Source organism: Paenibacillus sp. RS8 (assembly GCF_041956825.1).
In the GTDB taxonomy this organism is placed as follows: domain Bacteria; phylum Bacillota; class Bacilli; order Paenibacillales; family Paenibacillaceae; genus Paenibacillus_AQ.
Genome location: NZ_CP168131.1, coordinates 2470479 through 2585821, shown reverse-complemented (window position 1 = coordinate 2585821; position 115343 = coordinate 2470479). Strand labels below are relative to the sequence as shown.

Below are 115343 nucleotides of genomic sequence, written 5' to 3'. Positions count from 1 at the left end.
CATTGCCAGAGTCCAGAGCGCTCATATCCACGCTTCCTTCCCCCGCCATCGAAGTAGAATCTTCTATATTAACTTTCCAGGTACCTTGAACTTTGTTATCCACGAAGTTGACTGTTTCTTTAGAAGTTGTTACCGACCAATATACTTTAGAAGCGTCTGCAACTGTCCAGTCACCGTTTAATTGTTCGGCTGTAACCGTAGCACCTGCTGATGCTCCATTGTTATTTGTGCTCTCTCCATTACCTGCTGTGGTGGCTTGCCCTGGAATCACGGACTCGATCTCAACATTATTGCCCAGTGATTTATCCAGCAATGTATAACCCGTGACTACTCCTACGATAATAACTCCGGCCGCGATCAAGGCTATTCTTTTTCTCTTCATCCTGTTCCCTCCAATATTCAAATATTCTGTATATTTTTAAGCTCGTCCCTCATTCTAACAAAGCAATAAGTCGGGAAGAAGTCAGAGCAGAACGAGCTATGATGTGTTAAAATTGTCGTAATTTTATAGACTGGAGGCCCAACCACATGATGAAATCCATTCTAATTGTTGAAGATGAGGAAGCTATCTCCAGGGTCCTCAGTGCTTATCTGAAAAAAGCAGGCTTTCATGTCACCCGTGTAGCCGATGGACGCGCTGCGCTGGAGTCTTTTGCTATATCACCTCCATCATTAGTATTACTCGACATCATGCTGCCAAACATGAACGGCTTTGAACTTCTCAAGCTCATCCGTGAAAAAAGCAGCTGCCCCGTGATCATGCTCACAGCAAGAGACGGGATCAATGACCGACTAGCCGGTCTCGACGGCGGTGCGGATGATTACATGTCTAAGCCCTTTATTCCGGAGGAAGTGGTGGCACGCGTGAACGCTGTATTACGCCGTCCCTCGCAGTGGTCTGATGGCAGCCAGAAACGGCATTATGGCAGTTTGTTTATCGACTTTACAGCGCGTGCTGTCTTTTTGAACGGGGCTGAGCTGAACCTTAGTCCACGCGATATGTCGGTCATGTTATTTTTAGCCGAAAGGCCAAATCAAATATGTACTCGTGAACAATTAATAGAGCATGTCTGGGAGATGGATTACGAAGGAAGTGACCGAGCAGTGGATTTGTCTATTAAAAGACTTCGCCAAGCGCTGTCGCACTGGCCAGTAGATGAAGGGGAGATCCGTACCTTGAGAGGCACTGGATATCAATTATGGACAACTTAAAGAAAAGCAGCCCCAAACGTACCTCCATCCTCTCCTACTGGACGGTTCGTTACTTGCTCATTATCAGTGTCGGTCTCCTGCTAACTGCGCTAACGACGTTCTGGTGGATCCAACAAGAAGCTATGAGCAACCGGATGCAGACCACCGGATTATTAGCACAGGAGATTGCCGACCGGAGCGTAAATCATGAGGGTTCAATCGAAATCAGCCAAAATCTTGGAAAGCTCATTGAAGATCGAAAACGTTTCTTCAAGCTAACTGTAGAGATGTGTGTAATTATTACGGATCAACAAGGCCAGATGTTGTTCTCTATGCCGCCTCTAACTGACGATGAAATGAGGCATAAACTTAATGATAGCTTGAACGATTCACGTAGTCCGGAATTCAAAGCCGCAGTTGCCTCAATTAGTTCAGATAACGAAACACTGGGACAGGTGATTGTCCTTCAATCCAAGAAATCGCTGCGGCATATTCCGCAGGAGGAAATCATTTTCTTCTCCGTTCTGCTGCTATTTCTAATCATATTAAGTTGGTTAACCATTTACCTCCTGTCACGTAAACTGGCAAAACCGATTCAGAAGGTTGCGGCCGCGGCGGCACAAATCAGCCATGGTCGATATGATATCATACTTGATAAGAATGCGAAGGAACGAGAAATTCATGAGTTGATGTTGTCTTTTGAAGAGATGGCGGGCAAGTTACAACAATTTGAGCATTCCCGTGCTATTATGTTAGCCGGAGTATCCCATGAATTAAAGACACCAGTAACCTCTATAAAGGGTCTAATCCATGCCGTCCGTGAAGGGGTTGTCGAAGACGATGAGGCTGTGGAATTTCTAGATATTGCCTTGCAGGAAGCTGGACGATTGCAGCGGATGGTGGCGGATCTTCTTGATTACAACGCACTGACTGCAGGAATGGTTTCTGTCCGTCACGATCGACTGGATGCCGTGCCACTGTTATCAGAAATCGTGTATCAATGGAAGCTGACACAAGAGGAAACAGTTGCTGAGCCTGTGCTCCATATGCCGAGAAATCCCTTGTTTTTGCGTGGAGACTCGCTTCGGATTCAACAAATTATCGTTAATTTGCTTAATAATAGTGTACAAGCAAAAGCTCCAGATCGAAAAGTACAGCTTACGGTAGAATTGCTTGAACAGCATAGCCATGGGTTGGCCGAAATCCGTGTCCAAGATAATGGCCTTGGCATCTCATCGAATCATAGTGAGCATATCTTCGAGGCTTTTTTCCGAGGTAGCGACAAACAGAGCACACTACGTGGTCTGGGACTCGGTCTCACCTTCAGCCGTCTGCTGGCGGAATCTATGAATGGGAGCCTTGTGCTTGAGAAGCACTCCGAGGAAGGCTGTATCTTCGTACTGTCTCTGCCGCTTGATCACTAAAAAATAGTCTGCGGGCCATCGTCATGGTATAATCATGTGCACAATCACACCGAAAACCGGAGGCTGTATATGCTTACTTTTGAACAAAAATTAGCGATTCTCGACTCTTACCCCCAACTGGAGCGTAAAAATGTATCCCTTGGGCGCGTGAACTATCACTACGAGGAAAGCCAGCATGATAAGAAAACTGTTGTTTACCACCTGCATCCAAATGGGAATGGTTATGTGTTCGCAGGATTACTGCGCGGCTATGAAACAGATGATAAGGGCTTTGTGAACATTCGCGATTACTCGGAATCCGAGCTGCGGAGTCTGCTGGATGCCTCCATCACCTCACTGTCTATTTACATTCCAGAAGCTCCTGTAGTCAGTAAAAGAAAGAAAAAGACTGCAGCTGCTGCCGATTCAATCTGGACTAATGATGAGGGACACACGCTGACACTTAAGCTTGAGGATGATTTATGGTATGTCTATGCCGATTTCAATCTGGAAATGGCCTTTGAAACGCATGAGGAAGCTAAAGAATATTTAGCCGAAGAGGGATTTACAGCGCAGGAGTAATAATAACTTCGATCTGACAAAAAATAAAAGGAGGTGCCCTAACAGCCATTTTGCGTGGCGATTCGGGCACCTCTTTTTCAATGGAAGGCGTCCTTAATAAACAGGTTGAGTATAAAAAAAGCTATAAATTCCTAAATCAAGCTCAGAAACCACTTCATAATCTAATTTAAACTCTATAGTTTTATTTATAATGCCACTAACGGAATAACTTCCCTCCACAGCTAATCTAGCTTCTCCTCCAACCGGTGCTACTAATATCAGTTGCTCGGTGCGATTTGCCGGTATTATAAAATTTTGCAGACCTCCCGATGAATCTTGAACATATCTACGAACGGACACGAGGTTACTGCCTACTACAGAGAAGCCTGAATTATTTTTCCGCCATTCTTCAAAAGCATCTTGTTGAGCTTGGTTTGAGCTGACACAAGCCTGGTTCAATGAAATCTCCGGGATATTATATATTTTCCCGCCAATATTATCGATTATTACTTTGTTGGTGGCTTCCGAACAATTTTCTAGCTTTTGAATGGGCATGGGGTCTTTTTCTTTTGTGATCGTTCTTATTAACTTTTTATCGCCGGACATTAAATTTATAGAAATCTCTTTATTGTCCATATTAGAGAACTCTATCAAGCTATACAGCTGATTATTTTTGATTCCATAATGTTTTACTATGATATCAAATCGATTTCTTTCATCCGTCAGTGTTTTTGAAACTTCTTGGGCTCCCAATGTAATTGTTCTATTCACTGACGGAACGACTTTTTCTTCAACAACTGGTGATGTAATGTAAACTGAATGCGCTCCTTCATCCCATGAGACCTTGCTGCCCAAAACTTCGCTAATAAATCTCAGGGGAACGAGTGTATTATTTTGAAGGCTGACCGCCTTCATTACTTGTGCATTCTCCTTGCCGTTAACAAATACCTTACCTTCCTTAATCATATAAAAAACGTGAATATCCCCTCTTACGGCTGAAATCGTCTTTGCGGTATTATTCCATTCAATAACTGCACCTTGAGCTTCAAAAATCGCCCGCATCGGTACATATGTAACTCCCTCTTTCACTATAGGGCGTACCTCAAAATGCAGTAGCTTACCATCTAAAAAACATTGAATATCCTTGTCTTCAGCATATGTTGGAATGGAAGCACAAAAAGTAAACGTTAGCATCACAAAGATAAGGATGATGACTTTTGAAAAATAGCTGTTATTATTCATGTTCTGTCAGCTCCCAATTTATAGGATTAAAATCTACATTTCAAACCTGAATATACCAAAAGACAATTCATAATGTAAATCTAAAAAGAAAACTACCCACCAAACCCAAATTATGGTTAGATGAAGAGGAAGCTATATCCTATAGGGAAAGAAGCGTGAACGCACATGAGTTTTGAAATCGTAGAAGCCACTATACCGGAGATCCAAGCTGCATTAGAATCCGGAGATATCACGTCAAAACAACTAGTTCTCATGTATTATGAACGCATAGCTGATCATGACAAAAACGGCCTGACGATTAACTCTGTGCTGGAGATCAACCCGGATGCATTATTTATCGCAGAATCTCTGGATGTGGAACGTGCGATTAAAGGCTCCCGCGGCCCCTTGCACGGCATACCTGTGTTATTGAAGGATAACATCAACACTGGGGATAAAATGCATACTAGCGCGGGTTCGCTGGCTTTGGCAAATTCTTTTGCCGGAGAAGATGCGTTTATAGTTACCAAACTGCGTGAAGCCGGAGCAATCATTATGGGGAAAGCCAATATGACTGAGTTCGCCAATTTTATGACGAACGGTATGCCCTCCGGTTACAGCTCCCGCGGCGGGCAAGTCCTTAACCCCTACAATATATCTACACCCACAGGCGGCTCCAGTGCTGGCTCAGCAGTAGCTGTAGCCTGTAACTTCTGTACAGTCTCTGTGGGCACAGAAACCTCAGGATCAATCCTTAACCCCGGTAACTTGGGCTCCATTATTGGGATTAAGCCAACCGTTGGACTGCTCAGTCGGTCGGGAATCCTTCCGCTCTCCAACACGCAAGACACTGCTGGCCCAATGGCCAGAACGGTTCGCGATGCCGTCCTGCTGCTAAATGCAATGCTGGGTAACGATAATCACGATGCAGCCATGGGAACAAATGTAGGTAAAATCCACGAAGATTACACTATATTCCTAGACGAGAACGGCTTGCAAGGTGCCCGTATAGGTATCCCGCGTGATTATTATTTCGAAGAGCTAACAGATGAACAACTCGCACTGTTCAACGCTTCCGTAGACAGGATGAGAGAGCTTGGAGCAACCATCATTGATCCTGCGGATATTAAGACCGCCCGCGAAATAAGTTATTCTTCAGTGGTTTTGAATGAATTCAAAACAGCACTAAACGCTTATTTATCTCGTTTGGGACCTGGGGCACCGATGCGAACCTTAAAGGATATTATTGATTTTAATCATGCACATCCTGTGGAGACCTTGAGATATGGTCAAGCTACGTTAATAGATGCGGAATACACCTCTTCCGGCACACAAACCGAACCCAAATATTTGCGACACCGCGCAACTGACCTGAAGCTATGTAAGGAAGAAGGCATCGACGCCACCATGAAGGAATATAATCTGGATGCCCTGCTGTTCCCCGCCGATTTTGGTGCCAGAATTACCTCCAGAGCAGGTTATCCGTCCATCGTTGTGCCTTCCGGATATACTTCAGCCGGTGCTCCCTTCGGAGTAACTTTCTCAGCGAAAGCTTATCAGGAGCCTACCCTCATCAAGCTCGCGTATGCCTATGAGCAGCATTACAAGGTACGAAAAGCACCTTCGCTAAAAAGCTTTATCTGAACACCGCTTATCTCTAAAAGCCCGTAAACAGTGATTGTCTCATCCACTATTTACGGGCTTTTTCATTTTCTATACTCTACGATTGCTTACTCATAGTCACGCTGATTCTCTTCATCGGCAATATTCTGAATTTCATCGGAGTGAATTAGAAACAACTCATACTCCCCTTCAGCATGCAGCTTCAGCGCCCGCTCTTTAAAAAACTTCGGACTTCCCTCCGCCGCATCCTCATCATAAAAGAGCAATATTCCGTCACTTTTGCGGAACAACAAATCATCCCTGGCCCGAAACTGCCAGCTGCCGTCATAAGGAGCATTACTGACTGCGCCAAAAAAATCCGCACCCGCAATAATACGTCGATACTCGTTCTGCTTCTCTTCCTTCCACTTCTCTTCCTGTCCGGTATGCGCTGTAATGATTCCTAATTTTAATTCAGGATATTGAGTCTTGAGTTCACTTACCACCTCACAAGCCCAAAGATCCACACCATATTGTCCGGGTGTAATCACCCATTCCACGCCTTCTTCGATCAATGGTTTTAAACGATTAGCGAGTGCCTTTTTGATATAAGGAATCCCTTGATGCTTATTGTCAAAAATACCGAGCTCGTGCGCACGATACCCCGTTACTAGTAAAGTCTTCATGTGCTGCCTCTTTCCTGAATGTTGGCTTATCCTTTAACTATATATATTGGTTCATTATATAACATTTGCATCCTTCATTTCTTTAGGCAAACTTTCAGCTAATATTAAGTAATCTTTCAGAACCATTTGTTATATTTCTTCTAATCTATCTTTAACCTACTAAGGAGGAATAAAAAATGAGAAAGTTAGTCCCTATTCTAATATCGGGAAGCCTACTCGCTTCACTATTATTGGCTGGCTGCAGCGCGAATTCCGAGACTGAAGAAACAGCTGCTGCAAATGACCAAGCAGACACGGGTTCATCAGCTCAGCAGACACAAGCTAACAGGAATCAGCAGAATGGCGGACCTAATATGTCCATGAATTTCGGCAAGATTAAGAGTGTCAGCGATACTACGCTTACCATTTATACATCTGACATGCCTACAACACCACAGGGTGCTGGGGAAGGTGGCGAGCAACACAGCCGAGGCGGCACGCCGCCGGAAAGACCTGATGGCGAGCAAAGTACAGGAAATGGCGCTGCGCCGGAGGGCGGGATGCCACAGGGGGAAATGCGGGAGGGCGGTGGACAAGGTCGTGGACAGGGAGGCAGAATGCAGCAAAGCTTCTCCGATGAAACTATAGACATTACGATTGATGCGGACACGAAAATCGTAGCGGTTACCTTCGATAATGGCACGCGTCAAGAAAATGCGATCACCTTATCAGAGCTGAAAGCTGATGATATCATCCAATATACGCTTAAATCAGATTCCACCGTGGCGGAGAGCATTACTTTAAGTAATGGTAATCCCGGAGGAACCGCTCCAGATGGCAGCACGAGCAACAGCAGCAGCTAATGAAATGCTGCACACAAAAAAAGATACCCGGGGACAAGCTGGTTCCCCGGAGATCTTTTATATACATCAAATTATTTCTTATCCGACAAAATTAATACTCCACGGGCTGGCACAACTGCAGAACCGCTAACCTTATTGCCAGTCAGAAGATCCGTACGCTCAGCAGCACCAATATCCGCACTCAAATCACCAGTGGTGTGGTTCAGCAAGAATAGGTAGGATACGCCTTCCTTCACACGTTGCACAGATTCGATACCTTCCGGTGCAGTTACTAGCGGCTGAATGTTCTTTTCGGCACACAGGTTGGCTAAGAATCCCTTTAAGAATTCAGCTTCTGGGCTGGTAGCCACGTAGTAAGCTTTACCTTCACCAAAGGTATTCACAGTCAAAGCAGGCATTCCTTTATAGAAATCAGATCCGTACTCTGCCAAAACCTCAGCACCCTCGGCATGAATCAGATCGCAAAGCAGATCACATTTGTAAGAACCACTCAAATTGCCCCATGCTTTGTCCATCACAATCTCGTTGCTCATCCCTGGCAGCAGTGCATCAATTTCCTCTGCCCAGATACCAAGTACCTTACGCAGTTCCCCAGGGTAGCCGCCTACGGTTACGAGATCGTTCTCATTAACAATACCGCTGAAATAAGTTGTAATGAATGTGCCGCCTGCTTTTACAAAGGCCTCAACCTTCTCAGCAAAACCTGGCTTAACCATATACATCACAGGTGCGATTACAATTTCATATTTGAACAGATTCTCTTCGACACCAATCATATCGGCTTCGATATTTTGCTGATAGAGTGCATCATAATATTTATGAATCTCATTTACATAATCCAAAGCAACGGATGGTCCGCTTGAAAGGTTGATCGCCCAGCGATTTTCCCAGTCATACATAATCCCTATTTTTGCTGCACTACGCGCATCCAATAGTTGATCCCCAAGCTGTCCCAGCTCTTTCCCTAGCTCAGCGCATTCACGGAATACACGCGTATGCTCATGTCCCACATGCTCAATAACAGCTCCATGATACTTCTCACATGCACCAATCGAACGACGCAGTTGGAAGAACAGAACAGTGTCTGCACCACGCGCTACAGCCTGATAGCTCCACAAGCGCATAACGCCTGGACGTTTCAACGAGTTGTATGGCTGCCAGTTCTGCTGGCTAGGTGTTTGCTCCATCAGCATGAACGGTTGTCCATTCTTAAGTCCACGCATGAGATCATGCGTCATGGCTGTAAAGCTGACCGGTGTATCCAGTGAAGGATAGTTGTCCCAAGAAATGACGTCCATATGTTTAGCCCACTCAAAATAGTCCAGTTCATCATAAAAGCCCATCAAGTTAGTGGTAACAGGTACGTTAGGACTGTGCTCCTTGATTGCATCGCTCTCAATTTTGTAGCATTCCAGCAAGCTATGTGACATAAATCTCCGGAAGTCTAATGAAATGCCTTGGAAGTTGGTACGTTTGCCGTCCCATTCTTCACTCAGCTCACTAGGCAGAACAATTTCTTCCCAATCATAGAAGGTGTGGCCCCAAAAACGTGTATTCCACGCTTTGTTTAATGCATCCAGAGAACCATAACGATCCTTCAACCAGACACGGAACGCCGCTTCAGATAAATCAGAGTAATCATAGTTACTGAACTCATTCGAAACATGCCAAGCTACCAGTGCCGGATGATCTTTATAACGTTCAGCCAGCTTTCCTGCCAGCTTCGCTGCATACTTGCGGTAAACGGGACTGTTTGGATTCGAGTTGTGACGCCCGCCGAACTTGCGTTTTCTGCCCTTCACATCAACACGAGTCACTTCAGGATAACGATGAGCCATCCAAGCTGGGTGCGCTCCTGTACCTGTTGCCAGACATACGTAAGTACCATTTTTATATAGTCTATCCATTAATTCATCTAGTGATGAGAAATCATAAGTGTCTTCGGAAGGCTGAATCAGCGCCCAGGAAAATACATTAATTGTGGCAACATCAATTCCTGCCAGCTTAAACATACGCTCATCCTCTGCCCATACAGGCGCATCCCATTGCTCTGGATTGTAATCTCCACCGTACCAAATCTTAGGTAATTTATCGTTAATCACACTTCGCACATCCTTTATAGTATAATTATATATATATTGTAATCGGTTAACCTCACGCTATAAATATAAAATAATCTTTCCAGCATATAAGAATATGGAACTAGAGGAGATGAAGTCATTGAAGGGAATCGTGCATCGTAGAATTGTGTTCCCCCATGAGGGCGGACAACATCTACCTATCACATTAGACAGCATCGGTCACAATCATCAACAGGAAAAAGTATCTCGTTTAGATGGCTACGAAACCTATCATTGGCTCCAAACGGCGTCCGGTGAAGGGGTGATTCATTTTGACAATAAAACATTTTCCCTTCCCGCAGGCAGCGGTGTATTACTTCTTCCTTATACCCCACATCGCTATGAAGCATCGGCTGCTAACTGGAGTACCTCTTATTTAACGTTTGGCGGCAGCTCCGCAGGGTCTATTTTGGAGACGCTGGGGATGAATATGAATTCTTTTTACCGCTGGGAAAAAGAGGCACCTCTCTCTAAATTGCTAAGAGAAATACTGGATCAATATGATGCCTCACAGGACATGTTTGGTCTGACCGCCTCCACTGATGCTTATCGCTTTCTACTTACTTTAAGCAAATATGGGCAATTACATAACAACACGACGATCTCCCGCAATGTGGATAAGCTGCAGCCGCTGCTGAAATGGATGGACAGCCATTTTGGTGATCCTGATCTCGGACTTGACGATTTGGCCGATCAGCTCGGAGTATCCGGGCGTTATCTCAACAATCTATTCATACAAACCTTTGGGCTATCTCCTTATGCCTATTTCGTACGGTTACGTATCCGCAAAAGCAAAGAAATGCTCGTCAGCCAGCCTGATCTCACAGTAAAAGTCATCTCACAGAGAGTCGGTTTTCGTGATGTCAGCCATTATGTAGCCACCTTTCGAAAGCAGTCTGGGACTACACCGGAGCAGTTTAGACGACTTCACTAATACTCTAAGGTGTACAGCTTAATCGCCTCCTGCGTAGTGAAATGCTACATAAGTTTGCTGATGACAGAGCATATCGCTGTGTGAATCTCATTAGTATGGGCATGTGCGTCAGAGTAACTGCATTTTGTACACTTAAATCAGCCTGTTCAGCAGAAAATATCCATATAAGTGTATTCTGTGCAGTTATATTCTTAGCATTTGGCTGTGAACCGCGATACTTCGCATTATAGCTGCACTAAATACAACTAAATCCATCTCATAGCCCGTGAGCACAAAATAAGTGTAGAAAGTACAGCTATTCTGTATCAAACCAACTCTCAATTCCTTCCAATTCAGCTATTCCGCATCGTACCAACTGACTTGTCTCGACAGGTACAATCCCCGCCAAAAAGTGTATTCTATTGCACTTCGTGCATTAGAATCTGGTGAAACCCATCAAAATGGACGTTTACCGCCAATCTGATTGCACAATCTGCAACAGATCTCAAATCCTCCCACCCAAAAAGGAATTCTATTGCACAGAGTGCAATCACAAGCACAAGCACAAGCACAAGCACAAGGATTCGATCATACGCCGAAGAAGATAAGAATGCCCTTCCCATCATCGGTTACTTAGAATCCCTACATCTCCAGAATTTCTACACCATACGGCTCAAGCTGCAGCTCTCCTGAACGAAGTGAGTGATCCAGCAGACTGCTATACTCCCGTGGCAACGGGACCGTCACCGGCTCCCGGCTCAAATTAAGCAAGAATAAGAAGCTTCCATGATCACCTGATCGCACAGAGGCCTGTACTCCATCCGGTAATCCCTCAAATCTAAACAACCCCTGCTGCTTAGATAGGCGGTCCAATAATACGGACCAGAATCTCTCTTCCATATGAGTCCCAAAATAATAAACCTGACCTTTTCCGAAGGCATTCACGGTTACAGCCGGCGTTCCACTATAGAAATCATCGCCATACCAAGCAATCGGCCATGCCACAACAGGTCTTAGGATATCGCACCACTGTGTGCATTCATATTGGTTACCCTCAGCATCAACGACCTTATGGGCTTCAGTACCAATCGGATCATACTCCAGCACCTCAACCCCTGTGCAATAGCTAAGCAGCCCCGGCAATGGCTGCATGACTGCGATGTTATTAGTATTTTTGACGCCACTTCGGTTGGTAACAAGCAAGGTTCCGCCAGTCAGTGCAAAATCCTCCAAACTACGTACGATCTCCTCATCCAGCAAATATAAATTCGGAGCAATCACTACTTTATATCCGTCCAGTGGCTGCCTAAGGTCTATCACATCGCAGCCCATGCCTAGCTTCGTCACGGCACGATGAATCTGTTTAATGTTCTCATAATAATCAAATTCCTCGGCCTGAGGCTGAATATCCAGTGCTGCTTTCTCTTCATGAGAATGAAGAATCGCCACTTCATTCTTTAGCGTCGTTCCATTCAGCTTCTCCCCAAGCGTATTAACTTCCCGGCATAACTGAGTGAACTCCGCAAATCTGCGTCCAGGGACATTGCTGTGATCAATCAGTCCGTGCCAGAATTGTTCTGCCCCTGCAACTGCACTACGCCAGCGAAAATGAACGACGGTATCCGCGCCTCTTGCAATCGTCTGCCAGGCATAAGCACGAATCATCCCAGGATACGGCGTTCTCCACATCGGCATCCAACAACCCGGTGATCCGCTCAGCTGCTCCATGATCCAGAAATTTTGACGTTTAATGCCACGGGTTACGTCTAGTGAAAGTGCCCCGCTATACGGTGTTGTCCCTTGCTTGGTTGGCGAAGTATTCGGATAATAGTCAAATGCAGCGACATCCAGATCAGCACCAACTGAATACATATCCAAACGCTGCGGATAACTATGAAAGTTATGAGTAATAAAATGCTGCGGACAAACCGTACGCAAAATATTAATCTGCATCTTCTGAAATGCTACCACTGAATCCCACTGAAACCGTTGATAATCCAGTAGAAACGATGGATTTTGATGGGGCGATCCGCCCAGTGGAACGGTAAGCTCATTCCAATCGCTGTATTCCCCACTCCACACAACCGTTCCCCATTCTGCATTCACCCGATCGAGCGTGACATATTTGGCTTTTACCCAAGTACGAAATGCTATGTTACAGGCATCACAATGACAATCTAACATACCGAATTCATTATCCGTCTGCCAGCCAATAACAGCTGGATGTTCACTATAATGCTCCGCAAGACGCTGAGTAATACGGTTTCCGTATTCACGCAAAGATGAACTATTATAGCAGCGGTGTCCGCGTACCCCCGGGTGAAAGGTCTCTCCATTCGCAAATACCGGCAGCACGTCCGGAAATTTCGTGGTTAACCATCTAGGAGGTGTAGCCGTCGGTGTACCAATCACGACCTGCAGTTCATACTTGTGAAAAAGATCCAGCGCGCGGTCCAGCCACCCCAATTGGTAATTGCCCTCCGCTATCTCTAAACGGCTCCATGCAAACTCGGCAACTCGAACTACCTTGACACCTGTTTCTTTCATTAATCTAATATCCGGTTCCCACATAGATTCATCCCAATGCTCCGGGTAATAGTCCACACCCATCTGAACAAGATCATATTGTTTCATCGGCGCCTCTCCCCTATCTTGTTATCATCCAAATAAAAGGCGCTCCCCGTCTCATAATGATGAGGTATACGGAGAACGCCTTTTTTAACCACTAGTCCATTTTAATCTTTATGAACGAGCTTTACTTATTTCTTAAGCTTGTCCCAAGCTGCTTGCATGCCAGTCATCCAGCCATTCACATCCACTTTGCCAGCAATCATCTGTTGAATAACACTAGCAAATTCTTGAGTTACACCATCAGGGAATTTAGAGGATTGCAAACCATATACTTTGTCTTCTTTTACATAGTTCCATACGTCAGATCCAAGTTTACCGATATCTTCAGGAGTTGCTTCGATGGTGGACAAAGCAGGGATGAATTTCCATTTTTTAACGATGTACTCTTTACCCATATCAGAAGTTACCAACCAGTTCAAGAATGTTTTAGCTTCTTCTTTAGATCCGGAATCTTTGTTGATAACAAGGTTAGCAGGAATACCTACTGTCATTTTGTCGTTTTTCTCAGCATCTTCATTGATTGGCATTGGGAACATACCGATGTTCATGTCAGGTGTGATGTTATCAACAAGGGTTTGTGCCCAGTTACCTTCTTGCATCATTGCAGTTTCACCTTTAGCAAACATAGCCAAGTGAGTGTTAGCATCTGTAGTCAAAGGATTTTTTTGTCCGTATTTCAAAGTCAAGTTGAGCAGGTTGCTCCAATCTTCAAACACTTTATTACCTACGATTGTACCCGTACCATCATTCAAGCTCTTAATGAAGCCATTTACATCATCTTGTTGTGCAAAGGCTACGCTGATCCCTTGGTTACCAAGGAGCCACCATTCTTGATATGCATTACCAAAAGGAGTTACACCGATCGCTTGCAATTTCTTAGCTGCTTCTTCTAGTTGTGACAATGTTTTTGGCGTTTCAGTGATGCCTGCTTTTTCAAACAAGTCTTTGTTATATACAAAACCAATTCCTTCAAGGTTCATTGGCATACCGTATACTTTACCTTCTTTAGTCATTGGCTCTGCTGCCATAGGAATTAGATCTTTCACCCAAGGTTGATCGGACAGATCTTCCATCTTATCTCCCCAAAGCTCCATTTCAGCATATCCACCATTTGAGAAAATGTCAGGTGCGTCGCCAGAAGCAAACTTAGTCTTCAGTGCTGCAGCATAATCGGCACCACCACCAACGGTTTGAATATCCAGCTTGATGTTAGGGTATTCTTTTTCAAATTCAACCTTAAGCTCATTAAGACCTTCAACGATTTCAGTTTTGAATTGAAAGATCTTAACGGTCTTTACTTCACCCTTATCTGTGCCAGCGCTTCCATTTTGTGAGTTACTAGAAGCGTTATTGCCTCCACCACATGCTGTTAATGCTAAACTCATCGCCATGACTGCCGAAAGAGCAATTGCTGAACGTTTCTTATTCATTATATTTTCCCCCTTAAGATAGTGGACTACTATTAAAATATTTGGAACGGAGGGCTCGGTGTTAACCTTTCACCGAGCCAGCCGCTATTCCCTCAACAATGTAACGCTGCATGAACAGATAGAAAATGATAATTGGAGCAATCCCGATTACGAGAGCCGGAAGCGCCATATCCCATTGTTTGGTGTATTGACCAAAGAAGGAGAAGGTCGCCAGCGGAATGGTACGAAGTTCTGGTGCCTGAAGAATCAAAGATGGCAGCAGATAGTCATTCCATATCCCAAGTGCATTAAGCACGATCGTTGTCATTACCATTGGCTTCAGCAAAGGAAGTACTATGCGGAAGAATACGGTAATTGGATTACATCCATCAACTGTTGCCGCCTCTTCAATTTCAAGAGGAACGGATTTGATAAAGCCGTGGAAAAGGAAGATTGCCATTGGAACACTGATCCCTAGATTCGTAATAATCAAACCCAGGAAGGAATTATTTACTCCAAGTACATTTACGACCTTCAAAATAGGAATCATGATCGTTTGAAACGGAACAACCATTGCGGCTACGAACAATAGCAGCAAAATCTGATTGAATTTCGTATTCGCCCGAACCATACGATAGGAAGCCATCGCACTAAACAGAGAGATTAGAATAACACTGATCACTGTGATGATTACCGAATTTCGGAAAGCTTCACCGAAACGTGCTAATTTCCAAGCATTTGTATAGTTCGACCACATGAAGGCCTGCGGCCAGCTTGCGGCATCACTCAGAATTTCACCGAAGGATTTCACTGAGTTCGCTAGCAAGAAATAAAATGGAGAGAGGAAGAGAAGGGCAAGAAGAATCATCAACACTTCTACGCCGATATTCCATCTGCTTTTTGACTTAGCGTTCATTAAGCTTCTACCTCCTTGCTCTTCGTAATACGGACCTGAATCAGGGTGATAATCGCTACGATAACGAAGAACAGCAGCGCTTTAGCAGTACCCAGACCGTAACGGTTGTTCAGGAAGGCTTCATTGTAAATATTCATTGCAACTGATTCTGTAGATTTGAATGGTCCGCCTTTCGTCAATGAAAGGTTAAGGTCGAACATTTTGAAGGACCAAGAGATAGCCAAGAACAAGCCGATAGTTACAGCAGGCATAATCAATGGAACTACAATGCTGCGTAGTACCTGCCAACGGGAGGCACCATCAATATCAGCCGCTTCCAATACCTCTTTCGATACGTTACTGAGAGAAGCGATGTAGATAACCATTAGATAACCGGAAGACTGCCAAACAAAAACCATTACAATCGCCCAGAAGCCGGTTGTTGCATCACCCAGCCAAGGAAGATTAAAGAACGACCAGCCTGTGAGTTCTCCCATGGTTGCGAACCCTTTGATGAAGATAAATTGCCAGATAAACCCGAGCAACAATCCCCCAATAACGTTCGGCATAAAGAAAATCGTCCGAAGCATGTTACGTGTCTTTAATGGTTTCGTTAACAGATAAGCAAGGAAAAATCCTACCACGTTAGTCAAAATCACACCTAACACAGTAAATCTTACTGTAAACCAAAAGGAAGACCAGAAGTCGGGGTCATTTGTAAATATAGTGGAGAAGTTTTGAAATCCGACCCAGCTTACATTACCTGATACACCGTTCCAGTCTGTGAAGGAGTAATACATCCCCATGATAAATGGGATAATCGTTATTAAGGTAAAAAACAAGACTGCAGGACCAACGAAGAATACCTGTTGACCTAACTGGGACAACTTAGTGCCGCGCATTTATTGCCCCCCCCTTTCTTTTGCTCACTTACTTGTTTATGCTTTATACACATATTATCTGTTTTTTTGAGCGCACCTCACACCTACGGAAGTGATCTTTCAGGTGTAAAAATTGATCGGATGTGACAAATTTCGATGAAATGGAACACGATTCGCACAAAAATGATCGTTTTCATCCTACTTCCAACACTAATTTGTATTATGGCCACGATGTTTATAAGCTACCACTTTAGTACTCAATCCTTAAGAACAAGAGCAGTAGATGAGAATACGAACCTTCTCTTTCAAGGTACTAGAAACATTGAAAGTCTGATTCAGGAAATCAATCGACTCTCCCTTATCGTCTATTCAGATTCAGAATTCTACAGATCTCTCGAAGCTGGATACGAGGATATGCTAGCAAATGCACGAATTTATTCTTCTCTAAATTACATTTCATCATCTATGCCTGACATATCTCAGGTCTATTTATACGGTGTCAAGGACAGCAAAGCCACTCTGCTCACCCAAAATACACCGAAACGTTGGCAGGGTGTTCCACCTTATTCTGACTCCAAGATCACTACCGATTCTGCGGTATCCTTACAGAGTACGCATTTAAGTCATAGCTACGGCCTAACGGCACCGATCCCGCAATTTATACCGGAGCCAGTGTTTACCTTACACAGAAGAATCGAAAGAGTCCCTACCACAAAAGCGCTTGGCTACCTGTCGATTGATGTCAAGCTAACGGCTCTAACCGACATCATCAGTCAGTTATATGATCAGAAGCAGGAGAAAATCTGGCTGCTGGATGGCAACGGAAACATTGTCTACGGGGACAATAGTGAAGAATACGGCAAGAAACTGAATACAGCTTGGTACGATACGAATATCAGGGACAAGCAAAGCTCACAAGGATACTTTGAAGAGGACAAAGCTATGTTTATTTACCAGAATATAGAAGGACCAGGATTAAATTGGACGCTGGTGAAGCAGATTCCCGTATCTTATCTTTTCCGAGAAGCCAATGAGGCGGCAACGATCAATATAGCACTGATGGTCCTGCTGCTGATTACAATTACAACGTTAACGATCCTAATCTCTTTTCGAATCACCGCCCCGATTAAGCAGTTGACCCGCTATATGAATCAGGTCCAGACCGGGAAGCTTGATATCGATATCCGCCCCATGGGCAAAGACGAGATCGGTGTCGTTACAGAACGGTTCCGCAGTATGATGGATACGATCAACAATCTGATCCTGAGAGAATACAAGCTGGAATTAACTAATAAAACGAATGAATTGCGGGCTTTGCAAGCGCAAATCAACCCGCATTTCCTTAACAATACCTTGCAGATCATCGGTACGCTTGCCTTGGAGCTTAAAGTACCCCAAATCTACTCTCTTCTTTCTGCACTAGCGAAAATGATGCGCTACAGCATGTACAATGAGGAGAAGATTGTCACGGTTAAGGATGAACTGGATCATGTCAAAGCTTACATCGAACTACAGAAGGAACGTTTTGAAAATAAATTCAGTTTCCGTTACGATATGGAGGAAGCTCTTTTAGAGACATTTATGCCTAAGATGATTCTGCAGCCTATTGTAGAAAACTATTTCAAACACGGTTTTAACCATTCCCGCTCAGACGGATTTGTTGAGATCACCGCTGCCAAATTGGGCGACAAGCGAATGGAAATCTGTATTCAAAACAACGGAAATGCTATTCCTTCAACGAAACTGGATCTTTTGCGGCAGAAGCTTCAACATTCCACTAGAACAGATATAGATTTATTAAGAAATACAGAGCAAGACAAGGAAGCTACTGGATCTGGTATTGGTCTGCCGAACGTTCTGGCTCGGCTCAAGCTCGTATGCGGAGATAGCGCCATCTTGACGGTGGACAACCTCAGAGCAGGTGGAGTGGTTGTAAGACTGGAAATAGACATTATAGCGGAGCGTGAGACGATATGAAGGCGTTAATTGTTGATGACGAGGCGAGAGTTAGAAAAGCTGTTAGACTTCTTGTCGACTGGGACGCACATCAAATAGATGAAATTCTGGAAGCCGGAAACGGAAATGAAGCTATTGAGATCATTCGGCAAGCGAAACCAGCCTTGGTCATTATGGACATGATGATGGAATCCGGTAATGGCGTAGAATTAATGACATGGGTTAACGAATTTGCCGGCAACATCAAATTCATTGTGGTCAGCGGACATAATGATTTCGAGTTCGTGCGCCAGACTGTTCGTCATGGTGGAATTGATTATATCCTTAAGCCCATTGAAGCGGAGGCAATCAATGTAGCAATCGCTAAGGCAGTGGCTGCTTGGCGTTCAGAGGAAGCTGACCGTAGAGAACGACAGAAGCAGAACATTCAGCTTAATGAGTTCAAGCCCATCTATGGAGAAAAGCTGCTATCCGCACTAATCGATGATCCGATCAACTCGGAAACATCTCTCCGAAGATTGCGTAGCGATGGCATTATCCCGGAAAATGTCCACTATTCACGCCTAATACTGGTGCAGACTGACACAGGAAATAGTCTCCTGCTAAAACGTTTTGGAGGAGACACCGGGCTCATGAACTACGCTATCGTAAATATTTGCAATGAATTTTTACAAGGACAGTATAAGGGTGTGGCTTTTCGTTACTGGGGAGGTCCTTCGGAGATTGCCATCATTCTATGGGATATCCAAACGTCTGTTGTCGAGCTTATAGGGAGAATTAATCAGGGGATCTACTCTACTTTGCAGGTCCGAATGCATTTCGGAATTAGCTGCATCGGCAGCCTGCCTAAGCAATTATCTTATCAGCGTGCAGAGGTGGCTGAGGCCTTACAGCGTAGAAATTTATTAATTCATGAGGATTACTGCCATTTTTCTACTTCCTCCGAAGAGTTTAAAGAGCGCAATGAAACCGCAAAGACAGAAATTCAAGGACATGCATCGCCGACGATCTTCGCACATGTGAAGGAAGATTGGAAAATGGCGGTCATCAGCGGAAGCACTGAAGTATTGTCCGCGGCAGCACAACACTGGGTGGACGAGCTTAGCCGATGCGGAATTGTTACACCGGAGATTCTAAACTCATGGAAGAATGATGCACTCTTATTTCGTTCCCAGTTGGTACGGGAAACGTTAGGTCCTGATGCCGATAGCGCACTAGCCGAGTTAGAACAGGCCGACCAGCTTCACCCAGCTCCTTATACGAATGGTTACTCGTTCTCCTTATTTGCCTGGCGTGACTGGTCATTTGACCTGATGCAGCGTATGTCAGAAGTGATTGCCGCTAAACAAGCTAAAGAAAACAATCCTATGCATGATATCGTGAAATATATCGAACTCAATTACGCCTCTGATCTCTCCTTACAGGAGATTGCCGGAAAGTTCTTTGTTAGCCGCGAATATATTTCGCGTCGGTTCAAACAGGAATACGGCATTAATTTTTCCGATTTCATCGTTAATATGCGGATAGATAAAGCTAAATTGCTGCTGCAGAACCCTCGTTTGAAGCTGTCGCAAATTTCTGAAATGGTCGGATTTCATGATGTGAAATACTTTAGCAAGGTATTCAAGAAACAGGTTGGTACTTCACCCAAGGACTACCGAAACCAGATTAAGATTTGATTCATATCACTCTACAGGAAACGGTTGTCATCCTTTATGGAAGACAACCGTTTCTCGTAGAAGTATAAGGATAATGTATAGCGTGAAACTTATTCTTACTTATATTTTTAAAAAGGCGTCCGCAACTGTCGTACCGGCTAATCCGTTCGGATGCGGGTCGTCTGTTCCGCTCATATATTCCGGTCTGATCCGGTGATCATCTGGTGCAGGTAACGACAATAGGCTTGCTATATCAAACACACGGCTCACGCCTATAGGCGGATTGGTCAATATCTCTTGATTCACCTTGCGCCAAGTCTCTTCTCTTTCACCCTGAAAATTGAACGGTGGTACTGTACTTAGAATAATACTTGCTTCTGCATTTTCAGCCTTGATCTTAGAAATAATAGTCGTCAAATCACCAAGAAGCTCATCCGCCGAACGGCAGCCAATATCAATATCATTTACTCCGAGTACGATCATTACTTCATCACTCTGTTTAGCCTTGTTAAGCCATGGACCATCCGCGGCAACATCATAAGCTCTAGCCCAGCCCGAGCCGATATTCCATACTCCAATATCTGTACCAAGACCATCAGCAATTCTCGCTACCCAATATTCGTACTCATCCTTTAATGTCCGCACACCTTGAGTAATTGAATCACCCAAGAATACTAGTCTCTTGTTAACAGATTTCTTATATCCGATAAAACTTGGCAGAACTAACAGCTTATCAGATTCTGTGAAACCTTCCGCTGATTCCTGCACAGTAAGATTTCCGGGCGCGTCATAGGCTGTTGCCAGCATCCCTTCTACATTGAAAGGAATCGATTTACCCGCTGTGAGCGTCTTAATCGTCCACGTAAACGCTAAGTAATGACCCTCCGGCAGATCAATGCTTGCCTCATCACTCCAGAAGCATTCGCCAGCCGAAACGGCTTTAGAGACATTACCTTCAAAAGTAAGCGCATGTTGTGTCTTTTCGGTAATCGTTCCGTCTGGTACGGTTCCACCGTCAGCGATATAAGCTGTCTCGATCACCCAGTCACCTCCAGGTTCACTGCCTACAGCTTCTTGCCCTTGATCCCATGTAGAATCGACCGCGTTACTATGCCAAAATTTTAGCTTCAACGAACCATTTTCCCTCAAACGAATATATGTCCTGAAGGTATGTGTAAACGGTTCTTGCCTATTCATTATAAAATTCGCTGCGGTTGAAAGAACCGTTGCTGAGGTATAATCCGTCTGGTTCAATACTCCACTTCCCTTAGTTAAATTAGCATTCATATTGTTTCCCCCGTCATTCAATAAGATTGTAACACTAAAACCTCTCTTATAAACCAGGGAACGGATCGTCCACCCAGTTTACAAGAGAGGTTATGGCTATATCAATATGCTTTGAGAAACGAGCTTATTTCAGTGTAATTGTAAACGATACGGATTTCGCACCTGCGTTTACTTTTACTGTAGTTTCATCTACTTGCTCTGCACCTTCTACAGCAGCGATCGTTCCGAGATCTTTAAGAGAAAGCGAGAATTCTTTACCGCCGCCTTCTGCAGTAACTGTTACGATACTGCCTTTACGGTCAGCCTTCACAGTCAATTCAGGAGTACCTTTAAGATCGCGAACCGTTGCAGTAGTGCTAGTGCCATCTTCAAGCGAATACAGGCCAAATTTAACGCCATTCGCATAATCGTAATCCGGTTTATTATCCACACTGCCGATTGCCAGCAAGGAATTCTGGCGAACGAATAATGGCAGACTGAAGAAATCATATTTCTCTTTACGCCATGATCCGCCTTGTACAGTTTCACCACTAAGCAGGTGCGTCCAACGACCAGCCGGCAAGTAGTATTTCACTTCTCCGTTTTCTTGGAAGATAGGAGCTACAAGCAAGGATTCACCTAGCATGTATTGACGATCCAATACTTCGCAAGTAGGATCTTCCGGGAATTCCATAACCATAGCCCGCATAGAAGCCCAGCCATGTTCATGCGCCTGTCCTGCTACATCATACAGATAAGGCATCAAGCTGCATTTGAGTTTCGTGAAGAAACGGGTAACATCACAAGCTTCTTCATCATAAGCCCAAGGCACACGGTACGAAGTACTACCATGCAGACGGCTGTGGCTGGACAATAGTCCAAACGCCAGCCAGCGTTTGAATACATGCGCAGGAGCAGTGTTCTCAAAGCCGCCGATATCATGACTCCAGAAGCCGAAACCGGACAAGCCTAGGGACAATCCACCGCGAAGGCTCTCTGCCATGGATTCATAATCTGCGTAGCAGTCACCGCCCCAGTGAACTGGGAACTGTTGGCCACCGGCAGTTGCAGAACGTGCGAACAATGCCGCTTCATTCTTACCAAGCTTCTCTTCTAACACTTCAAATACAACCTTGTTGTACAGTTGAGTGTAATAGTTGTGCATTTTCATCGGATCAGATCCGTCGAAGTACACTACATCTGTAGGAATACGTTCGCCGAAGTCTGTCTTGAAGCTGTCTACGCCCATATCTACCAAATCACGCAGATAGCCGGCATACCATTCACAAGCTGCAGGGTTAGTGAAGTCCACCAGCGCCATGCCCGCTTGCCACAAATCACATTGATAAACGTCGCCGTTAGGTTTTTTGAGCAGATAACCGTTCTTCTTACCTTCTTCAAACAAGCGGGAACGTTGGCCGATATAAGAGTTGATCCATACGCAAATTTTCAGGCCTTTATCTTTCAGGCGTTTTAGCATACCTACCGGATCAGGGAATACGCGCTCATCCCACTGGAAATCGGTCCATTGATATTCACGCATCCAGAAGCAGTCGAAGTGGAATACGCTCAGCGGCAAATCGCGCTCTGCCATACCATCTACGAAGGAGTTTACGGTTGCTTCATCGTAGTCGGTAGTGAAAGAAGTCGTCAGCCACAGGCCGAATGTCCATGCTGGCGGAAGTGCAGGCTTGCCAGTGAGTGATGTATAGTTGCTGATAACTTCCTTAATGGTAGGACCATCAATCACGAAGTATTCTAGGCTTTCTCCAGATACGCTGAATTGCGCTTTTTTCACTTTTTCCGAAGCGATTTCATAAGAAACCAGCTCAGGATGGTTAACAAATACGCCGTAGCCTTTGCTGCTTACATAGAAAGGAACATTCTTATAAGCTTGCTCGGAGCTAGTACCACCGTCTTTGTTCCAAAGATCTACGGTCTGTCCATTCTTTACAAAAGCGGTAAAGCGCTCACCCAAACCATATACGAATTCACCTACACCGAGATCCAGCTCTTCACGCATATACGTGTTGCCGTCTTGATCCGTGATATAAGCCATGGACTTGAAACCGCTGCCTGTAATTCTCTCGTCTCCACGATAGAAATCCACAGCCCATTGCTGGCCTTTGCGAATCACTACCCGAAGTCCTCCGCTGATCAGCACAGTCTCGGAATCGTTTTCTTCAATCTTAACGTGATCTCCAGTACCTTTCGTAAGTTCGAAGACTGGACCGCGTTCTTGTACGCCATCATGATGAATAATCTTAACCCCTACCACACCTGGAAGCGGGGAATGAAATTTAACAGTAAGCAGGGTTGAATTCAGCGTTGCTGAACGTCCTGTGATTGGAGTCGTTTGAGTAATTGCTGTTAATCCTTCTGGAGTCTTTTCTACAACATAATTTTGAACTGCGCCGTTAATCGTGATACCATCACGCACCAGCCAGAGACCATCAGTAAATTTCATTGTGTACTTGCCACCTTTCAATTTGGTGTTTATAGTTGCATTATACCGATAAAAAATACACAAAACTAATACTATATAGCTCATTTATAACACTATTTTGATGTTTTATCCGAAAGGAGTGACATTTATGGACCGTACAACCCAGAGTTTGCTAAAAGAAGACAGAGTGCATGGCGATAGCATGTTTCCGCTTGCAGCTTATTGGATCGAATTACCTGCAGGAACACATGTACTCGATACCCATTGGCATGAAGAAGCGGAGTTTTTTATGCTGCTAGAAGGAGAGATTCTGTTTCAGGTAGACACCGAATATTTCCCTCTTAAGGCCGGCGAGGCTGTATTTATCGAGTCCGGTGATATTCATGCCGCCTATGTTCTGAATGAAGATACTCCCTGCAGATTCTGCGCACTTGTGTTTCTCCCTGATCTGTTGGCTAGCGCTCAATATGATGCGATCCAGCAAAATGCCATTTTACCCCTTCAGGAGAAAAGACAGAGCTTTCCTCGCCACCTTACACCAGCTGTGCAATGGCAACAAGAACTTCTGCAACACTTAGAACGTATGATGGACGCCTACGCTACAAAATCCCCCGGTTTTGAAGCTTTTATTAAAGGCACACTTCTCATCATGCTCTCCCAGATTGCTCCAGAAGATCGTTTTGTTAACCGCAGCCAGCTGGATGACGCTGATACTACTAAGATCAATCGTCTTAAGAAGATTATTCTCTATATTCAGGATAACTATCAGGAGCCGATTCGAACTCGAGACCTCTCTGAGCTGATTCCCATGAGTGAAGGACAGTTCTGCCGTTTTTTCAAAGAGATGACCCGAAAGACTCCAGTGGATTACATTAACTCTTATCGCATTCGCCAAGCCGCCGATCTCCTGCAACAAAGCGACAGAAAAATATCCGACATTGCATTCGAAGTCGGATTTGATAATGTAAGCTATTTTATTAAAGTGTTTCGCAGAGCGATGAAATGCTCGCCTTCGGAGTTTAGGAAGGGGTCCCGTTGACATCTTGTTGTTCGACTTAGCTAATGGCTCTCTTTATTAATTCTTCCTGTTCATCTACCGATATATTATAGATAGATCTTATCGTCGTAGGAGGAGAATGAGCCATGCATATAACGAATATGACCTCTGCTATGGGAACGAGACTTAATGTAGCTGTTAGTCACCAAACTAACGATAAAACCATAAATTCAAACAGCAAGACAAGTGGTAGCGGAGACCACTTATCGATAAGCAAATCTGCAAAAGCAGCTTTTCAAAATCAATCTAAAATGAGCGGAATGGTTGATTCTCTACTTAAACAAAAACAGAGTATCATCGATAGCAAGAACAGCTTGATTGAAAGAACTACCCAAAGCTCTCACAGTCTGGATTCAATTCAAGATCAACTTAAGGACTTCGACAAGCAGCTCCAAACGATTGACCAACAAATTGCGAAGTACACCTTTGAAGAGCAACAAAAGAACTTAGAAAAAGCTCAAAAAGAAGATCTATCGGATGAACCTAAAACCGAGCAAGAGACACAAAACGAAAGATTGAATACGATTGTTGCTATAAGCCAAAATGTTTCACAAATGGAGGTAGTTTCTTCCACCCATTCTAAGATGCATGGCGAGGCAAGAGTTCTGACCAAGGAAATCGAATCGGATGAAGCTCGTTCTACTCATTCTGCAACAGCCAAACGTGAGCAGTTATCCAAAATCGAAGATAGAATATCGGAAATGAATGAAACGTTAGGCGATACCATAAAAGACACCGGAGATAAAATTAAAGATCAGGAACGGACTGAGAAATTAGCCACCTACCAAGGAATTCAGCGTTTAGCCGAAGATTCTGATAAGTCGCAGCTAGAAATACTAATCTAACAAAGACAAAATTCTCTATATAGAAAAAGCAATCGGACCTCTACTACATCAAAGGGTCTACCGATTGCTTTTTTAAATGCAGATGATGTTATTGTTCAACTATTCCTTCCGAATCACGATAAAGCAGGTGCTGTCTGGCAAGGCCACTTCCTGTCCGCTCTCATCCATGAATCTTACTCTGTCGCACAGTGCTTCGGTATACCCTTCTTGCAAGTAATGCCGGAAGACTTCAATCTTCGCCTGCTTTCCTAAATTCTGCTCAATAAATGAGGCGAACTCCGTAGGGGTAAAGTATCCAAACTGTTCTTGGACCTCATGAATGTAAGCTTCTTCGCCCCAAGTATACGTATATAAAAATTCCATGGCATCATTAACGGGCATAAGAACTTCTTGCGCCTCTAATCTTTGATACTGAATCTGACGTCCGGCAAAATCCTTCGCATATCGCTCCAGCCACACCAGACCGTCCTCTTCCAGAAAGCGAACTCTCCTCAGCAATGATGGGGGTTCGGTCATAATCCCATCACGAATAATGATAACCCCACCTGCTGACAATACATCAAAGGCACTTCGCAGGGCTGCGGAGACGGTGTCATGATTGAACTTTTTACCATTAAACGGCACATAAGAATATAGCTCATGCAAGATGGAAGAGAAGATTACCGTGTCCACTGTTCCAGCCACCACGAAATCTTTAAGGTTCAGCGCATCTCCCTGCAGGACCTCCCACTGACGACCTTCCCGCTGCTTACGCTGCCGCAGAGCTTCCACTACATTGCTCGATATATCAATGCCGATAGGGGTGACATCTGGCATACGCTCTTCCAACAAATCCAGCAGCACACCGCCGCCCGGACCGATATCGAGCACTTTTTGACCAGTAACATGCTCCAGAATTACGGCTTTATAATCTGCTGTATTATTCATCTGACTTAAGTAGGTATCTTCATTATGAAAACGGTCGAATGCGTCCCTCCGCAGCTCGAACAGGTCGAACAACAGCAATACTGCACGTTCATACAAAGGCGACTTTTCAGCTTCCATACAAAATTCAATCAGCTTCTCTGCTGCTGCCGAGAATTGGAACTGGAAAAACACCGTGTCTGGCAGATGCTCCTTAGCATATTGACGAAGCATTAGATGCGGGTTCTCAGCAGGCAAAGTCCCTTGTTCGATTTCCTCCCATGTAAGCTCCGATAAATATTTTTCGATAATCCGCTTCTTATAAACGTTGATCTTCTTAACACCCTTGTAGTCGTAGTAAATGCTGTTCATGACATGTTCGAAGCTGATATGATTTAGGGATTCATTCTGGGCCCTATGAGCAGCAAGTATCATCAACTTCAGAAATTGCTCCAGCGAAAAGGTCTGCAGTGCAGATTCCACATACCAGAAGATAATCTTACTTAAGGCGTCCAATCGTTCCGCATGGAAGCCTTCGTGCATAAGCTTTGCCCATTCCGTAGTGAAATCCTCCCCCCTGGAGATCGGACCCAGCCGCATTCTGCGCAGTCTTTCTTTCATCGGCATTGGACTAGCAAGTTCACCGGATGAAATCAGAGCGATAAGCTGTTTCACTTCATGCTCTACACTCAGCCAGAGCTCGGGGGACACAGCGCCGATAACGCACTGATTAAGTACAGTCAGCAACCGTTCCAGTTCCTCCGCCGTCAGCAGCTGCGCTTCCACAATCTCATGCAGCGGCTTATTCACTTCTGGTGGGACCTCCCCACGAATTTGCTGTCCTATTAGCCCATGGGTTTCAATAAGTCGATAAACCATTGCGCCTTTCTCGGAGACTGTCCTGCCCAAATGCCTTTCATATAACTGAGCGGAACCAATATTATGTACAAAACAGTTAATGCCTTCCTCCTGCCAAAGTAAGCGCTCCTTCAATGTGCCGCCTTTAGCCGATTCTGACCAAATTAATGTTTCTTCTACAAGCTCCTTTACCCAAATCGAACAGGGAAGTTGATTCAGAATCCTCAGACTGCGTTCCACATAGTCCAGCACAGAATTCCTGTGGTCCAGCTCCTCCAAAGATGCCACACGTTCCAGATTTACAATTTGCTCCTCCGCTTGAACAATAAGCTTCAGCCAGAGATGATCTTCTAAATGTTCTTGCACGCCTTCACGGTATAAGGTGATAGCTTCCAACGATTTCAGCATATACTCCTCCTTCGCTCCAAAGCGGAGATGATAATAAAAAACAGAACCAGGACTCATGAAATACCCATGTCCCGATTCTGTTTGCATTCACACATTTAAGTTCCGAACCGTTGCCGATATCCGCACTTGCGGCACAGCTCTTCTACCGCCTCTCTACGAGAGAACCCGTAAAATAGATTGTTCGCTCGTTCACCCTCTACGATTTCTGAGAACGGAGTCTCATGAATGTTTCCGAGGTTAATGACGCCTTCACCATCCAGACAGCACGGTACAACGGTACCATCCACAAGGATTGCCGCTTGGCTGCGCAGCGCATGACAAAACCCTTTTCCGTCATCTTCCGGCTCGTTCAGTGCAGGCCAACGGAACTCATGGTCCTGATTGAGATATACCCGTGGGGCAACCTTGACGCCGCTGCCAGGTATAACCTTTTCTTCGATCTTGAAATCAAGGTTAAAGGCCTCCTCCAGCACAGCAAGGGTCTCACGGTTCCGATTTTTCTCCAGATTGGTCAGATTATCCTCCGTCAAATTCCACAATCGGAAGGATATAATCACCCCTTGCGCGGAGGCTTCCCGTACAAAAGAAATAATCTCCGACAAATACCCTTCGCGGTTCTCAGATCCTTCATGCCCATCAAAGCTATGCAGAGAGAAGTTCATCTGTCGTAGTGCAGGTTTGCCTAGTATCTTAGGGCCAGCCTTATGAATTAACGTACCATTGGTAGTAATATTGACCTTGAACCCTTTGGCATGTGCCGCATCCAGCAGCTCACCAATCTTGGGATGCAGCAGTGGCTCACCTTTTACGTGAAGGTAAATATGATTACTATGTGGCTTAATTTCATCTAATATCGTATTAAAAGTATCGAGCTTCATAAAGTTCTTCGTTCGGGCGGTTGGTGGACAAAAGCTGCAGGCCAGGTTGCAGACGCTTGTTATCTCAATGTATACCTTTTTAAAAGTCTTCAAGTGCTGCTCCCCATTCTATTTATAGATCTGCGGCATAGCGGAGGCCGATTTGTGCTCTGGCTTCCTCCATAACCTCTGCTACCGCCAAGGAATTTGCATGCGTGTTAATTCTGCTTTCCCGGTCACCGTTCTTAATTAAGTTAATAAATTCCTCAACCTCATAATACATAGACTCGAACACCTGAGGCTGCGTAAGCTCCTCGACGGTTCCATCACGATACTGGATCTTCACTTGGTAAGGCTGGTTGATCTTATCGATCACCATGGTACCACTTTCCCCTTGAATCTCGGCTGGTAAATAGGAATCAGCGATCTTGGAATGCATCACAACTGCGTCCATATCATCGTATTGCATAACAATACTTCCTTCACCATCCACACCAGAAGATAGCATAAGACCCACAGCCTTTACAGAATTCGGTTTCCCGAACAACACTACCATAGGATACAAGCAGTAAACGCCAAGATCCATAAGCGAGCCGTTAGAGAAGGCCGGATTAAAAGCATTTAACACCGTTCCCTGCCGATAGGCATCATATCTCGATGAGTATTGACAATAACTCGCGAAATAACGGCGAACTTGGCCGATTTTATACAAATTGTCTCTGATCACTCCGAAATTCGGCATGAATGTCGATTTCATTGCTTCTACCAACAACACATCATTGTTCTTCGCAGCTTCAATCATTGCTTTTAGCTCCGCACTGTTTGAGGCAGCTGGTTTCTCACAGAGCACGTGCTTGCCATGATTTAAGCACATAATCGCCTGCTCAGCATGCATGGAGTTCGGGCTTGCAATGTATATAGCATCGACATCTTTACTGGAAACCATATCTTCCAAATTCGTATAAATTGTAGCTCCAGCATATTTTGCAGCAAAGGCCTGACCTTTCTCCATTGTGCGGGAGTACACGGCTGTCAGGATAAACTCCTCATTCTCCAAGCCGGCTTGCACGAAGCGGTCTGTAATAAAGTTTGTTCCAATGACCCCGAAACGAATTGTCATGATAATCCCGTCCTTTTTAGTTCTTACTAAATCTCTATATGCTATTTTCTCACTCTCTGGGTAGTAATGTCTACTTTTCAGGACAAATTTCCGACAAATTCTGATAGATCCACCTTGTGAAAAAAAGCACCACTCCTTCATCTTTTGTCGATAAGAAACTATTCCTGGTAGACTGCGACATGATTTGTCGAAGGATGCAGTAAAAAGGCTCCCATTCTTAACTTAAGAACAGGAGCCTGCTGAGCCATATGGACTTACAACTTATTTATAAAAAGCCTGCAATTGACGCACAATTTCATCCTTGTCATGATCCACTACGGTTTGATGCTGTGGCATCTCGAACAACGCTTTAATTTGTGCCGGGAATTCCTGCTTAATATCGATCAGGGTTATCGCCTCATCAAATTTAGCTGGATGTGCCGTCGCAAAGGTAATTCCAATCTCGTCCGAACCATTAAAAGCCTCGTAAGCCGCGATTCCACATGCAGTATGCGGATCAAGCAGATAGTTATATTCTTTTTGATACTTAGCGATTGTATTCAAGCATTGGTCATTCTTCACACCCAGCGCTGCAAAATCCTTCTGCACCTGCTGAAGCGCATCGCCTTCAACCGTAATCTTACCTTCAGTTTGGAGCTTGGACATATACGCGGATAGTTTCTCGGAATCCTCGCCTACCAAATAATATAGATAACGCTCAAAATTGCTCGCCACTTGGATATCCATTGAAGGACTGTATGTGCTTGTGAAGCTGCCCGGTTTGTATTCCCCGGTGTTCACGAAACGCTCCAAGATGTTATTTTCATTCGTGGCAATAATCAGTTTGTTAATCGGCAATCCCATTTGCTTCGCCAAATATCCGGAGAAAATATTACCGAAGTTGCCGGAAGGCACGCTAATGTTAATCTTCTTCTCACTGCTGCCATCGACATGTAGATACGCATAGAAATAGTAGACGGTCTGCGCCAGAATACGCACAAAGTTAATGGAGTTGATTGCACGCAGATGATAGCGACCCTTAAAGTCGAGATCCGCGAACAGATCTTTAATTACCTTCTGGCAATCATCAAAGTTACCGTGCACAGACAGGTTCAGTACATTGCTATCATCTACCGTAGTCATCTGCAGCTCCTGCACTTTACTTACCTTCTCATGCGGATGCAGAATACAGATCTTGATGCCTTCTTTACCGCGAACGCCCTGAATGGCAGCCGCCCCGGTATCCCCTGAGGTTGCTCCGAGGATGTGGATGATCTTGTTCTGCTTTTTGGAAATATAAGAATACAGCTCACCCATAAACTGCAACGCTACATCCTTGAAGGCAAAAGTAGGGCCATGAAACAATTCCAAGACATATAAGGAATCATTCACTTGGTGAATAGGCGTTACTTCCGGCGTGCGGAAATTGCCATAACTAGTGTTGACCATGTCCTGTAAATCCTCGTAAGGAATCTCATCATTAGTGTAATAAGCGAAGATCTTCAGGAACAGCTCCTGGTAGCTAAGACTTCTCCACTCTTCCAAAGTAGCTGCTGAAACGACAGGAATCTCGGCTGGGACCATTAATCCGCCATCATCCGCAAGTCCCATCAACACCGTATCGATAAAGCCTTTAGGTTCCACATTGCCTCTTGTGCTTATATACTTCATGCTCATCCTCCTGAACCCCTCTATAAATATATATAAATTATAAGTTTCACTTTATAGCTGCTTGTTTTCCCTATATACTACCACGTTTACGCGCTAAAGTCCGTTAATTCTTTGTCTTATTTTGTAGCTCTTTCCAGACAGTTTTGTTGCTGTATTGCCGTTCTGTACTGACATCCTTACCGAACCATTCCGGTGCCTTGAAGCTCTCCGCTTCCTCTAAAGATTCAAATTCAACCTCCAGAACGGACAATTTCAGCTGAGAATACACGTCGATCTCAACCGTTGTGCCCTTCCACACTGCAGTAATCCGCTCTTTGACCAAGGCTACCGCATTTACTGCCTCAATCATCTGATTATATAAACCCTCTGAGATAAAATATTCGATTTCTTCACGTTTGATCCCTTTGCCGTCCTTAAACGTATGCGTGTAGGTTACTTCGCCTGAGTCCAGATCCGTAATTTTACGCACACGCAGCTCTTGGCCCCCATCTATCGCCAAATACGTCTGATCGATATTATGCCGGGTAATAATCTTCAATTCGCCTTCTTGAATAAGCCGCTCCGGAAATTCCGGCAGCAGAAACTTGCGTTCGATCTCCAAAGCCATGATGTTTCGCTCCTCTTCGTGCCATTTATTTTATATTACTAATCATCATAGGGGTGAGACAAACCCAAGTCAATGTAGATTACAGAGAAATAGGTTATGCTTTTATCAAAAAATGAAACTGTTACGATCAACCTGTGACTGTCCAGGTTCAGGATCTACGATTGGCGGGGGTACGCATTGTCTAACTATCCGGACCCAGAAGGCAGCGCGGATAATAATAGAAACAGCGACGGTCATGGACGTGGAAAAGCAAGCCCTAGACTGTCGCTGCTAATTATGGACATTTTAAATATTTCCTAACAAAGAGGACATATTTTTTTGATTTTCTGCGAGCCAAATCATTTCCTTCGCAAAGCGAGCTGGCGGTATACTATGTTGATCCTTGTTAGCATTAATCCACCATGTACTTTCCATATACCACAACAACTGTAATGAATGCGTTAAATAGCCCTCTATCACTTCACGTTCCTCACTGTACCCTTCCATAAACGCCGAAGCCAGAGAGACATCTAAATCATCATCTAAAGCACAAGACATAACAGCACGAGCTACATCAAGCTGCGGATAGTCATATTTTAGTCGATCAAAATCTAGAATTGCAGATAGTCCATTATCATTAAATAAAAGATTATCTACCCAAAGGTCACGATGTGCCCATCCTGTTTGAAGTAGTTCGAGTAGTTCTATATTCATTTCTTCTGTAGCTTTTATTTGAGCTTCTATATCAGCAAGTAGCAGAGGTTTACCAATTCCCTTACACTCATGCCAAACTACATTCCAATGTGCTAAACGCGCCTCCCGGCTTGGGGGATTAAATTGCGGACTGTTATTCATACCAAGTGTCCCGTCATTTAACAATCGATGCATTTTTCCTGTTGCTCGACCTAAATCGTATATTTGATGGATATTAGTTTTACCTGGTGACATTATTTTTCCTTGGCAATATGCCATCACTATGAAACGTTCTCCATTACCAGATTCAAGAAAAATATTTTCGTTCTGTGTTAACACTTTGGGGCATGCTAGACCTTGATCATATAATCTAATCTGTTGAGAGAGTGCTAACAATAGCTCCTCTGGGTTATATAATTTATATCTTTCTTTGTTATATTGTTTAAATAAAAATTCCCCTGCATCCGTCGTAACTTTCCACTTTAAATTTAACCAGCCTCGTTTTATTGAAGTAGTCTCTATTACATTCAGACCGAAACTTTGATGAAATGTTTTTATTAGGTCTTCCAGGATCATTTCCTCTGTGAATATAGTCTCCATTGGGTCAACTCCTATATTTAGAGTGTATAAGTTTTTATTCCTTATGGAGACCTATATAACCTCTTGAATAAATCTGTGTTTTGTAAATAGAACTTCTGAAGCATATCCTCTTCCCCAAAATGCTCTAGCAATATCATATCCAATCTCTGCTTTTTCATTTTCAAAATCTAAGAAATTATACCCACAAGAACCTATGATTTCATTGGATTCCTTTTCAATTACGGAGAAACGAATAGCTTTGTTATCTCGAGAAAATTCATCAAGCAGTAGTATCATCTCTTTTACCTGACTTTCATCAGTAAAGCAATCAACATTCATGAACTTGGTAACCTCTGGATCAGACCACACTTTAAACAAACTTGGCGAATCCGAAACCTTCATTTTTCTTAAATGTAATCGTTCTGTGTGTAACTCTGTAGTTAACATTATTTTTACCTCCATTAAATTTTAATAGTTGGTTTAAAAATAATGATCTCTGCGCATAGTTCAGTCCCTTCATTTATCATTCCCTATTAGAGTATCACATCATCTCTAAAACGAATAATATACCTCTTTCCCCTTAAGAAAATCCTGACATAAGGTGCTGCATATTTTGGAGGCGTGCTCTTTGATCCAGCCGTTCCTCTCAGAATCATGAATAAAAAATACGTAACTAATAAAAATATCCATAAATATTTGTCCTTCAATGTACCGAATCTCATTAAGCGAAAAGCTAGATTTAGAAGCATAACCCTCCAAAAGCGTTTTTCGGAGCTCACTTTTCAGCATAGAAGATGCAGAGCCCAAATCAAACAAGTAATATCCATAACCAAATAAGCAATAATCTATTAAGATCGGGTTTTGTTCTGACACAACGACATTCCCCAGCTGAAAATCAGCATGAATGAATCCCCATGAGTTCTCCCTAGCGTCTAGTTCTGCTAACTGCTCTTTTACTACGAGTAGAACGCTACGAATAACATCGTAATCCTCCTGATTAAGGGCTCCATTGTCTGCTCCCTTTCCAAGTTCTATTAAAGTTTCATCAATCTTTTTGACGTTATATACAGGTCTATGTAACTCCAAGGGCATTAGCGTTCGTGAGAATTCATGTAAACTGGCAAGATTTCTACCTAATCTATAAACAATCTTTTCAATGTTGTCTTCATCTTGGGTAAGCGTAAAGCCTTCAATCCATTCTAAAAGCGTTGCCAAGCTGGTACCGAATCGCTCCGAACTATATTCAGTAACCATCTGCCCCTTCTGATTTACAACCGGTCTTTGAACTTTCAGTATGTTCTTCTGATCGATTTCCCGCAGAAAAAACATTTCGGACTGCAATCCATCTCGAGTATGTTGTAAGCCTGAGAACCCTTCCGATATTGGTTTATGTATACGTAATAAGTACTTCTTGTTATCCAGCTGGTTGGTCACTTTAAATGTAATATTCTCATTATGTCTAATGAATTCAATGATTGGATCAATAAACGAATACTGCAACAATACTTTCTCAGCTTCAATAATCACAAGACTTCCCTCCTTTGAATCTAGAATATCCTTTATATTGTACCTGTTGTTCGTTGTATTTTGTTGGAATAAATAACTATATTTAAACTCTCTCTTTGATGACTCTTATAAAAAAATAGAGGTACATATTAGTTTCCTAATACGTAACTCTATTTATTACATTAGCTTTTATTCATTGCATTAGCTTTTATTCATTGCATTAATGCAAAATCAATACACCAAACCCTTCCAAAGTAACCTCACCCGATAATGTTGTTCCGCTCAGTAAATCCGTTTTGGTCTCATGTAGATGTATGGAGGCAGGCGTCTCACTATAGTTAAGTAAAAAAGTATAACTGGAATTAGCCGCGCTACGAATTTGCAGCTCTACTTCTGCTGGAAGCTCGATCCACTCTGCTGGCGACTGCAGACCGATTTGATCAATGATTATAGACGCTGCTTGTTCATTAAAGACTGCTCCGTGATACCAAACTTCGCCTTTGCCGCGATGATTTCTCGTAACCGCCGGTTTTCCCGCGTAATAGTCCGAGGCATAAACCGCCATGACTTCGGCCGAATCATCCTCAATTCGGAGAATATCATTAAAATCATCTGCCCCAGTGACCACTTCGGTCACACCTGACCAGCTAATCGTTGTTGGTTGACGACTGCCTTTAACCATTGTGAATTCTTCGACTGTGATCCCGCATAGATCCCTGGCAGCACCTGGGAACGGACGCATATAACATTGACCGCGTTCATCCTTATAACCGGTTCTACATCCGAAGATCAGTTTTCCACCTTGCTGAACATATTCATCCAGTAGTGACGCTGTCTCATCTGTCATGATCGCAGGGTGAGGATAGATAAGCACATCATATCGTGCGAGTTCTTCCAGCGTTGTCTTTTTGCGTAAATAGAATACGTCATTCGGGATATGCTTCCGCTGGAGCGCCTTGTACCACTCCTTGTTGCTCTTCCACATAAACGGACCATGCCACACATCGTATTCTCCATCCCACTCATTATCATAATCACGAACGATAGCAACGTTAGCCTGATTACGAGTGCCTATAAGTGCTTGACCTGCCGACGCCAACTCTTGTCCGATCTGTCCCGCTTCCCGTACTCTTCGGTTCGGCTGATTATGATAGTCGTTAATGCCATGCCAATAGATTTCATTACCCATCGTAGCTGTCCGCCAGCGGAAATACAGCACCATATCGGCGCCATGAGCGATCGATTGATAAGTCCATAACCGCATCTGTCCCGGCTTCGGAGAAGGCATATCCATCCGGTTCACCCAGCCACCCGGCCCCGATTGCTGCTCCATAATACAGAAATTCGGAGAAATCGAACGGACAACAGATAACGACAGCCCCCAGCCTCTATCATTCAGCGGATTCCGCTCATTCGGGTCATTAGAAATAGTAGAGAACTGCGGATAAGAATCATAGCTGAAAAAATCCAGCAGCTCATCCGTCATTTCATGGCTATCGAGATGCCCGAACAGACCATTCGTGGTTACCCATTGTTTTGGAGCATGTTTACGAATGATATCCGCTTGGTTTTTGGCAAAAGAGATCGTATTGTCCGATATAAACCGTTTTTCATCCAAAGCCTGATGGGGATTAGGCTGCTTAGATACTGGAGTAGGCCGTGGAAGATAGACCTGAGACCAGTCACTGTAGCTTTGATTCCAAAAAACAGCTCCCCAAGCCTCGTTCAAATGCTCAAGCGTAACATATTTCTGCTGCAGCCATTCCCGAAAAGCCTTATGGTCACTCTCGGAGTAAAATTCACTAATTTCGCAGTTGAGCTCATTATCAATTTGCCAGCCGACTACACCTGGATGATTGCCGTAATGTTTAACCATCTGTTCCGTAATCCTTGCACACAGCTCCCGATATATGGGGCTACTGTAATTATAATGACGGCGCATGCCATGCTGAAGGGTAACACCTTCATACGTCACGTTCAATACTTCTGGATACTTATGGGTCAGCCAAGCTGGAGGGGTAGCCGTCGGAGTTCCGAGAACAACCTGCAGACCATTTTCATGAGCTAAATCAATCGCCCGATCAAAGAGTCCGAACTGGAATTCACCCTCAGCAGGTTCAAAAATTGACCAAGCAAATTCCCCCATCCGAATGATCGTGAAGCCCAGTTCCCGCATCCGTCGATAATCGTCCTCCCACAGGCTTTCTGACCAGTGTTCCGGATAATAGCAGACGCCAAGCTCGAATTTTTCTGTTGCGACAGGTTTCTTCATGATTACCTCCAAAGTATTAAAAATATGCTTTCAGTATTTTATAATTCTATTGTAGTATCAGTGATAAGAAGGCTTATATAACAAAATTTTGCGATCGTATAACAATCTTGCGTTAATTACCTTAATCCAACTAGCGCTCTGCAGCGCGATAGAAATGGGTGCTGTCAATCATGAAGAAACAATGGTATTTGCCGACACCGGCTTTTTCAAAATATGTCTGCTATCCTGAATTTTTGGGGCACTACACTCACTTTCCACAGCATACTGAGAGAAGAAGTGAAGGGTTTCTGGGAAGCTATAACCTGCATTTAATCTTTGGTGGGGAAGGTTATGTATTCCATGAGGGTGAACGTATTCCGATGAGCAGAGGACGAGGTTTTCTTTACCCTAAAGGTGCTTATCAGCAGTATGGGTCTGATCCCGGAGAGCCTTGGGATGTTCGTTGGGTTCATTTTAGTACTGAAATTGTACTCCCCTTATTAGAAGAAGTGGACCAGTCACGTGCATACCTGTTCACTTTTGATTTAGAGGCCAAGCTGGACGAGCTGTTCGAGGAAATGTACTTGCTGAGCGCTTCCTATGTAACACGTAGTGAGCCAAGACTATCCGCGCTACTCTATGAGCTTCTAGTGAAATTGCTGCAGAACTCGGAACCGCTTCACGGCTCCGTCCCCCACGAGGTCAGGCAGTCTATCCGCAGTGCCGCAGATATCATACACGTCGAATGTGCCCGCCCTTGGTCACTGGAGTCAATGGCAAGACTAACCGGGTATAGCAGTTATCATTTTCTGCGGCTGTTCCGAATGGTTATGGGTAAAACCCCAAACCGTTATTTAACGGATTGCCGACTGGCTAGAGCCAAACTTCTACTGGTTTCTACCGGACTCTCCATTGCTCAGGTTGCGATACAATCCGGCTTTTCCCAGTCCAGCTATTTTATTAAAGTGTTCAGAACGTTTGAGGGAATGTCTCCCGTAAAGTACCGTCAGGCTTTTGGATCATAATGCTTAAACGATGAACAAGAAAAAACCGAACGACAATCAGAGATAATCCTGAAGTACGTTCGGCTCAACGGTATATTTATTTAATCTCTTTCATAAATGATCTGAAGTTTTCTACGATCTCTTTTGCTTTCGTACGATATAAATAATGTCCTTCTTCAAAGGTTATCACTTTTCCATCTACAGAGTCTTTCACTTGATTTACATGCTCTGGTAACCATCTATCCGTTACTGGATGATTCGCTTGTACAAATAAGATTAGAGGAAGATTTTTGGGAAACGATAAATTTTCAGCTCCTTTAAAATTAGTATACATACTTCCGGCTTCATTTAATTGGGTAGGATTATATATGTTTTGGCGATTAATCAATCTCATTTGTTCTTTTGTTGTATCATCAAATGGCAGTTCAGCAATGGGGTCAGCACTTAGTTTCATTTGCAATCTGATGAGACCTGATTTTTTGAGTAGATTTAAAGCTCTCAATGCCGAGGCTTCAATCTTCCGCTCACTTAGCGATGGAACGCTGCTATCGAGCCCGACAAATGCACTCACTTCATTTTCATATTTGTTAACATAATCTATTCCGTAAAGGCCAGAAATGGAGTGACCCATTAGAATATAACGGTCAATATGAAGACCCTGTAGAGCTTCATGAATTTCACTTACAATATTCTCTGTGCTGCGCTCCTTTTTGGTCAGATCACTTAATCCATATCCAAAAGGCTCAATCACGACAACTTTGTAAAAGGGGGATAGCTCATCTATTAATGCTTTAAAATCAAGAGCTGGTGCTGCTGTGCCATAGCCCGGTAGAAGCACGACTGTTTCTTCGCCATCCCCTTGAATCAAAACATTCATGTTCTTCCCATCTACAGGTACTAGCTGACCATAAGGTTCTATTCTTCTTTGTTCCGATTTGTTGCTGATCAGATTAACGGTATACACAATGGCGAGAAACAGCACGATGGCAATGATTATTGCTCCTAATATTTTAACTAGAATATTTAGTATCTTGCTTGTTCTCGTGCTTACCTTCGTTGTTATCGCTTCTCTTATTTTCACTCGTATCTTCTCCTGTCATCCTCTGTGTATTGGACTGCCCTAAACCACTGTTAAGCTAAGGCTAACCAATGAAGATGTACTCCCCATGACGTCATCATGAACGGAATATGAACAGACAAAAATAAATACTTATATACCCATACAAAAAGCAAGCCAAGAGCCGGGCTCATGGCTTGCTACCTTTTGAAATAAACGGTCTATTCCTGCACCTTCAATTTAAAGCATCCGCTGACAAAATCCTGCTGGATATCCGGCAGAGCCAGTCCGACCTGCATTAGCCGGTCGCCGCCGTAGACCTCACCGCTTGCCTCCAGAGTATAATTCAGCTCCGGATTCAAGCCATTCAGCTTCAAGCTGCGGCGTGGCGGATGCGGCACAGCCATTACCCGGAAGTAATAAATGAGTGCCTCATGTTGATCGTCTGAGACGAACATCCATGCCGTCTCGTTACCCTCGAACGGGCTTTGCAGACGATACAGATTGCCCTGCTGAACAAGACTGCGGATCTGTTTATAGTTCGCAACCTGTTCCTTCACAAGCTCCTTCTCTTCGTCTGTAAACTTCGTAAGATCCAGCTCGTAACCAAAATTACCGGACATAGCTACATCTCCACGAAAGGAAAGCGGGGTGATCCGTCCTACCTGATGATTCGGTACGGCAGACACATGCGCGCCTATCGAACTAACCGGATATACCAGACTTGTTCCATATTGAATCTTTAGCCGTTCCACAGCATCGGTATCATCACTGGTCCAGGTCTGCGGCATGTAATGCAGCGTACCCGGGTCGAAGCGTCCACCACCACTACAGCAGCTCTCGAACAGGATATGTGGAAACTCTGAAGTGATTCGCTCCAATAGCTCATACAGACCAAGGACATAACGATGTGCAGTCTCCCCTTGGCGTTCAGGGGGTAACTCTGCAGAGCCAATCTCCGTTAAACAACGGTTCATATCCCATTTCACATAGCTAATGGGCACCGTCGAGAAAATTCGGGATAATGACTCATAAATGTACTGGCGCACATCTTCCCGTGTATAGTCCAGCACCAGTTGCCAGCGTGCTTCGCTGCGGCGGCGTCCCGGCACATGCAGACACCAGTCGGGATGCTTACGATAGAGGTCGCTGTCTGGCGAGATCATTTCCGGCTCGAACCAGAGGCCAAACTGCAAACCTAGATGGTTCACACGCTGGGCAACATCAGACAATCCGCCTGGAAGCTTGCGTAGATCCTCCACCCAGTCTCCGAGAGAGGAATTGTCAGCGTCTCTTTTGCCAAACCAGCCATCATCCAGCACGAATAGCTCGATCCCAAGCTTCGCGCCTTCGGCCGCAATGGACTCCAGTTTGTCCGCATTGAAGTTAAAATAGGTAGCTTCCCAATTGTTGACCAGAATAGGCCGTTCCTTATCTCTAAATACCCCTCTGCATAAACGGGTCCGGTACAAACGGTGATAGGTTCTCGACATTTCCCCGATCCCCTCAGATGAATACACCATAACTACTTCTGGGGTCTGGAATTGTTCTCCCGGCTCCAGTAGCCATGAGAAATCAAAAGCGTTAAGCCCCATCGTAAACCTTGTCATCCCGAAGGAATCGACCTCTGCCTCAGCTTCAAAGCCTCCGCTATACACAAGACTGAAGCCGTAGGCCTCTCCATGATTTTCATCCGTTTCAGGTTTCACCAGCGCTGCAAATGGATTAAACTGATGACTGCTCATCCCTCTGCGGCTCCCAATGGTCGTCCCCCCTTGCACCAGACGTCTGCGAGTCAGATTACCTTCTCTTGACCAGGCCCCTGCCAAATAGATCATATCCATTTCGCCAGACGAGAAATCGACACTGGCACTCAGTGCACGTTGTAATTGGAGCTGGGCATCTCCACCATTTGTGAACTCCACAGAGCGGGTAATCACGTTAGAATCCTCATATATGGTATATCGTAAAATAACAGTTAGCTTGGCATAATCATCCTTGAGCGTAAGCTCCAGCGTCTGTGCTTCTTGGTCGGACTCCACATATACTGAAGGCAGCCCAGCAAGTGCTGGTTTCCCCTTCATGACCCGGTATCCACTGTATTTCAATTCCGTGATACGAGTGCCATCTTCAAGCCGAACTTGATAAGCAGGTGTTCTGAAATCTCCCGTGCCATATTGTGGGTATTCCTGCGGGAGTCGGTCAAGCCCCGTATTTCCTCCCAGATTCAACAGCCCTTCCAAATTACTGTCACTCCGTAGCTTCTTGCCCCAATACACATGTGCCGGATAATCATTGATAAGCTGAAGAATATAACTCATTCCTGCACTTTGTAAATGGAAAAGCCCCTGATCTTCCTGAATTAAAATCCCCATGCGCTAGTCCTTCTCTCCTTAAGATTTACAATAAATCTTCGCTAACAAAATCAACCATCGATTGAACCTTTAGTCCCTTAGGAACGGCCGGAGTCCAGTCTCTTCCGTCCTTGCCGCGCTGAGAGAATACTATCGTCTTGGACTGTCCTGGGAGAAGATCAAAGAAGTTGTCGGAGAATATACCTTCATCCTCTGAGATCAGGTATACGCCCCTAGCCAATACATCACTTGTCACAGTGAAGCTTAAACCACCGCTATCCGGAGTTTCCTTTATCGTAATCACTGAATGCCGCAACGGAATTTCTGTTTCCGGGACAAAATAATGTACCTTGCGATCTATCACCTGTCCATCAGCCTGCAAGCTAATCTCTAACACTACCTCGTCTGATCCATGACCTTCTAGCAATTCCACCACAGGAGACGAGAATACAATAGCCGTAGAATCGGCTCCGAGCTCAACCGGATGTGTCCACTCTCGTAGCACCGAACCGTCAAACTTATACAGCCTAAGCATCAGCTCAGCAGTTATTGCTCTTCTTAAGTCAGAAACGACATGAACGTCAATCCGCTCACGGTCCGTACCATCAATAGACAACAAGACATCCTTGAAGCTTGAGCGTACAGTATATTGCAAAGCTTTCCAGCGCCCGTTGTAATCCATACCCGCCCAAGAAGCAACCGGCCAGCAATCATTCATCTGCCAATATAAAGTGCCCATACAATAAGGTTTATTTCTTCTATGACTTTCAATCGCAATTCGGATCGCTTCAGCTTGCAGAATTTGACTCATATATAGAAATGCTTTGAAATCCTTCGGCTGCGGCAGATACATATCCATATATTCTTTGATCAGCAGATTACCGCGGCCATTCTTCTGATGAGCCAGCATCACCTTTGAAGTAAGCTCCAAATCCTGCTCTTCGGCATAACTCATTACGGTTTTCAGTTCCGGGAACGACTGGAAGCCATACTCACTCATAAAGCGGCCAACCTTTGTATTATAATTCTCAAAAGGCTCAATTCCGTGCCACACGCCCCAGTAATGAACATCCCCATCCCCCGCCATCCGCGTCGCATGCTGATCCATATTGCCCGTCAGATCCCGCAGCGGCGAAGACGGCCAATAGTCTACTCCTGGATGGAAAGCGGTAACAGCCTCCGGCAGAATATGGTGGAATATTTTCTCATAATCAGCCCACATGCTCGCTCTATGTTCAGCATCGATTTTTTCTTTCCAGCCCCAGCCCATATTTTCCTCGAACTGTGACCAGGCCGAATCAATCTCGTTATTGCCACACCATAAGGCGATGCAGGGATGATTGCGCAATCTTTTGACGTTATACTCCGCTTCTTTCTTCACATTTGCAAGGAACGCCTCGTCCCCCGGATACATGCTGCAAGCAAACATAAAATCCTGCCAGACCAGCAGACCATATTCATCACAAAGCTTATAAAAAATCTCCTCTTCATAAAAACCGCCGCCCCATACGCGCAGCATATTCATGTTTGATTCTACCGCCGTGACAATTTCATGCCGATACCGCTCCTCGGTAACTTCTGTGATGAAGCTGTCATTTGGAATATGGTTAGCACCTTTAGCAAAGACCGGCACACCATTCAGCGCGAAAGAAAATGAAGTTCCCTTGGCACCGCGTTCCCGAATCAATTGAATACTGCGCAGTCCGGTTCTTACACTTTTGCTAATTATAGCTTCCTTACCCTGCAACAAATCGGCTTGGAAAGTATATAAATGAGGCTCGCCTAGCCCTCTACACCACCAGAGCTGCGGCTGATCTATCACGATATCCATCTCTACTTGCTGTTTGCCACCCTCTAATGTAACTGTTCGCATCCATTCTAAGCCATCGGCGCTTATGCGCAGCATTCCCTGCCAAGCAGTAGGAGCATCCACTTCAATAATTGCGGTCAGTCGAGCTTCTTCCTTGGTGATCACATTTTGACGGATATAGAGATCTGTGATTTGAACTTCGTCACGTCCCTCAAGGGAGGCTTCACGCCATATGCCACTGGTCAAGAAACGCGGGCCCCAGTCCCAGCCGTAATGATAAGGAGCTTTGCGGGCAAAAACACTAATCCGCTGTTCATCCAGCCCCCCAAGCTCGGATTGATCATTCGGTGCAGGCAACGTATACCCCAGCTTTGCTAGTTTAGGCAAATCCTCTTTGACTACAGAGCGGAACCTCACTCTAATATTGTTCTCACCAATCTTCAGCTGATCTTTGACATCCACTCTCCACGCCAAAAACATATTATCTGCAGCGAGTACATGTACATTATTCACATAAACATCAGCATAGGTATCAAGACCTTCAAAGATCAGCTCCGTGCAAGAAAGCCCCGACCACTCTTCACCAAGCTGCAAAGTCGTTTGATATTCCCAATCCTTCTTATCAATCCACTGTAGATTATGTTCATTCATTCCATAGAAGGGATCCTCAATTTTTCCGTTCTTCAGTAAATCCGTATGGACCGTGCCTGGCACAGTAGCTGGAAGCCACTCCTCATCTCCGCAACCTCTAAATTCCCACTTTGCAAGCTTCATCTCTAGCTGTTTCATTTTATCCTCCTAAAAGTTTTGTATAGCATACACTTCTTTGAACGACTTCGTACAAAACTCACTTCGAAAGCATTTGCTAAAAGTTTTGTATAGCATACACTTCTTTGAACGACTTCGTACAAAACTCGCTTCGAAAGCAGCAGCTTAAGTTTTGTAAGCCTATTCATCTTTCAAAATAGCATACCTCTTCTAGCATTTCATTGAAGTCAATTGATATTCTTTGTATTTTGTTATCCATTCGTTAGGTATGCACTAATTATAATCGCTCAAACAAAACAAATAAAGACAATAAATAATAATACAATACATTTCTAAACGCTTTATTTAAAGCTATAATGTTCATGTAAACGCTAACAAAATAATGAAAAGGGGATTAAGTTATGAGAAATAAGTTATTTTCGTTATCTTTTGTTATGATCATGGTTTTATCATCAACGCTTGCTGGCTGCGGCTCGAACAACGGCAACAGTACAAATAACGGGGCTTCCGCAACAGATAAGCCCGCAGCAACGAATACAGAAAATACAAGTGGTGATTCAACAAACACCGCAACAGCTGAGCCTGCAGCGGGAGCTGATATTAGCGGAAAAATCACCTTCCTGACCAACAGAACAGACATGATTGGCAAAGAATACGACGAATATTTAAAGCGCTTTAATGAGAAATACCCGAATATTAAAGTCGAATTCGAAGCTTCTCAAACCGACTATAATCAACAAGCTAAAGTCAGAATGGCCAGCGGCGAGCTTCCAGACGTTATGTTCGTGCCTACCATCCCTAACTCCGACCTGCCGAAATACTTCGCTTCACTGGATGATCTTGGCCTGAACGATCAAATCACCTTTAAAGACTTTAAATCCTTTGATGGCAAGCTGTACGGAATTACCACAGGGAACTCTACATCCGGGATTGTTTATAACAAAAAAGCATTTGCCGATGCCGGTATCACAGAAACACCAAAGACTTGGGATGAATTTTTGGCTGCCTGCGAGAAGCTGAAAGAAAAAGGTGTCATTCCACTGGCTTCTAACTTCAAAGATAAATGGCCGCTTGGTACATGGGCTTATGATACGCCACGCCTGATTGCAGGTAATCCTGACTTCCCTAACGAGAAATTGAACACAGAAACACCATTCACGATGGATAACGGCTATGGGAAAGCGTTTAGTCTGCTGAGAGAGCTCAATGAAAAAGGCTATCTGGAAAAAGACATCAACTCTACTAACTGGGAGCAATCGAAAAAAGACATCGCTTCCGGCAAGTTCGCCATGTACTATCTCGGAAACTGGGTTATTAACCAAGTTATTGGAGTCGGAGCTCCTTCAGACAATGTTGGCTTCTTCCCGTTGCCTTATGATAATTCGGGCAAACCATCTGCTACCCTCAGCCCTGACTTCTTCTATGCTGTCGCCAAAAACAGTAAAAACTTAGAGGCAGCAAAAGCTTTTGTAAAATGGATGATTGAGGATTCGGGATATGAGGATTTCGCGGGCTTTATCTCTCCATTAAAAGGAAAAGAGTCTAATCTGGCTCAGCTAAAAGAATTCCAAGCTACTGGAGTAGAGCTTATAGAAGGAACTGTCGATGATGCGAAGGTTACAGAGATCGGCAATAAGGCACAGCTGGATCTTCCAGCTGTAGTTCAAGAATTCGTGCTTGCTAAGGACCCACAATCTGTAATAGACAAGTGGAACAAGGCTTGGGCAAAAGCCAAGAAAGACCTCGGCTATTAATTAAGGCATCTTTTCACTCATGAAATAGAAGTACACTACGGCGCAAAATGGATTATCGCCCTTACGGATAATCCATTTTGCCTTTCCATATCAAGCTTTTATGAAAGAAGGGCTAGCGATGTTCGGAACACTTTCCTATAACAAACAGAAAATGATAATCATCGTATCATTCCTCACGATCCCATTGTTGCTCCTTGCGACGTTTACGTATTATCCAGCGCTTAAGCTGATCTATTACAGCTTTACCAACTGGGATGGCTATAGCCCTGAGAAACCTTGGGTTGGTCTTGCTAATTACCGCGAGGTCTTCTCTAATCCTGATATTTTCAAAGTATTTACACATAACTTTGCTTATTTCGCTATGGGAATTATTCAGAACATTGTCGCCATTTATTTTGCAGTTGTTTTGAATAGTAAACTCAAAGGTAAAAATGCATTCCGAATCTTACTTTTCCTTCCTTACATCATGAACGGGGTTGCCGTTGCTTTTATGTTTGGTTATGTCTTTGACACTACTAACGGCTCATTGAACATGTTCCTGAATAGCATCGGTCTAACCGGACTAGGACAGACCAGCTGGCTCGGAACAGAAGGTCTGGTCAACTACTCTCTGGCGTCCACAGGATTTTGGCGTTTCATGGGCTATAACATGGTCATCTACATCGCCTCTTTGCAGGCCATACCAAACGATATCTATGAAGCCTCAAAGATCGATGGTGCCGGACCTTTTCAGACGCTTTGGAGAATCACTTTACCCAATATGAAGCCAGTCATCCAGCTTAACTTATTTCTCACCGTCACCGGGGCACTGGAAGTATTCGATCTCCCCTTCGTACTGACCAAGGGCGGCCCTGCAGGTGCCAGCGAAACTTACGTTCAGAAAGTTGTAGATACTGCATTTGCTTACAACAACTATGGTCTCGCTTCTGCCATGAGTATTATCCTGCTCTTCTTTGTCGTTATCGTACTGTTAATTCAACAACTAGTTCTTAGCCGGGGAGGAGACAAATAGACATGACACACTCCAAGTTTCGCTTCACAGACTTCATTAAATACTTCTCGCTAATAATCGGCGTATTTGTCGTACTCTTTCCTCCTTATGTTGTTATCGTAAACGCCTTCAAATCAACTGATGAATTCAACAGCAGTAGCTCCATGGCGTTGCCGACAAGCTTTTTAAACTTTGATAATTTCATTGCAGTCTTCCAGCGTGGGGGTCTACTTAACGGCTTTGGTAACGTGTTAATTATTATTGCTATTACTTTAATTCTGAACATTCTATTTGGAACTATGGTAGCATTTGTACTGGGACGCTTCTCTTTTAAATTAAAACCTGTTGTCTTCGGTGCTTATTTAATAGCCACTATTATTCCAAGCATCACGACACAAGTAGCGACTTTTGGTATCATCAAAAGCATGGGGCTTTATAACACGCTCGGCGCACCTATCGTGCTCTACATCGGAGCAGATGTGATTCAAATTATTCTTTATTTGCAATTTATCCGTAATATTCCCGTAGATCTCGATGAGAATGCGATGGTTGAAGGCGCATCTCTTTTCAAAATCTATCGCTCGATTATTTTCCCATTATTGACGCCGGCTACAGCTACTTTGATTATCTTGAAGACGATTAGTATTTATAATGACATGTACATCCCTTATCTATATATGCCAAAACAAAGCCTGGGCGTAGTTACGACGATACTGATGCGTTTTCAGGGGGTCAATTCAGGAGAGTGGAATTTGATCTGTGCGGCCATTCTACTTATCTTACTTCCAACAATAATTCTATATTTCTTCCTACAACGTTATATCTTTGAAGGCGTAACCAGCGGTGCAGTTAAATAAGGCAGCTCACTTTAAGAAAGGACAACGCAAATGGTATCATTCATCCGGCTAGTCTTACGTAAAATGTGGTTGTTCCTTGCCAATCTTCCGATGGAGCGGAAACTGATCGTCGTATTTATCTTTTTGATCTCGCTTCCAATCACTTATGTTAGTTATTTGTCCTCCCGCTCCATGTTCAATTCTGTTCTTGTGAATGCAACGGAAAGCGCGAACCAAATGACATCGAACGCCTCTGATACCATTGACCGTTATGTCGCCGATCTAAAAAGATATACTGCGCTGCCGCTGTATAATACCGATGTACAATTCTACCTTACTCAGCAAAATACCGACTGGGATAAAAATACTGGCATGGCGATGTTCCTGAGCTACTTGAAGCATACGAAGGAAGAGATCATCGCCGTGTACATGGTGGATCAATACGGTTCTGTTTTTTATGATAGAGTCCCAGGAATCCACGAGCTATATCCTGAGGAACGATTAGCTGAGTGGAGGACCTTAAGTGAAGAAGCTGGGGCCGCTCCTGTCATTCAAGGCAAACATACGATTCGTGTAAACTCCAATCTCCATAGAGAGGTTATCAGTGTACTTCGTACCATTAATTCTGTAAGCACGCTAGATAATATAGGAATTCTCGTATTTGATGTAGACATCAACTTGTTTAAGGGGATCATCGATCCCGTAAATGCGGTAACGCAAGGCAATACACTAATTGTAGATAATAACGGAGAACTGATCTATGCAGGTGAAGAGTCCGCAGACTCGATGCAAGCTGGCGAGGAGCAAAGTCTGAACACGCAGCTTTTGCTGCAGCATGTGAATCAGCAACAGGATCATTTTCAAATAGAAATCAATGGCCAGTCTTATCTTGCAGTGTATACCGTTTCGAAACAGACAGGTTGGACGACAATGGTTACGATTCCTTTGGCCCGTATCCTGTCACCTGTACAAAAGAATCGCAATGCTCTTATATTGACTACACTGATCATTATTGCTTTTGCACTTTGTGTTGCGACGATTATCTCACATGCGCTGACCAAACCTCTTAAATCTTTAGTCCGTCTAATGAAACGGGTACAGCACGGTAATCTGGATGTCTGGCAGCACTCCAAATACAATGATGAGATCGGTATGCTCGGCAGTCATTTTAATCGAATGATCATAAGGGTCAAGGATCTGCTGCAGGAAGTATCCCTCACCGAGAAGCGTAAGCAGAAGGCTGATATGAGAGCACTTCAGAACCAGATCAATCCACATTTTATTTATAATACGCTGGAGTCTATCCGTATGCTGGCAGAGAGTAATGATGACCCACGTGTAGCGAAGCTTACCTATTTGCTTGGACTTCAGATGCGTTACAGTATTGTCCGAAGCGAAGAAGACGTTACGATCAGACAAGAGCTGGATCATGTACGAAATTATTATCATCTGCTGCAAATCCGGTTCCCAGATAAGTTTAGTCTAGACATTGATGTGCCCGAGAAATTTTTACATCTTCCTGTAATCAAGCTTGTCTTTCAGCCGATTGTGGAGAACGCGGTCTTTCATGGCTTGGATCAAAAAGTAGGGCTCGGCACCTTGCGCATCACCGCATGGAGTGAGCATGGAAAAGTCGTATTCTGTGTAGAAGATGATGGGATCGGGATGGATGAAGCTACCCTTCGATCCTTAAATAATAGTCTGCAAAATGGGACTGAAAGTGAAATGTTCGGAATTGGTCTACGAAATGTGAATGAGAGAATCCGCCTGCATTACGGCAGCTCATTCGGGCTCCTTGTAGAGAGTACGCTCGGAGTGGGTACTCGTGTTACGCTACGCATTGAGGACATTACCTTCACTACGCATAGTGAAGATGACATGAATTACGGAGAGGAGATGCTCTGATTGCTGCGAATTGCAATTGTTGACGATGAAATCCTGATCCGCGAAGGTCTAGCCCGAATGATCAGCAAAGAAAACACTGAATTCCTGGTCATCGGCACCTACTCCGATGGGAAACACTTGCTTGACGAGTTACCTTCACTTCAACTTGATGTTGTGATTACTGATATTCGTATGCCGCAAATCAACGGCTTGGAATTAATTAAACAGTTAAAAACCAGTCACCCTCAAATCCGCTCCATTCTGATGAGTGGATTTGTTGAATTTAATTATGCCAGAGAAGCCATACGCAGCTCTGCAGTAGACTACTTATTAAAGCCGATCGATAAGGAGCAACTATTCGAGCTGCTTTATCAATTGGAGGAAGAGCAACAGTTCTCTCGTGACAAGGAGGTACGTCACCGTTCTGGTCTCTTGCTGACCCTACTTCAAGTCGATGAGCCCCCTTCCCCCTTGCTGTTGTCGAGTCTTATCTTGCCCCAGCCTTATTTCTCGGTCTTTGTGTTCAAAGGAAGACCCCGAGAGACCGTCTGTTTCTGTGTAGACAGTCTGAGGCAAGAGAGGACATTTAGCATCGACAGCTTAGAGATTCAGAATGGTCTGCACGTCTGTATCCTGTATTCTACGAAGCCACTCTCAAACAGCGATTGGAATGACATGGGTGACAGGATCCGTATCTCTGCCAATGGTATGATATTGCATATAGGTGCTAGCCGTTCATATAATGATACCACCAAGCTTAGACAAGCATATCTAGATGCTAAGTTAGCCTGCAGTGTCGGTATTTATAATCCAGATCGACTGCATTATGTGAATATTCAGGACATTCGACAGCCTGAGATAAATATTCTAGAGCCTTTTAATGCGATCAAGGAACCCTTAATCCATGATCTGCAGATTCTAAATATGGAGGGTGCCTTAGAACGTGTGCATAGCTTATTCTCAGTACTGAGATCACAACAAGCTGCGCCCGATCAAATTCTCCGTGTCTGTGGATGGGTTATTGAATCTGCGCAGAAAGAACTGCAAGAATTCGAGACCCTCTACAAAGATGCTCGCACTTTCGGGCTGGATGAAAGCATCGCGTCCAGTATGAGCTTCAGTGAAATTGAGCGTGGTTTCACCGACCAATTCTCTAGCATTCTGTTTGAGATCAGAGCCCATCGCCTAGAGATGTCCGGTACAGCTGTAGAAACCATAAAGCGCTGGATATCAGCCAACTATAATCAACATGCCGATCTAAATACCTTGGCGAATATGGTTTTTTTGACACCAAGCTATCTAAGTAAGCTGTTCAAACAAGAGACTGGACTTACTTTAACGGACTACATCACGGAAATTCGGCTACGTAAAGCCAAGCATCTGCTTAAGAATGCCCCTGATCTAAAGATTCACGAGATTGGTGCAGAAGTTGGATATGGCGATCCAGCCTACTTCAATAAGCTTTTTAAACGTGTAGTCGGTGTTACACCCAATGAATATAAACGAATTTCTATCGTATAAGGAGATTGATCACTTGCAGTCACAGCTTCACACGAGTAGCGATAATCATGAAACAATCACCGTCTATGACACAACAGAACTATATGGTGAAAAAGGTATGTTCCGCGTCATGCAGTTTTCCAATCAGGCCATTCAAGGTGCAATGGATCTCAATCACCCGGAACGAGTTGTGTTTGAATATCCGCGAGCCATTATTCACTTGATGGAAATTAACGCTCCCTTTTTCGAGGATGCCTTTCTTATTGGTCATGGGATTGGAACGATTGCTGGGTATTTTCTAGACAAAAGATTCAAAGTAGCTGAGGTGGACAGTGAAGTAGTCGAATTAAGCCGCCGCTATTTCGGATACACACAAGATAACGTAGTGATCGGTGACGGACGTCAGATCCTTGAAGGTGAGGAACACCAGAAATATGATTACATTATCTTGGACGCTTTCACCGCCGCAGGTACACCGAGACATTTAATCTCCAGTGAATTTTTCAGCATCGCGTATTCAAAACTGAATGCCGAAGGGTATCTCCTTATGAATCTTATGGGAAAAGGAGAAAATGACCCTCACATTAACGCGATTCATACCACGCTTGCGGAAGAATTCACCTATATCAAATCCTTTGCGCTGGCTTCAGAAGGGGCTGCGGATATCAAAAACATCATTATTATAGGTGGATTTAAGCCGATTCGCTTTCAAGCTCGCCACATGGCAGGCTTTAATGAAATCCAGATTGGGCAAGGATATCTTATTCGGGATTAAAGTATATATTAAAAATGACCTCATCCTCCACTTCATTGTGGATGTTGAGGTCATTTTTGGGCTGTTACTATCTGATATCCTTTACACCGGATTAGGGACAAAACTGCCACCTCGGCAATACTTCAGATAATTTAGCGCATGCACTTGTCCAGTCATTTCTAACTCACCTTGATAGACAGGATCATGCCAGCCTTCAATATCAATAGTTCCCTTATAGCCGGCTTGGCGCAGAATCGTGATGATATCCACCCAATTCGTATCTCCAAAGCCAGGTGTCCGATCCCACACATAAGACTTAGGTCCGTGAATCCCATATTCCTTGACGATATCCCAAGCAATGGTGGCATCCTTGCCATGTACGTGGAATACCTTATCCACCCATTTTCGTAGCTGCGGAATCGGATCAATGAGACCGATCAGCTGGTGGCACGGTTCCCATTCCAAACCCAAATTATCTGCTGGAACCGCATTGAACATCTTCTCCCAGGCTGAAGGATTATGAGCAATGTTCCACTCTCCGGCCTGCCAATTTCCACCCATAGAGCAATTTTCAAAAGCAATTCTTAAGCCACGATCGGCTGCTCTTTTGGACAATTCACTAAACACCTCTGCAAATCTCGGAATCGACTCGTCAATCGAAGAACCTGGAAGACGTCCGGTGAATCCGCCGATAATATCTGTGCCGAATAAATGCGCATGATCAATCAGCCGCTCCCAGCTGGCGAGTGTGTCAGCGTTGTCGCCTGTTCCTGAAAGTGGATTGCCATAAATCCCAACAGAAGAGATGACAAAATCATGTTCAGCAGCCAGTTCCCTGAGTCGTGCAGCTGTTTCTACAAGATTAGTTTCACCGGTGGTCTGCCAAAAGTTCAAGTTAAAGGACTCAAACCCATGCTGAACAATTTGCGGAATAACGGCGACGGCCTCCCCGCCACGAACTAGAGTACCTATTCTTAATGTGTCTTGCATTTGGGTTACCACTCCAATGATAGCGTTTATAGTCAGTATTATACCTTAAGTGTTTTGAGCATCTTGCAAGAGCCTCGTTTGAGCAATACCGCATCGTAGACAATATGCTGATGGCCTGATCGTCCAGAAATAAGATCAAACAGGACGCCCACGCTAGATAAGGCCATTTCTGTACCCGGTTGGCTGATCGTATCGAGTGAAGGATGAAAATATTCAGCCATCTCAATTCCGTCAAAGCCAATGATTGAAATATCATCCGGGATAGACAACCCCGCGGTAAGTACAGCTTTGGCAGCACCGATAGCAATCGTGTCAGAAGCCGCAAATATTGCGGTTACTCCCTTATTCCTTTTAAGCAGTCTTCGTGCTGCATCAAATCCCGAGCTAGGACTGTATTCACAATCCTCTACCAGCTGTGGATCATAAGGCAGATTATGTTCTTCCAGTGCTTTCTTGTAGCCCAAATATCGCCGGTTCCCTGTAGTTTCATCCAGCAGTGGGGACTTGGCTAGAAAACCAATATTCTCATGCCCAAGTGAGATCAAATAATTGGTGGCTTTATATGCTTCTTTCAATTCATTAATGGTGACACTAGAAAAGATATCCGGGTCTACCTCTTGCGTGGAGGTGATCGTCGTCAGTACAAACGGAACCGTCAGCTGCTTGAATTTCTCTTCGGAATGATTGTAGGTTCCCCCCATGAAGATGATCCCGCATAGATTTTTTTCTTTGATCAGCTGAATCGCCGCATTGATTTCATCCGTACCGTCCTCTACCTGATGAATAAGGAAAGGATAACCTCGCAGATTAGCCTGGCGCTCGATTTCTTTGATCATATTGGAGAAGAACGGATTCGTAATCCCCTTGACCATAAGTGCAATGTTCTTAGACTCCGTAGTTTTTAAATTTCTTGCATTCGAATTGGGAATGTAATTATATTCCTTTACAACATTTAGAACCTTTTCCCGTGTAGCCTTGCTCACCAGCCCCTTGTTGTTGATGACCCTGGAAACCGTCGAGATGCCCACACCGGAAATCCGCGCGATATCCTTGATATTTACGTCCACTATACTCCCCCACTTATGAATAAGGGAGCTATATGAAACTATAGCTCCCTCACACCTTTTAACGTTCTTTAGTTCACCGGAACAAACTCAGCCAATTGCTTTTCTACTTCGGCAATAACCTTGTCAATTCCTGCTTTTTTCAGTTGCTCACGGTAATCCGCTACAGCAGCTTTAGGATCTTTGCTTGTTTTACCAAGCATCAATTGAATACCAAGCTGGGAATTCACGTTGGAGATGGAAGCAATTTCTGTAGTTACATTCGCTGGATCGAAAGTAAAGCCGTTGTATGGATCATTGATAGCCACTTTATCCCACTCTGCGAACAGAGAGTTACGGATTGGGTTCTCTGTGTCCGTAGGAACTACGAATTTGTCATTACGAAGTGACCAAGCAGCGAAACCTCCGCCGTCTGTTTTTTCGTTGAAGCCTGCAGGCTGCTTTTTAACTCCATTTTCCATGACATATTGCTTACCTTCAATACCGTTTTGGATGAGGTTGTAGTAGCTTTCGTCAGTCATGAACTTCTCGATTACCATCAAAGAACGCTCTGGATTCTCAGAGTTGACACTAATTACGGTAGAGTTATCAACACCCATTTTACGTTTAATCTTCTTGTTAGCTTCTGCAAAAGTATAGAAATCAGTTTCTACCCCTGGTAGTGCAGTCTTATCCCCGCCATATTGACCGAGCCAGTCCTGAGTATGCGTCAAGTAACCCGCGGAGTTTGCTGCTCTGAAGTTATCCTTGCTTCCAAGTGATGAGGACAGTACATCTTTGCCCCAGTATCCCTTGTCTGCCCATTCACGCATCTTCACAGCCCAATCTTCGAATTCTTGGGTGTAGGCTGGAGAGAACACTGTTTTGTAGTCCTCTGCGCTCTTAGTCACTAAATTGATTTCATTTGTTGAGATCCCTGGTGCATTAAGCCACTGACCAGTAGTATCTACGAGCATTCTGAACATATTTTGTGCATCTTCAGCTTTACCATTAATAGGTGGGAATGATTCATTGGCAACTACATTGTCCATGTATTTAACCATATCGTCGATAGATGCAATTTTTTCCATGCCGTATTTTTTCAGCAAGTCTACACGATAAGCATAACCGCTTGGTGTATATTCGCTATAAAGACTCGGAACACCATAGATTTTACCTTTGACCTTCGTATTTTCCCACACACTTGCTGGAATTTCTGCCTTCAGCTTAGGAGCAACTTTGTCGAGCATGTCAGTAATGTCTACCAACGCACCTTCACTTGCTAATGTATAGTAGTTTACCGGTGCTCCAGGAGAAGCATGTGACAAATCAAATGTTTCACCAGAAGCAAATAGCAATGGATATTTCGTTGCAATATCTGGCCAGTCGATATATTTAATTTCTAAAGTTGTATTGATATCTGCCTTGAGTTTTTTGTTAATCTCAGCTAGAATCGCCTTATTTTGAACACCTTCACTGCCCCACAAGTAGTACGTCAGCTTAGCTTCTTTGGAAGTATCGACTCCTCCTGTATTGTTAGCAGATGTTTCTGGTGATTTAGTAGCTGCTGCATCATTGCTAGAAGCATTGTCTTTGGATGATGAGCAAGCTGTAAGTGCCCCCGTAAGCATTAGGACAGCTAGTAAAGAAGACGCCGTTTTTTTACCTTTCATTAGGTAAACCTCCCTTTTTTTCTGTTAATAATGATTGCTTGATTTATAATAAACGCCCTATGAAAAGGAAACGTCCATTAACCCTTTACTGCCCCGATTGTGAGGCCTGTTACGAAGTAACGCTGCACAAATGGATATAGAAGAATAATAGGTCCAGTAGCTAGCACAGCTGTAGCCATTTTAATGGATTGCGTCGGAAGATCAGCAGTATTGATTACCGCCCCCGAATTGACTAGCGCTCCGAGATTCGCCTGATTGACCATTCGCTGCAAGAAGTATTGAAGCGGATACTTCGTCGGATCGTCGATATACAACATTCCGTTATACCATTCATTCCAAAAGCCCAGTGCCGAGAACAATCCAATTGTTGCTAAGGATGGAACTGCTAGTGGAATGAATATCCGCCAATAGATGCGGAAGTCACCGGCGCCGTCAATTGTAGCGGATTCATATAGAGAATCCGGAATAGCTTTCATAAAGTTACGCATTAGGAAGATGGACCAAGCGCCCACTACACCCGGAAGGATCATGGCGAATAAGCTGTCCTTCATATGAAGATGTTTGACCATCAGGATATACGTTGGAATCAAACCACCGCTGAAAAGCGTTGTAAAGTAAATCATAAAGGAGAAGAAATTACGATATTTGAAATCTTTTCGGTTAAGTACGAACCCAGCCATTGACATCATGAATAGTCCAAGTACCGTACCTACTACGGTGATAAAAATCGTAACCTGATAAGCACTTACTAGTTTGCCAGAGTTATTCAACAGCAATTCATAAGCCTTTAATGAGAATTCCTTTGGCCAGAGCTTATAGCCTTCACGGACAATTTCCTGTTCATTCATGAACGAGGAAGAGATCATTAATGCAAAAGGAAATACACAAAATAGTGCAAAGATTGTAATGCAGAGATAGCTGACCGCTTTAATGAGAATACTGCCAGAATCCTGCTTGATTTTTGATTGTTCCACTGATATCACCCCTATTTCGTTTCTGAATTTAGAATAATGCGCTGTCTGGTTCGACCTTACGAACAATAAAGTTTATCACCAGTACCAGAATCAGACCGAATAAGGATTGATAGAAGCCGACTGCCGCACCCATGGAGAAGTTGAATTGCCCCACTAATGAACGGAAGACATAGGTATCAATGATATCCGTCTGCGGATACAGCACGGAGTTAGTACCAATCAGGTTGTAGAATAGGTCGAAGGAGCCTTTAAGAATGCCACCCAATCCGAACAACAGCAATAGAATAAAAGTAGGCTTCAGAATTGGAAGAGTCATGTAGCGAATCCGCTGCCAGGTCGTAGCCCCATCCATATAGGCCGCCTCATACAAATCATGATTAATTCCTGTGATGGTTGCCAAATAGACAATCATACCGTATCCAGTTCCAGCCCAAATCTTAAAGGCAACAATGATATACTTCCAAATCCCAGGGTCAGAGTAAAATTCATAACGATCTAACCCCAAGCTTACAAACATCGTATTAATAAAACCTGAGTTGAAGTTGAACAAGTTGTAGGCAAATACACCGACGATAACCATTGAGATAAAGTTTGGAAGAAGAATGACGGACTGCGTTATCTTCTTGAACCACTTACCTGCTATTTCAGATAACATAATGGCGAAAACGATTTGAATAATATTCCCCAAGGCAAGAAATACAACATTGTAGAGTAGTGTATTTTTGGTAATATTCCAGAGATCACCGTTTTGAAACAGGAACTCAAAGTTCTTAAGGCCAATGAAATTACTACCGAAAATACCCTTATTGAGCTTGTAATCTACGAATGCGACGTAAGCGCCAGGCATTACCGCATAGTGAAAAATAATAAAGTATAGAATTACAGGCAGCAACATTAGAAAAAGCACTTTGTTCTTAATGACTTCCCGGACAATATTTCCACCCGCAAGCTTAATTCTTGCCAATGAGCCCACCTCCAATTTGAAAAATGCATTTCGTCAGATGCATAACTTAGCTTCCTTTCCTGTCCCGCAACCAGCTTAAAACTGATTGCTCATCCTTTATGATAAGGCGTATCGGATGATATAGAAACGTTTCCATAATTTCTTTGAAACTCCCTGTACGAAAATCATACTCCCTAGATGTATGCGCTGTCAATTCATTTTATTTTTGTTTTTCTAGTAATAAAAATCACATTTTACAACCTAAATATAATGAATCGGCCGATTTCACGAAGATAATTGACTTTTTATGGCCTTCGGACTAAGATCGATATGTATCGTTTATGGAAACGTTTCTATCTGTTCTTTCATAACATGTCAGCCTCTATCTATGACGTCTGACGTTGAACTCCCCGTACCGATCTATTACATGTCTCATCCAATAATATTAATCTGCGTATGCACACGGAACAGGGTATTGAAAGCTATCCTTTACTCGGAATCCTCTCCGGCTTAAAGCAGCGGCGAACAGAAATCGCAAGCGCTTTCTTATTGGTATAGCACATCTAATTGTCACAATAACTATCAATGCGCTCACGAGGAAGGTGTTAACCATGACTAAATCTTTTATCCAAGATCTTGTGAACGATATGACTCTGGAAGAAAAACTGGCCCAATTAACCCAGCTAGGCCCTCACTATTGGGGTTTGGATGATACCGTGGATTTAACCGGCCCATTTAAAGAACTGAACATTCAGCCACAGGTGATGGAGAACATAGGAAGTGTTCTGAATGGTATTGGAGCTAGAAATGTGATTGATCTGCAGACCCGGCATTTGCAAGCCAGTCGTCAGAAGATTCCTCTGCTCTTCATGGCGGATGTCATTCATGGCTACAGAACAATTCTTCCGATCCCGCTTGCGATAGGTTGTAGCTTTGATATGGAAGCTTGCGAGCGATTTGCTGAAGTTGCAGCCAAAGAGAGCGCAGCTGCCGGCATCCATCTCACTTTCTCACCTATGACAGATCTCGTACGCGATCCGCGCTGGGGACGGGTGATGGAGACGTCCGGTGAGGATCCTTATCTGAATGCCCGTGTAACTGAGAGCATGGTACGGGGCTATCAGGGCAAAGACCTAAAAGAAAAAGGTCGTATCGCTGCCTGTGTGAAGCACTTCGCCGGTTATGGCGCTCCCGAAGGCGGTCGAGAATATAATACGGTCGATATGTCCCTCGGCGTATTACGTGAGTTCTATCTACCAGCCTATAAAGCTGCTGTAGATGCTGGTGTAGCCATGGTGATGGCCGCATTCAATACGATTGACCGTATACCAGCAAGCGGTAATTCCAAACTTCTCCGGGGAATTTTGCGTGAGGAATGGGGCTTCAACGGCGTTACCATTGCCGATTTCAATTCCGTCAATGAGCTAATCCCTCATGGTGCAGCTGAGGATGGCCGTGAAGCAGCGGAGAAAAGTATAGCTGCAGGACTTGATATTGAAATGATGTCCACCCATTATCTAAACCACGGTGCCGGTCTGGTCGAGGAAGGCAAGCTGGATGTCTCTTTGATCGATGAAGCCGTTATCCGAGTGCTAGAACTTAAGGATGCCCTCGGCTTGTTTGACAATCCATTCAAGGATGCAGACCCGTTAGTAGATGAGGCGCCCACGCCGAGCACGGAGAATTTACAAGCAGCGAGAGAGCTGGGTGCCAGCTCAGTGGTACTGCTGAAAAATGACAATGACGCTCTGCCCCTTAAACGCGGTATGAAGATTGGATTGGCTGGTCCCTTCGCTACCTCTATTCATGTGCTGGGCGGCTGGTCTGGAACGGAAAAAGACCCGGCCGTATCACTCTACAACGGCATTTCTCAAAAAACATCTGCCGCAGATATTATTACGGCCATGACGGGTGAGCTGGGAAGCATGCTGGAGGGTGTTTTTGATGTAGAGGATGAAATCGAAGAAGCCTTCCAGCGCCTGAAGGATTGCGATGTAATTCTCGCTGCTGTAGGTGAGAATCAGCAGGATACCGGGGAAGGCGGAAGCAAAACCAATCTGCGCTTGTCGACCAATCAGGAGAAGCTGATCTGGCGTTTGAAAGATACTGGCAAAAAGATTGTTACCATTGTATTTAGCGGCCGACCACTGGAACTAAAACCTGTTCTTGAGGCCAGCGACGCTTTGCTGCAAGCCTGGTTTCTAGGTACAGAATCCGGAAACTCACTAGCTGATGTGCTGTTCGGAGATTATAATCCATCCGGTCGTTTATCTATGAGCTTCCCTTACTCGGTTGGACAAATTCCTATCTATTACAATGCCTATCAGACGGGGCGTCCCTATGATCCCCTATATCCCAATGTACGATATGTAACTCGATATCTGGATTGCCCTAATGACCCTCTCTTCTGCTTTGGCTATGGTCTGAGCTATTCCAGTTTTGATTACAGCAACTTCAATGTTGATGCTGCCGATCGGATTGTTGCCTCCATTGAGGTGGAGAATACTTCAGACATCGCCGGTAAGGAAACCGTTCAACTCTATATCCACGACGTCAGCGCAAGTGTCGTTCGCCCGGTCAAAGAACTGAAGGGCTTCCGGCAAATTACACTCGCAGCGCATGAAAAACAAGTGGTTTCTTTCGAGATCACTAGAGATATGCTGATGTTCTACGGAAAAGACGATCAATTGGTCTACGAGCCCGGAGAATTTGATATTATGATTGGTAGAAACTCAGGAGATCATTTCACACAGCGGATCTGGATCGGCTAACAATATTACACAGTAAGGGAGATACCCCCAATGAGACACAGCTTATCATTTCAGCAAGATGGAACCTTGAAAATTGTACAGTTCACTGATCTTCACTGGATGGATGGAAGAGCCGAAGATCAGCGTACTCGGGAACTAATGGAACGCGTTCTGGAAGCGGAACAACCTGATCTTGTGGTCTTCACGGGAGATCTGATTTACACTGCCCCTGTCTCACCTGGTGAACAGGCGTGTGAAGACCCTGCCCAAGCATTTCGGGATGCTGTCGCTGCTGTTGAGAAAACAGGTACCCCTTGGGCCTTCGTATTTGGCAATCATGATACAGAAACTCTGATTTCCCGCAGTGAACTGATGCAGATTGCATTGGAACATCCCCACTGTCTGGCCGAAGCCGGTCCAGAGGATCTTGAAGGCTCAGGCAATTACACACTTGAAATAAAAGATCACGATGGCCAAGCAGCCGCTGTCCTTTATTTTGTTGACTCCGGCAGCTACTCCGAGATGGAGCATATCCCTGGCTACAATTGGGTTAGTCGGAATCAGATTAACTGGCTAACTGCTGAATCCGCTCGGTTGAATCCTAAAACTGCTGAGAACAGGCTGCCTGCATTAGCTTTCTTCCATATCCCGATTCCCGAATATCGTGAGGTCTGGTCTACACAAGTCTGTCATGGGTATAAGTATGAGCGTGTATGCTCACCTGAGGTTAACTCGGGATTATTCTCGGCTTTGCTTGAAATGGGTGATGTGCTGGGCACCTTCTGCGGACATGACCATATCAATGATTTTACGGGCAGCCTGTATGGCATACGTCTTTCCTATGGCCGTGCTACCGGCTACAATACTTATGGAAAAGAAGGCTTTATGCGGGGCGCACGCGTCATCAGACTGACCCAAGGCACCCAAGACTTCGATACCTGGCTTCGTCTTGAAGATGGATCTGTCCTGCTGGAACAGCCAATTCATCAGCCTGAACCTGCTTCCGTTCCAGAGCATTAATCGTCTTACTTTATTGTCTGCAATCATCTTTGCTCATTTATAGTTATAAAAAGAACCCGCATAGTGCAGGTTCTTTTTTATGTTCCAATATTAGCTTGTTCCCATACTCCCCATTACATCGCTTTTTTTGTTAAAATAGAGTAGTCGACGTATTAAGCACTACAGCGTCAGTCATGGAACGGAGGCAAGTACCTGTGGATTATATTATTCTGGACATCGAATTCAACGGCCGTAAGTTTGCCAGCGAGCACCCTATGGAGGTCATTGAGATTGGAGCTGTCCGGTTAGACTCTTCATTGCAGTATAAGGATGAATTCTCTTCCTTGATCAAACCCATATATTTCTCTACCCTTAATTCTTTTATTAAGAAAAAAACCGGGATTCCCCAAGAGGAAATCGATATTGCACCCCGCTTCCCGAAAGTCATCACTGCTTTTAGAGAGTGGCTTGATCTAAGTACAGACGGAGTTCTGCTACTAACTTGGGGCGGCGAGGACATGAAGCGTATCATTCAGGATGTGCGCATGCATAAAATGGACGATTCCTACTGGATGTCCGCAACGTATTTTGATTTACTGAAGGGTGTGCTGCGGGCTCGCGGCCTTAGTAATGATATTAGTGTTGAAGGTGCAATGGCTTTGTTTGAGCTAGAGCCCTCTGGATCTGCTCACCGAGCACTGGATGATGCAAAGATGACTTCGGAGATCTTCCGCGCTGTGTTTAAAGAGCTGGATTTCGAGCGCTCACAGCATTACGTAGATACCTTCTCTAATGCCAAAGAACGCAAGACGGTCAAAATCGCCATTAAAGCGATGAACTCACAAAAAATAGTGCCAACCTGGGACCTTGTTCTTGAACACTACTTCTCAGACAAAACCACCCTAACCGATCCTCGGAAATTAGAGGAATTACAAAATTATTTTGCGGCGCAGATGGGTCAAAAATAACTTCAAACATCAGCAAACTATAACAGCGGCAGTCTTCCCAATGATCTTCAGCGGGTAACTGCCGCTGTTTTGGGTACGCTAAAAAAACATTTGACCTTCACGCTACGTAAAGGTGTACATTGAGTTTGTAGGAGGTGATACTACGGAATACACAGTACAGAAGCTCGCAGAGCTAGCTGGAATCAGCACGCGAACCCTGCGCTACTACGATGAGTTTGGCATTCTTAAGCCGGCGAGAATCAACTCCTCGGGGTATCGTATCTATGGCCGTGCCGAAGTAGATCTACTACAGCAAATTTTATTTTATCGAGAGCTTGGCTTAAGCCTGGAACGAATCAAAGCTATAATGACCGAACCGTCCTTCGACGGGGCCAAGGCGCTACGGGAGCATCATGACAAGCTGCTTGAAAAGAGACATCAATTAGATCTATTAATTGCTAACGTCGAACAGACGCTGGCTCACCAAGAAGGGAGAATGACCATGAGTGACGCTGAAAAATTCGAAGGCTTTAAGCAAAAGCTGGTAGACGATAACGAGAAGAAATACGGTCAAGAAATTCGGGAGAAATACGGGGACAGCACCGTGGATCAATCCAACAAGAAGCTTAAAGGCATGTCAGAGGAGCAATATGCGGCTATACAGCAGCTTGAGGAGGAGATGTTCGAGACGCTAGTGCAGGCAATGGAGCATGGAGATCCTGCCAGTGTATTGGCGCAAAAAAGTGCTGACCTGCACCGCCAGTGGCTCTCCTTCTACTGGGATTCCTATTCCAAAGAGGCGCATGCTGGTGTTGCGCAAATGTATGTTGATGATGAGCGTTTTACCAAGTATTATGACAAGCGGAGTCCTGGACTTGCTGCTTTCTTAAGGGATGCTGTTCACGTATACACGGGAACAAAATAATGAAATAGAAATAGAGCGGCATCGGAAATCCGGTTGCCGCTCTATTTCTATTATTCGTAACCTTGCAATAACTCCTATAGACTGCGATGCAGCAGCGACAGTACATTGCGCAGCTCAACCACAGCAATCTGACCTGGTGCAGAAGGTTTATGCGCCGCTCCGAAGGTTAGCGCTGAACCGAAAACTTCACCGGCTAAACGGCTGATTACCCCAGCTCCCGCCATGGACATCGTTATAATCGGGCGGTCCGCATATTGTTCTTTCATCTTATGGGTAGCTTCTAGTAAAGTCAGCACATCCCCCGCATCCTGAGGCATCACCGCGATTTTGGGCAAATCTCCGCCAAGCTCCTGTGCCTTGCATAGCCGCGAGATGATCTCCTCTTGAGAAGGTGTTCCGTGAAAATCATGATTCGATATAATAACAGCCACGTTATGAGTATGAGCAGTCTCGACTAGTAACTTTACATCCTGTTCCTCATTGAATAATTCAACATCTATTATATCTGCTAATCCGCTTTCGGCAGCAGCTATATTCAACGCTATGTAATATTCCGTGCTGACCTGCTTTTCGCCGCCTTCTTTGGCACTCCGAAAAGTAAAAATCAGTGGTAACTCCGGAATTACAGAATGAATTTGTTTTAACGCTGACTTAACCGCCTCTACGTCTTCAACTTCATCAAAAAAATCCGTCCGCCACTCCACCAAATCGGGACTCAGTTCTTTCAACGCTTCGGCTTCCTGTTTCAATTCAGACAAGGTAGCTCCAATCAACGGAACACATATTTTAGGAATTCCTTCGCCGATGATCACATTTTTAACAGTTACTGTCCTGCTCATAATTTCAGCCCCTTATCCAGTCGTCTACTATAGATTCTGTACTTGTTTATTCTACTACCGATACATGTTTAGAAACTGTTCAACCTCTGATAACTGTGGTAGCGATGGGATTGCTCCTTCTTTCCCTACAGCCAGTGCTCCAACAGCGTTAGCGAAGCTCACAGTTTCTTCCAACGTTTTGCCTAAAACCAATTGCTGGGCTAATGCCCCATTGAATGAATCTCCCGCAGCAACCGTATCTATCGCCTTGACCGGGAATCCCGGAACTGACTTAGCACCCTCAGCATTAACGATTAATGCACCTTTAGATCCCAAGGTAACGATAACGTTCTTAACACCCTTTTGCAGCAAAATACGGGCCGCCTGCTCAGCAGTCTCTAAACTATCTACCGTCATTCCAGTCAAAATCCCCGCCTCAGTCTCATTAGGAGTCAGATACGATACTTGACCCAGCATCTCATCTTTAAGCACTCTTGCTGGTGCTGGATTCAGAATGACCGGAATTCCATGACGATGTGCAATGGCAATAGCATGCTCACTCATCGCCAGTTCCATTTCAAGCTGCATCACAATCATCTCAGCCTGGCTAATCACAGACTCTAACGCCTGTATATCGTCCACAGATAGATCAATATTCGCTCCGGGTACAACGATAATCCGATTCTCTCCATCTTCTTCAATAACGATTGAAGCTACACCCGTTGCCTCAGTTTCACTCACCGAGATATGCTCTATATGAATACCCTCTTGCTTAATAATCTCCAGCATTTCGCTTCCAAAGGTATCTTTTCCGACGCTGCCGATCATACTAACCTCAGCACCTAGACGGGCTGCGGCAACGGCTTGATTCGCTCCCTTTCCACCGGGAGATAGAGCAAATGCTTGTCCCATAAGTGTTTCTCCTGCATTCGGTGCCCGGTTCGTACGTACTACCATATCCATATTTAAGCTTCCAATCACAACTATACCCAACTTAGACACCACCATTAATTATTTCTTCAATCTCTTTATCTTAGGGTCTTCCCTTCACTTTATCAATCACTTCCGTCGATTTTGCCCCTAATTGGCTATTTTCACCAAATCGACGTTATGCTTTTACAGATAAAGTGTGCTAGAATAATGTTGTGCAATCGCTTCCACAACGATTGTCGACCGTTTTTTGAGCAAACGTTTGCATCGTAGATAATGCCAGCAGCTTTACTGCAATTCAATCTAATCCGCGATTAGGAGGCTTATCAAGTGAACGAACAAAAATTACCATCAGTAGCTTATTTCAGTATGGAGTACGGGTTACATTCCGATTTCAAAATGTATGCCGGAGGGCTTGGAATTCTTGCCGGTGACTACATTAAGGGAGCCAAAGATATCAACGCTCCTATCATCCCTATTGGGCTGAAGTGGAAACAAGGTTATACGGACCAAAAGATTGATGCGAACGGAAATCCTTACGACTCCTATCACAATTATGTTTATGATTTTCTAGAAGATACAGGGGTTAAGGTAACCGTTAAAGTCAGAAAGACCGATGTGGTGTGCAAAGTATGGAAGACTGATTATTTTGGCAACAGCACGTTGTATTTACTGGATACGGATATCCCCGAGAATAATGATGCCTGGATTACCGGACAATTGTACGGCTGGTTTGGCGAGGAACGAATCGCACAAGAGATCGTACTGGGTATCGGTGGAGTCAAAGCTATGCGTGCGCTAGGAATTCCGATTGATGTCTATCATTTCAACGAAGGTCATGCAGCCTTAGCAGCCATCGAGCTAATCCGTGAGAAAATGTCAGGAGGCAACACCTTTGAGGAAGCTTGGAAAGCTACTCGGGAAGAGGTTGTGTTCACTACACATACGCCGATAAAAGAAGGCAACGAAACCCATCCACTAGATCGCCTAGAGTACATGAGTGCATTCAATGGTTTAACCCGCGAGCAGATGGAGCGAATCGGTGGTGATCCGTTCAACATGACGGTTGCCGGTCTGCGACTCTCCCGCATATCTAATGCAGTAGCGCAGCTTCATGCGGATACAGCTAATAAAATGTGGAAAGAGGTTGCTGGAAGATCGGACATCATTGGTATTACTAATGCTATTCATACCCCTACTTGGGTAGATGAAAGAATCACGCAAGCCTATGAAGAAAATGGCGATCTATGGGCAGTACATCAAGAAATTAAGAGTGAACTGATTGATTTTATCAAAGAACGGTCCGGCATTAGTCTAAATGCTGACAATCTACTCATTGGCTTCTCACGCAGAGCTGCTCCTTATAAACGTAGTGACCTGATTTTCTCGCAGCCGGAAATTATTGAGCCTTATCTGGAGTCTGGAAAAATACAAATCGTCTTCTCTGGCAAAGCCCATCCGCTCGATGATAACGGCAAAAAAATTGTCAGCAATCTAGTGGCGATGATGAAAAAATATCCAAAAAGTGTTGTCTTCTTGGAGAACTACGATATGACTATCGGAGCACAGCTGACTCGCGGTTCTGATATTTGGCTGAACAATCCGCGTAGACCACTGGAAGCAAGCGGAACCTCCGGGATGAAGGCAGCTATGAACGGCGTATTGAACTGTTCCATACTAGATGGCTGGTGGCCGGAAGCCTGTATAGATGGCGAGAATGGCTGGCAGATTGGAGACGGCTTTGAGACAACCGACTTCGAGGTTCTGGATAAGCATGATAGTGATGCGTTATACGACACCTTATTAAATCGTGTACTCCCTACCTATTACGAGAATCAGGACAAGTGGGTACAAATGATGAAGAAGAGTATTGAAACGACTCGTACCGAATTTGCCACCAAACGAATGCTAGATGAATATTACAACAGAATGTATATTAAATAATAAGTGTAGAAAACGGATATCTTTCTTTCAAAAAAGTACAGCGTACCCCTCCAGCGATGGTAGAGGTACGCTGTTTCTTTTTTAATTCTGGTTAGCAATTAATCACTAGATCTATCATATACTTCTGAATGTGACGGCGATTACCACATACTGTAATGTGCCAATTATTCAAAAAGTATTGCATTTTCTCCAAAAAACATTAATATAGAACTTATACTAAATCTAAAATCAAATCTTACGAGGTGATTCTATTAATGAGCTCCAATAATAATCTTACAACCAGCTGGGGTGCTCCAGTAGGCGACAATCAAAACTCAATGACAGCCGGTGATCGCGGTCCTACTTTGCTGCAAGATGTTCATCTGCTTGAGAAATTAGCCCACTTTAACAGAGAACGTGTTCCTGAACGCGTCGTTCATGCTAAAGGCGCTGGCGCTCATGGGTACTTTGAGGTCACTCAAGATTTGACCCAATATACAAAAGCAAATTTCTTGTCTGAGGTAGGCAAGCGTACACCTCTGTTCATCCGTTTCTCAACGGTAGCTGGTGAGCTAGGTTCTGCTGATACTGTACGGGACCCTCGTGGTTTTGCTGTGAAATTCTATACCGAAGAAGGAAACTATGATCTCGTAGGTAACAATACACCTGTATTCTTCGTTCGTGATGCAATCAAGTTCCCTGATTTTATTCATACACAGAAGCGTGATCCACAGACACACCTAAAGAACCCTAATGCGGTTTGGGACTTCTGGTCTTTATCACCGGAATCTCTACATCAGGTTACGATTTTGATGTCAGATCGCGGAATTCCAGCTACGCTGAGACATATGCACGGGTTCGGAAGCCACACCTTCAAGTGGGTAAATGCCGAAGGCAATGCCGTCTGGGTGAAATATCACTTCAAAACAGAACAAGGGATTAAGAATCTTGATCCAGAACTTGCTACCAAAATCGCTGGGGAGAACCCAGATTATCATACAGAGGACTTGTTCAATGCTATTGATAAAGGAGATTTCCCTGCGTGGAAGCTCTACGTACAGATTATGCCGATCGAAGATGCAAAGACTTACCGCTTTGATCCATTTGATGTTACCAAAGTATGGTCACAAAAGGATTATCCATTAATTGAGGTTGGCCGCATGGTATTGGATCGCAATCCAGAGAACTACTTCGCGGAAGTAGAGCAAGTTACATTCTCTCCTGGCTCTTTCGTCCCTGGTATTGAAGCTTCTCCTGATAAATTGCTGCAGGGTCGACTTTTTGCTTACGGCGATGCTCACCGTCACCGTGTAGGACCTAACCATAACAGCCTGCCTATCAACCGTCCAAAGGTAGAAGTGAAGAACTATCAACGTGACGGCGGTATGGCACTCGGCAACAATGGCGGATCCGGTGCTTATTACGAGCCTAACAGCTTAGGTGGACCTAAAGAGGCACCACAGTACAAAACATCACCGTTCGAAGTATCTGGAAATGCCGACAGTGTCTCTTATAATAGTGATGATCATTACACACAACCTGGTGACTTGTATCGCCTGATGAGTGAAGAAGAACGTACCCGTCTTGTTCAAAATATCGTAGGCGCTATGACACCCGTTGAAAGTAACGATATTAAACTTCGTCAAATTGTACATTTTTATAAAGCTGATCCAGAATTGGGGCAGCGTGTCGCATCCGGTTTAGGATTATCTGTCCCAGACGGAGTGTAAGACTGTAAATGCACTTATACAAACAAAGAGGACCTTTACCCGTAATGGGAAAGGTCCTCTTTGTTTGTAAGAAAAGTTATCGATTTAAGTATTCCAATTTAGGGGCTAATTAGCTAAACATATAATACATAAGAACGATCACGATGCACAGCGTGGAGACAACCGATAAGCATGAAAAAAACGTATTCCAATTATTGCCTTTCATTTGTCTTATACACGACCAGTATTGTGCTTCTTTGATGCTCTGCCCCATCACGTGAAGATTTAACTATCGAACCGTAACAAATATTCACAATCTGTTCCTCCCGCAGCCCTGCCAAGAACTCATTTGCCTTATTCTCAGCATACGAATTATCCGCATCTACAAACTCTTTTACTTGAATCATCCTGATCTCTCCTTTGATAAATTTATTAGTTAATTTTTATGTCTAGATTCTATAGGTAAACTCAACGAAATGTACATGGCGCGTATCACTCCCCTGGTAACATTAATGTAAAAACATCATCGAAATATAGTATAGGCATTCCGCAGTTTTCTACGAAATGCCTATAACATCAGCCTATCATAGCACCCAAATATGTAATAGTCAAACGTTTTAAATACAATATTTAGTAAGAATTAATTGCCTTTACAAAATGGATTGGATTTACATATAGAAGCTGTTATACTGATCAGAAGGTTCCCTCTAGGGGACCTCTATTTGTATAGGAGGGATTTTAATATGGCAACGCGTCATAACAAATTTGCAAAGAATGTGCTACTTAGAGGGGGTGAAATCTACTATGAACCATAGTCTAATTTATGAAGGCTCAAGGACACAATTGGTCCAGCAGCTTATATATTTTGATGAGGAAAAAATCGCATTTCTAAATCAATATTTCCCGGAACGAAGTAAACAAAGAAGCCATGCTGAAACGTTGCTGTCCCGTTATTGCTCCGAGCTGGAACAATTACTATCCCGTTTTAATGGAGAAGAATTGAACTCACTCGTATTGATTGGAAGTCAGCTTCAGCTTCGTTACTTAGACGACAATACTACAGATACCTACACCATCGTATTTCCAAACCAGGCTGAACCCAATGATAACAAGATTTCAATGTTCTCGCCTATTGGCATGCAGCTACTGTTAGCTCAGATCGGTAGCACATGCCAGTTAGCCATACCTTCAGGTGAACTGTCGGTAATGATCGAAAGTATTAAGTTTGTGAATTGTGGTGAGGTAGCCGTTCTTATTTAAGCCAACCCACGCATATCCACCAACGTAAACAGCGTCCTCTTCCTTATGACGGGAAAGGGACGCTGTTCTTATGTTCATACCTTGCATCGATTATTCGTATTTTTATTTTAGCCTCAATCCATCTGCGAGCTTGCTAACTGATTTCTCGATACGAGATGCTCTGGTTTCAGGTCTTTTCGCCGCTTCGATCCAAGATACATATTCCTTCTGATAAGAATAAGCCAGACCGTTGTAATAAGCTTCTGCCTGCTCATGGCTACTCAGCGCATCAAGGAAATCCTCTGGAGCTTCTACCTCTCGTAATTGATGATCCTGCTCCATCGTCACACGCACAATATCACCAGGTTGAGCTTTGGCTAGATCCCGTAGTTCTTTCTTTACCACCATAAAATACTTTCCGTTTCCATGGGGCATAAGCGTTCCTCTATAGGGGATTCCATTTACAGTTCCTTTTACCTGTACCCTGGACTTTGTTTCAAATATTTGTTCGGCATCAAAAGGGACGTTAAGATAAGTCCAGCTCCCACTTGCATCAGGTCGCACTAATTTAGCTTCGAATTCAAACATAGCTACCTCCTCAACTAAAAGCCCTAAGTTCTATTGTATCCATATGAATGTAACTATACAAAAAAACACCTGCCTATAATAGACAGGTGTTTCTTAATTATAAGCGGGTGATGGGAATCGAACCCACGCTATCAGCTTGGAAGGCTGAAGTTCTACCATTGAACTACACCCGCAAAGGTATAAAATCGGGATGACACGATTTGAACATGCGACCCCCTGGTCCCAAACCAGGTGCTCTACCAAGCTGAGCTACATCCCGTCAAAACATGTAATGACTTATTAATAAAAATGGCGCGCCCTGAGAGATTCGAACTCCCGGCCTTTTGATTCGTAGTCAAACGCTCTATCCAGCTGAGCTAAGGGCGCAAAAATTATGGAGCGGAAGACGGGAATCGAACCCGCGACCCTCGCCTTGGCAAGGCGATGCTCTACCGCTGAGCCACTTCCGCAAAATATGGTGCGCGTGAAGGGACTTGAACCCCCACGTCGTGAAACGCCAGATCCTAAGTCTGGTGCGTCTGCCATTCCGCCACACGCGCACACTTTAAAAATAATGGTGAGCCATGAAGGACTCGAACCTTCGACACCCTGATTAAAAGTCAGGTGCTCTACCAACTGAGCTAATGGCTCTCATAAATGGCTGGGGATATAGGATTTGAACCTATGCATGACGGAGTCAAAGTCCGTTGCCTTACCGCTTGGCTAATCCCCAACAATAATTAACTAAATGGCGGAACCGACGAGATTCGAACTCGCGATCTCCTGCGTGACAGGCAGGCATGTTAGGCCAACTACACCACGGTTCCACAGACATAATGCATAAATGTAAATTGGTTGCGGGGGCAGGATTTGAACCTGCGGCCTTCGGGTTATGAGCCCGACGAGCTACCGGGCTGCTCCACCCCGCGTCGTTCTTAAATGAATATGGTGGAGGCTGAGGGGATCGAACCCCCGACCCTCTGCTTGTAAGGCAGATGCTCTCCCAGCTGAGCTAAGCCTCCATGTTATGACCCGTATGGGATTCGAACCCATGTTACCTCCGTGAAAGGGAGGTGTCTTAACCCCTTGACCAACGGGCCATGCTAATAAACTTTATGGCGGAGAGAGAGGGATACTCTCACTACTATCGAGATTGCGAAGCATTCCTAACGAAGCTTATGCTTCAACGAACCACCAAGGCTTCTCATCCCTAACAGGGAAGTAAATTCATGGCGGAGAGAGAGGGATTCGAACCCTCGAGACGCTTGTGGCGCCTACACGATTTCCAATCGTGCTCCTTCGGCCAAACTCGGACACCTCTCCATAAATGGCTCCCCGAACAGGACTCGAACCTGTGACAACTCGATTAACAGTCGAGTGCTCTACCAACTGAGCTATCAGGGAATATGGTGGGCCTTAGTGGACTCGAACCACCGACCTCACCCTTATCAGGGGTGCGCTCTAACCAGCTGAGCTAAAGGCCCTTTTAAGACATACGAATATTAAGGGCAAAAAAAATACCACGGGTAATGTGGTTGTCCGCTTGGCGGCGTCCTACTCTCCCAGGACCCTTCGGTCCAAGTACCATCGGCGCTGGAGGGCTTAACGGTCGTGTTCGGGATGGGTACGCGTGGAACCCCTCCGCTATCGCCACCAAACGGGCATTACAGCGTAATGCTCAGGCTTAATCGCCTGAAAACTGAATCCGAATTGAATTTGCATTTTAAGTATAGGATAAGCCCTCGACCGATTAGTATTGGTCAGCTCCATGCATTACTGCACTTCCACCTCCAACCTATCTACCTCGTCGTCTTCAAGGGGTCTTACTAATTGGGAAATCTCATCTTGAGGGGGGCTTCACGCTTAGATGCTTTCAGCGCTTATCCCGTCCGTACGTAGCTACCCAGCCATGCTCCTGGCGGAACAACTGGTGCACCAGCGGTACGTCCATCCCGGTCCTCTCGTACTAAGGACAGCTCCTCTCAAATTTCCTGCGCCCACGACAGATAGGGACCGAACTGTCTCACGACGTTCTGAACCCAGCTCGCGTACCGCTTTAATGGGCGAACAGCCCAACCCTTGGGACCTACTTCAGCCCCAGGATGCGATGAGCCGACATCGAGGTGCCAAACCTCCCCGTCGATGTGGACTCTTGGGGGAGATAAGCCTGTTATCCCCAGGGTAGCTTTTATCCGTTGAGCGATGGCCCTTCCATGCGGTACCACCGGATCACTAAGTCCGACTTTCGTCCCTGCTCGACTTGTAGGTCTCGCAGTCAAGCTCCCTTATGCCTTTGCACTCTTCGAATGATTTCCAACCATTCTGAGGGAACCTTGGAACGCCTCCGTTACTCTTTAGGAGGCGACCGCCCCAGTCAAACTGCCCGCCTGACACGGTCCCCGTACCCGATTAGGGCACTAGGTTAGAACCTAGATACGATCAGGGTGGTATCCCAACGGCGCCTCCACCGAAGCTTGCGCTCCGATTTCTACGGCTCCCACCTATCCTGTACAGATCGTACCCAAATTCAATATCAAGCTGCAGTAAAGCTCCATGGGGTCTTTCCGTCTTGTCGCGGGTAACCTGCATCTTCACAGGTATTAAAATTTCACCGGATCTCTCGTTGAGACAGCGCCCAAGTCGTTACGCCATTCGTGCGGGTCAGAATTTACCTGACAAGGAATTTCGCTACCTTAGGACCGTTATAGTTACGGCCGCCGTTTACTGGGGCTTCGGTTCATAGCTTCGGGTTACCCCTAACCACTCCCCTTAACCTTCCAGCACCGGGCAGGCGTCAGCCCGTATACTTCGCCTTGCGGCTTCGCACAGACCTGTGTTTTTGCTAAACAGTCGCTTGGGCCTTTTCACTGCGGCCCCCTCGTGCTATTCACACTACCGGGGCACCCCTTCTCCCGAAGTTACGGGGTCATTTTGCCGAGTTCCTTAACGAGAGTTCTTCCGCGCGCCTTAGAATTCTCTTCTCGCCTACCTGTGTCGGTTTGCGGTACGGGCACCTTCTCCTGGCTAGAGGCTTTTCTTGGCAGTGTGAGATCATGACCTTCGCTACTACAATTTTCGCTCCCCATCACAGCCCAGCCTTAATGATGTGCGGATTTTCCTACACATCAGCCTCACTGCTTAGACGGACATATCCATCAGTCCGCGTCACTACCCTCCTGCGTCACCCCATCGCTCATAGCGGATTACGGTGGTACAGTAATTTCAAACTGTTGTCCTTCGACTACGCCTTTCGGCCTCGCCTTAGGTCCCGACTTACCCTGAGCGGACGAGCCTTCCTCAGGAAACCTTGGGCTTTCGGCGGATCAGATTCTCACTGATCTTTTCGTTACTCATACCGGCATTCTCACTTGTATGCTGTCCAGCGCTCCTTACGGTACACCTTCAACCCACATACAACGCTCCCCTACCCCAGATACATACGTATCTAGCCATAGCTTCGGTGGTGTGTTTAGCCCCGTTACATTTTCGGCGCAGAGTCACTCGACCAGTGAGCTATTACGCACTCTTTCAATGGTGGCTGCTTCTAAGCCAACATCCTGGTTGTCTGTGCAACTCCACATCCTTTCCCACTTAACACACACTTGGGGACCTTAGCTGATGGTCTGGGCTGTTTCCCTTTTGACAATGGATCTTAGCACTCACTGTCTGACTCCCGGCAATAAGTATATGGCATTCGGAGTTTGACTGAGCTTGGTAATCCTTGCGGACCCCGCACCCAATCAGTGCTCTACCTCCACTACTCTTATACCGAGGCTAGCCCTAAAGCTATTTCGGGGAGAACCAGCTATCTCCGAGTTCGATTGGAATTTCTCCGCTACCCCCACCTCATCCCCGCACTTTTCAACGTGCGTGGGTTCGGGCCTCCAGTGCGTGTTACCGCACCTTCACCCTGGACAGGGGTAGATCACACGGTTTCGGGTCTACGTCCACATACTGAGTCGCCCTATTCAGACTCGCTTTCGCTGCGGCTCCGTCTTCTCGACTTAACCTTGCATGTTAAACGTAACTCGCCGGTTCATTCTACAAAAGGCACGCCATCACCCATAGATAGGGCTCTGACTTTTTGTAAGCACACGGTTTCAGGTTCTATTTCACTCCCCTTCCGGGGTGCTTTTCACCTTTCCCTCACGGTACTGTTTCACTATCGGTCGCCAGGTAGTATTTAGCCTTAGCAGATGGTCCTGCTGGATTCATACGGGGTTTCACGTGCCCCGCACTACTCGGGATCCGTCTCGGAGAGAACACAGTTTAGGTTACAGGGCTTTTACCTCTATCGCGGGCCTTTCCAGACCTCTTCACCTACCATATTCCTTTGTAACTCCATGTGAGACGTCCCACAACCCCTAAGAGCAAGCTCTTAGGTTTAGGCTGTTCCGCGTTCGCTCGCCGCTACTGACGGAATCACTATTGTTTTCTCTTCCTCAGGGTACTTAGATGTTTCAGTTCCCCTGGTCTGCCTCTACACACCCTATGTATTCAGATGTGAGTAACTGCGAATTACCACAGCTGGGTTTCCCCATTCGGACACCCCCGGATCAAAGCTTGCTTACAGCTCCCCGAGGCAGTTTCGTTGTTCGCCACGTCCTTCGTCGGCTCCTGGCGCCTAGGCATCCTCCGTGTGCTCTTATTAGCTTAACCTTGATTTTTCCGCAGGAAAATATCATACGATATCTCTTTTGGAATCATCTCACTAATAACATTTACTTGTTTGCACAAGTTGCTAAAAGATGTTCTAAAACGCAAATTCGTTTCGGTATCCAGTTTTCAAGGATCAAGTCTTACTGAGAGCTTAAACTCTCAAAACTGAGCAACGAGTGAGTAACAGGCCTAAACCTGAGATTGTGGAAGTTTAACTCCCGATTTGAATGTCTTCATTGCAGAAGACGATTCTCCATAGAAAGGAGGTGATCCAGCCGCACCTTCCGATACGGCTACCTTGTTACGACTTCACCCCAATCATCTACCCCACCTTCGGCGGCTGGCTCCCTTGCGGGTTACCCCACCGACTTCGGGTGTTGTAAACTCTCGTGGTGTGACGGGCGGTGTGTACAAGACCCGGGAACGTATTCACCGCGGCATGCTGATCCGCGATTACTAGCAATTCCGACTTCATGCAGGCGAGTTGCAGCCTGCAATCCGAACTGAGACCGGCTTTGATGGGATTGGCTCCACCTCGCGGCTTCGCTTCCCGTTGTACCGGCCATTGTAGTACGTGTGTAGCCCAGGTCATAAGGGGCATGATGATTTGACGTCATCCCCACCTTCCTCCGGTTTGTCACCGGCAGTCACTCTAGAGTGCCCAACATTACTTGCTGGCAACTAAAGTTAAGGGTTGCGCTCGTTGCGGGACTTAACCCAACATCTCACGACACGAGCTGACGACAACCATGCACCACCTGTCTCCTCTGTCCCGAAGGCCGCTGCTATCTCTAGCAGATTCAGAGGGATGTCAAGACCTGGTAAGGTTCTTCGCGTTGCTTCGAATTAAACCACATACTCCACTGCTTGTGCGGGTCCCCGTCAATTCCTTTGAGTTTCAGTCTTGCGACCGTACTCCCCAGGCGGAGTGCTTACTGTGTTAACTTCGGCACCAAGGGTATCGAAACCCCTAACACCTAGCACTCATCGTTTACGGCGTGGACTACCAGGGTATCTAATCCTGTTTGCTCCCCACGCTTTCGCGCCTCAGCGTCAGTTACAGCCCAGAAAGTCGCCTTCGCCACTGGTGTTCCTCCACATATCTACGCATTTCACCGCTACACGTGGAATTCCACTTTCCTCTTCTGTACTCAAGTCACCCAGTTTCCAGTGCGACCTCAGGTTGAGCCCAAGGTTTAAACACCAGACTTAAATGACCGCCTGCGCGCGCTTTACGCCCAATAATTCCGGACAACGCTTGCCCCCTACGTATTACCGCGGCTGCTGGCACGTAGTTAGCCGGGGCTTTCTTCTCAGGTACCGTCACTCCGATAGCAGTTACTCTACCGGACGTTCTTCCCTGGCAACAGAGCTTTACGATCCGAAAACCTTCATCACTCACGCGGCGTTGCTCCGTCAGACTTTCGTCCATTGCGGAAGATTCCCTACTGCTGCCTCCCGTAGGAGTCTGGGCCGTGTCTCAGTCCCAGTGTGGCCGTTCACCCTCTCAGGTCGGCTACGCATCGTCGCCTTGGTGGGCCGTTACCCCACCAACTAGCTAATGCGCCGCAGGCCCATCCCTCAGTGACAGATTGCTCCGTCTTTCATTCTTTCTTCAGGAGAAAAAAGAAATTATCCGGTATTAGCTACCGTTTCCGGTAGTTATCCCAGTCTAAGGGGCAGGTTGCCTACGTGTTACTCACCCGTCCGCCGCTAAGTCATTTTGAAAGCAAGCTTTCAAAATGACTCCGCTCGACTTGCATGTATTAGGCACGCCGCCAGCGTTCGTCCTGAGCCAGGATCAAACTCTCCAATTAGTATTGAAAAGAGCGATATGCTCATTTTGAAACATCTGACGAGAAAATTAATTCTCACGATGAAATTTCAAAAGCGTGAAATACGCTGTGAAACTCATCAGTTTTGGATTTCACTTTCGTGATTTCCTACTCACTCGTTGTTCAGTTTTCAAAGATCAAGTTCTCGTTGACGCCATTTAATGTCTCAGCAGCAACTCTTATACTATATCATGTTCGGCTATTTAATGTCAAGCTCTTTTTTAACTTCTTTTTCGAGCTCGGCATGTGTATTTCTTGGCCGGACTTAGAATATATCATGTATAGAGATTGATTGCAACACTTTTTTATAAATTAATATTACTTCGCATTTCCGCTAATTCATCATCTTCCGCCTCCGCTTACTTTAGTAAGGGTTTGAACAGTGTAATAGTTCTTCTAAAAACCGCAATAAACACAAAGGAGGCCCAGCAGATAAGCTGAGCCCCTTTGTTTGATACTTACTAAGCTTGAGTTCATTTCACACTGATACTAGTTTATTTCTGCCCTTTTTCTAACAAGGAAAGGATTATAGTAACTGCCTCTGCTCTTGTTGCCTTCTGGTTAGGTGCAAATTTATTCTGCCCTACACCATTCACAAGGCCTGATTTCGCTGCTGCTGCAATATACGGCACAGCCCATGCTGGTACATCCTTAGCATCATTGAAGGTTAATGTCGCTTTAGGATCTACTGTAATGCCAAGAGCACGAACAACCATAACTGCTAATTCTGTACGCGTCAGCTCCTGTGTAGGACGGAATGTCCCATCATCATAGCCACTGATAATTTGCAAAGATACAGCCTGTGCTACAAAAGACTTTGCCCATGCTGGAATCTTCGCAGAATCCTTAAAGCCTGATGTATCACCATTGTCCGGCAATTGCAAAGCACGCGCCAGCATTGTGATAAATTCAACCCGATTTACTTTCTGATTCGGACGGAAAGTATCATCCGGATAACCACTAACAAAACCAGCTGCTACTGCTTTCTCGATAACAGCAGCTGCCCAGTGATTGCTAGTATCCGTTAAAGATGGCTTACTAACTGGCGTTGCAGTTGGGGAAGGCGCCGTTGTTGGTGCTGGTGTTGTTGTTGGCGCTACTGTTGGCGTTGGTGTTGCTGTCGGTTTTGTTGTTGGTGCTGTTGTTGGTGCTGTTGTTGGCGCTGTTGTTGGCGCTGTTGTTGGTGCTGTTGTTGGTGCTGTTGTCGGCTCTGTTGTTGGCGTCGGTGTTGGTGTTGGTGTAACTCCACCATTCTCATCACCTTTAACAATGCCGAACTCTTCAAGAACATATGGTTTAGCATCATTAACATTCTGATCAATCTCATAAGATACAGCTGTCAGCTTCCCTGCATCTACAGTGATACCAACAAAGGTCTGAACTTGACCGCGCATTGGACGCGTAGCATCACTTGGGTCCGCTCCGTATTTAGCAGCTGTATTCTCGTTGGCTACTTCAAAGAGGTTATAATACGCATCTCCCAACTCAGGTTTCATGTTCTTGTAGTAAACCTTCGCTCCTGCTGTAGCTGGAATCAGATAGATCGTTCCATCTGGGTTTACTGTGTACTCCACAGTTTGACCATTGAAGCTTTCCTTGATCTTCACTGTGTCTGCTGCAGTTCCGTCAGCCTTGATTGGCTTCGTCCGTGCATAAATATGATCGTGGCCTTGAAGAACCAAGTCAATGCCCAGTTCAGCCATCATTGGAGCGACTTTCGCTCTTTCTCCATTTGCACCCATAATATCTTTGTCAGTAGCGTGGTTAGAGGTTGTGTATGGTCCTTTATGCATAGCGACGATAATCCACTTCGCTCCAGCAGCCTTCGCTGCTTTTACATCGGCCTTCATCCAATCCAACTGTGCTTTGCTGAAGTTAGCATATTCGTCCGAATTTTCATTCGTGTTCAAGACTACAAAGTGCGCATTGCTGTAATCATAAGAATAGTATGCTCCTGTTTCTGTCGGTGAGCCTGCTGCTTCCTTAATATTGTAGTGCTCATAGAAGGCATTCGCTTTATCCTCATGATTCCCCGCAACTGGAACAATAGTCGTATTGAGCAAGGTTTCCTGCGAGTGGCCAAGCAACCAATTCCACTGTGATTCATTGGTTCCAGTATCTACGATATCTCCGTTAATCGCCACAAACTCTGCATTCGGGAATGTCGTAAGTGCTTTTGCCATCGTTTCACCGGAAAGAATCGCTTCATCTTCCGTCTTAGCCTGTGTGTCTGCCAGATCAATGAAAGTAAATGCACCTGTCTTAGCAGCAGTTTCGAAAGTTCCCACTGCACTCCACAATCCTAGTGCTTTATCACCTACACGGAAGTAGTATTTCGTATCAGCCTTAAGGTCAGAAGCTTCAGCTTTATGAACTAATTCATCCTTTGAATTTCTGGAAACAGCTGAACGTCCTGTAAACTCAGCAGCTTTTGTAAAGTCTGGAGTAACGCCCGTATTCTCTACAACCTGCAGGTCGCTTCCTGCAGATTTCAACGCTGTGTACCAAGTGAATCCTTTAGCACTAACTGGGTCACCGTTAAAGGTAACGGTAACTTTTTTGATAGCGTCGGTAGAAGCAACTTTAGCTTCTGAATTTGTTCTGTCACTTACAGCTTTGATAACAAATTGATAGGTTTGGTTTGGATTAGTATTTTCTACAGTGTAACTATACGAAGTTTGACCTTCCGTATTAGGAACACTGACCGTCCAATTTGCAGATACCAGATCATTTTGCTCATAAATGCGATATCCGGATACTGGTGCACCGGATGCAGGCGCATCCCAAGTTAACGTGATTTTACCGTCATCTGCTACAGTAGCTTTTGCATTCTGCACAGGTTTAACAGCTACGTCAGACTTATGAATGCTGTACTTATCATACAAGTCTGTAGTTCCACCAGTTGTCGTGGTGTAAGCTTCGTACGAGAATTCATCGTTAGTTACAGTCATTCCTGTGAACATTTCCTTACCAGGCTGTTCGTATTTAGCTGCAAAAGGAAACGGACCTGCGCCAACATTATATTTTTTATTGCCCGCAGCATTCGTAATCAGGTACAGCGTACCCTTAGGATCAGTTACCACTCCGTTTTTGTCCGGCTTAATATCCGTCAACGGCTGATTGTTGTACATTTGATAGCTTCTAGTATAGGTGTGGTCATGTCCACCTATAACCATGTCAATACCAAGCTCATCAAATACCTTTGTCAAATTAGCTCTGTAATAGAGTACATCTGTATCATTTGTGTGACTGGCAACAGAATAAGGTGATTTATGCAAGAGCACAACTTTCCACTTCTGATCGCTTTTCGCGGCTTCACTGCGCAGCCACTCTACTTGTTTATTGTAAATTTCATTATTCTCAAGATTCGAGCTAGCACCATAATATTCTGTATTAATAACCATAAAGTGTGCTGAACCGTAGTCAAAAGAATAGACAGAGCCATCTGGTTTCGCGCCCGTATTTGAGACATTAGGTAAATTAAAATGAGTTGTGTAATTGCTATAACTCTTACTTTCGTGATTACCTACCAGTGGAACCAATGGAATATTTGCTAGAATATCCTTTGGTTTATTGAAGAACCATCCCCATTGCTCCTCAATATCACCGTTGTCTACCAAATCACCGGAATTCAGAATGAATTCACTTTTCGGGAATTTAGCCAATCCCTCTTGAAGGGTATGATTCCAAATATCAAAATCACCTTCAGTTGTTCCTTGAGAGTCCGTTGTATATAAGAACTTAAAGGCCTGATTACTGGAGCTTTCTGTTGTAAACGTTCCGATGTCACTCCAATTGTCAGCTTGTCCATCCCCAGCTCGGTAAGCATACTCCGTTCCCGGCTGCAATTTGTCGGCAATGACCTTATGGCTAGTCAGTACCACTGGTTTCTTGGCTGACTTATCCGCTTTTGTCATATACACGCTTGTTGTAACAGATGTTCCCTCGTAAGTTTGAGCATCTACTGGAAACTGACCATTCACTACTTTAGAAGCTTCTACTACTTCAAGCTTGGTGCCTGTCACTTTCTCAGGTGCATACCAATTGAACCCCATACTAGTCTGAGGGTTTCCGTTAAAGGTAAGCGCAATTGACTCAGGCTTCCCAACTCCAGGTTCTACCGTCTCTACTACCGGATAAGCAATCAGGTTCATATCCCAGTACAAGTCAGAGCTACCATCACTCGACTGATGAACCTCAGCTGAAAGCTCATTACTTCCATCCTTCAAGTTAGCCTTTACGACTTCAGTAAGGTCTACCTTGGTATATTCGTTTGGATCACTTAAGTTAGTTGAGCTTTTGGTTTGGAAAGTGATTTCACCCGCTGGCATAGCCTCACGGTAGATTTCTTTACCGTTCAAATATAGTACAGCTCCGTCATCAAATGCGAAGTTGCCTAAGATTTTATCGGATTTCGTAATCTCTTCCTTATTCACCGTTAAGTTTGTACGGAAGTAAGAAGTACGATATTTCATACTCTTATTAGAACCGTAGCTTATATTTGTGTTCAGAGCACCAAATTGCTTGCTGCTGACTCCGGTTCCATTATCTTTATAACCAAGCGGTGCTTGACCAGACGCCCATGTTGAATCGTCGTACACGGACCGCCATACCGTCCCTTGATCTGTTCCGTGATCTAGATACTTCCACGTAGAATTCCCTGCCAATAATGTAACAGGCTCTAGCGATTGTAATTGCAGTAATCCAGCATCCCCATTGCTGTCTTCAGCATAAGCTGGCATTCCTGTGAATGTAATTCCCAGTACCATAACGAAAGCTAAGGTCATGGATACAGCTTGTTTAAATAACCTGTTCATAATCAGTCTCCCTTACTGTTCTATGAAATGCTTGCATCCATTTATAGTAACTATCAAATATTTTCGCAATGTCTTTATAAACATAGAAGTTTGTAAAGTACATCATGCATGTATTCTTACAAAAGTGGTTACAGTAACGGCAAGGTTGCCAATCAAGGAGGATAAACATGGACGATACTCATGCTTTTGTAGAAAAAGTACACGACACCCAAAAGAAAGCTGAAAAGAATAAAGAACATCATGGTAAAAGTACACCAAGTCAAAAGCTGCCAAATAAACAGCACAGTAAGTAAAAGCTTTAAATGATCAGCTCTCAAACACAAAAAAAGCAGCAAGTCTCTCCAACTATGGGAGACTTGCTGCTTTACTTTTTAAAGCACAAAGAGAAGTGTTAAAGAAAACCTTATTTACTCCATTTCACTACATTTACTGCTACTTTTTCTAATTGCGTCTTACTCAGTGTTTTATTTGGGGAACTAATCGTAACAAAACGATCATCCAGTTTATAGGTCAAGAACAACGAATCGCTGGATGGGCTGTACCATTTAGCTTCGGTTCCATTAGAGAGCTTTACAGTTTCACCTTTGTAATCGTAAGCATAATCACGAGGAGAAATGTTCACCTTCATCTGTTTAAACAGAAAGTTCACACCATCATCAGAGCCCACTACTTTTTGAAATGCGTCTCCACTCACCATTTGAGTAGGTGCATAGGCTGTTTCGAAACCTTGGAAATTGGCGAAGGCTTTAACAATCCCTTCTTTCTGAGTGCTGCTGTATTGTACAGGAGTCAGAGAAATAGTGTCAGTCACCGAGCCTCCTGTGCCAAGAATAACCTGATTGTTCACTGCATCAAAGGTCACAGGCACCTTCATCACATCAGCAATCGCACGTACAGGAAGATAGGTTGTATTGTTATAAGTAATTGGCGCCAACGCGTTCCCTTTATTATCAACCGGCGTATACGCCGTACCGTTCACCTTAAAACCAATGCTGTGATTGAGGTATGCAGTGATTTTTTGAAGTTTAGTTCCCGCATATACACCGGCTGATCCTGTAACTACCATCCCAAACACCATTGTTGCTATGATTATTTTTTTATTTTTCATAAGTAAGCCCTCCTTGGAAGTTCAATCTTTGTTCTTACTTTAGCTCAAACAAAATAAGATTATGTCTCTAAGTTGTTTCTTACTTGTACCCATTTTGTAATTAAAAAAATCAAAATATCATTCATTTAACCAAAAATAAAAACAGCAACCCGCTTGTCCTAAAAAGGATCGTACGGGTTGCTGAAGAGATTAACTTTGATACGGTGTTGTAACCTTATACACTTCTGTATATAAAATTTCTCGATATAAATTGAACTCTTCTTCATCGACAGGGTTAGGATAGGTCATGATTTGAAGCGGTAAATCAGCATTTTCCTCACGCAGAGGGGGCTGCACATACTCATAAGGATTCAAATGAAAGCCCAGCCGCTCATAGAAACCGATTCTCCGTTGTTCCATTTCACCCAATGGCGGTTCAACTTCCAAAAGCACAGGTTTGCCTGACTTACGGATATACTCCTCCATCAGCTTTTTACCTATGCCTCCACCTCTTATACTTGGGTCCACTGCGATATGTTCTACAAATCGAAATCCTGGAAACTCCCAGCAAGCTATAAAAGCAATGATTTTCCCCTCAGCATTCACTTCGGTAATCAATCGGTAATGTGGAACATCCAATAACGCCTGTTGTCCCTCATAGGTTCTGATCTCGGAAGTGGGAAAAGAGGCTTCCATAATAGCGAATATTTCATCAAAAGTTGTGTGATTCATAACATAGTTCTCACTTTCTGGATTTATATTTACACAAGTTATCTTAACCTTCTGAACCCTATGATATCAAATTTAAGCATCAAGGTACTAGTACCTGGTACTAGGATAACGTGCTATACTAAGTGTAACAGCTATACACATCTTGTTTGATATAGGAGAGGTTCATATTGGATAATCAGCAGTGGATCGCACCTGAGTACTACAATCTCACTTCGGAAATAGAACGTCATGCACCGGAAAAGATTGCACTTAAGTGGTTGAATGAACTAGGAGACTACGAGGAAATCACTTACGGAGAACTTCGCAAACAAGCTAACCGACTTGCCGGGGGACTTGCAGCACTTGGTCTCGAGCAAGGGGATCGTGTTCTTGTTATGGTTCCACGTCGAATCATCGCTTATGTCATCTATTTAGCATGTCTGAAGCTAGGACTTGCGATTATCCCTTCATCAGAAATGCTTCGCGCCAAGGATTTATCCTATCGTCTGCGGCATGCCGAAGCCAGAGCCGTTATTGCCTGGTCAGAGGTTACTGAGGAAGTAAATAAAATCTCGGAGGATCTGCCTGCTCTGGATTACCGTCTTTCCGTATCTGGCAGCTCTGACGAGCTCGGTAACGGATGGTTAGATCTAGAAGAACTAATGGTTGATCAACCGGATGCGTTCACTACAGTCGAAAGCCACCGTGACGATATGGCGATCTTGGCATATACCTCTGGAACAACCGGCAACCCTAAAGCAGTCGTTCATAGTCATGGTTGGGGTTATGCTCACTTGCGGATCACTTCACCTCAATGGCTTGATATTAAAGAAACAGACACCGTCTGGGCAACAGCGGCACCGGGCTGGCAGAAGTGGATCTGGAGTCCCTTTTTATCCGTCCTTGGTAACGGGGCGACCGGCTTTGTATATAGTGGATCTTTTCATCCTAAGAAATATTTGCAGCTGCTGCAGGATCACAACATTGAGGTGTTATGCTGTACACCAACCGAATATCGCTTAATGGCTAAATTGGAAGACCTCAGTCATTATGACTTGTCCCACCTTCGCTGCGCAGTTTCCGCTGGAGAGCCTTTGAATCAAGAGGTCATCAACACTTTTCAACGTGAATTCAATATCACGATTCGTGATGGCTACGGACAGACCGAAAGTACGCTTATCATCGGAACACTTAAAGATACGCCAATTCGAATAGGGTCAATGGGTAAGTCTATTGCTCCCGGTCTAGTTGAAGTGGTAGACGAAGACGGGATTCCGTCACCTGCTGGAGTCGTTGGAGATATCGCAGTGCACTTAAGCATGCCAGCGTTATTCCATACCTATTACAAAGACCCCGGCAGAAAAGAAAGCTGCACTCACGGTGAGTTCTTCGTAACCGGCGACCGGGCGCGGAAGGATGAAGACGGTTATTTCTGGTTCGAGGGCCGTGGAGATGACATTATCATTAGCTCGGGTTACACCATTGGTCCTTTTGAGGTAGAGGAAGCCCTGATGAAGCATGCCTCAGTTAAAGAATGCGCGGTCGTTGCTAGTCCGGATGAAATTCGCGGACACATCGTTAAGGCTTTTATTGTACTAAGGGATGAGACTAAGGCTTCTCCTGAGCTTGTGAAGGAGCTGCAATCCCATGTTAAAGAGTGGACTGCTCCTTATAAATATCCTCGAAAAATCGAGTTCATTCAGGATCTTCCGAAAACTGCCTCCGGTAAAATACGGAGAATAGAGCTGCGGGAGCAGGAGAAACGTGCTGCGCAAGATTAAGATCGATATGAATCAGGAGGCTTCAGCTTACTGAGGCTTAAAAACAACAAGAGCAGCTAGTCCATAATTGGACTGCTGCTCTTGTTAATTATTCAGACCAGTATTTTGCATCCGGGTTCAAGGCTGCGCCTACTTCGCCCTCTTTTACTAAATCGCAATCGAGGTAACCCTCTTCATCCAGGAAATAAACCTCTTGCTTGTAGAACTCACATAAAGTCTCCAGAAACTTTTCAGGTGATTCATACATTACAATCAGATCCCCAAAATCATGCAGCAGGTCACATACACGTTCCACACCATCCGCGGATTTATGGTAACAAATGAAGTTGCTACCGTAATTCGTTAAGATCGGCAAGATAACGCCATCCGCTTGATGGCCTTTTTCCTCCAATATTCCAGCTAATATCTTCATCTCTGCTTCATATTCATTAATATGAATTAGACGATACCCTGGGATAAATTCGATCAGACTTGGTTCTTCTTCCTCACTGCTTGTACCTGAAACTGTGCTATAAATAGCTTTCAACAGTTCAGGGGCTTCCGGAAAAATCGCCGTAATCTTCGCTTCATTATCACCCTTACCTAAGCTGGCAATATAGTCAGGACGTAGGTCAGCAGACAGTTTAAGGTATTCTTGAAATTGTTCTGTTAATTTGTTAGTTTGCATGTTGTCATCCTTTACTTGTTCGCGGAAGTCCACATCTTCATCAGCCACGCGTCGAAGTCATCGCCTTTTTCGCCTTCATAAGTGTCGTAGACGTCGATTCTCATCTTCTTCAGCTTCTCTTTGAAATCCTCGTACGAATGATCTCTAGGCAGGCTCTTCTTAATTCTCAGGAGTATTTTGGAAACGCCTTTCACTAGCTCCGGTTTATTCTTGGATGGTGCTTTAACATCTTCGCCGAATGCCTTCAGTTTAAGGTAAGCCGCTTCTTGAACTGTATATACAGGATCGCTCTCCATTAAACGCGTCAGGATATCGATAATTTGTTTGTGGTTAGTCTGTCCCAGTTCTTCAACTGCTTCTAGACGGGCTCTCCAATCCGCAGAGCGGTTCGCAGCTTTCTTTAATTCCTCGTAATTCTCCGGTAATCCATTATTGTTTAGTTCTTCGATCATTCCGTTCAATCCCCTTCTATTCAAAACTATCTATCTTACAGTAACAGTATAACCAACCATTGCGCAAGCTAAGAGAGGAAGATCTTTGCATGACCTTTTCATTCAAACATATTTCCACAAAATTGGGGTAAAGTATTCGAAAGAAAGTGTCGCGCAACATTCTATAGACTCTATACGTTAGTTAACTAGAGAATTGTAGATCAAACACACCAAGGAGAGTGACCTAATTGAAAAAGCATACCTTCATTCTAGCGTTAACTATTGTATTAAGTGTGGTGCTTAGCGCCTGTGCCAGCAGTAACAATGAAGCCGCAGTAGAAACCAATCTGACGGCGAAAGAGATGGTCGACGAAATGCTTGCAAAAGTGGAACAGCCTTCATTAATGGAAGTTGAAGAAGATATGGTGAGTCAGCTGTACCATCTAGCTCCATCATTACTTGAAGATTATAGCATTAGAATGCCAATGATGAATGTGAAAAGTAATGAAATTGCTATTTTAAAAGTTAAAGATGCCAAAGATATCTCTACTGTCGAAACCGCAGTCAAAGAGCGTGCGGCAGATATTCAAAAGCAGTTCGAACAATACCTTCCGGATCAATATGAGAACGCCCAAAATTATAAGCTGGTCAAAAAAGGCAATTACATCTTATTCGTGATTTCCGAGAGTGCAGATCAGCTGGTGACTGAATTCGATACCTTGTTTACTAAAAAATAATTAGCGATGGTATTCAGCAGCCTACTCTTCCTATTCCTGTTTCTGCCGGCTGTCCTTGCACTCTACTACGTTTCGCCTTGGCGGATTAAAAACCTCATTTTATTTTTGAGCAGTCTGGTGTTTTATGCATGGGGCGAACCCGTCTACATTGTAATTATGTTGCTGTCTACCGTTACGGATTACGGCTTTGGTCTACTTCTTAGTAGACCGAAGCTAACTACGGTGCAGCGCAAGTGGATTGTGGTTAGCTCCGTCATTATTAACCTGGGCTTATTGTCGTATTTTAAATACGCAGATTTTCTCATCCAGAATGTAAACGAACTCCTCGGCACTCATATCCCTTTAACTGATTTACCATTACCTATTGGGATATCGTTCTATACCTTTCAATCCATGTCCTACATCATTGATGTCTACAGAGGAACTACCAAAGCACAGCGGAATTGGATTGATTTCGGGACGTTTGTAGCTCTGTTTCCGCAATTAGTAGCCGGTCCTATCGTTCAATATAACACTATAGCAGAGCAACTACGTGAGCGTTCGGTGGATATCCCCATGTTCGCGGAGGGTGTAAGAAGATTTATTATCGGACTAGCCAAAAAAGTGCTGCTCGCCAACAACATCGGCCTGCTCTGGCACACCATATCCAGCTCCAATCTGGAGTCCATGCCTGCTTTAACCGCTTGGCTTGGCATTATTGCGTTTGCCTTTCAGATCTATTTTGATTTCAGTGGGTATTCGGATATGGCGATTGGCCTCGGCCTTATGTTCGGCTTCCGATTTAACGAAAACTTCAACAAGCCTTATATTTCACAGAGTATAACTGACTTCTGGCGGAGATGGCATATTTCCTTAAGCAGTTGGTTTCGTGATTACGTATATATCCCGCTTGGAGGCAACCGCCGGGGGTTAGGTATTCAAGTTCGCAATATCCTTATTGTGTGGCTGCTCACAGGAATCTGGCACGGGGCGAGCTGGAACTTTCTGTTCTGGGGATTATACTTCGGGGTCATTCTTATCTTTGAAAAATGGTGGGGACTACAACTGCTGAGCCGTCTACCGCGCTGGACTAGGCATCTCTATGCCGTTGTGCTTATTCTCATTGGATGGGTCTTGTTCGCCTTTGAAGAACTTCCGTTGGTACTTAGTTACTTGCAAGCGATGCTCGGCTTTAATGGCCAGCCATTGTGGAATACCACTACTTTATACTTCACTTACACAAACGCGATTCTACTCGTGGTATTAACTTTAGCCTCCACACCTTTGAAACTCTCCAAGCGTATGGATGCTAGATCGATTCCTGCTCTGGTCTGGTATGGCGTCTTATTCTTCCTATCTGTCGCTTACTTAGTGGATGCTACCTTTAACCCATTCTTATATTTCCGATTCTAGGGGGTGATTGTTTATGAAGCAGAGAACGGATCGAATACTAGTGGTGGGATTTGTCGCGACGCTTTTTCTGGTGGGTATAACCTTTTTCTTATTGCCAGTTCAACGTTTCTCTGAGCTAGAAAACCGATATTTGCAGAGCGCTCCCCATTTGACATGGGACAATTTATTATCCCACACCTACGCGGAAGAGGCGGAAAGCTTCGTAACCGATCATTTCCCTTTTCGAGCCAAATGGGTATGGGTGAAATCGGCGGTGGAGCAAATGAGGCTGCAGCAAGAAAATAACGGGATTTATAAGGGGAAAGACGGTTACTTATTCGAAAAATTCGATGCCCCTGATTACATTAAGGTTCAGCAATATGCAGCGGCTGTGAAACGTTTTGCTGCTAAAAATCCTGAAGCCAAAACGACCTTTCTGCTTGCGCCTACATCGGTAGGCTTGTACAACGAACGTTTGCCCTGGTTAGCACCTGTATACTCACAAGCTGAGGTGAATCAAAAGATCGCTGATGAAGTAAGTGATAGCCTAACTTTTATAAATGGATTTGATGTGCTTACTCCGCATGCTGCAGAGGACATTTATTATCGGACCGATCATCACTGGACAACCTACGGCGCTTACTTGGCTTACGTAGCGTATGCTGAAAGTATGGGATGGCAGCCTCTGTCCCAGAGCGAATTCGAAATTGAGACAGTAAGCGATTCGTTCCTTGGAAGCTACCATACGCGGAGTCAATTTATCGGAGTGGTGCCAGATTCCATTCAAGAGTATAAGCCAATTAATGATGTATCCACCAAGATGCATATTGTAGATACCGGTGAGACTTTAACAAGTATGTACGATCCAAGCTATCTATCGAAAAAAGATAAATACTCTTATTTTCTAGGCGGCGTTCATGCTCTTATGAAAATCACAAGCGAGCTTGATCCTAAAGAAGTCAAACAGGAGAAGCTGCTCGTCATCAAGGACTCCTATGCGCATAGTGTCATCCCTTTTTTGACTCAGCATGTACCGGAAATCCATGTGATCGACATTCGTTATTATAACGGGAGTATCAGTGAGTACATGGCTCAGAATGATATTAAGGATGTATTGATGCTGTTTAATACGGCTACTTTTGTTGATAATTCGGCGCTTTTGAAGCTTAACTGATGATATAGTGATGGATTAGGTGATGGCTATGGAGATAATACGATGAATATGATGACGGGGCGTAACTGCAGGAAGTTTGGACTTTCGGTCGCTGTTGTCTCCAGATGTTTTTGATTTTACCGCTATCAGCGGATAACATCCGGAGACAGCATATGCTTCCGATGCGAGCTTTCCTTCGGAAAGCTTTCAGGCGAACGCTCCGCTCCTACAGTTCCAAAATTCCCTCCGTTACTTTTTACCATATTTATGGGTTAAATCTAAAAACCATTCACGATTATGTGTAGAATCGTGTCTCTGCCGATAGCTTTAAAGCGAATGAATCCTCCTTGAAGGAGTGCTTCATTTATTATGAGCTGCAATTCAATTCCATAGCGTTGCATTAAACTCCACATCACACCACTTTGCGGATTAGGGAAATCCTCCCTAAAATTAGTAAATTATCGGCTCAATTTGTGACTTTTAAGGAAATCCTCCCTAATAAATACGAGAATACCCTCTTTATGAATGAAACACCCTGATAATTGGGGAGATTTTCCCTAATTATCGCTTGGAGCACGATAAATCTCACATAATTAGGGAGGTTTTCCCTAATCTAAACATTTAATCATTGATAGTGCCTGATACATATTCATTATGAGGTTGATTAAGAGTGAAAGAGTTGCAACAATAACTGAAGATTTCTTAAGGGACATTTTCCTCCCACTAGCAATTATTTTCTGTAACCTCTACATCAAACCAAACACTAAAACTAATATACGAATCCTCTAATATGGCTTCGTATTTCAGATCATTTTTAGCTAGAATCTCCGCGACGATAGACAGGCCAAGTCCAGTTCCGGAGATTTCTTTATTCCGAGAATCGTCGATGACATAGAACGGGTCCCAGATATAGGCTAAGTGCTTCTCTTTCAGGCGCGTGGTTTTATTAGTAATAGTGAACTTCAGAGTGTCGTGAGTATCATTTACTAATGAGATTCCAAAGACATTTTCTTCCCCATATTTAATGGCATTACTAATTAAGTTGTTGAATACAATCTCAATCTGGCTGATATCCTCTTCAACGATGGATCGTTCAACCGAATGGAAGTCGGTCTGTAAGGTCAGGTTTTTATTTTTAAGCGTAATGTTATATTGTGAGATCACTTTGAGCAAAAGCTCTTTAAGATCGAATTTCTCTTTATGCACTTCGGTCTTTTGAATCTTGGACAGCTTAATCAAGTAATCCACCATATCTGAAGTGTATTTCACCTGCTCCAAAATGATATCCGTATAGGTACCATCATCCAGACCGTCTTGGATACCAATCGTATAGGCTTGGATTAAAGATAACGGTGTCTTCACTTCATGTGAAATGCTTGAGATCAGTGTGTTTAAGCTTTGATTTTTCTTCTCCAGTTCTGCATGGGCGCTTTTTAGGCGTTGACTCATCTGATTAATGCTTTTAGATAACTCTTCAATTTCATCCCCCGATTTAATCGTCACTTGTTTAAAATCAAGATTGGAAATATCCTTCGCCACATCCTGTAACTGCTCTAATGGGGTAATGATCTTTTTCGAATAATAAGCCACTAACAGCAAGCTGATAATAATCCCCAAAAGAACGGAGTAGAAGCTGAGTTGATTTACGATGTTTAAAGCATCTGTATTGTGCACAACCACAGTGCCGATGAGGATTAAACTGCCATCCTGCTCATATATTTTCGTTAACAGGCTGGACTTTAATTTCCCCTGATTAAATAACAGATTCACCGTATTTCCTTCGTTTACCTTTTGTAAGACTTCTTCCGTAATCCAGAACTTATTGAGTGATACCTTATCTTTAAAGAGAGCAAATTGTATGTTGTCGTTAATTTCTGTTGTACTTCCTCTATTTTCAACCCTAACAATCGTTATATTGTTATTGTTCTCGATCGCTGTTTCCTTGTCCATAAGCTGATCCAGACTGAGATCCTTTACTTCGTCATAAATAGCGTTAATCTTGGTTTTCATTTTGTAAAGGTAATAATCGGACGAGAAAAAATTGTGCAATAAATAGGATGTCCCAAACACAATCAGCAGAATGATGCTTACCATAATCAATAACTTCGTGCTTATTTTATTGATTTTTATCATGGAAGCTGTACCCCATTCCCCTGTGTGTGATCACGTGATCAGCTCCAATCTTATCGCGCAATCGCTTAATATGTGTATCCACGGTTCGTTCTTCGCCGAGGTAGTCCATTCCCCAAACGGAAGATAACAAAGAATCTCTGGACAAAATCCGGCCTTTATTCTCATATAGGAAGGTGAGCAACTCGAACTCTTTTTTATAAAGGGACAGCTCCTCCCCATTCTTGTACACTTTCTTCCGTTCAAAATCAATTTCTAAGTCCCGTATAGCAGCTACTTTTTCGGTACCCAGCATTTTTTTAATTCTCAGCATTAAAATCCGTGGATCGAATGGTTTTCTAATATATTCATCTGCACCGATATCTAAAGCGCTAAATTCATCGTCATGGGAAGATCGGGCGGTCAGCATCACCACTTTAGCTAAACTAACCTGCTTGATTTCATTGCACACCTCAATCCCGCTTCGTTTAGGCATCATCCAATCCAAGACCACAAGATCGATCTTATTCGAAAAAAAGAGCTCCAGCGCCTCCTCCCCATCCGCAGCTACCCAAACGTTATAGCCCTCTTTTTCAAAATAAGTCTTCAATATGGTGGTCATATGTTTCTCATCATCGGCAATTAGAATGTTCAAGTAGCATCATTTACTCCTTTCTTTCCAGTCCTTTCTTCAAAACTGTCCATATTGGGTTATCCACTGCTGTCCGAGGAGGCTGTTCACCTTTCTCTATCGCTTGCCAATACGCCCAGGTTGGAGGCTCAGTGCCAAGCTCATAATCCATACCGTCCCAAGTATCCTCTCGGAAAGCATAGAACGCCCAGTGCCAGCCGAAATCATCAAAAATCGAAATTAAATCCGCCATATATTGATCTGCGCCTTTTACTAATCGATTCGTTCCAAACTCTTCTGCAATAATCCGATTTGCGGGAATGTTATGTTCCTTTGCCCACTGTGCAACTGGTTCTAGAAATTCCTTTAGGGCTTCCTTGTTAAAGGCTTTTTCTGTTTTATTGTCCCCGACCTTTATCGTCCCAGGATATTCATAGGTGAACCCTTTTTTCTTATTCTGACTGGTTAGCTCGTACGGCTCATACATATGAAAAGCATACAAGACATTCTCATCTTCGAGGGGTTTCAAATATTTAAAGGCCCAAGGTGTAGCATACAGGCCAGAATTTACGATGATTGGTGTCTTGGAATCTACGGTACGAATAGCGGTCACTATCGTTTCATATAAAAGATTCAAATCCGCAGGGGTGTTCTCCACTGAGCTATACCATACGCTGTAGTCCTGTGTCCAGAAGTCATGAAATCCCGTTGCAGTCTCAGGATGTGGTTCATTAATCAAGTTATAACCGATTACCGCTGGATGATCTTTCAACCGGCTTGCTAGATCTCTCCAAAATACTGCCGCTTGTTCATGATAACTGAAATCCTTCCATATCCGATCATCATTCTCGTAATTATTAAACTGCCTCCAGCGATCTCCGGGGAGACTTAGGACGGTCAGTACTACTTTTGAGCCCCGAGCCTCGGCTGCATCTAAGTCCGCTTTTAACTCGGCAAAATCCTCTTCAACAATCCCTTCATACTTATCTGCATTCCCTATTAGGAAATCTTTATCCGGGTTCGTATCCGGTTTGTCATTAAATAAATAGTCACTGTCTTTTGCCCATTTATCTGGTGCCAACCGAATGAATTCAATATTCTGCTCTTTGGCAGCTTCATAGTTATCCGGTAACGATTTTGAATTCATAAAATTGGTTCCTTTTCTCTGGACCTCCCAGAAGGCTAGCTTCTCATTCCTTTCTGTCTTCTCTTCCTTCTTCTCTTCTTTCTTCAGTTCTTGATTGGCTTGAGGTGTTACTGAACTACACCCTACAACCAACAATAAGATTAACACTATAAAAGCTTTAGATTTTTTCATTCTCTCACCTCGTAAGCTATCGTAGCGAATCTCTGTTACAAGAGTGTCACAAGGGGTGGACATACAACCATTCAAGTAGGTAACTGATGAATTTTATATGAATCCAAGAGTTGAACCTTCTTCTCTCATATTCTATTTCTAGGAGGTGAGTATAATATGACAATCCAGTTTGTAGATTTACGACTTTCCAACCAAGCTGCTTCAGATAACACACCCGTGGTTATCCCATTAGCAGCAACTCCCCTTGTTTTTGGGGATATCGGTATTCAGACTGTAGGGGTCACGCCTGACAATCAAGGCAATGTCCGCGTACTTTTGTCGGGTTTTTTGAAAGTAGAGAATAATCCTCTTTTCAACACCAATACCATTAATGTTCGCAGAAACGGAACGATTATTTTCACCACAACATTTGGTGTAGCAATCAGCAGAGAAAATGAAGCTTTTGGTTTCTCAGCAGTAGATGTCCCACCAGCGCTGGCTGTCGCAGCAGGTCAGATTCAGTACACAGCAGAAATCTTCACAAATGCACTGGCAACAGATCAATTTAATAACGTCCAAGCCAGAAACTTTAGTGGCGTTGCAGCAGCGGGTAACTCCTAGCATAAACAAGTAGTGAGTTGAGGTGCATACTGCACTATTTTAAAAACAGAAGCTCAACCAAAAGTACTGGTTGAGCTTCTGTTTATTCGCCAAACAATAGATCCAGAATTCGTTCGTCCGCTTTGCGATTCTTCCCTTTATAGGGGTAACAGTGAATATGAATCGCTGGATTAAAATTGATCTCAATAATGCTATAATTGGTACCTGCCGCATCTTCCTTAATATCATCAATCATCATATCTACCCCACAAATCGTGGCCCCCGCAGCTTTAGCCGATTGAATGGCTAGATCTTTATAGCTGTCTGGGATCTCATCTGTAAAGTCTAAGCTGTCTCCACCGGTACTAATATTTGAGTTCTCCCGTAGAAAGATCACCTCATTAAATGGAGGAACATCGCTCCAAGTCTGAGCGTGGTTCTTCAAGAACATCTCTTCGGCTTCGCCGATCTGAATTTTCTCAAGCGGAGTTTTGTAGCCACGACCTCTTAGCGGATCCTTATTTTTTTCGTGGACCAGCTCTTCTATTGTATGTACACCATCACCGACCACATTCGCCGGAACCCGGTGCAATACTCCGACTACTTCATCGCCCATCACTAGAAAACGATATTCTTTCCCCGTCATAAATTCCTCAAGCAGTACTGTTCGATCATGCTCAAAGGCAATTGCGAAGGCTTTTTGATAATCTTCTTTGGAGAATTCATCTGTAAAAATAGTAATACCGAGTCCAAAGTTCGTTGATTTGGGCTTGATCACAATAGCCTTATCACGATAAGTATCATATGCATTCATTGCTGCTTCCAGATCTCCAAATGCTTCACCTGCGGGAACACGAATGCCCTGTTGTTTGAGGACTTCCTTCGTAACAATTTTATTCTCCATAATTAGTACCGTGCTGTAAGAATCCAAGGATGTCTTCGTAGCTTGCTTAACGTATTCTTTATGATCGCCTTTTGTAAGTAGAACGAAATTCTCATCTCGATCGAGCAATTGAAATTTAATCCCACGTTTAACTGCTGCTTTTAGTAGAAGCTGTGTAGATAGCTCCAGATCCTCATATCCCACAAATCGGTATCCGTTCGCAAGACTTTCCTCAGCATACTGTTTAGCTTTATTCAGATGATATTGTACGAAAGAGGATTGTTGAACTTCTGACTTCACAATCGCGGCAAAACTTTGATCTGGATTCAGAATCTTATCCTTGGCTTCGTTCAGAATGTTCGTGAATTCTTTATCTTCTGGGTTCAACAACTGAATCATATCCTGCATCTCTTGAATACAAGTTAAAGCCTTCTGCTCCATCGTCCCGCAAGAATCTCCGTAATCATGCAAGCAGCCTTTGATCCCCTCCATGATCAATTGATCATGATTAAGGTTCGCCATCTTCTGATCCTCTACCCCGAACGGTTCGTCCTCTTTCAATAGCATGTACAGGATAAACAAATGAATGAAAGTCATTGTTTCTTTGCTAATTCCTATTTTATAGAGTGGATTCAGATCAATAAAACGAAGCTCTATATAAGCAATCCCATCCTGCAGCAGCTCCTCTAACGGATGTTTGCCTCTTGCCGTCTTCACTCTAACCGGGCTATAGAACTCTTTTACACTTAATAATTCCTCTGAGTCGATCAACGTTTGTAAATCATGTACATAGTCCGTAAGTGAATCAAAGGAAACATAAAGAGGTTTTTCATTTCGATATCCGCATTCGCTATTCCGAAGTGAATTCATATTTTGAACATAATAGCTATTCTGATCATCCGACTCGCCTCGTGCGACACATTGCTCCATATAAGTCTTATCAAAAACAGGACTAGCACCTGTTAAATAGATTAGAAGCCAGCGGTATCGCAATAGGTTGCGGGCTATTTTTAAATAAGTAGCATCTTTGAAATCTTTATAGCTCATCTGCGGATCTACAATGTCATGAAGCTGTTTAAGAAATGGTTCGTCAAAAGAGAAATTATAATGAATTCCGCTCAGCAATTGTCTTTTGCGTCCATACTTATCCGCTAACTGATGTCTATACTCGTCCTCTACCGGATTACCCATCTTGGCAATGGGAATGTCCTTATCGTTCGGCAGCATGGGAGGATTACTACTCGGCCATAGATATTCTTCCTTAAGCTCTAGCGACACAATATCCTGCAGCGCCTCCAGAAAGTTATAAGTCTCTTCAATAGAATCAAAAGAGGGTGTCACCATTTCAATCTGACTCTCTGAGAAATCCGTTTGAATATAGGGGTTCTCCATTTTGTTGCCAAAGGCTTTTGGATGTGGTGTCAGCGCAAGGTTCCCTTCTGGATCCACTCTGACATTTTCTTTTTCCAAACCAAATTCACCGTGAAAAAGCTCCTTATTCAAATGGTTATCTCTTAAGAGCTGTATGAGTCTACGATTTAATAAAGCCATTTCTACGCTCATCCTTTGCTTAGTAGTCTACCTGCTGTTTGTTCATTCTGAACAAAGATCTTCTAAACCAGAACACAAGAATAACACCCTTGAACACACTGCTTAGCGCAATCGACATCCACACTCCATTCAAGCCAAAAGGTTCGGATAATAGCAGGGCTAGCGGAATTCGGAGTGCAGTAAATGTAATACTAAAGATCGGTGGAATGTGAGTTTGACCAATGCCGTTAAAAGCACCGACTGTCATCAATTCCATACACATGAACAATTGTGAGTATCCGATGATCCGCATATAATCTGCGCCTAATGCCAGACTCGTCTGGTCTGATAAAAATAATGAAAATAGCTGCTGCGGAAACGCAATAAATATAAGCGACACGATCACACCAAAGATGGAGGTTAAGATTAGCGCCTGACGATAACCTTGCCTAATTCGATCGAATCGGCGTGCTCCATAATTTTGACCAAAAAAAGCAGCAATAGCTCCCTGTAGTCCTCCAATGGTCATATAAGAAATAGATTCAATTTGAATCCCAACTTTTTGAACCGCAATGGCATCCGCCCCAAAACGCACAATGATCTTGGCAATGATGATCGATATGATCGTAAAAGTAACCCGTTGGATCGTAATGGGAAGCCCCATGCGGATGACTTCTTTCATTTGACGACTGTCCCACGTTGATGTGTTTGAAATGATTTCTGACTTTCTTGTCTTCATGATAAAGAGAGCCGTAACCAAGATGTTCGCCGTTAATGTTGCAATAGCTGCTCCAGCGACTCCCCATCCTTCAAAACTGCCCCAGCCAAAAATTAAAAATGGATCGAGGACAATATTAACCATAAGACCAATAGAGAAGATCTGAAACGGTTGTTTACTATTTCCCATAGCGTTTAAAAGGGTTGCAAACAATGTATTAACAATAGAAAATACCGTCCCAAAGATCGAAATCATTAGAAATTGTCTAGCCATCCGTTCAACGTCATCACTTCCAAGATCAAAAAAACCAATCAACTGATTCTTGGTTAATAGCACTAAACACATATAGAGAAGTCCTAGTAAAGTAGACATCATAAATCCGTTCTTTATATAAGATTTAGCCTTCTCTATCTGACCAGATCCCATACAATGCGCTACCTTAATCCCTGTGCCGATAGTAACCATTGTCGATAAAGCAATCGCTAGATTAATGAAAAAACTCGCCGTACCAATCGCGGCAACCGGACCACTTCCTAATCTTCCAACCCAAATCATATCGACTAGACCATAAGTAGTAGAGATGAAATTCGTTGCAATAATGGGAAGCGTTAATTTCATTAAGGTAGGCATAATAGGACCCTGAGTCAAATCGTTTGCGTCCTTCAAGTCCAATAACACCTTCTTTATTTCATTTTCAGATTCATTATATAACCACACGCTTATATAATCAATTGATTATATTTCATTGATTCGTTGGACTAACTCTTCATTTGGTTTATTATCGGTTTCCTCACCTGGCTTACTTCTTAACCTAGTCTCTTCATTATGAACCTGTAGATAGAATGTGAACTCCTTAAAAGCAAATAAATTGTGTATACATTAATAAGCAGTTCCTAGTGCACAAAACGTGCCCAGTGGAACTGTTTTTTTCATAATAAAAAATTCTCTTATTTTTCAGTCTAATGGCTATTGAAAAGAATGATTAGTTCGTTTACAATGAAACCAATTAATAGTTCTATATTTATAGAACTAATTCTGATTCAGTAACTCACTGAAGGAATGGAGCAAGTCATGGAATATAAAGTAGAAGTCGATTTTGCACCCATGTATGAATGTGTTAGTAGTATGACCGCTTTTCTAAGCAAGCAAAACCATACTGCTATGGATTCCGGCAAGCTCTGGGTACGCGATGTTCAAGCAAGATTCGCGCCAATGCTGCTTCGTAAAATGCAAGAGGTCGTTAAGAAACTTGATGATTTCAGTTTGGCTCCCTATATTTGGTCTTGTCCGGGGGAGCGTTCGGTAGAAGGCTTTTTGGTTTGGTTCGACGGCTTATCTTCGGGCGAACTGTATGAAATCTCCGGACGTTTCGGTCAATCGGTTCCCTCTAACCTTGCGGAACTCAGAGACACTGCCTCTGACATCTTGCGCGAATGGAATGCGGGATACTTCAGTGGAATTGACCCTAATATCATCAAGGGACTTGAACAGGAAGCCGAATCAAGAAGAGCGACGTTGAACGGTAACAATGACATGGACGTCTTTGAAGCAGCAACCGAAGGAATGCGCCTCTATCCAACTGAGCATCTGAAGCAGGTCATTATTATTCCGCAATATCATGCTCGTCCATTGGTTACTACCTCTATGTATGATGAATTCGTATTCACTAGCTACTCTTGTGATGTTCTCCCTCCGGAAGCTGGACGGCCTGCTCCAGCACTACTCCGCCTTACCCGAGCGCTGTCGGATGAGACGCGGCTGTATATCCTTCGTTTACTCACAGGCAAACAACTGAATTTCACGGAAATCGTGCGTGAGGTGGGACTTTCCAAAAGTACAATCCACTACCATCTTATTGCGCTGCGCGCAGCCGGACTGGTCATTGTCCATACCAATGTTAAAAGCACTTCGTACAGCCTGCGTTTAGAAGCCTTAAATGGGCTGCCCCAGCAAATCGGGACGTATCTGGAGAGTTAAGCATAAAAAAAGGAGCTACCTAGCTATGATAAAACGCAGCTATTATGGTCTACTCTCGACCATTACTTTAAGCGCTTTTGGAGATGCTTTCGGCTTACTGGCTATGGAATGGCTCGTCTATGAGCTGACGGGATCTAAGCTAGCGATGGGAGTCCTCGCGCTCAGCTCCGGCATACCTGAACTGCTGCTACGCCTGCTCGGCTCACCGCTGTCCGACCGATTGCACCGGGTCCGTTTTATGGCCTGCTTGGCAGCCATTCGATTGCTAGCCATAGCACTGCCACTCGGCATGGGCTTGACTGGCCAACTGCAGCTATGGCATCTCTTTGTTGCCGCGAGCCTCAGCGGCGCCTGTGCTGCACTGTTCATGCCAACAGCGATGGCTGTTATTCCTGGCGTTGCCGACAGCCGGAAGCTGGTGCGGGCTTTTGCTATCATTGATGGGAGCAAAAGCGCAGCAGCCCTGCTGGGACCTGCCTTAGCCGGTGCGTTAACCGCTGCCAGTGGAGCGCTGCCAGCTCTTGGCATCAACATGTTATGTTACTTAGCCGCCATCACTACCCTACTCAGCTTGCAAAAGCTGCCGAAAGCCTCTCCAACCCAAGGCCGTTTCTCCCTCTCCGTTTACGTTCGTGAAATAGCCGAGGGCTTTACCTTCTATAAACAATTCCCTGCAATGCTAATGATTATGGTCATGGCCTCCATCAGTAATTTAAGCTCAATTGCCGTCTGGACGATGATGGTCCCTTTTGTACGCGAAGTGCTCCACCGCGATGCGGCGACGATGGGTACTCTAAGTACAGTTTTCGCTCTTGGAACATTGGTCGGGCTAAGTGTGATTTCCATGATAGGGGAAATTAAAAAAAGGCGGCTTGTCATGCTCGGCAGTCTGGGGACCATAGGTTTAGTGACTTCGCTATGGGGGTTAGTTCCTAGTTTTCCTTTTGCTCTCGCTGCCGTCTTTGCAACCGGAACCTTAAGCCCCTTCTTCGGCTCCTTAAGTTCTTCATTACACGGACGCCTAGTTCCAAGTAATCTGCAAGGAAGAGTCAATTCTATTCGCTTTTTGATCGGTGGCAGCTTACAGCCTTTTGGCGCTTTTGCAGGCGGCGCAATTGCTGAGCACTACGGTGTGCCTGTATTGTTCCTAATCGCTGGACTGCTTCCAATGTTATGTGCTAGCGCAGCCTTGTTACTCCCCGGACTCAAAGCGCTGGATGGCGACCTCTCCGCCCTTGAGGTCACCCATCGGCGAAATAATGTGGGGAATGCCACGCACAGCGTTACCGCTAATCGATAAACGGGAAAGTGTAGAAGAGCAGACTGACACTAATAGTAACAGCGATAGCTAAGGACAATGAAATCACGTCCTTGACTACCGCTGTTTACTTTGATTTATGAATAGTTTCAGATAGCCCATTTTAGGCGTTTATCGGAAAATCTGAATCCCATCTTTCTTTAAATCCTTCCATTCCTAGATCTTTCATTTTCGTTAACTCTCTATGTATTATTCTCAGTAACCTAATTGTCTTTATTTCCTTCTGATGAAAATAGTCTTGTTAACGTTCCATTCACACTACTCTGATAATGTTTATAAGCGTTAGGTGGATGATCATCCAATCCCGATAAATGATAATACGGAGGATAATAATGTTAACATCTATGAAAAAAAGACTAATCGCTGGTCTCACCCTATTGGTTGTAATTAGCGCCGGATTAGGTACGAACCTAGTGTTTTTCGGGAAACAAGCATCGGCCGAGACCCGGACGGATCAAACCGCGCTACCCATAACTCAGACTGAAGCACCTGCCAATCTCGATGATACCGCAGGTCTAACTGCCTTCGTAGATGGGATCATGGAAGAAGATATGAATCGGCTACAAATTCCGGGAGCGGTCATCTCCATCGTAAAGGACGACAGAATTATTTTGGCCAAAGGTTATGGCAGTTCCAATCTGGAAAAAGCTGAATCAGTTGACCCGACAACCAGCATGTTTCGAATTGCTTCAACGACTAAGTTATTCACCTGGACAGCAGTGATGCAGTTGGTCGAACAAGGTAAGATTGATCTGGACACGGATATTAATACCTACCTGAAATCAGTAAAGATCCCTGCTACTTATCCTGAACCGATCACGATGCGCCATTTGATGACACATACAGCAGGGTTCGAAGAGGGTGGCGTTGGTTATCAAATCACTACAGACCCTGCAAAATTGCCGGGGTCAATCTCGGAAACTCTCAATAAGCATATGTTGGCACGGGTAAGACCACCCGGACAGATAAGTTCTTATTCAAACTACGGTGCTACACTCGCAGGTCTAATTGTAGAGGAAGTTAGCGGTGTTCCTTACAATGATTATATAAAGAAATATATTTTCGATCCGCTCGACATGAAATATTCGACTGTTGTAGAGCCTTTACCGGATTCCTTCATCCCCTACAAAGTTGTAGGGTATAACAGCGAAAACGGCAGCTTTGTACCTGGCACACCTACATTTGAGGGTGGTTTTCGTCCTGCCGGCTCTGGTACCGTATCTGCAGTAGATATGGCGCACTTCATGATTGCACATCTACAGCATGGGAAATATGGTAGCCAACAGATTCTGAGACCCGAGACGGCAGAACTAATGCATTCAACGGCGTTTCAATTCGATAAACGTCTGCCGGGAGTGGATCTTGGGTTCGCAGAGAAACGAATCAATGATCTCACACTGATCACTCATGGTGGTTCCGACCCCATGTTCAATACAGAATTGTATCTTGTGCCTGCCAAGGATGTAGGCATCTTTGTATCCTACAACGGCGGTGAGGGAAGTGATTCGGCAGCAGGTCTCATCCAAGCCTTTTTCAACCGCTACTACCCTTCTCCTGATGCAACGCAGCCTGAATTCATTGCTTCTGATGAATCTATTCAGAAATATGCAGGAGCCTATCAATTCACACGCCGAAACATCAGTGATATTGATAAGTTTTTCAACTTTCTTGCCCAGCTGAACGTCTCGGTTGAGGATAATAAGCTATCCTTGGGAAGTGGCAGTGAGCAACAATTGTATAGTGAAGTCGGCCCGAATCTGTTCCAACTCGAGGGAGGCACCGAACAAATTGCCTTCCGCACGAATGAGTCCGGTAAAGTTACACATATGATCTTAGGGATGATCCCGGATATGCCGCTGGAGCGTACGCCACTGTTGGATCAGAATAAATTTTGGCTTATCGTACTAGGGTTCTCGGGGTTGATTCTCATCACTTCATTGCTCGGACTATTCTTCTCCAGACGCAAGATTAAGGCGATGACGCCTCCGGAAAAATGGGCCATCCGACTGTCTGCGGGAACTGCTGGTTGGGCGCTGCTATCTTTCGTCACGTTATTTATGGTGGTTATGTCCATGGACATAATGCAGAAGTTCAGCGGAATCAGGCTTTCGCTTTCTCTCAGTTTAGTTATGCCAATCATTTTGGTTGGTCTGACTTTAGCTTTGCTAATCTCGGCTATATTGGTTTGGAAGAATAAATACTGGACAGCTTTCAAGCGTGTGCATTATACGTTAGTGGCGCTTTCGGCTGTGGCGATGACTCTGTTCTTCTACTATTGGAACCTGTTGGGTTGGCAGTTCGGATAACGCCATTACTCCCAAGAACAAATCAGATATAATGAAAGCTTAATAGAGGAGGAAAATCGTGGCTACTATACTTATCGCTGATGATGATGATAACATCCGAAAGCTAATGTCTTTATTTTTGCGAAAAGAAGGTTTTGAACTTAAAGAAGCCAGGGATGGTACAAAAGCCTTGTCCATAATAGAGAACTCGCGAGTTGATCTCGTCATTCTAGATATTATGATGCCAGGATTGGATGGTTGGGATCTCTGCAGAGAAATCAGGCGGTCTGATGCCAACATCCCCCTCCTCATGGTGACGGCTAAAGCGGAATCTGCACACAAAGTGAAAGGCTTTCAACTGGGTACAGATGACTATCTAACCAAACCGTTCGATCCGCTTGAACTCGTGATGCGAGTAAAAGCTTTGCTTAAACGCTCGCTGGTCGTTTCTTCACAGTCTGTGCAATTAGGTAATGTGCTGCTCAACCGCCGTACTTTCCAGGTCACGCGCGGTGAAGAACCGGTCACGATTCCTTTGAAGGAATTTGAGCTTCTGTTTCTGTTGGCCAGTCACCCCGGGCAAATCTTTACAAGAGAACAGTTGATTCTTCAAATCTGGGGATTGAATTATGAAGGAGACGGACGGACTGTAGATGTGCATATAAGTCGGTTGAGGGAGAAATTCAGCGGCAACGACGAGCAATTTCAAATCGAAACGGCCCGCGGCCTGGGATACAGGCTGATTCCTACGCCATGATCAAGACTCTGTATGTACGTGTCATTCTCACGTTTCTAGGCATCATTATCTTTAGTCTAATCTGTTCCTTTTTCATTGGATTGTATGTCTTTCAGAAACAAATAAGTTACGAGGGGCAGAATGAAATGATCGTAGTGGGAAAAGAAATCATTCACCGCTATGATGACGCCAAACCTATGGATACGGATGAGTTCCTGAATAGTATGGTTAAGGTATCCGCACACCCTATCCACCTGTACAATCTTGCCGGAGAACATACCTTTTATGGGCTCAAGGGTAGTCCGGCTGTCACTGTCCCCCCCGAAGCTGTCAAACAAGTGCTGCAAGGAAAGCTCTACCGCTCTTCTGCGAAAGATAAGGATATCTTTATCGGTATACCCTTTATGTTGGACGGAGAGTGGCGTGCGATGTTCTTGCAGTATTCTGCCGAGAACGAAAATATCGTCAATCGGATGGTGCTCTTTGTGCTATTACTCGTGCTCTTACTGGGTAGTGTGTGCATTCTTATTGCCGCTAGATATTTGGTAGAGCCGATCAAAGCACTTACGAATGCGACAAAAAGGCTGGCCAAGGGTGATTTCGAGGTGGAGCTTAAAGTGAACCGAATAGACGAAATCGGGGAATTAACACAAAGTTATGTGGAGATGACAGGGGAACTTAAACAGTTGGAACAGATGCGGCAGGATTTCGTATCCAACGTTTCTCATGAAATCCAGACACCGCTTACGTCTATTTCTGGTTTTGCCAAAGCGTTGCAAAACCATGATTTGATCGTGGAAGAGGAACGCAGTGAATATCTTGATATCATCATTGCGGAGAGTGAACGACTGTCGAGGCTAAGTGATAATCTACTGAAGCTCGCATCTCTGGATTCTGAACATCATCCCTTCAACGCAAGTCCCTTCAATCTTGATGAGCAGATTAGAACAATCATTGTAACCTGTGAGCCGCAATGGTCAGCCAAAGGCATTGTTATTGATTTAGAACTACCGGAAGCTGTCAAAATTATGGGCGATGAAGATCAACTGAAGCAAGTATGGATGAATTTACTCAGCAACAGCATCAAGTTCACACCGGAAGGCGGGAAAATCCGCATCAGTATAGATCGTAATGCAGCAGAAGTATCCGTCACTATCAGCGATAATGGAATCGGGATCTCCCCGGAAGAGTTCAACGCCGTATTCCAAAGGTTTTATAAAATAGACAAGTCGCGGCACGGAAACAACAACGGCAATGGTCTCGGACTTGCGATCGTTAAAAAAATTGTCTCTCTGCATCAGGGAAGCATAGCGTTGGACGGTGCGGTTGGAGAGGGAACGACAATTATCGTTAGGCTACCCTTGTCTTAGAACAAAACTAATTTCCCTAAAAAAGATAAAAAACCTCCAACCCCGCATATGCGGATTCGGAAGTTATTCATTAACTCTATGTTGTTACTCTAGGTACAGAATCCCAAAATCACTGCTGCTATGAAATTCTGGTTTGTTCGAATGAACTCTGCTCCATGTTCCAAAGTGCGGATAGGTCGTATCGTCGCCGCACTTGTAAAAGTTTCCTCTTATCTTTTTTCCCGGCACTGCCCGAAAATCCGGAAAATAAGATTGTACCCAAGCCCATGGGATCGAAAAGCTTAATTCCCAATACGCTTCCCCTTTAGCATTAATTTGATCTGTGGTGGATAGGATGCGGAAAAGCGCCGGATTGATAGTGATTGGGAAGCGATCATACCGATCCGCTCCTATCTGCAAGAGAATTGTGCCATTCGCATTAAATTCGAAATTCATATAGCGCTGGTCCGAATCCGGATTAGGCTGAAAAAAGAACTCGATGCAGCTATCCTTATACACGGGATCATTCATGTTTCTATATGTTCGTATTGGATTCTTTTCGTAAACCTTAAACTGAAGCTTTAGATCCTCCTGACTGTAATTTAATCTCGCTGTAACGACAGGACTATACTCTTTAAGCCATTGATACTGCTTGATGATCTGGACTTCTTCTGTATGTGAAACATCCGTCTGATTTGTCAGGTGAGAAATTACTAAGGTTTCCAATTTTCTTTCCATGGTTCATTCCCTTCCGTTCGGAGTCCTACTGGGGCTAATGCAGCAAAACAACCCCATTAATTAACTTGTTTATTAAGACCCGCGTTTATCCGGTTTTTCAATACGCAGTCTCGATCCCCGAGATTTCGCACAGCCTTCTGCGTTACCTGTAATGCGGATGAAGGAGACCACCCGCTCTATATCCCTCTCGGGCGGGCGCCTCCTCCCTTCCACCCTTATTTCGCGCAAGGTAACGTAATTCCTTCATGGATTGCCTGGTCGGCCAGGAGAGCGATCTCCATTGCCCGGTAGGCATCCTCCATTGCCGGTATAGCGGGCAAGTTGTTCTCCAGCATAGATAGGAAATAGTCCAGTTGGGCACCCGTAGGCTTCACGGAGAAGTCCATATTGATCTTCTGGACCGTTCCTTTCCGGTTGTCTTCGACCTCGACCAGATTTCCCAGATGCTGCTCCTCTCGCGGTCGATCATTCTTGTAGATGATACGGATCCGGCCAGCCGGTCCGATGAATTCCTTCCGGTTGTCAGTCGGCATCCCCTTGCCCCACCCTGTCTCGAAGTAGCCGATGGAGCCATCCGATAGACGGAGGGTCATGAGTCCGTAATTGTAAGTGTACGGCGGGACTTCTTCATAGAGACGCTGCCCGATCCCATTGACGCTTACCACGTCCGCCCCTGTGGCCCAACGCATCACATCGATATAATGGACGCCGCAATCCACAATCGGTGAGACGTCCCGGAGCAGGGACAGATGGGAATCCCAATTCTTGGAGGGCTTCAATTGGGTTAACCGAATAACCAGGGGGAAGCCGATAGCACCCTCCCGGATCATCTTCATAACTGCCTGGTAAGTGGTGTTGTGACGAAGGATGTGACCGATCAGCACCTTGGTCTTGGCTCCACGGGCCAGCTTCATGAATTCCTGCGTTTCCCGTGCATTGCCCGCCATCGGCTTTTCGCATAGGATATGCTTTCCTGCCGCGAGGCATGCTTTTGCAATCTCCAGATGGGAGGACGGGTACGTGGCGATAATGACCATATCCACATCCTCTCGCTCTATCAAGGCCCGGTAATCTGTACTCCAACACTCGGCTCCGTATTGGCTTGCCACTTGGGAGGCCCTGCCCTGGTTCCAATCTACGACACCAATCAACCGGACCCTCTCCTGCTTTGATATGGCATCCAAGTGAAGTGAGCCCATATAACCACAGCCTATCACGACTGCCCCATACCTTTTCACGATGCATCCATCCTATTCTTCTCACTCATAGAGGTTATTTTATGTTGATCCAAGCTTCCTTGTTAGGCTGCGGATTCCGCCTCGGCTTGGACTTACGGACAATGTATCCGCCAGCTAAGGGATAAATTCAAGGGTGCCATTAGGCGGGATAAACAGATGTTAATCCCTTTCTTCATGAATATCCTTTTCTTTCATTTGTACTATTCCGGATTACAATAGAACAACTTTTGTCTTATTATTACCTTTATTATATAAGAATGATGGAGATTTTTATTTAGCTATGAAAGTTACTTTTTGCACGATTCCGTTATTTTATCTAATTCTATATAGGTGCTGTCCCACCATGCCCCCGCTCCAACATCCGGTCCGCAAGCGATTCCCCTTCCATGAGTGGACTCCCTCCATTCATTACGCGCAGTTCCAGATGGTCGCGCTCCGCTTGTTCCCGGGAAGGAAGCTGTATGATTTCGAGCTGTTTTATGTGTGCCACGGCCAATTGTCCGTTGCGATGGAGGAGGGAGTAATGGTAGGGAAGAATGTCTTTCTTCATCAGGGAAGCATAGCGCTAGACGATTCCGTTGAAGTGGGGACGTCAATTATCGTTAGGCTACATTTGTCTAAGAAGCAAAAAACAGGCGATACTCCGGTTACTGGAGCATCGCCTGTTTTTGTTAGGTTAGATCTAGGAGCATCGCCACTGGGTATATTCTCTTCCCATTATGTTTCTCAGTTGCTAGTATCACAGCCACTAGTCACTACCTCCCCACCTTCGGCTAAAAACCGAAGGTGGGTTCATTAAGCCCTTTAGGTTGTTTGTGTTTTGGGTTTCGCGCTGATGGCAGCGGAGAGAACGGACTGATTGTGGAAAAGCGGAGCGTCCGCCAGCGCAATGCGCACAACACCCCGCACAAACACCCTAAGGCTCAATCAACCCATACTTCGTTTTTATCCGATCCAACTTTTCAATCATAGGGTTAGCAATAAAAAACAAAAACACCACCGTCGAGATGGCATGCACCATATCAAACCAAAAGGCGGAAATATAAGTCGTCATCAAAGCCGACCATGAGAACTCTGAAGTGAACATCATCAGCGAGCCTATATTGATAATGCCTCCATATACCAAGAACGTCGCTAGCCCTCCGAATATACAGAGAGACAGCTTAGTCTTTTTAAGCAGACCTTTCTTGAAGAAAATGCCCGCCAGGAAGCCAATGATGCCAAAACAAAACATTTGCCAAGGCGTCCAAGGTCCCTGCCCAAAAAAGAAATTGGAGACGAAGCCCGCAACAGCGCCCACCAGAAATCCTGCTTCAGCCCCTAAACTCACACCTGCAATGATCACAATAGCAACCACCGGCTTAAACTGTGGCAACATGAAAAAGGCTGCGCGTCCAGCAACGGCAATGGCTGCTAACACTGCTATGACGATCAATTCCCTCGCCTGCGGTTTCCGATTCTCGAACACCATCGCAAACGGAATCATTGTATAGAGGACGATCAATAGACTAATAAAGTAATATTTGCGATCATCTAGGACGAAAATGCCTAACAAAATTGTAGCTGGAATAACTACAAAGATTAGCAGTCCCGCTAATAAAGTTCGACGACTCAAACGACGACTCATCACCTGCTTCGTTGACATAAATCAATCACACCCTCTATCGTTACTCCCTCGCTCCATACATGACGCGCCATACGGTTAGCGGCAGTCGTATAGAAGCTGTTTCCCGCAAAAAACTTCTGCGCTTCATTCGTAGTAATGATACTTCCATCAAAAAACATGGCGCAAACTTCCGCATATTTGGCACAAAATTCAACGTCATGCGAAACCATTACGATGGTAACACCTTCAGCATTAAGCTTCTGTAAGAATAAAGCTAATTTCTCTTTAAAAGGCCCATCCAGTCCCTTCGTCGGTTCATCCAGCAGCAGAATCTTTGGTTCTAACAAAAGCACCTTCGCTAATGCCGCACGCTGCTGTTCTCCACCACTAAGGTCATACGGATGCATCGAAAGAAGATGTTCCAGTTCTGCGAACTTAACCACAGCCTCGACTTTAGCCACCTTTTCTTCATTCGTTAAAGGAAGCTGGGATAACATTTCGAATAGATCTAGCTCGACTGTTTTTTTCACAAATAAGGTTTGTGGATTTTGCGGGAGAATACCCAGATTGTTAGTAAACAGTTCCTTGGCGTTCATCTTCGCTGGATTCTTCCCACCGATTAGAACCTTCCCTCTGTACGGCTGAAGAATGCCACTCATCAGCGACAGCGTCGACGTCTTCCCCGTTCCATTTCCACCAACAATAGAGTAGAATTGCCCCTGCTTCACTTCAAAAGACAAATCTTTTATGATATCGGGTCCGTGTTTATCATATTTAAACCATACATCTTTGAACTTTATGACAACAGGGCCGTCCGCTTTCATGCTTGGCTGAGATTCTGTCATCAGTGCAGGTGTCTTATCCTTCAGAAAAGCATCCAGCCATTGGCGACCTTCCTTCACAGTAACAGGCCATGCTAAGCCATTTTCTACGCCTGCGTATATCTGCATCGGTGAGGGCATGGACAGGAACATCGGATGATTCAGCTTACTTAAGGCCTCGCCCACCCTTTGCGGGGTATCATCAGCAATTACAACGCCCTCATTCAGCACAATCAGCCGATCTGTGAGCGGAAGAACATCCTCCAGACGATGCTCGGTCATGATAACGGTTGTGCCAAGCTCGCGATTTATCTTCTTGACCGTCTCCAAAAAATCGGAAGCCGCGATAGGATCTAGCTGAGAGGTAGGCTCATCAAGGATTAGAACCGAGGGATGCATAGCCATAATCGCCGCTAAATTGAGTAACTGCTTCTGGCCACCTGATAGCTCAGTCACACTTTTATGGAACCAGGTCTGAATTCCGAAAAAGCTCGCCATCTCAGCCACGCGTAAACGAATCGTAGAATTGTCATAACCTAAGCTTTCAAGACCAAAAGCCAGCTCATGCCACACCTTATCCGTCACAATTTGATTGTCCGGACTTTGGAGTACATAACCGATTTCTGCTGCCTGTGTCCGATGATCGATCTCCTCTACAGGTTGACCCTTATAATAAATCGCCCCTTGGCGTTTGCCATGTGGGGTTAGGATTGTTTTCAGTTGTCTTAGTAAGGTACTTTTGCCGCAGCCTGACTTTCCACACACAGTAATAAAGTCTCCGCTTGCAATCGTAAGATTGATATTCGAAAGAGCCATCTGCTCTTGTTCAGGAAAAGCAAAGCTTAGTTCTTCGATTCGATAGATTTCCATTTCATTGCCTCCACCATATTGATGAGCACAGGGATCATACATAGCGCAAAATAAGCGATATATACAAGGATACTAAAAGGTGTAATTGCGCTCGCTTTAATCGACGGATAATATCTCATCGTGTTCTCACCCATCGCTGCGCCGATGGCTACCATCGCAATTAAGCCTGTCATGATCAAGAGGGCTACTTTGTCCCGGGCATCTAGACGGAAGATCGAAAAGCTTGTACGTCCAGGCAATCCATATCCTCTTGACTTCATAGAATCCGCCGTCTCAATCGCATTTTCCAGAGCCCAGGTGGTCATTATCGATAGGATCGTAATCCCATTGCGTGCTCGAGCGAGGAGATTTCCCTGTGTGACATCCCGGCCTATGCATTTTTGGGCATTCGAAATCACCTTGATTTGCGCTAAATATCTAGGAACAAAACGAAGCACCATCGAAAAAATCAACGACAGTGCCGGCAGTATTTTTCCGAATATATAAATAAACTTATCCGAGGTCATCACGACGTTATAACAGGAGAACCAGATGATTACCGTCACAAACATGCACGCCGCTGCTACACCATAAAGAATGGATTCCTTCGTAATGGGATTTCCATTGTTCAAATAGAACAGGATCGTTACCCCTTGATGATTAAAAACAGGGTTCATAATCGCCATAAATAGTAGAAAAGGAACCATGTACAGCAGATTAAATCGAACGGCTTTCTTTCCTTTTAACATAAAGGAGTAGACCACTGCACTGATAAGGGCAATCACCTGAAATATGGGATGCATGAACACCATGCTAAACAGCAATACCACAACAAAATATAGAAAATTCACAAACGGATGAAAGGTAGAAAAGCTATCCTTCATTATTTCTGTGCTCCTCCTGTGGCTACATAACCACCTACATCTCGACCTAAATCACAAGTGTATACCCATTCAACGACATCGCCATCACTAAGAACATAACGACTGCTGCCGTAGTTAGGGAACCAGCCATTAACTTTGTACATCCATCCACTAAGCTCTCCAGCATCAAATTCATACAGGTTATTTATACCTTCAATATAATTACTGTTATAGATCGGCGTCATGCTGAATTCCATATGGATTTTATTCTTCTTCATCTCTCTTAACAAAACATCAAACACAGACTCACCTTCATAAAAGGTTACCTTCTGCGCTTTATAAATGATACCATCTGCCGGCAATACTTCAAGCTTATCCTTATTAAAAATATCCATATTATCTAAAATCGTTGCCGCCGAGACGGACAATGTAGCCGTTAATTGCTTCTTCTTATCCACTGTTGCATCTTGCCATTCCACGGGCTTAGGTTTCCCGCTCGGCACTGGATCGGTAAGGAATTTATCCTTTTTCGGTTCCTGCTTGGTTTCTGTTGTCGCTACTTTTGAATCTGGTTTGGTTACTGGTTTTGCCGTCGCTTTCGTTTCCGGCACGGACGTTTTAGCCGCTTTCGGTGTTGCGGTAGGTTGTGCCTGTATATCCGATTTAGGTGTTGCGGTCGGCTTTTCAACATCTGTTACCGCAGTTTCGGTCGGCGTTACCTCTTCAGTTGGTTTTACCGTTTCAACGGGCTTAGCTGTTTCGCCAGGCGTAGCTGTAGGTGCTATCTCCGTTGTCTCGGCATCACTTGAGGCTGAAGGCTCTACATCAACATTCTGATTCGAAGCCGTGTTGTCTGATTCTACAACCTGAGACTCTGCAATGTTACTCGCAACCTTGTTCGGGCTCTTCTGATAATTCCCGCCCCAAAAGAAGGCAATCGCCAACACACCATTAATTAGTATCGCTGTTAGCCATTTTTTCTTGTTCATTTCTTAAGTTCCCCACCTTAAATAATAAGCAAGGGTATACACGCTACCCTTGCTTATCTCTTCTAAATATAGTTCTATTTAACGTCTGTCATGTCATAAAGACTCGTCTGACCCTTAACGAACCGATCATAAGCAACCAGTGCATACATCGCTTGATCCGTAGCCATAAGATCTACTTCTCCTGGTTTCGCGCCTCCGTTGCCTACTCCACCCTGCTTCACGTGATAAAAACCACCTTCAGCTGCAGCAAAGCCAAGCAACGCATCTACCGCTGAATGTCCATTTTTAATGAATCTGGAATCCTTATGCGGATCTATACCAAGTCCAGTTAAAGCTACAATCACCTGAGCAATGCTCTCGGAGTTCGTAGACTCCCAGCTTGCAAAGCCGCCGTCTGCTGTTTGTGTTTTGGATAACCAAGTTATTCCACGATCTACAGCAGCCGTTACTTTGGCATTCGTTTTGTAATAAGGGGTTAAGCCTTGAATAACCATCCCAGTGATATCCGGATCAGCCTCAGTAGCATTACTGCCTAATGCCCATCCCCCGCCGCTGATCTCTCTGCCTAAAATGTAATCAATGAGCAGCTCTCTTGTTGTTTGCGTCTTTACATCTTTAACTACTGGAATGTCGTAATGATTACTATCCAGTGCGATCAGCGCAAACACAGGTCCATTAATACCTTGCTTGATTACAGTATCAAAATCCGCGAGCGGTTCCAGTAGGTTATAACCCGCCACTTTATCAATATTTTTGCCGATTGAAGTTAATGCCAAAATAACTCTATCATATTCCGTATATTTTACGCTATGCAGCTTCCCAGCTTTTTCTTTAAGGGTTGCTTCTACATTCGCATAGTACTTAGCGTAATAACTATCTGGAACCTTCACACCAGAACGTGCCAGCCCGAACACTGTCCAATCCCCGCCAACCGAGGCGATGACCGGGTTTGTTACTGTTTTTTGCAAAAAGGCTGCTGTGTTCTGAATATATGGACTAACCGCTTTGTCGCCACTCTTATAATCATGGGTTCTAGTAGCAACAACAGCTGCCATTTCTCTCGTTACAAGCTCTTTAGGCTTAAACTGATTATTATCACCTAACATAAGTCCGGTGGCAACAATGGTTTCCACATCTGCTTTAGCCCATGCGGACGCGGTATTGATATCTTTAATAGCTGTACCTGGCTTCGTAGCCGGGATTGATAATGCTCTGACAATAATGGCTGCCATTTGCTCGCGAGTAATCTTGTCATTTGGCTTAAATTCATTATTAAAGCCTGTAATTAACCCTGCTTTATGCGCAGCATTCACATAAGGATAGAACCAATCACCCAGAGCGACATCCTTATAGGTAATGCCTTTGTCACTCTTAATATCAAGTTCTAATGCAGAAACTAGGATCTTAGTAAACTCTGCTCTTGTAATATGATCTTTCGGATTCACTTGACCATTATTACCTTGGATGTACCCTTTTACTGTAGCTGTTTCAATCGCTGAGAACGCCCATGATGAGATCTTATCAGCGTCTTTATACAGTTGCTCAATGCCATTAGGAGTCGCTGTTGGAGATGGACTCACATTCGGAACACTTGGATTAGTTACATCACCAGGAGCAGGAGTACCGCTAGGTTTAGGCGTTGGTTTTGGTGTCGCAGATGGGGTTGGCATCGGTGCATTTAGATCCGCACCCAAATTCGTAGTATAACGCCACTGAATTCTATCCCCAGCGCTTAGGTTATATGAAGATGCACCATAATTAGGATAATTTCCATTCACATTATACATCCATCCACTACCGCTACCATGGTCAAATTCTCCATCGCCAGCTATGGATTCAACATACACACTTCCAAATGTACTGTTCCAAGAATATCTATAGTCGATATCGCGGCTATCTAGCACTCTCTCTAGTACAGACCATACTGTGTCACCAGATTGTAGCTCTACCTGTACAGATGGAACAACATATCCCTTCTTAATCGTAAGCTTATCCACGGATAGGGTTACGTATGTCTTCGATGGAGTGGTTCCTCCACCGTCATTGCCACCATTACCGTCACCACCAGGCGTTTGTACTGCACTGGAGGAATACGCAATGTAATCAGTGAAATGATTAGTTTTTACGATTAAATCATTTCCACTATCATAGGCATACTCAGACTTACCGCTTGCAAAGCCTAAGTCATCGCTTGCAAATTTTTGAATCGCATGAGGTGTACCATTTTGAATATAAGCTGCATCTTTTCCTTTAAGGTCCTTAAAGGTTAACGTAATAAATTGACTGAATTCTACTCTTGCACTGCCACCCATGGAAAAAGCATGAATAATGCTCTCCAGCTTCTTATCCTGGGAAATAATCTGATTCAGACTATCTTTTAGTGCAGCTTCTGTGCCTGTTAAAGGTGACATCAGTTCAATCGCAGAGGCATCTCCGCTTGTAACTTTTGCACCCTTAGGAATGACTACGGATACGTCACCTTTGGCAGCCTCAATCTGAGGAAGGTCGCTGTTAATAGGTAAACTAACACTAACCTTCGATTGTTGGTCTTTAGGAATAACTACCGTTATTTCCTTGTTGCTGTCTCCGGCGCTGATCGGAACGATATAATCATGAGCATCATCATTGATTTTAACTTCCGGCTTATCACCAGAAGGTAACGGGAATTCTTTTGGACCCTCTGGTTGTACAGGTGGTTGTTCAATTACCACATCAGTCATATCAAAAAGACGGTTACTATGATTGATCAGACGGTCATAAGACACAAGTGCATACGTACCTTGGTCCGTAGCCATACCATCTACTCTACCAGTGAGAATATGCTTAAATCCACCATCCGGATCAGCAAAGGTAAGCAGTGCATCTATAAGCGAATTTCCTTTTTTAACAAACCTTGGGTCACTGTGCGGATCTACGCCTACACCAGTTAAAGCAACAATGACCTGTGCGATGCTCTCACTGCTTGTGCTTCCCCAGCTTGTAAATCCACCTTGATCATTTTGCGTACTCGATAACCATGCAACCGCCCGATCCACAGCAGCTTTTACATTAGGATCCTTTGCATAGTAAGGTGCAAGTGCTTGCATCGTCATTCCGGTGATATCGGTGTCGGCTTTAGTACCAAATAACGCCCATCCACCAGTTGGTGCTTCTTTTTCTAAAATATACTGAACCAGTTTCTCTCTTGTGGTTTGATCTGTAACGCCTTCTACTACAGGAATATCATAGTTATGACTATCTAAGGCAATCAGTGCAAATATAGGACCATTAAGCCCCTGCTTCTGAACATATTGAAAATCTGCAAGTGCATTTCTTAGATCATAGCCTGCAACATTCGTGATATCTTTTCCGATCGAGGTAAGTCCTAGAATCGCTCTGGAATGCTCAGTACTTTTCGATGCGTCGAGTTTTCCATCCTTCA

At 44.4% G+C, this 115343-nt stretch carries 86 protein-coding genes, 14 tRNA genes, 3 rRNA genes and 1 pseudogene (2 of these 104 cut by a window edge); 36 read left to right on the top strand and 68 right to left on the bottom strand.

The features are described 5' to 3' along the window. Positions 1-382 carry the 5' portion of a YceI family protein gene (locus ACDZ28_RS12880; protein ID WP_375104864.1) on the bottom strand. The gene continues 332 nt to the left of window position 1, outside the view, so only the first 382 of its 714 coding nucleotides appear in the window; it begins with the start codon at positions 380-382; its stop codon lies beyond the left edge, outside the window. Positions 383-531: 149 nt separating this feature from the next. Here ACDZ28_RS12880 and ACDZ28_RS12875 point away from each other — a divergent pair, with 149 nt between their 5' ends. The 3 genes from ACDZ28_RS12875 to ACDZ28_RS12865 all read left to right on the top strand — a co-directional run bounded on the left by ACDZ28_RS12875 (position 532) and on the right by ACDZ28_RS12865 (position 3176). Next, the gene (locus ACDZ28_RS12875) at positions 532-1212 is read left to right on the top strand and encodes a response regulator transcription factor (RefSeq protein ID WP_076119897.1); all 681 of its coding nucleotides are present in this window, start codon (positions 532-534) and stop codon (positions 1210-1212) included. Continuing rightward, positions 1200-2615 carry an ATP-binding protein gene (locus tag ACDZ28_RS12870; protein ID WP_375104863.1) on the top strand — a complete coding sequence of 472 codons (1416 nt, stop codon included), beginning with the start codon at positions 1200-1202 and terminating at the stop codon, positions 2613-2615. Before ACDZ28_RS12875 ends, ACDZ28_RS12870 begins: the two co-directional genes overlap by 13 nt. A 69-nt stretch (positions 2616-2684) precedes the next feature. Further along, on the top strand, positions 2685-3176 hold the full coding sequence (locus ACDZ28_RS12865) for a hypothetical protein (protein ID WP_375104862.1): 492 nt from the start codon (positions 2685-2687) through the stop codon (positions 3174-3176). A 93-nt stretch (positions 3177-3269) separates the two neighbouring features. Here ACDZ28_RS12865 and ACDZ28_RS12860 read toward each other — a convergent pair whose 3' ends face one another. After that, positions 3270-4397 carry a copper amine oxidase N-terminal domain-containing protein gene (locus ACDZ28_RS12860; protein ID WP_375104861.1) on the bottom strand — a complete coding sequence of 376 codons (1128 nt, stop codon included), beginning with the start codon at positions 4395-4397 and terminating at the stop codon, positions 3270-3272. 165 nt (positions 4398-4562) lie between these two features. Between ACDZ28_RS12860 and ACDZ28_RS12855 the strand changes: the two genes are divergently transcribed. Next, entirely contained in the window at positions 4563-6020 is a 1458-nt protein-coding gene (locus ACDZ28_RS12855) for an amidase family protein (protein ID WP_042124335.1), read from the top strand. A gap of 86 nt (positions 6021-6106) precedes the next feature. Here ACDZ28_RS12855 and ACDZ28_RS12850 read toward each other — a convergent pair whose 3' ends face one another. Beyond that, a complete protein-coding gene (locus ACDZ28_RS12850) occupies positions 6107-6664 on the bottom strand; it encodes a DUF1273 domain-containing protein (protein WP_042124333.1) in 558 nt (185 codons plus the stop codon). 176 nt (positions 6665-6840) lie between these two features. Between ACDZ28_RS12850 and ACDZ28_RS12845 the strand changes: the two genes are divergently transcribed. Beyond that, the gene (locus tag ACDZ28_RS12845) at positions 6841-7506 is read left to right on the top strand and encodes a hypothetical protein (RefSeq protein ID WP_375104860.1); all 666 of its coding nucleotides are present in this window, start codon (positions 6841-6843) and stop codon (positions 7504-7506) included. A 71-nt stretch (positions 7507-7577) separates the two neighbouring features. Here the strand turns inward: ACDZ28_RS12845 and ACDZ28_RS12840 are convergent, their stop codons facing one another. Next, entirely contained in the window at positions 7578-9608 is a 2031-nt protein-coding gene (locus tag ACDZ28_RS12840; RefSeq protein ID WP_375104859.1) for a beta-galactosidase, read from the bottom strand. 118 nt (positions 9609-9726) lie between these two features. Between ACDZ28_RS12840 and ACDZ28_RS12835 the strand changes: the two genes are divergently transcribed. After that, positions 9727-10560, top strand: a complete 834-nt coding sequence (locus ACDZ28_RS12835) for an AraC family transcriptional regulator (protein WP_375104858.1) — start codon at positions 9727-9729, stop codon at positions 10558-10560. 398 nt (positions 10561-10958) lie between these two features. Here ACDZ28_RS12835 and ACDZ28_RS12830 read toward each other — a convergent pair whose 3' ends face one another. The 5 genes from ACDZ28_RS12830 to ACDZ28_RS12810 all read right to left on the bottom strand — a co-directional run bounded on the left by ACDZ28_RS12830 (position 10959) and on the right by ACDZ28_RS12810 (position 16376). Then, on the bottom strand, positions 10959-11165 hold the full coding sequence (locus tag ACDZ28_RS12830; protein ID WP_375104857.1) for a hypothetical protein: 207 nt from the start codon (positions 11163-11165) through the stop codon (positions 10959-10961). Between the two features lie 16 nt (positions 11166-11181). Continuing rightward, positions 11182-13173 carry a beta-galactosidase gene (locus tag ACDZ28_RS12825; protein ID WP_375104856.1) on the bottom strand — a complete coding sequence of 664 codons (1992 nt, stop codon included), beginning with the start codon at positions 13171-13173 and terminating at the stop codon, positions 11182-11184. Positions 13174-13298: 125 nt separating this feature from the next. Beyond that, positions 13299-14600 (bottom strand): ABC transporter substrate-binding protein, encoded by a 1302-nt coding sequence (locus tag ACDZ28_RS12820; RefSeq protein WP_375104855.1) that lies wholly within the window; start codon positions 14598-14600, stop codon positions 13299-13301. A 61-nt stretch (positions 14601-14661) separates the two neighbouring features. Beyond that, entirely contained in the window at positions 14662-15495 is an 834-nt protein-coding gene (locus ACDZ28_RS12815; protein ID WP_042124320.1) for a carbohydrate ABC transporter permease, read from the bottom strand. After that, positions 15495-16376 (bottom strand): carbohydrate ABC transporter permease, encoded by an 882-nt coding sequence (locus ACDZ28_RS12810; RefSeq protein ID WP_042124318.1) that lies wholly within the window; start codon positions 16374-16376, stop codon positions 15495-15497. Before ACDZ28_RS12810 ends, ACDZ28_RS12815 begins: the two co-directional genes overlap by 1 nt. A 135-nt stretch (positions 16377-16511) precedes the next feature. On the opposite strand from ACDZ28_RS12810, the gene ACDZ28_RS12805 reads away from it, so the two are divergent. Both ACDZ28_RS12805 and ACDZ28_RS12800 read left to right on the top strand, forming a co-directional pair. Then, positions 16512-18332, top strand: a complete 1821-nt coding sequence (locus ACDZ28_RS12805) for a sensor histidine kinase (protein ID WP_375104854.1) — start codon at positions 16512-16514, stop codon at positions 18330-18332. Next, positions 18329-19990, top strand: a complete 1662-nt coding sequence (locus ACDZ28_RS12800; protein ID WP_375104853.1) for a helix-turn-helix domain-containing protein — start codon at positions 18329-18331, stop codon at positions 19988-19990. The genes ACDZ28_RS12805 and ACDZ28_RS12800 overlap by 4 nt, the downstream gene beginning before the upstream one ends. Positions 19991-20089: 99 nt before the next feature. On the opposite strand, the gene ACDZ28_RS12795 is transcribed toward ACDZ28_RS12800, so the two are convergent. After that, positions 20090-21256, bottom strand: a complete 1167-nt coding sequence (locus tag ACDZ28_RS12795; protein ID WP_042124312.1) for a GDSL-type esterase/lipase family protein — start codon at positions 21254-21256, stop codon at positions 20090-20092. Positions 21257-21380: 124 nt separating this feature from the next. Continuing rightward, positions 21381-23702 (bottom strand): alpha-xylosidase, encoded by a 2322-nt coding sequence (yicI, locus tag ACDZ28_RS12790; protein WP_375104852.1) that lies wholly within the window; start codon positions 23700-23702, stop codon positions 21381-21383. Between the two features lie 127 nt (positions 23703-23829). On the opposite strand from yicI, the gene ACDZ28_RS12785 reads away from it, so the two are divergent. Next, a complete protein-coding gene (locus ACDZ28_RS12785; protein WP_076119816.1) occupies positions 23830-24720 on the top strand; it encodes an AraC family transcriptional regulator in 891 nt (296 codons plus the stop codon). 104 nt (positions 24721-24824) lie between these two features. Further along, entirely contained in the window at positions 24825-25583 is a 759-nt protein-coding gene (locus ACDZ28_RS12780; RefSeq protein ID WP_375104851.1) for a hypothetical protein, read from the top strand. 99 nt (positions 25584-25682) lie between these two features. Here the strand turns inward: ACDZ28_RS12780 and ACDZ28_RS12775 are convergent, their stop codons facing one another. From ACDZ28_RS12775 to ACDZ28_RS12735, 9 genes and pseudogenes are all read right to left on the bottom strand, one after another. Next, the gene (locus ACDZ28_RS12775) at positions 25683-27752 is read right to left on the bottom strand and encodes a class I SAM-dependent methyltransferase (protein ID WP_375104850.1); all 2070 of its coding nucleotides are present in this window, start codon (positions 27750-27752) and stop codon (positions 25683-25685) included. Between the two features lie 95 nt (positions 27753-27847). Further along, positions 27848-28723: a radical SAM/SPASM domain-containing protein gene (locus ACDZ28_RS12770; RefSeq protein ID WP_339289316.1), complete on the bottom strand. Its 876-nt coding sequence runs from the start codon at positions 28721-28723 to the stop codon at positions 27848-27850. Between the two features lie 19 nt (positions 28724-28742). Then, entirely contained in the window at positions 28743-29729 is a 987-nt protein-coding gene (locus tag ACDZ28_RS12765; RefSeq protein WP_375104849.1) for a Gfo/Idh/MocA family protein, read from the bottom strand. 261 nt (positions 29730-29990) lie between these two features. Then, a complete protein-coding gene (gene thrC, locus ACDZ28_RS12760; RefSeq protein ID WP_375104848.1) occupies positions 29991-31379 on the bottom strand; it encodes a threonine synthase in 1389 nt (462 codons plus the stop codon). 103 nt (positions 31380-31482) lie between these two features. Beyond that, entirely contained in the window at positions 31483-31986 is a 504-nt protein-coding gene (locus tag ACDZ28_RS12755; protein WP_042124295.1) for a CYTH domain-containing protein, read from the bottom strand. 285 nt (positions 31987-32271) lie between these two features. Further along, a complete protein-coding gene (locus ACDZ28_RS12750; RefSeq protein ID WP_375104847.1) occupies positions 32272-33258 on the bottom strand; it encodes a phosphotransferase in 987 nt (328 codons plus the stop codon). 81 nt (positions 33259-33339) lie between these two features. Further along, positions 33340-33699 (bottom strand): annotated as a pseudogene (locus ACDZ28_RS12745) (GNAT family N-acetyltransferase); the annotation flags it as partial. A 90-nt stretch (positions 33700-33789) separates the two neighbouring features. Continuing rightward, a complete protein-coding gene (locus tag ACDZ28_RS12740) occupies positions 33790-34764 on the bottom strand; it encodes a phosphotransferase enzyme family protein (protein WP_076119810.1) in 975 nt (324 codons plus the stop codon). Between the two features lie 199 nt (positions 34765-34963). After that, positions 34964-37015 (bottom strand): beta-galactosidase, encoded by a 2052-nt coding sequence (locus tag ACDZ28_RS12735; protein WP_375104846.1) that lies wholly within the window; start codon positions 37013-37015, stop codon positions 34964-34966. Positions 37016-37185: 170 nt separating this feature from the next. Here ACDZ28_RS12735 and ACDZ28_RS12730 point away from each other — a divergent pair, with 170 nt between their 5' ends. Next, entirely contained in the window at positions 37186-38019 is an 834-nt protein-coding gene (locus ACDZ28_RS12730; protein WP_052414455.1) for an AraC family transcriptional regulator, read from the top strand. Positions 38020-38095: 76 nt separating this feature from the next. Here the strand turns inward: ACDZ28_RS12730 and ACDZ28_RS12725 are convergent, their stop codons facing one another. From ACDZ28_RS12725 to ACDZ28_RS12715, 3 genes are all read right to left on the bottom strand, one after another. Then, on the bottom strand, positions 38096-39079 hold the full coding sequence (locus ACDZ28_RS12725) for an alpha/beta fold hydrolase (RefSeq protein ID WP_375104845.1): 984 nt from the start codon (positions 39077-39079) through the stop codon (positions 38096-38098). A 197-nt stretch (positions 39080-39276) separates the two neighbouring features. Beyond that, entirely contained in the window at positions 39277-41430 is a 2154-nt protein-coding gene (locus tag ACDZ28_RS12720) for an alpha-galactosidase (RefSeq protein WP_375104844.1), read from the bottom strand. Between the two features lie 25 nt (positions 41431-41455). Next, positions 41456-44008, bottom strand: coding sequence for a glycoside hydrolase family 2 protein (locus ACDZ28_RS12715; RefSeq protein WP_375104843.1), 2553 nt, complete (start codon positions 44006-44008; stop codon positions 41456-41458). 380 nt (positions 44009-44388) lie between these two features. Here ACDZ28_RS12715 and ACDZ28_RS12710 point away from each other — a divergent pair, with 380 nt between their 5' ends. From ACDZ28_RS12710 to ACDZ28_RS12685, 6 genes are all read left to right on the top strand, one after another. Then, positions 44389-45741 carry an ABC transporter substrate-binding protein gene (locus ACDZ28_RS12710; RefSeq protein ID WP_042124283.1) on the top strand — a complete coding sequence of 451 codons (1353 nt, stop codon included), beginning with the start codon at positions 44389-44391 and terminating at the stop codon, positions 45739-45741. Positions 45742-45859: 118 nt separating this feature from the next. Then, complete coding sequence (locus ACDZ28_RS12705) at positions 45860-46753, top strand: carbohydrate ABC transporter permease (protein WP_042124281.1); 894 nt, start codon at positions 45860-45862, stop codon at positions 46751-46753. A 2-nt stretch (positions 46754-46755) separates the two neighbouring features. Beyond that, positions 46756-47589: a carbohydrate ABC transporter permease gene (locus ACDZ28_RS12700; protein ID WP_042124279.1), complete on the top strand. Its 834-nt coding sequence runs from the start codon at positions 46756-46758 to the stop codon at positions 47587-47589. A gap of 30 nt (positions 47590-47619) precedes the next feature. Then, positions 47620-49473: a sensor histidine kinase gene (locus ACDZ28_RS12695; protein WP_339289301.1), complete on the top strand. Its 1854-nt coding sequence runs from the start codon at positions 47620-47622 to the stop codon at positions 49471-49473. Further along, complete coding sequence (locus ACDZ28_RS12690) at positions 49474-50973, top strand: response regulator (protein WP_339289300.1); 1500 nt, start codon at positions 49474-49476, stop codon at positions 50971-50973. It begins immediately after the preceding gene. Beyond that, positions 50945-51727 carry a spermidine synthase gene (locus ACDZ28_RS12685; RefSeq protein ID WP_375104842.1) on the top strand — a complete coding sequence of 261 codons (783 nt, stop codon included), beginning with the start codon at positions 50945-50947 and terminating at the stop codon, positions 51725-51727. Before ACDZ28_RS12690 ends, ACDZ28_RS12685 begins: the two co-directional genes overlap by 29 nt. Positions 51728-51808: 81 nt before the next feature. On the opposite strand, the gene ACDZ28_RS12680 is transcribed toward ACDZ28_RS12685, so the two are convergent. From ACDZ28_RS12680 to ACDZ28_RS12660, 5 genes are all read right to left on the bottom strand, one after another. Then, positions 51809-52696 (bottom strand): sugar phosphate isomerase/epimerase, encoded by an 888-nt coding sequence (locus ACDZ28_RS12680; RefSeq protein WP_076121418.1) that lies wholly within the window; start codon positions 52694-52696, stop codon positions 51809-51811. 38 nt (positions 52697-52734) lie between these two features. Continuing rightward, positions 52735-53763: a LacI family DNA-binding transcriptional regulator gene (locus tag ACDZ28_RS12675; RefSeq protein ID WP_197069744.1), complete on the bottom strand. Its 1029-nt coding sequence runs from the start codon at positions 53761-53763 to the stop codon at positions 52735-52737. Between the two features lie 68 nt (positions 53764-53831). Continuing rightward, complete coding sequence (locus ACDZ28_RS12670) at positions 53832-55412, bottom strand: DUF3502 domain-containing protein (RefSeq protein WP_339268871.1); 1581 nt, start codon at positions 55410-55412, stop codon at positions 53832-53834. A gap of 77 nt (positions 55413-55489) precedes the next feature. After that, positions 55490-56386: a carbohydrate ABC transporter permease gene (locus ACDZ28_RS12665; RefSeq protein ID WP_339289297.1), complete on the bottom strand. Its 897-nt coding sequence runs from the start codon at positions 56384-56386 to the stop codon at positions 55490-55492. Positions 56387-56414: 28 nt separating this feature from the next. After that, positions 56415-57350, bottom strand: coding sequence for a sugar ABC transporter permease (locus ACDZ28_RS12660; RefSeq protein ID WP_231574041.1), 936 nt, complete (start codon positions 57348-57350; stop codon positions 56415-56417). A 590-nt stretch (positions 57351-57940) separates the two neighbouring features. On the opposite strand from ACDZ28_RS12660, the gene bglX reads away from it, so the two are divergent. The 4 genes from bglX to ACDZ28_RS12640 all read left to right on the top strand — a co-directional run bounded on the left by bglX (position 57941) and on the right by ACDZ28_RS12640 (position 62950). Beyond that, entirely contained in the window at positions 57941-60100 is a 2160-nt protein-coding gene (gene bglX, locus ACDZ28_RS12655; RefSeq protein WP_375104841.1) for a beta-glucosidase BglX, read from the top strand. Between the two features lie 30 nt (positions 60101-60130). Next, positions 60131-61099: a metallophosphoesterase family protein gene (locus ACDZ28_RS12650; RefSeq protein ID WP_375104840.1), complete on the top strand. Its 969-nt coding sequence runs from the start codon at positions 60131-60133 to the stop codon at positions 61097-61099. A gap of 194 nt (positions 61100-61293) precedes the next feature. Beyond that, on the top strand, positions 61294-62046 hold the full coding sequence (locus tag ACDZ28_RS12645; RefSeq protein WP_375104839.1) for an exonuclease domain-containing protein: 753 nt from the start codon (positions 61294-61296) through the stop codon (positions 62044-62046). A 112-nt stretch (positions 62047-62158) separates the two neighbouring features. Further along, entirely contained in the window at positions 62159-62950 is a 792-nt protein-coding gene (locus ACDZ28_RS12640) for a MerR family transcriptional regulator (protein WP_375104838.1), read from the top strand. Positions 62951-63024: 74 nt separating this feature from the next. Here ACDZ28_RS12640 and aroD read toward each other — a convergent pair whose 3' ends face one another. Then, positions 63025-63789, bottom strand: a complete 765-nt coding sequence (gene aroD / locus ACDZ28_RS12635; protein WP_375104837.1) for a type I 3-dehydroquinate dehydratase — start codon at positions 63787-63789, stop codon at positions 63025-63027. Positions 63790-63843: 54 nt separating this feature from the next. Further along, the gene (gene rbsK, locus ACDZ28_RS12630; RefSeq protein ID WP_375104836.1) at positions 63844-64776 is read right to left on the bottom strand and encodes a ribokinase; all 933 of its coding nucleotides are present in this window, start codon (positions 64774-64776) and stop codon (positions 63844-63846) included. Between the two features lie 252 nt (positions 64777-65028). On the opposite strand from rbsK, the gene glgP reads away from it, so the two are divergent. Together glgP and katA are read left to right on the top strand one after the other, a co-directional pair. Further along, positions 65029-66642: an alpha-glucan family phosphorylase gene (glgP, locus tag ACDZ28_RS12625; protein ID WP_375104835.1), complete on the top strand. Its 1614-nt coding sequence runs from the start codon at positions 65029-65031 to the stop codon at positions 66640-66642. 254 nt (positions 66643-66896) lie between these two features. Beyond that, entirely contained in the window at positions 66897-68351 is a 1455-nt protein-coding gene (gene katA / locus ACDZ28_RS12620) for a catalase KatA (RefSeq protein WP_375104834.1), read from the top strand. Positions 68352-68542: 191 nt separating this feature from the next. On the opposite strand, the gene ACDZ28_RS12615 is transcribed toward katA, so the two are convergent. Continuing rightward, complete coding sequence (locus tag ACDZ28_RS12615; protein ID WP_042124253.1) at positions 68543-68737, bottom strand: sporulation protein Cse60; 195 nt, start codon at positions 68735-68737, stop codon at positions 68543-68545. 397 nt (positions 68738-69134) lie between these two features. Here ACDZ28_RS12615 and ACDZ28_RS12610 point away from each other — a divergent pair, with 397 nt between their 5' ends. Next, on the top strand, positions 69135-69590 hold the full coding sequence (locus ACDZ28_RS12610; RefSeq protein ID WP_042124251.1) for a GreA/GreB family elongation factor: 456 nt from the start codon (positions 69135-69137) through the stop codon (positions 69588-69590). Between the two features lie 102 nt (positions 69591-69692). Here ACDZ28_RS12610 and ACDZ28_RS12605 read toward each other — a convergent pair whose 3' ends face one another. The 19 genes from ACDZ28_RS12605 to ACDZ28_RS12515 form a co-directional block, all read right to left on the bottom strand. Further along, positions 69693-70157, bottom strand: a complete 465-nt coding sequence (locus tag ACDZ28_RS12605; RefSeq protein WP_339289282.1) for a YdeI/OmpD-associated family protein — start codon at positions 70155-70157, stop codon at positions 69693-69695. Between the two features lie 102 nt (positions 70158-70259). Continuing rightward, positions 70260-70330 (bottom strand) — tRNA-Gly (locus ACDZ28_RS12600). 12 nt (positions 70331-70342) lie between these two features. Further along, a tRNA-Pro gene (locus ACDZ28_RS12595) sits at positions 70343-70416 on the bottom strand. Between the two features lie 30 nt (positions 70417-70446). Beyond that, positions 70447-70523, bottom strand: a tRNA-Arg gene (locus ACDZ28_RS12590). 8 nt (positions 70524-70531) lie between these two features. Next, positions 70532-70606: transfer RNA gene (locus tag ACDZ28_RS12585), tRNA-Gly, on the bottom strand. A gap of 6 nt (positions 70607-70612) precedes the next feature. Beyond that, a tRNA-Leu gene (locus tag ACDZ28_RS12580) sits at positions 70613-70696 on the bottom strand. Positions 70697-70711: 15 nt separating this feature from the next. Continuing rightward, positions 70712-70787, bottom strand: a tRNA-Lys gene (locus ACDZ28_RS12575). A 7-nt stretch (positions 70788-70794) separates the two neighbouring features. After that, positions 70795-70869, bottom strand: a tRNA-Gln gene (locus tag ACDZ28_RS12570). A gap of 16 nt (positions 70870-70885) precedes the next feature. After that, positions 70886-70963: transfer RNA gene (locus tag ACDZ28_RS12565), tRNA-Asp, on the bottom strand. A 25-nt stretch (positions 70964-70988) separates the two neighbouring features. Then, positions 70989-71065 (bottom strand) — tRNA-Met (locus ACDZ28_RS12560). 17 nt (positions 71066-71082) lie between these two features. Beyond that, positions 71083-71158 (bottom strand) — tRNA-Val (locus ACDZ28_RS12555). Positions 71159-71164: 6 nt separating this feature from the next. Further along, positions 71165-71236: transfer RNA gene (locus tag ACDZ28_RS12550), tRNA-Glu, on the bottom strand. A gap of 130 nt (positions 71237-71366) precedes the next feature. Then, positions 71367-71459, bottom strand: a tRNA-Ser gene (locus ACDZ28_RS12545). A 5-nt stretch (positions 71460-71464) separates the two neighbouring features. Then, positions 71465-71540, bottom strand: a tRNA-Asn gene (locus ACDZ28_RS12540). Positions 71541-71543: 3 nt separating this feature from the next. After that, positions 71544-71620: transfer RNA gene (locus ACDZ28_RS12535), tRNA-Ile, on the bottom strand. A 57-nt stretch (positions 71621-71677) separates the two neighbouring features. Next, positions 71678-71794 (bottom strand): 5S ribosomal RNA (gene rrf, locus ACDZ28_RS12530). Between the two features lie 72 nt (positions 71795-71866). After that, positions 71867-74795: ribosomal RNA gene (locus ACDZ28_RS12525) — 23S ribosomal RNA — on the bottom strand. Between the two features lie 259 nt (positions 74796-75054). Beyond that, positions 75055-76612, bottom strand: a 16S ribosomal RNA gene (locus ACDZ28_RS12520). Together the 16S, 23S and 5S rRNA genes with 14 tRNA genes alongside form the textbook arrangement of a ribosomal RNA operon. A 512-nt stretch (positions 76613-77124) precedes the next feature. Then, complete coding sequence (locus ACDZ28_RS12515; RefSeq protein ID WP_375104833.1) at positions 77125-81447, bottom strand: S-layer homology domain-containing protein; 4323 nt, start codon at positions 81445-81447, stop codon at positions 77125-77127. 167 nt (positions 81448-81614) lie between these two features. Between ACDZ28_RS12515 and ACDZ28_RS12510 the strand changes: the two genes are divergently transcribed. Then, positions 81615-81740: a DUF4023 domain-containing protein gene (locus ACDZ28_RS12510; RefSeq protein ID WP_052414454.1), complete on the top strand. Its 126-nt coding sequence runs from the start codon at positions 81615-81617 to the stop codon at positions 81738-81740. 110 nt (positions 81741-81850) lie between these two features. Here the strand turns inward: ACDZ28_RS12510 and ACDZ28_RS12505 are convergent, their stop codons facing one another. Together ACDZ28_RS12505 and ACDZ28_RS12500 are read right to left on the bottom strand one after the other, a co-directional pair. Next, the gene (locus ACDZ28_RS12505) at positions 81851-82555 is read right to left on the bottom strand and encodes a hypothetical protein (RefSeq protein ID WP_375104832.1); all 705 of its coding nucleotides are present in this window, start codon (positions 82553-82555) and stop codon (positions 81851-81853) included. Between the two features lie 189 nt (positions 82556-82744). Next, positions 82745-83266, bottom strand: a complete 522-nt coding sequence (locus ACDZ28_RS12500) for a GNAT family N-acetyltransferase (RefSeq protein WP_076120079.1) — start codon at positions 83264-83266, stop codon at positions 82745-82747. Positions 83267-83430: 164 nt separating this feature from the next. Here ACDZ28_RS12500 and mbcS point away from each other — a divergent pair, with 164 nt between their 5' ends. Continuing rightward, complete coding sequence (mbcS, locus tag ACDZ28_RS12495) at positions 83431-85026, top strand: acyl-CoA synthetase MbcS (RefSeq protein WP_375105344.1); 1596 nt, start codon at positions 83431-83433, stop codon at positions 85024-85026. 88 nt (positions 85027-85114) lie between these two features. Here mbcS and ACDZ28_RS12490 read toward each other — a convergent pair whose 3' ends face one another. After that, positions 85115-85693 (bottom strand): hypothetical protein, encoded by a 579-nt coding sequence (locus tag ACDZ28_RS12490; protein WP_375104831.1) that lies wholly within the window; start codon positions 85691-85693, stop codon positions 85115-85117. Between the two features lie 11 nt (positions 85694-85704). Next, positions 85705-86145, bottom strand: coding sequence for a HEAT repeat domain-containing protein (locus tag ACDZ28_RS12485; RefSeq protein WP_076120081.1), 441 nt, complete (start codon positions 86143-86145; stop codon positions 85705-85707). 227 nt (positions 86146-86372) lie between these two features. On the opposite strand from ACDZ28_RS12485, the gene ACDZ28_RS12480 reads away from it, so the two are divergent. From ACDZ28_RS12480 to ACDZ28_RS12470, 3 genes are read left to right on the top strand one after another with little or no spacing between them, the layout of a single operon-like run. Beyond that, positions 86373-86861, top strand: coding sequence for a DUF4358 domain-containing protein (locus tag ACDZ28_RS12480; protein WP_042124234.1), 489 nt, complete (start codon positions 86373-86375; stop codon positions 86859-86861). A gap of 6 nt (positions 86862-86867) precedes the next feature. Continuing rightward, positions 86868-88253 (top strand): MBOAT family O-acyltransferase, encoded by a 1386-nt coding sequence (locus ACDZ28_RS12475; protein ID WP_375104830.1) that lies wholly within the window; start codon positions 86868-86870, stop codon positions 88251-88253. Positions 88254-88266: 13 nt separating this feature from the next. After that, on the top strand, positions 88267-89406 hold the full coding sequence (locus tag ACDZ28_RS12470) for a DHHW family protein (RefSeq protein WP_375104829.1): 1140 nt from the start codon (positions 88267-88269) through the stop codon (positions 89404-89406). A 257-nt stretch (positions 89407-89663) separates the two neighbouring features. Here the strand turns inward: ACDZ28_RS12470 and ACDZ28_RS12465 are convergent, their stop codons facing one another. The 4 genes from ACDZ28_RS12465 to ACDZ28_RS12450 form a co-directional block, all read right to left on the bottom strand. Then, positions 89664-89801: a hypothetical protein gene (locus ACDZ28_RS12465; protein ID WP_375104828.1), complete on the bottom strand. Its 138-nt coding sequence runs from the start codon at positions 89799-89801 to the stop codon at positions 89664-89666. Positions 89802-90108: 307 nt separating this feature from the next. Continuing rightward, complete coding sequence (locus tag ACDZ28_RS12460) at positions 90109-91518, bottom strand: ATP-binding protein (RefSeq protein ID WP_375104827.1); 1410 nt, start codon at positions 91516-91518, stop codon at positions 90109-90111. Next, positions 91502-92149, bottom strand: a complete 648-nt coding sequence (locus tag ACDZ28_RS12455) for a response regulator transcription factor (RefSeq protein ID WP_042124226.1) — start codon at positions 92147-92149, stop codon at positions 91502-91504. The genes ACDZ28_RS12460 and ACDZ28_RS12455 overlap by 17 nt, the downstream gene beginning before the upstream one ends. A 10-nt stretch (positions 92150-92159) precedes the next feature. Then, positions 92160-93443 carry a glycoside hydrolase family 5 protein gene (locus tag ACDZ28_RS12450; RefSeq protein WP_375104826.1) on the bottom strand — a complete coding sequence of 428 codons (1284 nt, stop codon included), beginning with the start codon at positions 93441-93443 and terminating at the stop codon, positions 92160-92162. Between the two features lie 156 nt (positions 93444-93599). Here ACDZ28_RS12450 and ACDZ28_RS12445 point away from each other — a divergent pair, with 156 nt between their 5' ends. Further along, positions 93600-94043 carry a hypothetical protein gene (locus tag ACDZ28_RS12445; RefSeq protein WP_042124224.1) on the top strand — a complete coding sequence of 148 codons (444 nt, stop codon included), beginning with the start codon at positions 93600-93602 and terminating at the stop codon, positions 94041-94043. An 82-nt stretch (positions 94044-94125) separates the two neighbouring features. Here the strand turns inward: ACDZ28_RS12445 and gshAB are convergent, their stop codons facing one another. Both gshAB and ACDZ28_RS12435 read right to left on the bottom strand, forming a co-directional pair. Further along, entirely contained in the window at positions 94126-96456 is a 2331-nt protein-coding gene (gene gshAB / locus ACDZ28_RS12440; RefSeq protein ID WP_375104825.1) for a bifunctional glutamate--cysteine ligase GshA/glutathione synthetase GshB, read from the bottom strand. Positions 96457-96475: 19 nt separating this feature from the next. Next, positions 96476-97819: an MATE family efflux transporter gene (locus ACDZ28_RS12435; protein ID WP_375104824.1), complete on the bottom strand. Its 1344-nt coding sequence runs from the start codon at positions 97817-97819 to the stop codon at positions 96476-96478. A gap of 405 nt (positions 97820-98224) precedes the next feature. Between ACDZ28_RS12435 and ACDZ28_RS12430 the strand changes: the two genes are divergently transcribed. The 5 genes from ACDZ28_RS12430 to ACDZ28_RS12410 all read left to right on the top strand — a co-directional run bounded on the left by ACDZ28_RS12430 (position 98225) and on the right by ACDZ28_RS12410 (position 104839). After that, positions 98225-99130 carry an ArsR/SmtB family transcription factor gene (locus ACDZ28_RS12430; RefSeq protein ID WP_375104823.1) on the top strand — a complete coding sequence of 302 codons (906 nt, stop codon included), beginning with the start codon at positions 98225-98227 and terminating at the stop codon, positions 99128-99130. 25 nt (positions 99131-99155) lie between these two features. Beyond that, positions 99156-100430, top strand: coding sequence for an MFS transporter (locus ACDZ28_RS12425; RefSeq protein WP_375104822.1), 1275 nt, complete (start codon positions 99156-99158; stop codon positions 100428-100430). 362 nt (positions 100431-100792) lie between these two features. Next, a complete protein-coding gene (locus ACDZ28_RS12420) occupies positions 100793-102754 on the top strand; it encodes a serine hydrolase domain-containing protein (protein ID WP_375104821.1) in 1962 nt (653 codons plus the stop codon). Positions 102755-102812: 58 nt separating this feature from the next. Further along, positions 102813-103490 carry a response regulator transcription factor gene (locus tag ACDZ28_RS12415; RefSeq protein WP_076120088.1) on the top strand — a complete coding sequence of 226 codons (678 nt, stop codon included), beginning with the start codon at positions 102813-102815 and terminating at the stop codon, positions 103488-103490. Beyond that, entirely contained in the window at positions 103487-104839 is a 1353-nt protein-coding gene (locus ACDZ28_RS12410) for an ATP-binding protein (protein ID WP_375104820.1), read from the top strand. The genes ACDZ28_RS12415 and ACDZ28_RS12410 overlap by 4 nt, the downstream gene beginning before the upstream one ends. 84 nt (positions 104840-104923) lie before the next feature. Here ACDZ28_RS12410 and ACDZ28_RS12405 read toward each other — a convergent pair whose 3' ends face one another. The 3 genes from ACDZ28_RS12405 to ACDZ28_RS12395 form a co-directional block, all read right to left on the bottom strand. Next, positions 104924-105556 (bottom strand): carbohydrate-binding family 9-like protein, encoded by a 633-nt coding sequence (locus tag ACDZ28_RS12405; protein ID WP_076120090.1) that lies wholly within the window; start codon positions 105554-105556, stop codon positions 104924-104926. Between the two features lie 215 nt (positions 105557-105771). Continuing rightward, entirely contained in the window at positions 105772-106773 is a 1002-nt protein-coding gene (locus tag ACDZ28_RS12400; RefSeq protein WP_269321989.1) for a Gfo/Idh/MocA family protein, read from the bottom strand. Between the two features lie 343 nt (positions 106774-107116). Further along, positions 107117-107284 (bottom strand): hypothetical protein, encoded by a 168-nt coding sequence (locus tag ACDZ28_RS12395; RefSeq protein ID WP_375104819.1) that lies wholly within the window; start codon positions 107282-107284, stop codon positions 107117-107119. A 33-nt stretch (positions 107285-107317) separates the two neighbouring features. On the opposite strand from ACDZ28_RS12395, the gene ACDZ28_RS12390 reads away from it, so the two are divergent. Further along, complete coding sequence (locus tag ACDZ28_RS12390; protein WP_375104818.1) at positions 107318-107593, top strand: hypothetical protein; 276 nt, start codon at positions 107318-107320, stop codon at positions 107591-107593. A 117-nt stretch (positions 107594-107710) separates the two neighbouring features. Here the strand turns inward: ACDZ28_RS12390 and ACDZ28_RS12385 are convergent, their stop codons facing one another. The 5 genes from ACDZ28_RS12385 to ACDZ28_RS12365 all read right to left on the bottom strand — a co-directional run. Then, positions 107711-108439 (bottom strand): ECF transporter S component, encoded by a 729-nt coding sequence (locus ACDZ28_RS12385; protein WP_375104817.1) that lies wholly within the window; start codon positions 108437-108439, stop codon positions 107711-107713. Then, the gene (locus ACDZ28_RS12380) at positions 108421-110091 is read right to left on the bottom strand and encodes an ABC transporter ATP-binding protein (RefSeq protein ID WP_375104816.1); all 1671 of its coding nucleotides are present in this window, start codon (positions 110089-110091) and stop codon (positions 108421-108423) included. Before ACDZ28_RS12380 ends, ACDZ28_RS12385 begins: the two co-directional genes overlap by 19 nt. Continuing rightward, positions 110064-110954, bottom strand: a complete 891-nt coding sequence (locus tag ACDZ28_RS12375; RefSeq protein WP_042124206.1) for an energy-coupling factor transporter transmembrane component T — start codon at positions 110952-110954, stop codon at positions 110064-110066. The genes ACDZ28_RS12380 and ACDZ28_RS12375 overlap by 28 nt, the downstream gene beginning before the upstream one ends. Next, a complete protein-coding gene (locus tag ACDZ28_RS12370) occupies positions 110954-111922 on the bottom strand; it encodes a DUF4430 domain-containing protein (protein WP_375104815.1) in 969 nt (322 codons plus the stop codon). Before ACDZ28_RS12370 ends, ACDZ28_RS12375 begins: the two co-directional genes overlap by 1 nt. 74 nt (positions 111923-111996) lie before the next feature. Next, positions 111997-115343, bottom strand: partial view of an S-layer homology domain-containing protein gene (locus ACDZ28_RS12365; RefSeq protein WP_375104814.1) — the 3' portion only. It continues 1576 nt past the right edge of the window; only the last 3347 of its 4923 coding nucleotides appear in the window; its start codon lies off the right edge, out of view; the stop codon is at positions 111997-111999.

Excerpts from the sequence above, each read along its gene's own strand:
- ACDZ28_RS12875 (WP_076119897.1), top strand. The coding sequence starts at position 532 with ATGAAATCCATTCTAATTGTTGAAGATGAGGAAGCTATCTCCAGGGTC.
- ACDZ28_RS12870 (WP_375104863.1), top strand. The coding sequence starts at position 1,200 with ATGGACAACTTAAAGAAAAGCAGCCCCAAACGTACCTCCATCCTCTCC.
- ACDZ28_RS12865 (WP_375104862.1), top strand. The coding sequence starts at position 2,685 with ATGCTTACTTTTGAACAAAAATTAGCGATTCTCGACTCTTACCCCCAA.
- ACDZ28_RS12860 (WP_375104861.1), bottom strand. The coding sequence starts at position 4,397 with ATGAATAATAACAGCTATTTTTCAAAAGTCATCATCCTTATCTTTGTG.
- ACDZ28_RS12855 (WP_042124335.1), top strand. The coding sequence starts at position 4,563 with ATGAGTTTTGAAATCGTAGAAGCCACTATACCGGAGATCCAAGCTGCA.
- ACDZ28_RS12850 (WP_042124333.1), bottom strand. The coding sequence starts at position 6,664 with ATGAAGACTTTACTAGTAACGGGGTATCGTGCGCACGAGCTCGGTATT.
- ACDZ28_RS12845 (WP_375104860.1), top strand. The coding sequence starts at position 6,841 with ATGAGAAAGTTAGTCCCTATTCTAATATCGGGAAGCCTACTCGCTTCA.
- ACDZ28_RS12830 (WP_375104857.1), bottom strand. The coding sequence starts at position 11,165 with ATGATGGGAAGGGCATTCTTATCTTCTTCGGCGTATGATCGAATCCTT.
- ACDZ28_RS12825 (WP_375104856.1), bottom strand. The coding sequence starts at position 13,173 with ATGAAACAATATGATCTTGTTCAGATGGGTGTGGACTATTACCCGGAG.
- ACDZ28_RS12820 (WP_375104855.1), bottom strand. The coding sequence starts at position 14,600 with ATGAATAAGAAACGTTCAGCAATTGCTCTTTCGGCAGTCATGGCGATG.
- ACDZ28_RS12815 (WP_042124320.1), bottom strand. The coding sequence starts at position 15,495 with ATGAACGCTAAGTCAAAAAGCAGATGGAATATCGGCGTAGAAGTGTTG.
- ACDZ28_RS12810 (WP_042124318.1), bottom strand. The coding sequence starts at position 16,376 with ATGCGCGGCACTAAGTTGTCCCAGTTAGGTCAACAGGTATTCTTCGTT.
- ACDZ28_RS12805 (WP_375104854.1), top strand. The coding sequence starts at position 16,512 with ATGAAATGGAACACGATTCGCACAAAAATGATCGTTTTCATCCTACTT.
- ACDZ28_RS12800 (WP_375104853.1), top strand. The coding sequence starts at position 18,329 with ATGAAGGCGTTAATTGTTGATGACGAGGCGAGAGTTAGAAAAGCTGTT.
- ACDZ28_RS12795 (WP_042124312.1), bottom strand. The coding sequence starts at position 21,256 with ATGAATGCTAATTTAACTAAGGGAAGTGGAGTATTGAACCAGACGGAT.
- yicI (WP_375104852.1), bottom strand. The coding sequence starts at position 23,702 with ATGAAATTTACTGATGGTCTCTGGCTGGTGCGTGATGGTATCACGATT.
- ACDZ28_RS12785 (WP_076119816.1), top strand. The coding sequence starts at position 23,830 with ATGGACCGTACAACCCAGAGTTTGCTAAAAGAAGACAGAGTGCATGGC.
- ACDZ28_RS12780 (WP_375104851.1), top strand. The coding sequence starts at position 24,825 with ATGCATATAACGAATATGACCTCTGCTATGGGAACGAGACTTAATGTA.
- ACDZ28_RS12775 (WP_375104850.1), bottom strand. The coding sequence starts at position 27,752 with ATGCTGAAATCGTTGGAAGCTATCACCTTATACCGTGAAGGCGTGCAA.
- ACDZ28_RS12765 (WP_375104849.1), bottom strand. The coding sequence starts at position 29,729 with ATGACAATTCGTTTCGGGGTCATTGGAACAAACTTTATTACAGACCGC.
- thrC (WP_375104848.1), bottom strand. The coding sequence starts at position 31,379 with ATGAAGTATATAAGCACAAGAGGCAATGTGGAACCTAAAGGCTTTATC.
- ACDZ28_RS12755 (WP_042124295.1), bottom strand. The coding sequence starts at position 31,986 with ATGGCTTTGGAGATCGAACGCAAGTTTCTGCTGCCGGAATTTCCGGAG.
- ACDZ28_RS12750 (WP_375104847.1), bottom strand. The coding sequence starts at position 33,258 with ATGGAGACTATATTCACAGAGGAAATGATCCTGGAAGACCTAATAAAA.
- ACDZ28_RS12735 (WP_375104846.1), bottom strand. The coding sequence starts at position 37,015 with ATGAAGAAACCTGTCGCAACAGAAAAATTCGAGCTTGGCGTCTGCTAT.
- ACDZ28_RS12730 (WP_052414455.1), top strand. The coding sequence starts at position 37,186 with ATGAAGAAACAATGGTATTTGCCGACACCGGCTTTTTCAAAATATGTC.
- ACDZ28_RS12720 (WP_375104844.1), bottom strand. The coding sequence starts at position 41,430 with ATGGGGATTTTAATTCAGGAAGATCAGGGGCTTTTCCATTTACAAAGT.
- ACDZ28_RS12715 (WP_375104843.1), bottom strand. The coding sequence starts at position 44,008 with ATGAAACAGCTAGAGATGAAGCTTGCAAAGTGGGAATTTAGAGGTTGC.
- ACDZ28_RS12710 (WP_042124283.1), top strand. The coding sequence starts at position 44,389 with ATGAGAAATAAGTTATTTTCGTTATCTTTTGTTATGATCATGGTTTTA.
- ACDZ28_RS12705 (WP_042124281.1), top strand. The coding sequence starts at position 45,860 with ATGTTCGGAACACTTTCCTATAACAAACAGAAAATGATAATCATCGTA.
- ACDZ28_RS12700 (WP_042124279.1), top strand. The coding sequence starts at position 46,756 with ATGACACACTCCAAGTTTCGCTTCACAGACTTCATTAAATACTTCTCG.
- ACDZ28_RS12695 (WP_339289301.1), top strand. The coding sequence starts at position 47,620 with ATGGTATCATTCATCCGGCTAGTCTTACGTAAAATGTGGTTGTTCCTT.
- ACDZ28_RS12685 (WP_375104842.1), top strand. The coding sequence starts at position 50,945 with ATGAATATAAACGAATTTCTATCGTATAAGGAGATTGATCACTTGCAG.
- ACDZ28_RS12680 (WP_076121418.1), bottom strand. The coding sequence starts at position 52,696 with ATGCAAGACACATTAAGAATAGGTACTCTAGTTCGTGGCGGGGAGGCC.
- ACDZ28_RS12670 (WP_339268871.1), bottom strand. The coding sequence starts at position 55,412 with ATGAAAGGTAAAAAAACGGCGTCTTCTTTACTAGCTGTCCTAATGCTT.
- bglX (WP_375104841.1), top strand. The coding sequence starts at position 57,941 with ATGACTAAATCTTTTATCCAAGATCTTGTGAACGATATGACTCTGGAA.
- ACDZ28_RS12650 (WP_375104840.1), top strand. The coding sequence starts at position 60,131 with ATGAGACACAGCTTATCATTTCAGCAAGATGGAACCTTGAAAATTGTA.
- aroD (WP_375104837.1), bottom strand. The coding sequence starts at position 63,789 with ATGAGCAGGACAGTAACTGTTAAAAATGTGATCATCGGCGAAGGAATT.
- rbsK (WP_375104836.1), bottom strand. The coding sequence starts at position 64,776 with ATGGTGGTGTCTAAGTTGGGTATAGTTGTGATTGGAAGCTTAAATATG.
- katA (WP_375104834.1), top strand. The coding sequence starts at position 66,897 with ATGAGCTCCAATAATAATCTTACAACCAGCTGGGGTGCTCCAGTAGGC.
- ACDZ28_RS12615 (WP_042124253.1), bottom strand. The coding sequence starts at position 68,737 with ATGATTCAAGTAAAAGAGTTTGTAGATGCGGATAATTCGTATGCTGAG.
- ACDZ28_RS12610 (WP_042124251.1), top strand. The coding sequence starts at position 69,135 with ATGAACCATAGTCTAATTTATGAAGGCTCAAGGACACAATTGGTCCAG.
- ACDZ28_RS12605 (WP_339289282.1), bottom strand. The coding sequence starts at position 70,157 with ATGTTTGAATTCGAAGCTAAATTAGTGCGACCTGATGCAAGTGGGAGC.
- ACDZ28_RS12515 (WP_375104833.1), bottom strand. The coding sequence starts at position 81,447 with ATGAACAGGTTATTTAAACAAGCTGTATCCATGACCTTAGCTTTCGTT.
- ACDZ28_RS12510 (WP_052414454.1), top strand. The coding sequence starts at position 81,615 with ATGGACGATACTCATGCTTTTGTAGAAAAAGTACACGACACCCAAAAG.
- ACDZ28_RS12505 (WP_375104832.1), bottom strand. The coding sequence starts at position 82,555 with ATGAAAAATAAAAAAATAATCATAGCAACAATGGTGTTTGGGATGGTA.
- ACDZ28_RS12500 (WP_076120079.1), bottom strand. The coding sequence starts at position 83,266 with ATGAATCACACAACTTTTGATGAAATATTCGCTATTATGGAAGCCTCT.
- ACDZ28_RS12490 (WP_375104831.1), bottom strand. The coding sequence starts at position 85,693 with ATGCAAACTAACAAATTAACAGAACAATTTCAAGAATACCTTAAACTG.
- ACDZ28_RS12485 (WP_076120081.1), bottom strand. The coding sequence starts at position 86,145 with ATGATCGAAGAACTAAACAATAATGGATTACCGGAGAATTACGAGGAA.
- ACDZ28_RS12475 (WP_375104830.1), top strand. The coding sequence starts at position 86,868 with ATGGTATTCAGCAGCCTACTCTTCCTATTCCTGTTTCTGCCGGCTGTC.
- ACDZ28_RS12470 (WP_375104829.1), top strand. The coding sequence starts at position 88,267 with ATGAAGCAGAGAACGGATCGAATACTAGTGGTGGGATTTGTCGCGACG.
- ACDZ28_RS12460 (WP_375104827.1), bottom strand. The coding sequence starts at position 91,518 with ATGATAAAAATCAATAAAATAAGCACGAAGTTATTGATTATGGTAAGC.
- ACDZ28_RS12450 (WP_375104826.1), bottom strand. The coding sequence starts at position 93,443 with ATGAAAAAATCTAAAGCTTTTATAGTGTTAATCTTATTGTTGGTTGTA.
- ACDZ28_RS12445 (WP_042124224.1), top strand. The coding sequence starts at position 93,600 with ATGACAATCCAGTTTGTAGATTTACGACTTTCCAACCAAGCTGCTTCA.
- gshAB (WP_375104825.1), bottom strand. The coding sequence starts at position 96,456 with ATGGCTTTATTAAATCGTAGACTCATACAGCTCTTAAGAGATAACCAT.
- ACDZ28_RS12430 (WP_375104823.1), top strand. The coding sequence starts at position 98,225 with ATGGAATATAAAGTAGAAGTCGATTTTGCACCCATGTATGAATGTGTT.
- ACDZ28_RS12425 (WP_375104822.1), top strand. The coding sequence starts at position 99,156 with ATGATAAAACGCAGCTATTATGGTCTACTCTCGACCATTACTTTAAGC.
- ACDZ28_RS12420 (WP_375104821.1), top strand. The coding sequence starts at position 100,793 with ATGAAAAAAAGACTAATCGCTGGTCTCACCCTATTGGTTGTAATTAGC.
- ACDZ28_RS12410 (WP_375104820.1), top strand. The coding sequence starts at position 103,487 with ATGATCAAGACTCTGTATGTACGTGTCATTCTCACGTTTCTAGGCATC.
- ACDZ28_RS12405 (WP_076120090.1), bottom strand. The coding sequence starts at position 105,556 with ATGGAAAGAAAATTGGAAACCTTAGTAATTTCTCACCTGACAAATCAG.
- ACDZ28_RS12390 (WP_375104818.1), top strand. The coding sequence starts at position 107,318 with ATGGTAGGGAAGAATGTCTTTCTTCATCAGGGAAGCATAGCGCTAGAC.
- ACDZ28_RS12385 (WP_375104817.1), bottom strand. The coding sequence starts at position 108,439 with ATGTCAACGAAGCAGGTGATGAGTCGTCGTTTGAGTCGTCGAACTTTA.
- ACDZ28_RS12380 (WP_375104816.1), bottom strand. The coding sequence starts at position 110,091 with ATGGAAATCTATCGAATCGAAGAACTAAGCTTTGCTTTTCCTGAACAA.
- ACDZ28_RS12375 (WP_042124206.1), bottom strand. The coding sequence starts at position 110,954 with ATGAAGGATAGCTTTTCTACCTTTCATCCGTTTGTGAATTTTCTATAT.
- ACDZ28_RS12370 (WP_375104815.1), bottom strand. The coding sequence starts at position 111,922 with ATGAACAAGAAAAAATGGCTAACAGCGATACTAATTAATGGTGTGTTG.